This is a genomic window from Mycobacterium sp. 2YAF39, from assembly GCF_052114565.1.
Classification (GTDB): domain Bacteria; phylum Actinomycetota; class Actinomycetes; order Mycobacteriales; family Mycobacteriaceae; genus Mycobacterium.
In genome coordinates, this window is the sequence record NZ_JBFREZ010000009.1 from 56,211 (window position 1) to 169,006 (window position 112,796).

General features: G+C 65.7%; 115 protein-coding genes, 3 pseudogenes and 1 riboswitch (2 of these 119 cut by a window edge). Of the genes and pseudogenes, 65 read left to right on the forward strand and 53 right to left on the reverse strand.

The annotated features are described in order from the left end of the window. Positions 1–756, forward strand: the 3' portion of a protein-coding gene (locus tag AB4Z42_RS23250; RefSeq protein WP_442011592.1) for a cystathionine gamma-synthase. 399 nt of this gene lie to the left of the window's left edge; 756 of the gene's 1,155 nt are visible here — the last part of the coding sequence; its start codon lies off the left edge, out of view; it ends in the stop codon at positions 754–756. On the opposite strand, the gene AB4Z42_RS23255 is transcribed toward AB4Z42_RS23250, so the two are convergent. The 3 genes from AB4Z42_RS23255 to AB4Z42_RS23265 form a co-directional block, all read right to left on the reverse strand. After that, positions 748–1,410 carry a GOLPH3/VPS74 family protein gene (locus AB4Z42_RS23255; protein WP_442011593.1) on the reverse strand — a complete coding sequence of 221 codons (663 nt, stop codon included), beginning with the start codon at positions 1,408–1,410 and terminating at the stop codon, positions 748–750. The two genes, AB4Z42_RS23250 and AB4Z42_RS23255, sit on opposite strands and share 9 nt — an antisense overlap. Positions 1,411–1,447: 37 nt before the next feature. After that, the gene (gene greA / locus AB4Z42_RS23260) at positions 1,448–1,942 is read right to left on the reverse strand and encodes a transcription elongation factor GreA (protein ID WP_442011594.1); all 495 of its coding nucleotides are present in this window, start codon (positions 1,940–1,942) and stop codon (positions 1,448–1,450) included. Positions 1,943–2,177: 235 nt separating this feature from the next. Next, on the reverse strand, positions 2,178–2,597 hold the full coding sequence (locus tag AB4Z42_RS23265) for a DUF4307 domain-containing protein (RefSeq protein WP_442011595.1): 420 nt from the start codon (positions 2,595–2,597) through the stop codon (positions 2,178–2,180). 125 nt (positions 2,598–2,722) lie between these two features. On the opposite strand from AB4Z42_RS23265, the gene mca reads away from it, so the two are divergent. From mca to AB4Z42_RS23285, 4 genes are read left to right on the forward strand one after another with little or no spacing between them, the layout of a single operon-like run. Then, positions 2,723–3,595: a mycothiol conjugate amidase Mca gene (gene mca / locus AB4Z42_RS23270; protein ID WP_442011711.1), complete on the forward strand. Its 873-nt coding sequence runs from the start codon at positions 2,723–2,725 to the stop codon at positions 3,593–3,595. Next, positions 3,592–3,837, forward strand: coding sequence for a hypothetical protein (locus tag AB4Z42_RS23275; RefSeq protein WP_442011596.1), 246 nt, complete (start codon positions 3,592–3,594; stop codon positions 3,835–3,837). The genes mca and AB4Z42_RS23275 overlap by 4 nt, the downstream gene beginning before the upstream one ends. Further along, complete coding sequence (locus AB4Z42_RS23280) at positions 3,821–5,833, forward strand: thioredoxin domain-containing protein (RefSeq protein WP_442011597.1); 2,013 nt, start codon at positions 3,821–3,823, stop codon at positions 5,831–5,833. The genes AB4Z42_RS23275 and AB4Z42_RS23280 overlap by 17 nt, the downstream gene beginning before the upstream one ends. 10 nt (positions 5,834–5,843) lie before the next feature. Beyond that, the gene (locus AB4Z42_RS23285) at positions 5,844–6,215 is read left to right on the forward strand and encodes a nuclear transport factor 2 family protein (RefSeq protein ID WP_442011598.1); all 372 of its coding nucleotides are present in this window, start codon (positions 5,844–5,846) and stop codon (positions 6,213–6,215) included. A gap of 51 nt (positions 6,216–6,266) precedes the next feature. Here the strand turns inward: AB4Z42_RS23285 and trhA are convergent, their stop codons facing one another. Beyond that, complete coding sequence (trhA, locus tag AB4Z42_RS23290) at positions 6,267–7,001, reverse strand: PAQR family membrane homeostasis protein TrhA (RefSeq protein WP_442011712.1); 735 nt, start codon at positions 6,999–7,001, stop codon at positions 6,267–6,269. Positions 7,002–7,055: 54 nt separating this feature from the next. Between trhA and AB4Z42_RS23295 the strand changes: the two genes are divergently transcribed. From AB4Z42_RS23295 to AB4Z42_RS23310, 4 genes are all read left to right on the forward strand, one after another. Then, on the forward strand, positions 7,056–7,847 hold the full coding sequence (locus AB4Z42_RS23295; RefSeq protein ID WP_442011599.1) for a (2Z,6E)-farnesyl diphosphate synthase: 792 nt from the start codon (positions 7,056–7,058) through the stop codon (positions 7,845–7,847). 114 nt (positions 7,848–7,961) lie between these two features. Further along, positions 7,962–9,314 carry a hypothetical protein gene (locus AB4Z42_RS23300; protein ID WP_442011600.1) on the forward strand — a complete coding sequence of 451 codons (1,353 nt, stop codon included), beginning with the start codon at positions 7,962–7,964 and terminating at the stop codon, positions 9,312–9,314. A gap of 83 nt (positions 9,315–9,397) precedes the next feature. Next, a complete protein-coding gene (locus tag AB4Z42_RS23305) occupies positions 9,398–9,811 on the forward strand; it encodes a hypothetical protein (protein ID WP_442011601.1) in 414 nt (137 codons plus the stop codon). 91 nt (positions 9,812–9,902) lie between these two features. Further along, on the forward strand, positions 9,903–10,313 hold the full coding sequence (locus tag AB4Z42_RS23310; protein WP_442011602.1) for a hypothetical protein: 411 nt from the start codon (positions 9,903–9,905) through the stop codon (positions 10,311–10,313). Positions 10,314–10,334: 21 nt separating this feature from the next. Here AB4Z42_RS23310 and coaA read toward each other — a convergent pair whose 3' ends face one another. Beyond that, on the reverse strand, positions 10,335–11,273 hold the full coding sequence (gene coaA / locus AB4Z42_RS23315) for a type I pantothenate kinase (RefSeq protein ID WP_442011603.1): 939 nt from the start codon (positions 11,271–11,273) through the stop codon (positions 10,335–10,337). A gap of 30 nt (positions 11,274–11,303) precedes the next feature. On the opposite strand from coaA, the gene AB4Z42_RS23320 reads away from it, so the two are divergent. The 4 genes from AB4Z42_RS23320 (at position 11,304) to AB4Z42_RS23335 (ending at position 16,367) form a co-directional block, all read left to right on the forward strand. Beyond that, the gene (locus AB4Z42_RS23320; RefSeq protein ID WP_442011604.1) at positions 11,304–12,506 is read left to right on the forward strand and encodes a DUF885 domain-containing protein; all 1,203 of its coding nucleotides are present in this window, start codon (positions 11,304–11,306) and stop codon (positions 12,504–12,506) included. Between the two features lie 26 nt (positions 12,507–12,532). After that, positions 12,533–13,981: a glycine hydroxymethyltransferase gene (locus AB4Z42_RS23325; RefSeq protein ID WP_442011605.1), complete on the forward strand. Its 1,449-nt coding sequence runs from the start codon at positions 12,533–12,535 to the stop codon at positions 13,979–13,981. A gap of 54 nt (positions 13,982–14,035) precedes the next feature. Then, on the forward strand, positions 14,036–14,863 hold the full coding sequence (locus AB4Z42_RS23330; RefSeq protein WP_442011606.1) for an acyl-ACP desaturase: 828 nt from the start codon (positions 14,036–14,038) through the stop codon (positions 14,861–14,863). Between the two features lie 190 nt (positions 14,864–15,053). Beyond that, the gene (locus tag AB4Z42_RS23335) at positions 15,054–16,367 is read left to right on the forward strand and encodes a PhoH family protein (protein ID WP_442011607.1); all 1,314 of its coding nucleotides are present in this window, start codon (positions 15,054–15,056) and stop codon (positions 16,365–16,367) included. On the opposite strand, the gene AB4Z42_RS23340 is transcribed toward AB4Z42_RS23335, so the two are convergent. The 4 genes from AB4Z42_RS23340 to glpX all read right to left on the reverse strand — a co-directional run bounded on the left by AB4Z42_RS23340 (position 16,359) and on the right by glpX (position 22,047). Beyond that, positions 16,359–16,583, reverse strand: coding sequence for a hypothetical protein (locus tag AB4Z42_RS23340; RefSeq protein ID WP_442011608.1), 225 nt, complete (start codon positions 16,581–16,583; stop codon positions 16,359–16,361). The genes AB4Z42_RS23335 and AB4Z42_RS23340 overlap by 9 nt on opposite strands. Positions 16,584–16,683: 100 nt before the next feature. Next, on the reverse strand, positions 16,684–19,443 hold the full coding sequence (locus AB4Z42_RS23345; RefSeq protein ID WP_442011609.1) for a helix-turn-helix transcriptional regulator: 2,760 nt from the start codon (positions 19,441–19,443) through the stop codon (positions 16,684–16,686). A 137-nt stretch (positions 19,444–19,580) separates the two neighbouring features. Beyond that, complete coding sequence (locus tag AB4Z42_RS23350) at positions 19,581–20,990, reverse strand: class II fumarate hydratase (protein WP_442011610.1); 1,410 nt, start codon at positions 20,988–20,990, stop codon at positions 19,581–19,583. A gap of 28 nt (positions 20,991–21,018) precedes the next feature. Beyond that, complete coding sequence (gene glpX / locus AB4Z42_RS23355) at positions 21,019–22,047, reverse strand: class II fructose-bisphosphatase (protein WP_442011611.1); 1,029 nt, start codon at positions 22,045–22,047, stop codon at positions 21,019–21,021. A gap of 54 nt (positions 22,048–22,101) precedes the next feature. On the opposite strand from glpX, the gene AB4Z42_RS23360 reads away from it, so the two are divergent. Both AB4Z42_RS23360 and AB4Z42_RS23365 read left to right on the forward strand, forming a co-directional pair. Next, positions 22,102–22,749, forward strand: a complete 648-nt coding sequence (locus AB4Z42_RS23360) for a DUF4245 domain-containing protein (protein WP_442011612.1) — start codon at positions 22,102–22,104, stop codon at positions 22,747–22,749. 8 nt (positions 22,750–22,757) lie between these two features. Then, positions 22,758–23,585, forward strand: a complete 828-nt coding sequence (locus AB4Z42_RS23365; RefSeq protein WP_442011613.1) for a dienelactone hydrolase family protein — start codon at positions 22,758–22,760, stop codon at positions 23,583–23,585. Here AB4Z42_RS23365 and AB4Z42_RS23370 read toward each other — a convergent pair. The 3 genes from AB4Z42_RS23370 to AB4Z42_RS23380 are packed head-to-tail and all read right to left on the reverse strand — an operon-like array spanning position 23,566 to position 26,445. Then, on the reverse strand, positions 23,566–24,795 hold the full coding sequence (locus AB4Z42_RS23370; protein WP_442011614.1) for an AI-2E family transporter: 1,230 nt from the start codon (positions 24,793–24,795) through the stop codon (positions 23,566–23,568). The genes AB4Z42_RS23365 and AB4Z42_RS23370 overlap by 20 nt on opposite strands. An 11-nt stretch (positions 24,796–24,806) precedes the next feature. Beyond that, on the reverse strand, positions 24,807–25,634 hold the full coding sequence (locus AB4Z42_RS23375) for an SDR family oxidoreductase (RefSeq protein WP_442011615.1): 828 nt from the start codon (positions 25,632–25,634) through the stop codon (positions 24,807–24,809). Between the two features lie 28 nt (positions 25,635–25,662). Continuing rightward, on the reverse strand, positions 25,663–26,445 hold the full coding sequence (locus AB4Z42_RS23380) for an SDR family NAD(P)-dependent oxidoreductase (RefSeq protein WP_442011616.1): 783 nt from the start codon (positions 26,443–26,445) through the stop codon (positions 25,663–25,665). A gap of 79 nt (positions 26,446–26,524) precedes the next feature. Here AB4Z42_RS23380 and AB4Z42_RS23385 point away from each other — a divergent pair, with 79 nt between their 5' ends. Next, positions 26,525–26,974, forward strand: coding sequence for an SRPBCC family protein (locus AB4Z42_RS23385; protein WP_442011713.1), 450 nt, complete (start codon positions 26,525–26,527; stop codon positions 26,972–26,974). A gap of 11 nt (positions 26,975–26,985) precedes the next feature. Here the strand turns inward: AB4Z42_RS23385 and AB4Z42_RS23390 are convergent, their stop codons facing one another. From AB4Z42_RS23390 to AB4Z42_RS23425, 8 genes are all read right to left on the reverse strand, one after another. Further along, on the reverse strand, positions 26,986–27,864 hold the full coding sequence (locus AB4Z42_RS23390; protein ID WP_442011617.1) for a formylglycine-generating enzyme family protein: 879 nt from the start codon (positions 27,862–27,864) through the stop codon (positions 26,986–26,988). Continuing rightward, positions 27,857–28,783: an HAD family hydrolase gene (locus tag AB4Z42_RS23395; RefSeq protein WP_442011618.1), complete on the reverse strand. Its 927-nt coding sequence runs from the start codon at positions 28,781–28,783 to the stop codon at positions 27,857–27,859. The genes AB4Z42_RS23390 and AB4Z42_RS23395 overlap by 8 nt, the downstream gene beginning before the upstream one ends. A gap of 2 nt (positions 28,784–28,785) precedes the next feature. After that, on the reverse strand, positions 28,786–30,330 hold the full coding sequence (locus tag AB4Z42_RS23400; protein WP_442011619.1) for an arylsulfatase: 1,545 nt from the start codon (positions 30,328–30,330) through the stop codon (positions 28,786–28,788). After that, complete coding sequence (locus tag AB4Z42_RS23405) at positions 30,323–30,586, reverse strand: hypothetical protein (RefSeq protein ID WP_442011620.1); 264 nt, start codon at positions 30,584–30,586, stop codon at positions 30,323–30,325. The genes AB4Z42_RS23400 and AB4Z42_RS23405 overlap by 8 nt, the downstream gene beginning before the upstream one ends. 231 nt (positions 30,587–30,817) lie before the next feature. After that, entirely contained in the window at positions 30,818–31,927 is a 1,110-nt protein-coding gene (locus tag AB4Z42_RS23410; protein ID WP_442011621.1) for a 3-beta-hydroxysteroid dehydrogenase, read from the reverse strand. A gap of 63 nt (positions 31,928–31,990) precedes the next feature. Continuing rightward, positions 31,991–32,203, reverse strand: coding sequence for an exodeoxyribonuclease VII small subunit (locus AB4Z42_RS23415; RefSeq protein ID WP_442011622.1), 213 nt, complete (start codon positions 32,201–32,203; stop codon positions 31,991–31,993). Beyond that, positions 32,200–33,447: an exodeoxyribonuclease VII large subunit gene (xseA, locus tag AB4Z42_RS23420; protein ID WP_442011623.1), complete on the reverse strand. Its 1,248-nt coding sequence runs from the start codon at positions 33,445–33,447 to the stop codon at positions 32,200–32,202. Before xseA ends, AB4Z42_RS23415 begins: the two co-directional genes overlap by 4 nt. Next, positions 33,444–34,007, reverse strand: a complete 564-nt coding sequence (locus AB4Z42_RS23425; protein ID WP_442011624.1) for a lipid droplet-associated protein — start codon at positions 34,005–34,007, stop codon at positions 33,444–33,446. Before AB4Z42_RS23425 ends, xseA begins: the two co-directional genes overlap by 4 nt. Positions 34,008–34,061: 54 nt before the next feature. Here AB4Z42_RS23425 and AB4Z42_RS23430 point away from each other — a divergent pair, with 54 nt between their 5' ends. Next, entirely contained in the window at positions 34,062–35,063 is a 1,002-nt protein-coding gene (locus AB4Z42_RS23430; protein ID WP_442011625.1) for a 4-hydroxy-3-methylbut-2-enyl diphosphate reductase, read from the forward strand. 4 nt (positions 35,064–35,067) lie between these two features. Here AB4Z42_RS23430 and AB4Z42_RS23435 read toward each other — a convergent pair whose 3' ends face one another. After that, a complete protein-coding gene (locus AB4Z42_RS23435; RefSeq protein WP_442011626.1) occupies positions 35,068–36,078 on the reverse strand; it encodes a DUF6542 domain-containing protein in 1,011 nt (336 codons plus the stop codon). An 84-nt stretch (positions 36,079–36,162) separates the two neighbouring features. Here AB4Z42_RS23435 and ychF point away from each other — a divergent pair, with 84 nt between their 5' ends. Continuing rightward, positions 36,163–37,236 (forward strand): redox-regulated ATPase YchF, encoded by a 1,074-nt coding sequence (gene ychF / locus AB4Z42_RS23440; RefSeq protein ID WP_442011627.1) that lies wholly within the window; start codon positions 36,163–36,165, stop codon positions 37,234–37,236. 27 nt (positions 37,237–37,263) lie between these two features. Here the strand turns inward: ychF and AB4Z42_RS23445 are convergent, their stop codons facing one another. Continuing rightward, a complete protein-coding gene (locus AB4Z42_RS23445; protein ID WP_442011628.1) occupies positions 37,264–37,926 on the reverse strand; it encodes a class I SAM-dependent methyltransferase in 663 nt (220 codons plus the stop codon). 141 nt (positions 37,927–38,067) lie between these two features. On the opposite strand from AB4Z42_RS23445, the gene AB4Z42_RS23450 reads away from it, so the two are divergent. Next, positions 38,068–38,466 carry a VOC family protein gene (locus tag AB4Z42_RS23450; RefSeq protein WP_442011629.1) on the forward strand — a complete coding sequence of 133 codons (399 nt, stop codon included), beginning with the start codon at positions 38,068–38,070 and terminating at the stop codon, positions 38,464–38,466. Between the two features lie 64 nt (positions 38,467–38,530). Here AB4Z42_RS23450 and arr read toward each other — a convergent pair whose 3' ends face one another. Continuing rightward, complete coding sequence (gene arr, locus AB4Z42_RS23455; RefSeq protein ID WP_442011630.1) at positions 38,531–38,941, reverse strand: NAD(+)--rifampin ADP-ribosyltransferase; 411 nt, start codon at positions 38,939–38,941, stop codon at positions 38,531–38,533. A gap of 76 nt (positions 38,942–39,017) precedes the next feature. Between arr and AB4Z42_RS23460 the strand changes: the two genes are divergently transcribed. From AB4Z42_RS23460 to AB4Z42_RS23470, 3 genes are all read left to right on the forward strand, one after another. Then, entirely contained in the window at positions 39,018–39,413 is a 396-nt protein-coding gene (locus AB4Z42_RS23460; RefSeq protein ID WP_442011631.1) for an ester cyclase, read from the forward strand. A gap of 50 nt (positions 39,414–39,463) precedes the next feature. After that, the gene (locus AB4Z42_RS23465; RefSeq protein ID WP_442011632.1) at positions 39,464–39,817 is read left to right on the forward strand and encodes a VOC family protein; all 354 of its coding nucleotides are present in this window, start codon (positions 39,464–39,466) and stop codon (positions 39,815–39,817) included. Positions 39,818–39,885: 68 nt separating this feature from the next. Continuing rightward, positions 39,886–39,951, forward strand: a riboswitch (guanidine-III (ykkC-III) riboswitch). A 9-nt stretch (positions 39,952–39,960) separates the two neighbouring features. Continuing rightward, the gene (locus tag AB4Z42_RS23470; RefSeq protein ID WP_442011633.1) at positions 39,961–40,275 is read left to right on the forward strand and encodes a DMT family transporter; all 315 of its coding nucleotides are present in this window, start codon (positions 39,961–39,963) and stop codon (positions 40,273–40,275) included. A 34-nt stretch (positions 40,276–40,309) separates the two neighbouring features. Here AB4Z42_RS23470 and AB4Z42_RS23475 read toward each other — a convergent pair whose 3' ends face one another. Both AB4Z42_RS23475 and AB4Z42_RS23480 read right to left on the reverse strand, forming a co-directional pair. Further along, on the reverse strand, positions 40,310–40,597 hold the full coding sequence (locus tag AB4Z42_RS23475; RefSeq protein ID WP_442011634.1) for a hypothetical protein: 288 nt from the start codon (positions 40,595–40,597) through the stop codon (positions 40,310–40,312). 13 nt (positions 40,598–40,610) lie between these two features. After that, entirely contained in the window at positions 40,611–41,762 is a 1,152-nt protein-coding gene (locus AB4Z42_RS23480; protein ID WP_442011635.1) for an acyltransferase family protein, read from the reverse strand. 88 nt (positions 41,763–41,850) lie between these two features. Between AB4Z42_RS23480 and AB4Z42_RS23485 the strand changes: the two genes are divergently transcribed. Beyond that, complete coding sequence (locus AB4Z42_RS23485; RefSeq protein ID WP_442011636.1) at positions 41,851–43,170, forward strand: S1C family serine protease; 1,320 nt, start codon at positions 41,851–41,853, stop codon at positions 43,168–43,170. 322 nt (positions 43,171–43,492) lie between these two features. Continuing rightward, positions 43,493–44,479: an LmeA family phospholipid-binding protein gene (locus AB4Z42_RS23490; RefSeq protein ID WP_442011637.1), complete on the forward strand. Its 987-nt coding sequence runs from the start codon at positions 43,493–43,495 to the stop codon at positions 44,477–44,479. 4 nt (positions 44,480–44,483) lie between these two features. On the opposite strand, the gene AB4Z42_RS23495 is transcribed toward AB4Z42_RS23490, so the two are convergent. Both AB4Z42_RS23495 and AB4Z42_RS23500 read right to left on the reverse strand, forming a co-directional pair. Further along, positions 44,484–44,624, reverse strand: coding sequence for a hypothetical protein (locus AB4Z42_RS23495; RefSeq protein ID WP_442011638.1), 141 nt, complete (start codon positions 44,622–44,624; stop codon positions 44,484–44,486). Continuing rightward, complete coding sequence (locus AB4Z42_RS23500; RefSeq protein WP_442011639.1) at positions 44,621–45,325, reverse strand: guanylate cyclase; 705 nt, start codon at positions 45,323–45,325, stop codon at positions 44,621–44,623. The genes AB4Z42_RS23495 and AB4Z42_RS23500 overlap by 4 nt, the downstream gene beginning before the upstream one ends. 26 nt (positions 45,326–45,351) lie before the next feature. Between AB4Z42_RS23500 and AB4Z42_RS23505 the strand changes: the two genes are divergently transcribed. Next, positions 45,352–45,513 carry a hypothetical protein gene (locus AB4Z42_RS23505; protein WP_442011640.1) on the forward strand — a complete coding sequence of 54 codons (162 nt, stop codon included), beginning with the start codon at positions 45,352–45,354 and terminating at the stop codon, positions 45,511–45,513. Here the strand turns inward: AB4Z42_RS23505 and AB4Z42_RS23510 are convergent. Continuing rightward, positions 45,510–46,292 carry an adenylate/guanylate cyclase domain-containing protein gene (locus AB4Z42_RS23510; RefSeq protein ID WP_442011641.1) on the reverse strand — a complete coding sequence of 261 codons (783 nt, stop codon included), beginning with the start codon at positions 46,290–46,292 and terminating at the stop codon, positions 45,510–45,512. The genes AB4Z42_RS23505 and AB4Z42_RS23510 overlap by 4 nt on opposite strands. Before the next feature lie 31 nt (positions 46,293–46,323). Here AB4Z42_RS23510 and AB4Z42_RS23515 point away from each other — a divergent pair, with 31 nt between their 5' ends. Then, the gene (locus AB4Z42_RS23515) at positions 46,324–47,289 is read left to right on the forward strand and encodes a hypothetical protein (protein WP_442011642.1); all 966 of its coding nucleotides are present in this window, start codon (positions 46,324–46,326) and stop codon (positions 47,287–47,289) included. Here the strand turns inward: AB4Z42_RS23515 and AB4Z42_RS23520 are convergent. The 3 genes and pseudogenes from AB4Z42_RS23520 to AB4Z42_RS23530 all read right to left on the reverse strand — a co-directional run bounded on the left by AB4Z42_RS23520 (position 47,286) and on the right by AB4Z42_RS23530 (position 51,650). Then, positions 47,286–47,649, reverse strand: a pseudogene (locus AB4Z42_RS23520) (limonene-1,2-epoxide hydrolase family protein). The gene AB4Z42_RS23515 and the pseudogene AB4Z42_RS23520 sit on opposite strands and share 4 nt — an antisense overlap. A 219-nt stretch (positions 47,650–47,868) precedes the next feature. Then, a complete protein-coding gene (locus AB4Z42_RS23525) occupies positions 47,869–50,796 on the reverse strand; it encodes an aminotransferase (protein WP_442011643.1) in 2,928 nt (975 codons plus the stop codon). Next, positions 50,793–51,650 carry an alpha/beta fold hydrolase gene (locus AB4Z42_RS23530; RefSeq protein ID WP_442011644.1) on the reverse strand — a complete coding sequence of 286 codons (858 nt, stop codon included), beginning with the start codon at positions 51,648–51,650 and terminating at the stop codon, positions 50,793–50,795. The genes AB4Z42_RS23525 and AB4Z42_RS23530 overlap by 4 nt, the downstream gene beginning before the upstream one ends. A gap of 98 nt (positions 51,651–51,748) precedes the next feature. On the opposite strand from AB4Z42_RS23530, the gene AB4Z42_RS23535 reads away from it, so the two are divergent. The 13 genes from AB4Z42_RS23535 to AB4Z42_RS23595 all read left to right on the forward strand — a co-directional run bounded on the left by AB4Z42_RS23535 (position 51,749) and on the right by AB4Z42_RS23595 (position 64,919). Then, the gene (locus tag AB4Z42_RS23535; RefSeq protein ID WP_442011645.1) at positions 51,749–52,354 is read left to right on the forward strand and encodes a TetR/AcrR family transcriptional regulator; all 606 of its coding nucleotides are present in this window, start codon (positions 51,749–51,751) and stop codon (positions 52,352–52,354) included. Between the two features lie 30 nt (positions 52,355–52,384). After that, positions 52,385–52,852, forward strand: coding sequence for a VOC family protein (locus AB4Z42_RS23540; RefSeq protein WP_442011646.1), 468 nt, complete (start codon positions 52,385–52,387; stop codon positions 52,850–52,852). A 204-nt stretch (positions 52,853–53,056) separates the two neighbouring features. Beyond that, on the forward strand, positions 53,057–53,824 hold the full coding sequence (locus AB4Z42_RS23545) for an MlaE family ABC transporter permease (RefSeq protein ID WP_442011647.1): 768 nt from the start codon (positions 53,057–53,059) through the stop codon (positions 53,822–53,824). Between the two features lie 11 nt (positions 53,825–53,835). Then, entirely contained in the window at positions 53,836–54,696 is an 861-nt protein-coding gene (locus tag AB4Z42_RS23550) for an ABC transporter permease (protein ID WP_442011714.1), read from the forward strand. Positions 54,697–54,699: 3 nt separating this feature from the next. Continuing rightward, a complete protein-coding gene (locus AB4Z42_RS23555) occupies positions 54,700–56,157 on the forward strand; it encodes an MCE family protein (protein ID WP_442011648.1) in 1,458 nt (485 codons plus the stop codon). Between the two features lie 34 nt (positions 56,158–56,191). Further along, positions 56,192–57,223 carry a virulence factor Mce family protein gene (locus AB4Z42_RS23560; RefSeq protein WP_442011649.1) on the forward strand — a complete coding sequence of 344 codons (1,032 nt, stop codon included), beginning with the start codon at positions 56,192–56,194 and terminating at the stop codon, positions 57,221–57,223. Next, a complete protein-coding gene (locus AB4Z42_RS23565; RefSeq protein ID WP_442011650.1) occupies positions 57,220–58,575 on the forward strand; it encodes an MCE family protein in 1,356 nt (451 codons plus the stop codon). The genes AB4Z42_RS23560 and AB4Z42_RS23565 overlap by 4 nt, the downstream gene beginning before the upstream one ends. Continuing rightward, positions 58,572–59,894, forward strand: a complete 1,323-nt coding sequence (locus tag AB4Z42_RS23570) for a virulence factor Mce family protein (protein WP_442011651.1) — start codon at positions 58,572–58,574, stop codon at positions 59,892–59,894. The genes AB4Z42_RS23565 and AB4Z42_RS23570 overlap by 4 nt, the downstream gene beginning before the upstream one ends. After that, positions 59,891–61,045: a virulence factor Mce family protein gene (locus AB4Z42_RS23575; RefSeq protein ID WP_442011652.1), complete on the forward strand. Its 1,155-nt coding sequence runs from the start codon at positions 59,891–59,893 to the stop codon at positions 61,043–61,045. Before AB4Z42_RS23570 ends, AB4Z42_RS23575 begins: the two co-directional genes overlap by 4 nt. Before the next feature lies 1 nt (position 61,046). After that, a complete protein-coding gene (locus AB4Z42_RS23580) occupies positions 61,047–62,507 on the forward strand; it encodes an MCE family protein (protein ID WP_442011653.1) in 1,461 nt (486 codons plus the stop codon). Then, the gene (locus AB4Z42_RS23585; protein ID WP_442011654.1) at positions 62,471–63,202 is read left to right on the forward strand and encodes an Mce protein; all 732 of its coding nucleotides are present in this window, start codon (positions 62,471–62,473) and stop codon (positions 63,200–63,202) included. Before AB4Z42_RS23580 ends, AB4Z42_RS23585 begins: the two co-directional genes overlap by 37 nt. Positions 63,203–63,258: 56 nt before the next feature. Then, positions 63,259–64,011 carry a hypothetical protein gene (locus AB4Z42_RS23590; protein WP_442011715.1) on the forward strand — a complete coding sequence of 251 codons (753 nt, stop codon included), beginning with the start codon at positions 63,259–63,261 and terminating at the stop codon, positions 64,009–64,011. Continuing rightward, on the forward strand, positions 64,011–64,919 hold the full coding sequence (locus AB4Z42_RS23595) for an alpha/beta fold hydrolase (RefSeq protein WP_442011655.1): 909 nt from the start codon (positions 64,011–64,013) through the stop codon (positions 64,917–64,919). Before AB4Z42_RS23590 ends, AB4Z42_RS23595 begins: the two co-directional genes overlap by 1 nt. Here AB4Z42_RS23595 and AB4Z42_RS23600 read toward each other — a convergent pair. Continuing rightward, entirely contained in the window at positions 64,916–65,719 is an 804-nt protein-coding gene (locus AB4Z42_RS23600; RefSeq protein ID WP_442011656.1) for an SDR family NAD(P)-dependent oxidoreductase, read from the reverse strand. The genes AB4Z42_RS23595 and AB4Z42_RS23600 overlap by 4 nt on opposite strands. 23 nt (positions 65,720–65,742) lie before the next feature. On the opposite strand from AB4Z42_RS23600, the gene AB4Z42_RS23605 reads away from it, so the two are divergent. The 3 genes and pseudogenes from AB4Z42_RS23605 to AB4Z42_RS23615 form a co-directional block, all read left to right on the forward strand. Beyond that, on the forward strand, positions 65,743–67,026 hold the full coding sequence (locus AB4Z42_RS23605; protein ID WP_442011657.1) for a DUF1298 domain-containing protein: 1,284 nt from the start codon (positions 65,743–65,745) through the stop codon (positions 67,024–67,026). Positions 67,027–67,046: 20 nt separating this feature from the next. Then, positions 67,047–67,163: pseudogene (locus AB4Z42_RS23610) on the forward strand (DivIVA domain-containing protein); the annotation flags it as partial. A 27-nt stretch (positions 67,164–67,190) separates the two neighbouring features. Then, positions 67,191–67,316, forward strand: a pseudogene (locus AB4Z42_RS23615) (DivIVA domain-containing protein); the annotation flags it as partial. 16 nt (positions 67,317–67,332) lie between these two features. Here the strand turns inward: AB4Z42_RS23615 and AB4Z42_RS23620 are convergent. Together AB4Z42_RS23620 and AB4Z42_RS23625 are read right to left on the reverse strand one after the other, a co-directional pair. After that, positions 67,333–68,850, reverse strand: coding sequence for a DUF222 domain-containing protein (locus AB4Z42_RS23620; protein ID WP_442011658.1), 1,518 nt, complete (start codon positions 68,848–68,850; stop codon positions 67,333–67,335). A 93-nt stretch (positions 68,851–68,943) separates the two neighbouring features. Further along, on the reverse strand, positions 68,944–69,543 hold the full coding sequence (locus AB4Z42_RS23625; protein ID WP_442011659.1) for a TetR/AcrR family transcriptional regulator: 600 nt from the start codon (positions 69,541–69,543) through the stop codon (positions 68,944–68,946). Between the two features lie 25 nt (positions 69,544–69,568). Here AB4Z42_RS23625 and AB4Z42_RS23630 point away from each other — a divergent pair, with 25 nt between their 5' ends. Genes AB4Z42_RS23630 through AB4Z42_RS23640 form a run of 3 tightly spaced genes read left to right on the forward strand, consistent with a single transcriptional unit; the run spans position 69,569 to position 72,688 of the window. After that, complete coding sequence (locus tag AB4Z42_RS23630) at positions 69,569–70,324, forward strand: SDR family NAD(P)-dependent oxidoreductase (RefSeq protein WP_442011660.1); 756 nt, start codon at positions 69,569–69,571, stop codon at positions 70,322–70,324. Between the two features lie 22 nt (positions 70,325–70,346). Continuing rightward, a complete protein-coding gene (locus tag AB4Z42_RS23635) occupies positions 70,347–70,883 on the forward strand; it encodes a DoxX family protein (RefSeq protein WP_442011661.1) in 537 nt (178 codons plus the stop codon). Positions 70,884–70,942: 59 nt separating this feature from the next. Continuing rightward, positions 70,943–72,688, forward strand: coding sequence for a DUF3556 domain-containing protein (locus AB4Z42_RS23640; protein WP_442011662.1), 1,746 nt, complete (start codon positions 70,943–70,945; stop codon positions 72,686–72,688). On the opposite strand, the gene AB4Z42_RS23645 is transcribed toward AB4Z42_RS23640, so the two are convergent. After that, positions 72,678–73,469, reverse strand: coding sequence for a FadR/GntR family transcriptional regulator (locus tag AB4Z42_RS23645; RefSeq protein WP_442011663.1), 792 nt, complete (start codon positions 73,467–73,469; stop codon positions 72,678–72,680). The two genes, AB4Z42_RS23640 and AB4Z42_RS23645, sit on opposite strands and share 11 nt — an antisense overlap. A gap of 194 nt (positions 73,470–73,663) precedes the next feature. Here AB4Z42_RS23645 and AB4Z42_RS23650 point away from each other — a divergent pair, with 194 nt between their 5' ends. From AB4Z42_RS23650 to AB4Z42_RS23660, 3 genes are read left to right on the forward strand one after another with little or no spacing between them, the layout of a single operon-like run. Beyond that, a complete protein-coding gene (locus AB4Z42_RS23650; RefSeq protein ID WP_442011664.1) occupies positions 73,664–74,809 on the forward strand; it encodes a thiolase family protein in 1,146 nt (381 codons plus the stop codon). After that, positions 74,806–75,603, forward strand: coding sequence for a crotonase/enoyl-CoA hydratase family protein (locus AB4Z42_RS23655; protein WP_442011665.1), 798 nt, complete (start codon positions 74,806–74,808; stop codon positions 75,601–75,603). Before AB4Z42_RS23650 ends, AB4Z42_RS23655 begins: the two co-directional genes overlap by 4 nt. 35 nt (positions 75,604–75,638) lie before the next feature. After that, complete coding sequence (locus AB4Z42_RS23660) at positions 75,639–76,781, forward strand: acyl-CoA dehydrogenase family protein (RefSeq protein WP_442011666.1); 1,143 nt, start codon at positions 75,639–75,641, stop codon at positions 76,779–76,781. Between the two features lies 1 nt (position 76,782). Here AB4Z42_RS23660 and AB4Z42_RS23665 read toward each other — a convergent pair whose 3' ends face one another. Beyond that, complete coding sequence (locus tag AB4Z42_RS23665) at positions 76,783–77,958, reverse strand: acyl-CoA dehydrogenase family protein (protein WP_442011667.1); 1,176 nt, start codon at positions 77,956–77,958, stop codon at positions 76,783–76,785. Between the two features lie 40 nt (positions 77,959–77,998). Here AB4Z42_RS23665 and AB4Z42_RS23670 point away from each other — a divergent pair, with 40 nt between their 5' ends. Both AB4Z42_RS23670 and AB4Z42_RS23675 read left to right on the forward strand, forming a co-directional pair. Then, on the forward strand, positions 77,999–79,201 hold the full coding sequence (locus AB4Z42_RS23670; protein WP_442011668.1) for an NAD(P)/FAD-dependent oxidoreductase: 1,203 nt from the start codon (positions 77,999–78,001) through the stop codon (positions 79,199–79,201). After that, on the forward strand, positions 79,198–79,542 hold the full coding sequence (locus tag AB4Z42_RS23675) for a cupin domain-containing protein (RefSeq protein ID WP_442011669.1): 345 nt from the start codon (positions 79,198–79,200) through the stop codon (positions 79,540–79,542). The genes AB4Z42_RS23670 and AB4Z42_RS23675 overlap by 4 nt, the downstream gene beginning before the upstream one ends. 4 nt (positions 79,543–79,546) lie before the next feature. Here the strand turns inward: AB4Z42_RS23675 and AB4Z42_RS23680 are convergent, their stop codons facing one another. Together AB4Z42_RS23680 and AB4Z42_RS23685 are read right to left on the reverse strand one after the other, a co-directional pair. Then, entirely contained in the window at positions 79,547–81,559 is a 2,013-nt protein-coding gene (locus AB4Z42_RS23680; protein WP_442011670.1) for an acetate--CoA ligase family protein, read from the reverse strand. Next, complete coding sequence (locus AB4Z42_RS23685; RefSeq protein WP_442011671.1) at positions 81,556–83,184, reverse strand: phytoene desaturase family protein; 1,629 nt, start codon at positions 83,182–83,184, stop codon at positions 81,556–81,558. Before AB4Z42_RS23685 ends, AB4Z42_RS23680 begins: the two co-directional genes overlap by 4 nt. 113 nt (positions 83,185–83,297) lie before the next feature. On the opposite strand from AB4Z42_RS23685, the gene AB4Z42_RS23690 reads away from it, so the two are divergent. Continuing rightward, positions 83,298–83,957, forward strand: a complete 660-nt coding sequence (locus AB4Z42_RS23690) for a TetR/AcrR family transcriptional regulator (protein ID WP_442011672.1) — start codon at positions 83,298–83,300, stop codon at positions 83,955–83,957. Here AB4Z42_RS23690 and AB4Z42_RS23695 read toward each other — a convergent pair. Both AB4Z42_RS23695 and AB4Z42_RS23700 read right to left on the reverse strand, forming a co-directional pair. Further along, on the reverse strand, positions 83,944–85,092 hold the full coding sequence (locus AB4Z42_RS23695) for an ABC transporter ATP-binding protein (RefSeq protein ID WP_442011673.1): 1,149 nt from the start codon (positions 85,090–85,092) through the stop codon (positions 83,944–83,946). The two genes, AB4Z42_RS23690 and AB4Z42_RS23695, sit on opposite strands and share 14 nt — an antisense overlap. A gap of 13 nt (positions 85,093–85,105) precedes the next feature. After that, entirely contained in the window at positions 85,106–86,455 is a 1,350-nt protein-coding gene (locus tag AB4Z42_RS23700) for an aspartate aminotransferase family protein (RefSeq protein ID WP_442011674.1), read from the reverse strand. A gap of 118 nt (positions 86,456–86,573) precedes the next feature. On the opposite strand from AB4Z42_RS23700, the gene AB4Z42_RS23705 reads away from it, so the two are divergent. From AB4Z42_RS23705 to AB4Z42_RS23725, 5 genes are read left to right on the forward strand one after another with little or no spacing between them, the layout of a single operon-like run. Next, complete coding sequence (locus tag AB4Z42_RS23705; protein ID WP_442011675.1) at positions 86,574–87,803, forward strand: polyamine ABC transporter substrate-binding protein; 1,230 nt, start codon at positions 86,574–86,576, stop codon at positions 87,801–87,803. Positions 87,804–87,809: 6 nt separating this feature from the next. Beyond that, the gene (locus AB4Z42_RS23710) at positions 87,810–88,751 is read left to right on the forward strand and encodes an ABC transporter permease (RefSeq protein WP_442011676.1); all 942 of its coding nucleotides are present in this window, start codon (positions 87,810–87,812) and stop codon (positions 88,749–88,751) included. Beyond that, positions 88,748–89,629, forward strand: coding sequence for an ABC transporter permease (locus tag AB4Z42_RS23715; protein WP_442011677.1), 882 nt, complete (start codon positions 88,748–88,750; stop codon positions 89,627–89,629). The genes AB4Z42_RS23710 and AB4Z42_RS23715 overlap by 4 nt, the downstream gene beginning before the upstream one ends. A 7-nt stretch (positions 89,630–89,636) precedes the next feature. Further along, positions 89,637–91,019 (forward strand): aldehyde dehydrogenase family protein, encoded by a 1,383-nt coding sequence (locus tag AB4Z42_RS23720; protein ID WP_442011716.1) that lies wholly within the window; start codon positions 89,637–89,639, stop codon positions 91,017–91,019. A 32-nt stretch (positions 91,020–91,051) separates the two neighbouring features. Next, positions 91,052–92,200 (forward strand): aromatic ring-hydroxylating oxygenase subunit alpha, encoded by a 1,149-nt coding sequence (locus AB4Z42_RS23725; protein ID WP_442011678.1) that lies wholly within the window; start codon positions 91,052–91,054, stop codon positions 92,198–92,200. Here the strand turns inward: AB4Z42_RS23725 and AB4Z42_RS23730 are convergent. The 3 genes from AB4Z42_RS23730 to AB4Z42_RS23740 form a co-directional block, all read right to left on the reverse strand. Next, positions 92,197–92,955 carry a fasciclin domain-containing protein gene (locus AB4Z42_RS23730; RefSeq protein ID WP_442011679.1) on the reverse strand — a complete coding sequence of 253 codons (759 nt, stop codon included), beginning with the start codon at positions 92,953–92,955 and terminating at the stop codon, positions 92,197–92,199. The two genes, AB4Z42_RS23725 and AB4Z42_RS23730, sit on opposite strands and share 4 nt — an antisense overlap. Positions 92,956–93,129: 174 nt before the next feature. Next, positions 93,130–93,705: a TetR/AcrR family transcriptional regulator gene (locus AB4Z42_RS23735; RefSeq protein ID WP_442011680.1), complete on the reverse strand. Its 576-nt coding sequence runs from the start codon at positions 93,703–93,705 to the stop codon at positions 93,130–93,132. Positions 93,706–93,710: 5 nt separating this feature from the next. Then, complete coding sequence (locus AB4Z42_RS23740) at positions 93,711–94,658, reverse strand: SDR family NAD(P)-dependent oxidoreductase (RefSeq protein ID WP_442011681.1); 948 nt, start codon at positions 94,656–94,658, stop codon at positions 93,711–93,713. Positions 94,659–94,684: 26 nt separating this feature from the next. Between AB4Z42_RS23740 and AB4Z42_RS23745 the strand changes: the two genes are divergently transcribed. Genes AB4Z42_RS23745 through AB4Z42_RS23755 form a run of 3 tightly spaced genes read left to right on the forward strand, consistent with a single transcriptional unit; the run spans position 94,685 to position 97,126 of the window. After that, positions 94,685–95,221 (forward strand): gamma carbonic anhydrase family protein, encoded by a 537-nt coding sequence (locus AB4Z42_RS23745; protein WP_442011682.1) that lies wholly within the window; start codon positions 94,685–94,687, stop codon positions 95,219–95,221. A 40-nt stretch (positions 95,222–95,261) separates the two neighbouring features. Continuing rightward, complete coding sequence (locus AB4Z42_RS23750) at positions 95,262–96,407, forward strand: NAD(P)H-binding protein (RefSeq protein ID WP_442011683.1); 1,146 nt, start codon at positions 95,262–95,264, stop codon at positions 96,405–96,407. Further along, complete coding sequence (locus tag AB4Z42_RS23755; protein ID WP_442011684.1) at positions 96,404–97,126, forward strand: CPBP family intramembrane glutamic endopeptidase; 723 nt, start codon at positions 96,404–96,406, stop codon at positions 97,124–97,126. Before AB4Z42_RS23750 ends, AB4Z42_RS23755 begins: the two co-directional genes overlap by 4 nt. Here AB4Z42_RS23755 and tet(V) read toward each other — a convergent pair. The 6 genes from tet(V) to AB4Z42_RS23785 form a co-directional block, all read right to left on the reverse strand. After that, positions 97,123–98,379 (reverse strand): tetracycline efflux MFS transporter Tet(V), encoded by a 1,257-nt coding sequence (gene tet(V) / locus AB4Z42_RS23760; RefSeq protein WP_442011717.1) that lies wholly within the window; start codon positions 98,377–98,379, stop codon positions 97,123–97,125. The two genes, AB4Z42_RS23755 and tet(V), sit on opposite strands and share 4 nt — an antisense overlap. A 99-nt stretch (positions 98,380–98,478) precedes the next feature. Beyond that, a complete protein-coding gene (locus AB4Z42_RS23765; protein ID WP_442011685.1) occupies positions 98,479–99,969 on the reverse strand; it encodes a mannitol dehydrogenase family protein in 1,491 nt (496 codons plus the stop codon). 25 nt (positions 99,970–99,994) lie between these two features. Further along, complete coding sequence (locus AB4Z42_RS23770; RefSeq protein WP_442011686.1) at positions 99,995–100,312, reverse strand: putative quinol monooxygenase; 318 nt, start codon at positions 100,310–100,312, stop codon at positions 99,995–99,997. After that, the gene (locus tag AB4Z42_RS23775) at positions 100,299–101,567 is read right to left on the reverse strand and encodes an extracellular solute-binding protein (RefSeq protein WP_442011687.1); all 1,269 of its coding nucleotides are present in this window, start codon (positions 101,565–101,567) and stop codon (positions 100,299–100,301) included. Before AB4Z42_RS23775 ends, AB4Z42_RS23770 begins: the two co-directional genes overlap by 14 nt. Further along, positions 101,564–102,895, reverse strand: a complete 1,332-nt coding sequence (gene fucP / locus AB4Z42_RS23780; RefSeq protein WP_442011688.1) for an L-fucose:H+ symporter permease — start codon at positions 102,893–102,895, stop codon at positions 101,564–101,566. Before fucP ends, AB4Z42_RS23775 begins: the two co-directional genes overlap by 4 nt. A gap of 174 nt (positions 102,896–103,069) precedes the next feature. Then, the gene (locus AB4Z42_RS23785; protein ID WP_442011689.1) at positions 103,070–103,888 is read right to left on the reverse strand and encodes an enoyl-CoA hydratase; all 819 of its coding nucleotides are present in this window, start codon (positions 103,886–103,888) and stop codon (positions 103,070–103,072) included. Between the two features lie 88 nt (positions 103,889–103,976). On the opposite strand from AB4Z42_RS23785, the gene AB4Z42_RS23790 reads away from it, so the two are divergent. The 3 genes from AB4Z42_RS23790 to AB4Z42_RS23800 are packed head-to-tail and all read left to right on the forward strand — an operon-like array spanning position 103,977 to position 106,837. After that, positions 103,977–105,068, forward strand: a complete 1,092-nt coding sequence (locus AB4Z42_RS23790) for a CaiB/BaiF CoA transferase family protein (RefSeq protein ID WP_442011690.1) — start codon at positions 103,977–103,979, stop codon at positions 105,066–105,068. Between the two features lie 21 nt (positions 105,069–105,089). Beyond that, on the forward strand, positions 105,090–105,842 hold the full coding sequence (locus AB4Z42_RS23795) for a 3-hydroxyacyl-CoA dehydrogenase (protein WP_442011691.1): 753 nt from the start codon (positions 105,090–105,092) through the stop codon (positions 105,840–105,842). Then, on the forward strand, positions 105,839–106,837 hold the full coding sequence (locus tag AB4Z42_RS23800) for an NAD(P)H-dependent flavin oxidoreductase (RefSeq protein WP_442011692.1): 999 nt from the start codon (positions 105,839–105,841) through the stop codon (positions 106,835–106,837). The genes AB4Z42_RS23795 and AB4Z42_RS23800 overlap by 4 nt, the downstream gene beginning before the upstream one ends. Before the next feature lie 94 nt (positions 106,838–106,931). Here the strand turns inward: AB4Z42_RS23800 and AB4Z42_RS23805 are convergent, their stop codons facing one another. Continuing rightward, a complete protein-coding gene (locus AB4Z42_RS23805) occupies positions 106,932–107,063 on the reverse strand; it encodes a hypothetical protein (protein ID WP_099038094.1) in 132 nt (43 codons plus the stop codon). Between the two features lie 110 nt (positions 107,064–107,173). Next, positions 107,174–107,716 (reverse strand): DoxX family protein, encoded by a 543-nt coding sequence (locus tag AB4Z42_RS23810; RefSeq protein WP_442011693.1) that lies wholly within the window; start codon positions 107,714–107,716, stop codon positions 107,174–107,176. Between the two features lie 150 nt (positions 107,717–107,866). Between AB4Z42_RS23810 and AB4Z42_RS23815 the strand changes: the two genes are divergently transcribed. Genes AB4Z42_RS23815 through AB4Z42_RS23825 form a run of 3 tightly spaced genes read left to right on the forward strand, consistent with a single transcriptional unit; the run spans position 107,867 to position 111,439 of the window. Beyond that, positions 107,867–110,146, forward strand: coding sequence for an MMPL family transporter (locus tag AB4Z42_RS23815; RefSeq protein ID WP_442011694.1), 2,280 nt, complete (start codon positions 107,867–107,869; stop codon positions 110,144–110,146). Further along, positions 110,143–110,823, forward strand: a complete 681-nt coding sequence (locus AB4Z42_RS23820; RefSeq protein WP_442011695.1) for a TetR/AcrR family transcriptional regulator — start codon at positions 110,143–110,145, stop codon at positions 110,821–110,823. Before AB4Z42_RS23815 ends, AB4Z42_RS23820 begins: the two co-directional genes overlap by 4 nt. Then, the gene (locus AB4Z42_RS23825) at positions 110,804–111,439 is read left to right on the forward strand and encodes a class I SAM-dependent methyltransferase (RefSeq protein ID WP_442011696.1); all 636 of its coding nucleotides are present in this window, start codon (positions 110,804–110,806) and stop codon (positions 111,437–111,439) included. The genes AB4Z42_RS23820 and AB4Z42_RS23825 overlap by 20 nt, the downstream gene beginning before the upstream one ends. 57 nt (positions 111,440–111,496) lie before the next feature. On the opposite strand, the gene AB4Z42_RS23830 is transcribed toward AB4Z42_RS23825, so the two are convergent. Next, complete coding sequence (locus AB4Z42_RS23830) at positions 111,497–112,351, reverse strand: type IV toxin-antitoxin system AbiEi family antitoxin domain-containing protein (protein WP_442011697.1); 855 nt, start codon at positions 112,349–112,351, stop codon at positions 111,497–111,499. Between the two features lie 95 nt (positions 112,352–112,446). After that, positions 112,447–112,796, reverse strand: the final stretch of a protein-coding gene (locus tag AB4Z42_RS23835; protein WP_442011698.1) for an NAD-dependent deacylase. The gene runs 364 nt beyond the window's last position; 350 of the gene's 714 nt are visible here — the last part of the coding sequence; the start codon falls outside the window, past its right edge; it ends in the stop codon at positions 112,447–112,449.

Here is a 112,796-nt window from a genome sequence, read left to right on the forward strand (position 1 = left end):
GACGCGGTGCGCGCCGCGATCACGCCGCAGACCAAGTTGGTCTTGGTGGAGACGCCGACGAATCCGCTGCTGTCCATTGCGGATATCGCCGCTATCGCCGAGATCGCTTCGCCGTCGGGCACGAAAGTATTGGTGGACAATACGTTTGCCTCGCCCGCCTTGCAGCGGCCCCTGACGCTCGGCGCGGACATCGTCCTGCATTCGACCACCAAGTACATCGGTGGGCATTCGGACGTCGTCGGTGGTGCGCTGGTGACCAGCGATGAAGAACTCGACGCCGCGTTCGCCTTCCTGCAGAACGGAGCGGGCGCGGTCGCGGGTCCGTTCGACGCGTACCTGACCATGCGCGGCCTCAAGACGCTGGTGCTGCGCATGCGCCAGCACAGTGAGAATGCCACCTTGGTCGCCGAGTTCCTTGCGGAGCACCCGGCGATCTCGACCGTGCTGTATCCGGGACTGCCGAGTCACCCGGGTCATGACGTCGCCGCCAAGCAGATGGACGGATTCGGCGGCATGGTTTCGGTGCGGATGGCGGGCGGCGCGGACGCTGCCCGAAAGTTGTGCGCGAGCACCGAGGTCTTCATTCTCGCCGAGTCGCTCGGCGGGGTCGAGTCGCTGATCGAGCACCCCGGGGCGATGACGCATGCGTCGACCGCGGGTTCCCAGCTGGAGGTGCCCGACGATCTCGTGCGGCTGTCGGTCGGTATCGAGGACTCGGCGGACCTGCTCGCCGATCTGGAGCAGGCGCTAGGTTAACGTCGCCCGCACCACTGACGCGGTGACCGCGAGATTCATCTCCGGCAGCGCGGTCGGATACTCGTCAACCCAACTGCCGCTTGCGATTTCGCCGGCACGTGCGTGCACCCACCGCCATCCGCGATCGTTGAGGGACAGCAGGGCACCCAGTCCGTCGACGGCGTGCAGCAGCGTGACGATGGCCGCGGTGGACGGGTCCGGCGGCCGGCGGTCGAACAGGGCGGCCAGCAGCGCCGAACGGGCCTTCCCGACCCTGGCGCGGTTGGCCAGTGGCCAGGCATCGGCGTGGGCGAATCGATTGGACTGCAATCGAATACGCCGGATTTCACCAGTCTGCTCCAGATGGTGAAACAGGTCGCTTTCGGTGTGCCTGGACAGTTTCTTCACGGCCGTTGCCGGTCGCAGGGGCCGTCGCTGCAACAGCTGGAACGCCGGCTCGACAATCGGATCCATCATGCCGGGTGCCGAAAGCGCGATCAGCAGGCCGGGCTCGACCGCATCTTCGGACATGGCGGGCCGGATTCGGCATGCGTACGCGAGATCCAGCAGGACCGCGGCCGCCAACACACGTTCACGCCGGTGGCGTTCGAGTGCGGGTTGGGCAGACCCGTTGTCGAGCAGAAGCAGTAGCAGGTCCTCGGCGATCTGCGCCATAGTGCGGACTGTAGTGCGAACCCCCGGGGGTGCCGGCTCAGGAGTGATACGGCTCGGCGCTGATCAGTGTCACCTTGACGGTGTTGCCGTTGGGAATGGTATACGTCTTGACGTCGCCGACCTTCGCGTCGATCAGCGCTTCGCCCAGCGGCGACTTCGGTGAATACACCTCGAGCTTCCCGTCGCTGATGCCCTCCTGGCGGGTGGCGATCAGGAAGGTCTCGGTATCGCTCTTGTCGTCCCCGTACTGGACCTTGACGACGGAACCGGGCAGCGCCACACCGGACTGTTTGGGCGCCTCGCCGACCTTCGCGTTGTTCAGCAGCTCCTGGAGTTGGCGAATGCGGGCTTCTTCCTGGCCCTGCTGCTCGCGGGCGGCGTGGTAGCCGCCGTTCTCCCGGAGGTCGCCCTCTTCGCGGCGATCGTTGATCTCTGCGGCGATGATCGGCCGGTTGGAGATGAGCTGATCGAGCTCTGCCTTCAGCCGGTCGTGTGCTTCCTCCGTCAGCCACGTGACCTGCGTGTCGGTCATGATGTCGCGCTCCCGTCGTCGTTGCTCTCGCGCTCTATGGCGTAAGTAGTTTGTGTCGCGCCGCCGGGAGCCTTCGGTATGTATTGCCACATTTGCAGGCGCGCAATCGGCGCACTAAAAGCAGCAATACACGGTCCCAGCGGGAACCGTGTATCGATCCATGATAGCACCGCGGGGTCAGCGGATTTTCACGTATTCGCAGTTCGGCGTTTGTTGTGTTGCCCCGCGCGGCGGCCTACGGGGCCACGAGGTAGGACGGAACGTCGGTGCCACAGCCGTACACATCGCCGACGACCGGCGGCCTGTTGGACTTGACGGCGGCCGTCACCTGCACCGTTTTCTGGGTGGAAGGAGGTACCAGCACCTCGCGGCGGCCGGTTTCGCTGCCGTCAATGGAACGGGCCCGCACGATGCACACCACCGGCTGTGCGGGATTCTCCCGGGTGACGCTGATCGTGACGTCGACGGTCTGGTCGTCGACCAGGCGATAGCCGCTGAGCTCGCCCTCGGCCGGACTGCCGAACCGCCCCGAGGCGATGATCGCGAGCGTGACCCCGGCCACCAGGACAAGTGCGGTCAGTGATCCGGCGATCAGGCGACGCTGACGTCGGGTCAGCCGCTGCCGCCCGTAGCGCGCGGTGGGACGCTCGATCATCTGGTTTTCATGCCCGTCGGTCGGATGGATCTACAGAACTGGAACTATAGGGCTACTCGTAGTGGTTGAAACTTCTCGAGAATGTCGGCTCGCGACACATCGAGACCTAGATGAGGCAGAACAGGTTGAGCGAACTGCGCTTGATGGCGGTGCACGCCCACCCGGACGATGAGTCCAGTAAGGGTGCGGCGACCACGGCACGCTACGCGGACGAGGGCGCGCGCGTCATGGTCGTGACGCTCACCGGAGGTGAGCGCGGGGACATCCTCAACCCGGCCATGGACCTGCCCGACGTGCACGGCCGGATGACCGAGATTCGCCGCGACGAGATGGCCAAGGCCGCCGAAATCCTCGGCGTCGAACACCACTGGCTCGGCTACATCGACTCAGGACTGCCCGAAGGCGATCCGCCGCCGCCCCTGCCCGACGGCTGCTTCGCCGTAGTGCCCCTCGAGGAGCCCACCGAATCGCTGGTGCGCGTCATCCGCAAGTTCCGGCCTCACGTGTTGACCACCTACGACGAGAACGGCGGCTATCCGCATCCCGATCACATCCGGTGCCACGAGGTGTCGGTCGCCGCGTACGAGGCGGCGGGCGACTATCTGCGGTTCCCCGACGCGGGTGAGCCCTGGGACGTCCAGAAGCTGTACTACAACCACGGCTTCCTGCGGAAGCGCATGCAGTTGATACAGGACGAGTTCGCCAAGCACGGCGAGGTGGGCCCGTTCGAGAAGTGGCTCAAACACTGGGAAGCCCATGAGGACATCTTCGAGAAGCGCGTGACCACCCGCATCGAATGCTCGAAGTACTTCGCCCAGCGCGACGACGCGCTGCGCGCGCACGCGACCCAGATCGACCCCAACGGTGACTTCTTCCGGGCGCCAATCGAATGGCAGCAACGGCTCTGGCCGACAGAGGAATTCGAGTTGGCCCGCTCCCGCGTTCGGGTGTCACTGCCCGAGACCGATCTGTTCGCGGGGATCGAGGCCGACGAGTGAACGACGTCGCACTGGCCATCGTCGCACTGCTCGCGCAGGATTCACCACGCGATACGGGACCCGAATTCGGCAAGGCCAGCCCGTTCGGCCTTCTGGTCATCGTGCTGTTGCTGATCGGCACATTCCTGCTGGTGTGGTCGATGAACAGGCATCTGCGCAAGCTGCCGAAGTCCTTCGACGAACCCGATCAAACCGACGAGCAGGCCGACGACGGCGAGAGCAAGCGTGAGCCAGGGGTCTAACACCCTGTCGCGGGCCACCAGCCCCTACCTGCGTCAGCACGCCGACAACCCGGTGCACTGGCTGCAGTGGTCGCCGGAGGCGCTGGCCGAGGCGGCGTCGCGGGATGTGCCGATCCTGCTGTCCATCGGCTACGCGGCGTGCCACTGGTGTCACGTGATGGCGCACGAGTCCTTCGAGGACGAGGCGGTCGCCGCGGTGATGAACAGCGGCTTCGTGAACATCAAGGTCGATCGCGAGGAACGGCCCGACATCGACGCGGTCTACATGAACGCCACCGTCGCGCTGACGGGTCAGGGCGGCTGGCCCATGACGTGCTTCCTCACCCCGGACGGCCGACCGTTCTTCTGCGGCACGTATTACCCCAAGGCCAACTTCCTGCAGTTACTTACCGCCGTCACGGAAACGTGGCGCACGCGCCGCCGCGAGGTCGAGGAGACCTCCGACCACATCAGTGGCGAGCTGCGATCGATGGCGCCGGGGTTGCCGGAGGGTGGGCCGCCGATCACGCCCGCACTGTGCGACCACGCCGTCGCGGCGGTGCTCCAGAACGAGGACCCCGTCAACGGCGGGTTCGTCACCAATCAGTCTGGGGCGCCCAAGTTCCCGCCGTCAGCGATCTTGGAGGCGCTGCTGCGCAACCACGAACGCACCGGTGACGTCATGCCGCTGGAGGCGGTCGAGCGGACCTGCTCGGCGATGGCGCGAGGCGGCATCTACGACCAGCTGGCCGGCGGGTTCGCGCGCTACAGCGTCGACGCGTCGTGGGTGGTGCCGCACTTCGAGAAGATGCTTTATGACAACGCCCTGCTCCTGCGGGCGTACGCGCACTGGGCGCGCCGGACGTCAAACCCGTTGGCACGCAGGATAGCCGGCGAAACAGCACGATTCCTGATCGACGATCTGGGCGCGGACGGCATGTTCACCTCGTCGCTGGACGCCGACTCCGACGGTCACGAGGGTCTGACCTACGTGTGGACGCCCGCCGAGTTGCGTCAGGTACTCGGCGAAGACGACGGACGTTGGGCCGCACAGCTTTTCCGCGTCACTGACGGCGGAACCTTCGAGCACGGCAGTTCGGTGCTGCAGCTGCCAAACGACCCCGACGATCCGGATCGCTTCGAGCGGTCACGTACTGCGCTGTTGGCCGCGCGATCGACGCGCCCGCAGCCGGGCCGCGACGACAAGGTCGTCACCGCGTGGAACGGGCTGGCGATCACCGCGCTCGCCGAGGCCGCCGCGGTACTCGATGCGCCCGAATTCCTCGACGCCGCATCGCAATGCGCGCGCAAGATCGTCGATCTGCACATTGTCGACGGTCGGCTGCGCCGGGCCGGACTCGGCGGCCGCGTCGGCGAAAGCGCGGCCATTCTGGAAGACCACGCCGCACTGGCCACCGGGCTGCTGACGCTGTATCAACTGACGGGCGACGCGTCCTGGCTGAGTTCGGCCATGTCGCTGCTTGAGATCGCGCTGGAGCATTTTGCCGACACCGAGAGCGCCGGCCGCTGGTTCGACACGGCCGACGACGCCGAGGTGTTGATGGTTCGGCCGGCCGACCCGCTCGACGGTGCGACGCCGTCGGGCGCGTCGTTGATCGCGGAGGCGCTACTGCTGGCCGCGCACCTGGCTCCGGCCGAGCGTGCCGACACCTACGCGTCGGCGGCAGAAGCGACGCTGGCGGGCGCTGCCAACATCCTCGCGCGCGCCGCGCGTTCGGGCGGGCACTGGCTGGCCGTCGCCGAAGCCGCTGTGCGCGGGCCGATTCAGATCGCGGTGGCCTGCGACCCCGTCGCCTCGGAGCTGCTGACCGCCGCACGCCGCCTCGCCCCGGGCGGCGCGATCGTCGTCGGCGGGCCGGTGAACTCCTCGGAGCTGCTGGCGGATCGCGATCGGATAGCGGGGGCCGACGCCGCGTACGTGTGTCGCGGCCGGACGTGTGACCTGCCCGTGACGACCGCCGGGGAACTCGCGGCCGCCCTCGGCGCGCCGGTGTAGCCTACGGCGCATGTCCACGCCCGAAGACAACGCCAAGACCGTCCATCGCTACCTGGAGCTGGCCGCGCAGGGCCGGGCCGACGACGTCGCCGAGCTGTACGCCACCGACGGCACCGTCGAGGATCCCGTCGGCGGCGAAGTGCATATCGGGCGTCAGGCCGTGCGCGGCTTCTACGACGCTCTTCCGACCACCGGTGCCGAGGCCGACCTCGTCACGCTTCGCGCCCTCGGCAACGAGGTGGCGTTCTTCTGGGCGCTGATCATCAATCTCGGCGAGAACAAGATGCGCATCGAGATCATCAGCGTCATGACGTTCAACGACGAGGGCAAGATCGCGTCGATGAAGGCCTACTGGGGACCCGAGAACGTCACCCAGGTCTAGCGAATTCGGCGTGGCTGGTCACGCTCAGCGTGACTCAGCACGCCGAAATCACTAAAAGACGGCGAACCACATCGCGACGTAGTGACAGATCGCGGCGACGGCCGTGCACGCATGGAAGAACTCGTGATGGCCGAAGGTGTTCGGCCACGGGTTCGGCCACTTGAGGCCGTAGAGCACGCCACCGATGCTGTAGAGCGCACCGCCGACGATCAACAGCACCAGCGCGGCGATACCCGCGCCCTGCATGATCGGCCCGACGAACCACGCGGCCACCCAGCCCAACAACAGATACAGCGGCACCCCGACCCAGCGCGGCGCCGACGGCCAGAACATCTTGAGCAGCACCCCGGCGATCGCGCCCGACCAGACGATCACCAGCAGGACAAGGCCGTCCGACTCGGGCAGCGCCAGCACGGCGAAGGGCGTGTAGCTGCCTGCGATGAAGATGAAGATCATCGAGTGATCGAGTCGCTTCATCCACTTGCGGGCGGTCACTGACTTCCACTCGACCCGGTGATACGCGCCGCTCACCGCGAACATCGCGACAATCGTCAGCGTGTAGACGAAGGTTGCGAGCCCGGCACGGGTCGACACGACCGACCACGACACCGACACCAGCGCCGCCCCTGCGATGAAGGCGACGACCGCCGAATAGACATGTATCCAGCCGCGCAATCGCGGCTTGTGGAAAAAGTTGGCGACGCCGTCTACTACCGCTTCGGGGAAATCCTCTGCGTAGACACGCGCCGGTTGCTGCTGAGCCTCGTCGGCATCGACCTGAACCACGCTCACCTCCGCTAATGCTGTGGGGGTTTTTCAACGCCACAGTAGTCTGATTCGGTGGCCATCATTCCTTCGCGACTCAAGGAACCGATGTACCGCCTCTATGAGATGCGGTTGCGCCAGGGCCTGGCCACCTCGAAGTCCGAGCTACCCCGCCACATTGCGGTGCTTTGCGACGGAAACCGCCGCTGGGCGCGTGATGCTGGTCACCAAGATGTCAGCTACGGGTACCGGATGGGCGCGCGCAAGATCGCCGAGATGCTGCGCTGGTGCCAGGAGGCCGGCGTCGAAATGGCCACCGTGTACCTGCTTTCCACCGAGAACCTGCATCGCGACCCCGCCGAGCTGGCGACCCTGATCGGCATCATCACCGACGTCGTCGAGGAGATCTGCGCCCCCGAAAACCGGTGGAGCGTGCGCACGGTCGGCGACCTCGAACTGATCGGCGAGGAGCAGGCCCGGCGGTTGCGCGACGCCGTCGAGTCGACGTGCGGCAACGGCGGCGGATTTCATGTGAACGTCGCCGTCGGCTACGGCGGCCGCCAGGAAATCGTCGACGCCGTGCGCCAACTTCTCGGCAAGGAGCTCGCCGACGGCAAGACCGGCGAGCAGCTGATCGAGGCCGTCAGCGAGGAAGGCATCTCGGAGAACCTCTACACCTCCGGGCAACCCGACCCCGACCTCGTCATCCGCACGTCGGGGGAGCAGCGGCTTTCAGGTTTCCTGCTCTGGCAGAGCGCCTACTCGGAGATGTGGTTCACGGAGGCGTACTGGCCGGAGTTCCGGCGCATCGACTTCTTGCGGGCGCTGCGCGATTACACCGCGCGTCACCGTCGCTACGGCATGTAGTGCCATCTGGTCTTCGCGCAAGCGCTCATCTACGGCCATCCGGTCTTCGCGCAAGCGCTCATCTACGGCCATCCGGTCTTCGCGCAAGCGCTCATCCCTGCGACACTGGGTCCTATGGCTGCGCTGTCAGCGCTCGTCTTCTCACTCAGCTGGTGGCTGGGTCTGTATCTGCTGGCGCGTGATCCGCGCAAACCCGTCCTGGTGCTCGCCGCGGTCGGACTGACGAGCTTTGCGACGGTGGTGGCGCTGGACGCCGTTCGCACCCAGACCGGCTCAGTGGTGCTGAGCAACATCGAGGTCTATCTCGTCACGGTGCCGGGCATCGCGTGGTTCGCGGTGCTTCTCGAACTGTCCCGCCCACGCGACAGCTGGCGAAGCAGGGCGAGCGAGTTGGTTGCCGTGGCCGCGGTCGCGGTGGGTGCGTTCATCGGCGCGGCGATGGCGGGCGATGTCGACGGCCCGATACGCATGGGCCATTGGGTGATGTTCGCGGTCATCTCGCTGTCGTCGCTCGGCGCGATGCTTCGGGCGGTCTTGGGGCCGTGGCAACCGAGGCCGGTCGTGGGCTACATCGTTGTCGCGACGCTGTTCTTCGCGCTCGGCAACGCGATTATCGTCATCCCGCTCGGGCTGGTCCCGAGCTGGCTGGCGTTGGCGTCCACGGGATTCGACGTCGTACTGCTCGGCGTCGCCGTCGCGATGTGGGACGCGTTCGATGAGGGTCAGGCGTTGCGCGCCGACATGCTGCGCTCCTTCGTCGCCACAGGTGTCGTGGTGGTGCTGTTCGGCGGGCAGGCGCTGATCGGCCTCGCTGTCACGGGCCCGCAGACGGCGCTGACGGTGCTGCTGTTCACCAGCCTTGCCATCGCGATCTCGATCAACGTGCTGGCCGACCCGCTGGCCGGCGTGCTGGACCGGCTGGCGTTCTCCCGCTCACCCGGGCTGCGTGCCGACCGGGCCGCGCTGCGAAGCACCGGTGCCGCGCTGCCCCTGCGATCGGCCAACCCGCTCGACGGCGTCGACGAGGACACCTTCGTCCGGCTCACCCGCCGTGCCCTCGGCCATTACGGCGATCTGTCCAAGCTCGTCGCCAGTCCGCTGACCGCCCTACCCGCCATCGATGAGCGACTGACCGCGCGCGGTGCTCCCGACCGTCCGCTGGAGCGTGCCAACGAACTCAAGGCCCTGCTCGCCGATCGCATCGCCCGGCTCAAACCGCGTGACGGCGGCGAGTTCGGCACGACCGAACAGTGGCGCCACTACAACTCGCTGTACTTCCCCTACGTCGTCGGTGTGCGCGCCTACGCCCAGAACGCCACCGCCGCAGGCCTCGACCCGGTGGCGCGACAGGCCTGGCAGTGGCTTGTCACCGAGGTGCCGCAACGGTCGTTGCACAACTGGCAGAACGCGGCGGCCCGGCTCATCGCCGCCGATCTGCGCGGAAACCTGGTGACCGCGCAAGACTAGGTTCACGTCGCTGACCTGCGGTTGGCAGTAGCTGGCAGCGTCTGGTGTCGATCTGGCAGTGGTCTCTGCGCAGCATCGATGCCATGACCGCCATCGCCGCCCGGCCCGTCCGGGAAAGCCGTTCCGATGCCTCACTGCTGCGGTTCGCCCTCCGCGCCGACGCCACCCTGTGCGCCGGTCTCGGTCTGCTGATCGCCATGGCCGCCGACCCGTTGTCGCGGCTGTCGGGCCTGTCACCGACCTCCGAGTGGATCTCGGGCGCGGTGCTGGTCGCCTACGGAGCGACGCTGTACACGCTCGCCGGCCTGGCCGATGTCCGCCGCGTCGGCGCCGTCGTGCTGGCCGGAAACATCGCCTTCGCGATTCTCGTGACCGTCGTGCTCGTTGCGGGCTGGCTGCCGCTGACCGAACTCGGCGTCGTCGCGACGATCGCATTCACCGTCCTCACGTTGGCCTTCGCCTACGCCCAGTACCTCGGGGTGCGCCGCCTGGCGTGACCTCCACATGACTGGTCCGGAGCCGCCGTCGTAAGAGGTTGCGCCGTCGGCTCCGGAACGGTTCGCCCACCCACCGAGAAAAGGAAAGTTCATGACCGCAGTAAGCACTCCCAAATTGCGCAACTCCACCGACTCGTTCCTGCGCTTCGCGCTTCGCACCGACGCGACGTGCAGCGCACTGATGGGCATTGCAGGTATCCCGCTGGCCGGTTGGCTGGCCAAGTCGTCGGGCACCTCGATCGTGTTCGAATACGCGATGAGCGCGTTCTTCATCGTGTTCGCCGTCGGTGTCTTCGTCATTGCCGCAAGGCCTTCGGTGAGACAGGCAGGCATCGTGATCGCCGCGGGCAACGCGTTCTACACCGTCGCGAGTGTGGTGTTCGTGCTCGCCGGGGTGTTCCCGCTGACCACCTTCGGTGTGGTGGCGACGCTGGCCGCCGGCGTCTACACCCTGGTCATGGCCGAACTGCAGTACCAGGGCTGGCGCCGCATCAAGCGTTAACCCGTTGGTGCGCAGGAAGCTTCAGAGCTTGCGCAGACGCAGCCGGTTGATCGCGTGGTCCGCGTCCTTGCGCAACACCAGCGTGGCCCGCGGCCGGGTCGGCAGGATGTTCTCGATCAGGTTGGGCCGGTTGATCGAATGCCAGATGTCGCGGGCGGCGAAGACGGCCTGATCGTCGGTCAGGGTCGAGTAGTGGTGAAAGTGTGAGGCTGGATCGGCGAACGCGCCTTCGCGCATCGACAGGAACCGGGAGATGTACCACTGCTCGATGTCCTCGATGCGGGCGTCGACGTACACCGAGAAGTCGAAAAGGTCCGAAACCATAAGGGCCGGACCGGTTTGCAGCACGTTGAGGCCCTCGAGGATCAGGATGTCCGGATGCCGGATCATCTGCTTCTCGTCGGGGACGATGTCGTAGAGCAGGTGCGAGTAGACCGGTGCGCACGTCGCGTCGGAGCCGGACTTCACCGTCGTGACGAATCGCATCAATGCCCTGCGGTCGTAGCTCTCCGGAAAACCCTTGCGATGCATCAGATTTCGCCGGGACAACTCGGCGTTGGGGTACAGGAAGCCGTCGGTGGTGACCAGGTCGACGCGGGGATGATGTTCCCAGCGCGCCAACAATGCCTGCAGCACACGCGCGGTTGTCGACTTACCGACGGCGACGCTGCCCGCGACACCGATGATGAACGGCACCGGCCGGTCCGGATTCTGCGTCGGCTCGCCCAGGAACTGTGCGGTCGTGGCGAACAACGCCTGCCGCGCGGCGACCTGTAGATGGATCAGCCGGGCCAGCGGCAGGTAGACCTCTTCGACCTCGAGAAGGTCGAGCTTCTCACCGAGGCCTCGCAGTCGTTGCAGCTCGTCCTCGCTCAACTTCAGCGGGGTCGACATACGCAACGCACGCCACTCGGTCCGGTCGAACTCCACGTAGGGGCTCGGCTCGCTCAGCCGCGGCATACGCCCAGTCTTGCAGTTAGCGTTGAACGCATGAACGCCACCACCTTGATCCGTGAATATCTGTTGCTCGGGTTGCGCTTCGACCGGGTCGAGGAAGGCTACGTCGACTCCTTCACCGGGGACCCCGAACTGCGGCGCATCGTCGCCGCAGAGCCGTCCCCGCAGGCCGCCGACCTCGCCCGCCAGGCCGAGAAGCTGCTGGACGAGCTGAACGCGGGCAGTGATCTGGAACAGGGGCGTGCAGAGTTCATCGGCGCTCACCTGCGTGCACTGGCCTGCGCCGGCCGCAAGTTCGCGGGCGAAGACGTCGGTTTCGTCGATGAGGTCGAGGCGTACTTCGACGTGCGCATCGGCAAGGGTGACCCCGACCAGTACCGGCAGGCACACGCCAAGCTCGACGACGCCCTCGGTGGCGCGGGGCCGCTCGCCGAGCGGATGGCCGACTATCGCGCGGGCGAAGAGGTGCCGCCCGACCGCCTCGAGGAGTGCATCCACGCTTTCTCCAGCGCCCTTCGCGACCGGGTGCGCGCCGAGTATCCGCTGTCGGACGCCGAAACCATCACCTACGAGGTCGTTACCGACAAACCGTGGTCGGGGTTCAACTACTACCTGGGCAACTACACCTCGACGGTGGCCGTCAACGCCGACCTCAAGCAGCAGATGGCCAACCTGCCGCGACTGGTGGCCCACGAGTCGTACCCGGGCCACCACACCGAGCACTGCCGGAAGGAAGCCGGCCTGGTGGCGGGCAAGGGGCAGGCCGAGCAGACGATCTTCCTGGTCAACACCCCGCAATGCCTGATGGCCGAGGGTCTGGCCGACCTGGCGCTCTACGCGGCGATCGGCCCGAGTTGGGGTGACTGGGCCGGTGAGATCTACGCCGACCTGGGCCTGAGTTTCGACGGCGACCGTGCGCAGGCCGTGTCCGAAGCGGCGGCCGCACTTGCCGATGTGCGCCAGGACGCCGCACTGATGCTGCACGACGAGCACCGCGACGTCGACGATGTCGTCGAGTTCCTCAAACGCTGGTTGCTGGTCGACGACGAGCGGGCCCGGCAGATGCTGCGCTTTCTGTCGTCGCCGCTGTGGCGGGCCTACACCAGCACATACATCGAGGGTTACCGGCTGCTGCGGGGCTGGCTGGAGGCCCGCCCGGATGACGTGTCCCTGGCGCAGCGGTTCGGCAGGCTGCTCGACGAGCCGCTGATCCCGTCGACGCTGGGGGCGGCCTGAGATTTCGGCCTACTAGGCTGAACTGCATGACTGCTGAGTCCACCGGTCTGGGCGCCGAGTACGCCGACACCGCCAGCGAGGCCTACCGTGCCGCGCTGCGGGTGATCGAGTCCGTAGAGCCGCGCATCGCCGATGCCACCCGCAAAGAGCTTGCCGATCAACGGGATTCGCTCAAGTTGATCGCCAGCGAGAACTACGCGTCGCCTGCGGTGCTGCTCACCATGGGCACCTGGTTCTCCGACAAGTATGCCGAGGGCACCATCGGGCACCGGTTCTACGCCGCCTGCCAGAACGTCGACACCGTCGAGGCGCTGGCCGCCGAGCACGCGCGCGAACTGTTCGGTGCGCCCTACGCCTACGCCCAACCGCACTCCGGCATCGACGCCAACCTGGTGGCCTACTGGGCCATCCTGGCCACCCGCGTCGAAGCTCCCGGCCTGGCCGAACTCGGCGCCAAGCACGTCAACGACCTCTCCGAGGCCGACTGGGAGACGCTGCGGAACAGGCTCGGGAACCAGCGTCTGCTGGGCATGTCGCTGGACACCGGCGGCCACCTGACCCACGGCTTCCGGCCCAACATCTCCGGCAAGATGTTCCACCAGCGCCAGTACGGCACCAACCCCGAAACGGGTTTCATCGACTACGACGCCGTCGCCGCGCTCGCCCGAGAGTTCAAACCGCTGGTGCTCGTCGCCGGCTATTCGGCCTATCCGCGCCGGGTCAATTTCGCCAAGATGCGCGAGATCGCCGACGAGGTCGGCGCCACGCTGATGGTCGATATGGCGCACTTCGCGGGCCTGGTCGCGGGCAAGGTGTTCACCGGCGACGAGGACCCGGTGCCGCACGCCCACATCACCACGACGACGACGCACAAGTCGCTGCGCGGACCGCGCGGCGGGCTGATCCTGGCCACCGAGGAGTACGCGCCCGCGGTCGACAAGGGTTGTCCAATGGTGCTCGGCGGTCCGCTGAGCCATGTGATGGCCGCCAAGGCCGTGGCGCTCGCCGAGGCCCGTCAACCGTCGTTCCAGGCGTACGCGCAATCCATCGCCGACAACGCGCAGGCGCTGGCCGACGGGTTCACCAAGCGCGATGCGGGCCTGGTCACCGGCGGCACAGACAACCACCTCGTGCTGCTCGACGTGACGTCGTTCGGGCTGACCGGACGGCAGGCGGAGTCGGCGTTGCTGGACTCCGGGATCGTGACCAACCGCAACGCGATTCCGGCCGATCCGAACGGCGCCTGGTACACCAGCGGCATCCGGTTGGGCAGCCCGGCGTTGACCACCCGCGGATTCGGCGCCGATGACTTCGACCGGGTGGCCGAGCTGGTGGTCGAGGTCCTGTCCAACACCCAACCCGAGGGCACCTCGAAGGCCAAGTACAAGCTGGCCGACGGCACCGCCGATCGCGTGCACGCCGCCGCCGCGGAACTGCTCGCGGCCAACCCGCTGTACCCGGGCCTCACGTTGTAGACACGCTGCCGCACGATTTTCTAGAACGTGTGAATTCGGGTTACAGTTACTTTTATGGGACAGAAACCTGTAGCTAATGCGCTGATCCTCGAGCTGGAGCCGGTCGTGCAGCAGGAGCTTCGTCGTCACCTCGACAGCGAAGACCTCTGGTACGCCCATGACTACGTCCCGTTCGAGCAGGGTGAGAACTTCGCGTTTCTCGGTGGACACGACTGGGACCCGTCTGACGTCACGCTGCCGAAGACCGTCACCGATGCCCTGGAGATCCTGCTGATCACCAAGGACAACCTCGCGGGTTACCACCGCGAGTTCGTCTTCAGCTTCATCCTCGAGGAGAAGTTCGGACGCTGGATCGGACGCTGGACCGCCGAGGAGCACCTGCACGCGATCGCGTTGCGCAACTATCTGGTCGTCACCCGCGAGATCGACCCGGCGGCCAACGAGGACGTGCGCGTCGAGCATGTGATGAAGGGCTACCGCGCCGACACCTACAGCCAGGTCGAGCGGCTGGTGTTCATGGCGTTCTTCGAGCGCGCGCACGCCGTGTTCTGCCGCAACCTCGAAGCGCAGATCACCGAGCCCGTGCTCAAGGGACTCGTCGGGCGTATCGCCAAGGACGAGGAGCGCCACGAGGAGTTCTTCGCCAACCTCATCACGCACCTGTTGTCGAGCAACCGCGACGAGACGATCACCGCGATCGCGCGCCGGGCAGCCGAACTCGGCGTCGTCGGCGGCGACATCGACGCCTACGCCGACAAGGTCGCGCACATGGCGCAAGCCGGCATCTTCGGACCCGAGCAGCTGCGTGCGGTCATCTCCGACCGCATCGCCGCGTGGGGTCTTTCCGATGAGCCCGAGCTCACGCAGTTCACTCAGCGCTAACAGTTAGGCACGGCGCGCCTGCGCGGCGCATATGCCGCCGCGGGAGTAGCGTCATTTCCGATGGCTAGCGACATGCTCTGCTGTCCGGGCGGTACCGATCGTTTCGATCACGAGAGGACCGGCCCCGGTCCCAGTACCGCAGTGTCCGCCGAAAGTTCGTGTGGGGCCGCGCGAACTCGAGGAGCGCTACGTGACTGATTCGCCCTTGCGGACCTATGTGCTCGACACCTCCGTGCTGCTGTCCGATCCGTGGGCCTGTACCCGGTTCGCAGAGCACGAAGTCGTGGTACCGCTGGTGGTCATCAGCGAACTGGAAGCCAAGCGACATCATCATGAGCTTGGCTGGTTCGCTCGGCAGGCACTGCGGATGTTCGACGATCTCCGCCTCGAATACGGACGGCTCGATCAGCCGATTCCTGTTGGGACACAAGGCGGTACGTTGCATGTCGAGTTGAACCACAGCGATCCCTCGGTGCTGCCCGCGGGATTCCGGACCGACAGCAATGATGCGCGCATCCTGACAGTCGCGGCCAACCTCTCCGCGGAGGGCAAGCTGGTCACGTTGGTCAGCAAGGACATCCCGCTGCGCGTGAAGGCGGGCGCGGTCGGCTTGACCGCCGATGAGTATCACGCCCAGGACGTCGTCACGTCCGGCTGGACGGGCATGGACGAGGTCGAGGTCTCGGCGGAGGAGATCGACTCGCTGTTCGCCGAGGGTGAGATCGACCTCGAGTCCGCTCGTGATCTCCCGTGCCACACCGGAATACGGCTGTTGGGCGGGAGCTCGCATGCACTCGGCCGAGTGAACGCGGAGAAGAAGGTGCAGCTGGTCCGCGGCGACCGCGAGGTCTTCGGCCTGCGCGGCCGGTCCGCCGAACAGCGCGTCGCGCTCGACCTGTTGCTCGACGAATCCGTCGGCATCGTCTCGCTCGGTGGCAAGGCGGGCACCGGCAAGTCCGCGCTGGCGCTGTGCGCCGGCCTGGAGGCGGTGCTCGAACGCCGCACCCAACGAAAGGTCGTGGTGTTCCGGCCGCTGTACGCGGTCGGCGGTCAGGAGCTCGGCTACCTGCCGGGCAGCGAGAGCGAGAAGATGGGCCCCTGGGCGCAGGCGGTCTTCGACACCCTCGAGGGGCTGGCCAGCCCCGCGGTGCTCGAGGAGGTGCTGTCGCGCGGCATGCTCGAAGTGCTACCGCTGACGCACATTCGCGGTCGCTCGCTGCACGATTCGTTCGTCATCGTCGACGAGGCACAGTCGTTGGAACGCAACGTGCTGCTGACCGTGTTGTCGCGGCTGGGTGCGGGCTCGCGGGTGGTGCTCACGCACGACGTCGCCCAGCGGGACAACCTGCGGGTGGGTCGTCACGACGGTGTGGCCGCTGTCATCGAGAAGCTCAAGGGACACCCGTTGTTCGCCCACATCACCCTGCTGCGCAGCGAGCGTTCTCCGATCGCCGCGCTGGTCACCGAGATGCTCGAGGAGTTCAGCCCCGGCGCCCTACCCTGAGCGCTTACCCCGGACCAGGAACCACCCTGCGGCCGCCGCACCACTCAACGCCAGGACTCGGTCCGCCCGATCGGCTCTGGGCAGGTCGATCAGCGACACCAAGCCCAGTACCGCGAACCCCGTGCGCAGTGCGGGTTGGCTGGTCGCGGTAGTGACCAGAGCAGCGCCCTGGGAGACGGCTGGCAGTGAGGTCGAGGGAGCCTGGACAACGTGCACCTATCCTCCTGGAGAAAAGCCTTGTTCGGTTCCGGCGTTTAGACGCTAAGCCGTAGAACTGCGGTGGGGAATAGGGTGTTTCCCTATAGTTCGGGACACGCTAGGTGCGGCCGATGTGGCGGCCCAGCTCAGCGCGCGACTTGATGCCGAGCTTGCGGTAGATCCTGGCGAGGTTGGCCTCGACGGTCTTTGGGCTGATGAACAACGCATTGGCGACGTCGCGGTTCTTCATGCCCGACGCGGCGAGCTCGGCGACCCGCTGTTCAGACGGTGTCAGCTGGCCGGAGCTGTGCGCGCCGACGTTCGCGCGCGCCAGTTCGGCCCGGGCCCGGCCGGCCCAGAGCGGGATGTTGTGCCGCTCGAAGACGTCGAGCGCAGCGGCCAGATTGGCCGACGCCGAGTCCTTCTTGCGCAGCCGGCGCTCGAGCTGGCCCAGCAGCAGAAGTGTCCTCGCGCGGTCGAACGGCATCGGCACCCGGTCGTGTTCGGCCGCCGCGCGCTGTGCCGCGGCATGGGCGCCCTCGAGGTCGCCCTGCGCCGCCAGCAGCATGCTCCGGCAGCGCCCGCCGACCGCGAGCATCCAAGCCCGGTCGAATGTGCGGCCATTGTGTTCGAGCGCGTCGACCAGGGGCGTGGCCTCCGCGAACCTGCCCAGCTGCACGAGGGCTTCGACGGTATCGGGCAGGAACATCGCGCCGGGAAGCTCGGTCGGCGTCGACTCGGGATCGAAGGCCGCCAGCATCGGCGAAACCGCGGCGACGGCGTCCGCATAGTTGCCCAGCGACACCTCGAGGAACGCAAGGGCGGCCAGCAGCCGCTCTCCGAGCCGGAAAGTACCTGTCTGCCCGACGATTTCGAGTGCCTCGGCGATCATCCGCCGCGCTTCGGCCTCCTGCCCGGCGAACACGGCCAGCGGTGCGCGCATGCTGTGCGCCAGGAACAGCGGGGTGCTGCCTGTGAGCTGACGTGCACGTTCGGCGGCATCTTCGGCGACCAGGTTAGCGTTGACGAAGTCGCCCGCCCACATCGAGCTCATCACGACGTGCTGGGCGATCAAGACGTATTCGCCCTCTTCACCCTTCTCCATGCAGCGCAGCCGGATCGCCTCGAGGGCATGTCGTGCCGTGTCCAGATCGCCGGTCCATTCCATCAGCAAGGCGTGCTGCATGGCGGGCCGGAAAACCAGCGGTGTGAAGCTCTGCTGGTCCGCGAACTCGAGTGCGCGCGCCAGACTCTCGTCGTCCAGACCTTCGCCGGCCATGAAGCCCAACATGACTCGCATGCCCAGTGCCAGGCTGAGTAGGGGCGGCTGGCCGAGTCGCTCGGCATCGTCGACCGCCTGCTGCGCGGTGTCCCTGCCGTCGGCCACTCGGTTGCCGTGCATGAGCGAATGCGCCAGCGTGATCAGGATCTGCACCCGCAGCGGGCTGTCCGCGTCCGCATCATCGAGCGCCTGCTGCAGCACGCTGGTGGCCTCGAGGAAACCTTCGGTGTAGAGACACACTACGGCCATGCGGCACAACGCTTCTGCGCGCAGATCTCCCGCGGGCAACCGGTCGACCGTCTCTTGCAGCACCACCGCCGCGCGCTCGTGGTCGCCGGCGTCGAAGTGGTGCAGCGCCGAGCGAAGCCGACGTTCGGGCGCGTCGCCCCCCAGGCCGATGGCCAGGTCCATCAACTCGGCGGCCGCGGCGGGGGCGCCCCGCTCACGTGCCGACTCTGCGGCCTTGTCGAGCGCGCGCAACGTCACGTCATCACCACTCGTCGCTGCCAGCGCAAGGTGGCGGGCCCGCAGCTCGGGTTCGTCGACGATCTCGGCGAGCCGGCGATGCATCGCGCGGCGCCGTGCGGGCGCGGCTTCGGTGTAGACGCCCCTGGTCAGCAGGGGGTGCGCGAAGTGGATCCGGTTGCCGTCGATCGCGATAATGCCTTTGCTCTCAGCGATTTCGAGCAGATGGATCAACTGATCATCGCCGCTGATGGTTGCCATCGACACGAGCTCCACCGTCGGCGTCGCCATGCACGACGCCGCCAGCAGCGCTTCGTGGACGTCGGGATCGAGACCGCCGAGCCGGCTCCGGACCACATCGCTCAGCGTGCGGGGCAGCGATGCCACCGTCGTCCGGTGGGACTGGTCATCCAGTGCCCTGGCCAATTCGATTGCGTAGAAGGGGTTTCCGCCCGAGACATCGTAGATGCGCCCCATCGCGGGCCGTGAGAAGGAACGGTGCAAACGCGACGAGACCGCGGCGTGCAGCTCGTGAATGCTCAAGGGATTCAGGCGAATACGATTGACGGCTTCCGGTCTCGGCAACTGCAGCCACGCTGCGCCCGCGCCTTCGTAAATCTCGGTGCGCACACACCCGAGCACTCCAACCGGTCCGGTGAGCCGTCGTGCGGCGAACGCGAGCACGTGAACACTGGACGGATCGAGCCACTGCAGATCGTCGATGGCCAACAACACCGGGCCGGATTCGGCGAGTCTCTCTATCACCGCAAGGAATGCGGCCGCGACGGCCCGCTGGTCGGTCACGTCGCCGGTGTTCGCACGCAGCAGCACTTGGTCGACGGCGAGTAGTTGCGGGGCGGGCAGGTCGGCCCACGTGCCCGAGTCGACGTCGTCGAGCATGTCTGCCAGGGCCGTATGCGCCAGAACGGATTCGGCGGCCGCGGCACGGGTGGAGAGGACGCGAAAGCCGCGGGCCGTCGCCTGTTCGACGGCTGCCAGCCACAAGGTCGTCTTACCGATTCCCGGCTCACCTTCGATGAGCAGAGCCGAAGGTCCAACGGCAATCGACGTCAAAAACGACTCGACTGCACGACCTTCAATCGGGCGGCTATCTAAGCCAGCCACCGGCATCCCCAGTTCCCGGTCACGTAGACAGAATTTCAGCTGAACCCCTGCATCGCTGGGCTCTTGGCCGAATCGACCAAGGCCACAGCGACGACCTCTGCCCTATACCCAGTGGGCGGTGGTTCTACGCGTCGTGCGAACGGTTACCGGTCGGTGTCCTTGACCTTCGCCATCGCCAGCACATCGAGGCGCTTGTCGAGTTCCTCGATCGAGAGCTTGTCGCCGATCAGACCCCGGTCGATCACGGTCTGGCGGATGGTCTTCTTCTCCTTGAGCGCCTGCTTGGCGACGGCGGCGGCTTCCTCATAGCCGATCGCGGAGTTCAGCGGGGTCACGATCGACGGCGACGACTCGGCCAGCTCGCGCAGGCGGTCTTCATGGGCGACGAGGCCGTCGATGCAGCGCTGCGCGAACAGCTTGGACGAGTTGGTCAGGATCTTGAACGACTCGAGCAGGTTGCGGGCCATCATCGGGATGTACACGTTGAGCTCGAAGGCGCCGTTGCCGCCACCCCAAGCGATCGCCGCGTCGTTCCCGATCACCTGGGCGGCGACCTGCGTAACCGCCTCCGGGATCACCGGATTGACCTTGCCGGGCATGATCGAGCTGCCCGGCTGCAGGTCGGGCAGCTGGATCTCGCCGAGGCCGGTCAGAGGACCCGAGCCCATCCACCGGATGTCATTGGCGATCTTGGTCAGTGATACCGCGATGGTGCGCAGCGCACCGGACGCCTCGACCAGACCGTCGCGGGCGGCCTGCGCTTCGAAATGGTTTGTGCAGACCCGCAATTCGGCCAACCCGGTCAGCTCGGTCAGCACGGCGACCACCCGCTCGTCGAAATCGTCGGGCGCATTCAGGCCGGTGCCCACTGCGGTTCCGCCGATGGCCAGCTCGCCCAGCCGCGGCAGCGTGGCTTTCACCCGCTCGATGGATGCCTCGATCTGGCGGGCATAGCCGCTGAACTCCTGGCCCAGGGTCACCGGGACGGCGTCCATCAGGTGGGTGCGGCCGGACTTCACGACGGTCCGCCACTGGTGGGCCTTGGAGTCGAGCGACTCGTGCAGCACCTCGAGCGCCGGAATCAGGTGGCGCACTGCGGCTTCGGTGGCCGCGATGTGCGTGGCGGTGGGGAAGGTGTCGTTGGACGACTGTGACATGTTCACGTCGTCGTTGGGATGCACCTTCACGCCGTTGCGCTCGGCTATCCCCGCTATCACCTCGTTGGTGTTCATGTTCGAGCTCGTGCCCGAACCGGTTTGGAACACGTCGATCGGGAACTGGTCGTCGTGCCGACCGTCGGCGATCTCACCGGCGGCGGCGATGATGGCGTCGGCCTTCTCGGGCGCGAGTAACCCCAGATCCTTGTTCACCTGTGCGCAGGCAGCTTTCAGCAGGCCAAGCGCCCGGATCTGGGTGCGCTCAAGGCCCCGGCCGGAGATCGGGAAGTTCTCCACCGCGCGCTGGGTCTGCGCGCGCCAGAGCGCGTCGATCGGCACCCGAACCTCGCCCATGGTGTCGTGCTCGATGCGGTAGTCGACAGCGTCGTCGGACATGTGCTCCCTGTTCGTTTGGTATCGGTGATTACGGCAGCGGGTAGACCGCGTTGCTGTCGCCAATGAAGTCGATGGCGGAGTATTCGTTGAGCTTCGAGAGCCGGTGGTACGCCTCGATCATCCGCACAGTGCCGGACTTGCTGCGCATGACGATCGACTGGGTGGTGCAGCCGCCGCCGGAGTAGCGCACACCCTGCAGCAGGTCTCCGTCGGTCACGCCGGTGGCGCAGAAGAACACGTTCTCGCCGGACACCAGGTCCTCGGTCTCGAGCACCCGGTCGACATCGTGGCCCGCGTCGACAGCCTTCTGACGTTCCTTCTCGTCCGTGGGCGCGAGCTGGGCGTGGATCGCGCCGCCCATGCAGCGGATGGCGGCGGCCGTGATGATGCCCTCGGGGGTGCCACCGATACCCGCCAGCATGTCGGTGCCGGAGTTGGGGCGACATGCCGAGATCGCGCCGGCGACGTCGCCGTCGGAGATCAGGCGGATCCTGGCGCCGGCTTCCCGCACATCGGCGATGAGTCGTTCGTGGCGCGGGCGGTCCAGGATGCACACGGTCACATCCCGCACAGACAGCCCCTTGACCTTGGCGACCGCGCGGACGTTGTCGCCGATCGGGGCCGTGATGTCGATGGCGTTCACGGCGTCGGGGCCGACGGCGATCTTGTTCATGTAGAAGACGGCCGACGGATCGAACATCGCACCGCGTTCGGCGACCGCGAGCACCGAGATCGCGTTCGGCATGCCCTTGCTCATCAGGGTGGTGCCGTCGACCGGGTCGACGGCGAAGTCGCACTCGGGGCCGTCGCCGTTGCCGACCTCTTCGCCGTTGTAGAGCATCGGCGCGTTGTCCTTCTCGCCCTCGCCGATCACGACCACACCGCGCATGGAGACGGTGTTGACCAGCTCGCGCATCGCGTCGACGGCCGCTCCGTCGCCGCCCTCTTTGTCACCGCGACCCACCCAGCGTCCTGCCGCCATCGCGCCGGCTTCGGTCACTCTCACGAGCTCAAGGGCGAGGTTGCGGTCGGGTGCTTCACCGCGCACGGGAGTCATGGGCCGATTGTCCCATTAGCCGCCTCGCGTTTGGGACCTGGGATACTGGCGACCATGACCACCCAGCCGCAGCCGGCTCCCAAGCCAGCTAAGTCGCGGCTGCTTCAGGACGGCCGGGACATGTTCTGGTCGATGGGACCGTTGGTGCTGGCCTGCGTGGTGCTGGCCGGAGTGCTCGGCATGTGCTCGTTTCAGGCAGGTGGCCCCGCCGAGGGGCCGGTGCCCACCTACGACGCACCCGCCGCACTGCAGGCCGACGCCAACGCCCTCAAAATTCCGGTCCGGATGCCTCAGCTACCCGACGGATGGCAGCCGAACTCCGGCAGCAGAAACGGCATCGACGGCGGCCGCACCGACCCGGCGACGCAGGACAGCGTCCGCGCAGTGAGTTCGACCGTCGGATATCTGGCGCCAAGCGGTGGGTACCTGAGCCTGACGCAGAGCAACGCCGACGAGGACAAGCTCGTCGGCTCCATCGAAGCCGACATGTATCCGACCGGAGCCGAGGATGTCGATGGCGTCACCTGGGTGGTGTACAGCGGCGGAGACCGGGACGGGCGCTCAGGTGAACCCCTGTGGACCACTCGGCTCAACGGTCCGACGGGTCCCGCGCAGATTGCGATAACCGGGGCAGGAACGACTGATGAGTTCCGTACGCTGGCTGCGGCGACGCAGAACGCCTCGCCACTGCCTGCCAAGTAGGAGACGCGATGACAGCTCCGGACCCGAATGTCGCCGGCCAGGCGGCTCCCGAAGCCGACCTGACCGGTTGGACGTCCGCGCCCTTCTCCGGTGCGGGTTTCACCTACGAGGTGTACCGCAAGGGTGAGGGTCCCGGTGTGGTGCTGATCCCCGAGATGCCCGGCATTCATCCTGGCGTCCTTGGGCTCGGTAATCATCTCGTGGACAACGGCTTTACGGTGGCGATTCCGTCGCTGTACGGCACACCCGGCGCACCGGCAGTCAGGCCGGGAATGGTGCCTGTCATGCTGCGCGGTTGCGTGGCAAAGGAATTCGCGGCTTTCGCGACGAATGCAGACCGCCCGGTGGGCCATTTCCTGCGTGCCCTGGCCCGCGACCTCAACGAGAAGACTCCCGGCAAGGGTGTCGGCGTGATCGGTGAGTGCTGGAGCGGTGGCTTTGCATTGGCGGCCGCGGTGGACGACAGCGTGTTGGCTCCGGTGCTGAGCCAACCGTCGTTACCGATAGGACTGACGGCCAAGCAGCGACGCGATCCCGGCGTGTCCGAGGCCGAGCTGAAGATCGTCGAACGACGCGCCGCCGAGGAAGGTCTGTGCGCGATGGGCCTGCGGTTCAGCGAAGATCCGCTATCGCCGGGCGCCCGCTTCAAGACCCTGAAACAGCGCCTTGGCGACGCCTTCGAGGTCATCGAGATCGACTCGAAGAAGGGGAACGAGCACGGCTTCGGCAAGTCTGCTCACTCCGTGCTGACCCTGGAGGTCCGCGAGGTCGACGGGCATCCGGCCTACGAGGCGCGCAAGCGTGTCGTGGAGTTCCTCACTCAGCGCCTGACGTAGCCGCCGGCTTCGCCTCGTCCTTCTCGGAGTCTGGGTCCTTTTCGGACTCTTCGGCCTCTTCCTCGTCGCGCTTCTGCTTGACGCGGCGGCCCAACCGCCAGATCGGGTTACGCCGCTTGGGTTTTGCGTCTTTGTCGTCGGGCTGGTCCATCGGCACACCTTTGTACACGGCCAGATACACGCTGATCGTGGTGACGATGATGATCATCAGGACCGGGCCGATCACGATGCCCCAGGCGCCGAACATGGCGAGACCCGCGAACACCGCGAGCAGCATCAGCGCAGAATCCAGTCGCGCCGCGCGCGGAACCAGGATCGGCCGCAGGAAGTTGTCGATGTTCGTCACGACGATGAGGTGGAAGAGGATGACGAACACGCCGCCGAATACGTTGCCGAACAGAATCATTCCGACGCCGAACGGAATCGTGATGATGCCGCTGCCGAGCGGGATCACCGACAGCGCGGAGAGCAACACCGCGAACAGGAAGAAGCCCTGGTGGAATCCGGCGATGTAGATCGACGCGGCGCCTGCGACGCCCTGGCAGACGGCGATGACGAACTGTCCCATGACGGTGCCTTTGACCATCGCGCCCATCTTGGATAGGTAGAGATCGGTGATCTCCTCGCCGAGCGGGTTGAGCCGCCGGATGAGCAGCAGCACCTTGTCACGGTTGGTCAACAGTGACAGGAATACGTACAGGAACAGAATGCTCGCCGTGATCGCGCCGAACGCGCCGCCCGCCGCACCCTGCAGAATGCCGAGCAGCCATTTCCCGACTTCCTGCGCGACCGTCGTCATCGAATTCTGAAGTGACTCCGGGGTGATTGTGTAGTCGACGAAGGGCAAGCGGTGTAACAGTTCGTTGGTCAACTCCAGCGATCGATCGCCCAGCGCCGACAGATCGGTCCGCTGCACCCAGACGGCGACTTTTTCGACCATGGCGGTGATCTGGACGACCGCGAGGAACACGAACAGGCTCAGCGGCACGATCACCGCGGCGAATGCGGCCAGCAGTGTCAGGGTCGCCGACATTCCGGCGCCGAGCCGTTTGTTGAGTCGCGTGTAGAGCGGCTGGAACAGGTAGGCCGCCACCGCGGCGACGACGATGAGGATGAAGTATCCACGCAGGAAGTACGCGCCGAAGAGAATCGCGATGACCGTCGCGATGCCAAGCGCACGCTTCTGTGTCAGCGTGAATTCGGTGTTCATTGCCGCTATTTCTAACGGACTTCCGCGCGGGCCTCGACCTGTTTGGCGCGTTGACCCTGGATGAATCGCATCGACATGCGGTTCATCAATGTCGGCGCCAGCCGCGCGAAGAGCCATTGAGCATGGGCGATCCGTGGCTTCACGAGTATCGCCTTGTTCTTCTGCACTGCCTGTAGCACGTCGCGCGCGAGCTGGTCGGCGTCGTAGGGCTTGCCGCCCTGGGTTTGCAGAAAGTAATCGCGTCCCACGAATCCGCCGATGGCGCCCTTGTCGAGGATCGGTGTCTCCACCGCGGCAGGACATACGACGAGCACGCCGACGCCCCGCGGGACGGCCTCCGATCGCAGCGCCATCGACAGTCCGACGACGGCGTGTTTGGTCGCGACGTAACTGGTGATCTGGCCGGCGGCGGCAAGGCCCGCCATCGACGCGGTGTTGACGATGTGACCGTGGCCTTGACGCAGCATCAACGGATAGGCCGCCGCGACGCCGTGCACGACGCCGCGAAGATTGACGTCGATGATCGTGTTCCACTGGTCCAGCGTCAGCAGTTCCGTGTCGCCGCCCCAACAGATTCCCGCGTTGTTGAACATCAGATCGAGCCGGCCGGCACGGTCGACGACCTCGTCGACCGCGGCCTGTACGGCCGAGGCGTCGGTGACGTCGAGTTGTGCGGCGCGTGCTCTGTCACCAAGCGGTGCGGCGGTCCGCTCGGCGGCGACACCGTCGATGTCGGTGCAGACGACGCGCGCGCCTGCGGCGACCAGCGCCCGGCACAGCGCGGCGCCGATACCCGATCCGGCGCCGGTGACGATAGCCTGCTTTCCATTGAAACTCATATCCGTATGTTCTTCGCGCGAGCGCTCATCACTGCGCCTCCGCCAGTTTCATCACGTGCCCGAGAACGTCCGGATACTTGTTCAGGTGTGCGCCGCCGTTGAGGTCGAGCACCTCACCGGTGAGCCATGAGGACTTCGGGGAGCAGAGGAACACCACCGCGTCGGCGATCTCCTCCGGTGTGCCCGCGCGTCCGATGGCGGTGTTGTCGACGTAGTCCTCGACGAGGCCGGGCACGAGCGACGACCCCGCGGTCAGCGGTGTGTCGACGAAGCCGGGCGCGACGGCGTTGACCCGGATGCCACGCGGTCCCCACTCCATGGCCGCGACCTGGGTCAGCATCGACAGTCCGGCTTTGGCCGAACAGTAGGCGCTCATCCCGATGGCCGGCTGCCGTCCGTTCAGGGAGCTGATCGAGACCAGGGACCCGCCCTCGCGCAGCTTCTGCCCCGCGTACTTGGCGACGATGAACGAGCCGTTCAGGCACACGTCGACGACTCCGCGAAACTCGTCGACGGACAGATCGGTGATCAGGCCGAGGCTGCCGAAGCCCGCGCAGTTCACCACGACGTCGAGCGGACCGGTCTCGGTGAAGAGGCGCTCCACCGACGCCTCGTCGGTGACGTTGACCTGTGCGGCGGTGTGAGGTGCGCCCAGTTCGGCGGCACGCTCGGTGGCGCCGTCCGCATTGAGGTCGGCGATCGTCACCTGGCAGCCGTCGGCGGCCAATGCATTGGCGCTCGCCCAGCCGATCCCGGACGCCCCGCCGATCACGACCGCTTTTCGTGCCCCCCGCTCGCTACCGTTGCTCATCCAGTTGCCCTTTCGACGGCGGAGTGGAACGCGTTCTAACCTAGCGCTTTGGCACACTCAGATCGTGACCGATTTAAAGATGTCTGAGTCGATACACGTGTCGGTGAGTCCGGACGAGCTGTATGCGCTGGTGTCCGACGTGACCAGGACGGGGGAGTGGAGTCCCGTCTGCAAAGCGTGCTGGTGGGATGACGGAGCGGGGCCGCAGGTCGGCGCCTGGTTCACCGGCCGCAACGAGGTCCCCGAGCGCACGTGGGAGACCCGCAGCCAGGTCGTCGCCGCCGATCCCGGCAGGGAGTTCGCGTGGGAGGTCAACGAGGGCTGGGTGCACTGGGGCTACACCCTCGAGCCTGAGGGCGACGGAACCCGACTGACCGAGCATTGGGAATTCCTTCCCAAAGGCATCGCCGGCTTTCACGAGCGGTGGGGCGAGAACGCAGAGGCCCACATCGAGCACCGTCGGGTGATGGCGCAGAGCGGCATACCCGCCACGCTCGCCGCGATCAAGAAGGCCGCCGAAAGCGGCTGAGAGGTCGGTGCTCAGCGCTTGACGCAGCGGAAGCCGACGTGGCTCATGCCGGTGTCGACCGGTTGCGGCCGCCGGGCGGCGGGTCGATACCGCAGGCAGTAGACGTCGGCGCACAAAAACGATCCGCCCTTGACGACCTTGCGAGGCACCTGGAACTGGGGCTGCCGCGGGTCGTAACTGTCCGAGGCGCAACAGGGTTGATCGTCGCGAGTCTCGCCGTACCAGTCGGTGGTCCACTCCCACACGTTGCCGGCCATATCGAACAGTCCGTAGCCGTTGGCCGGGTAGCTGCCGACAGGGGCGGTGCGCCCGTAACCCTTGTCCGGCCGCCACGGGAAGTCGCCGTGCCAGTAGTTGGCCATCCGCTCACCAGGTTGTTCCGGTTCATTGCCCCAGGTGTATTCCGCTTGGTCCAAACCGCCGCGGGCGGCGGTCTCCCATTCGGCCTCGGTCGGCAGGGACATACCGGCCCACGCCGCATAGGCTTCGGCGTCCTCGTACGCAACGTGCACGACGGGGTGATCGGCGCGCTTCTCGATCGACGACAGCGGACCGACGGGATGGCGCCACGACGCTCCCGGGGTCCATGTCCACCACTGATTGAGATGCCGAAGGTCCACCGGCCCGGGCGTGCGGGTGAACACCATCGACCCCGGCTGCAGATTCTCCGCCGGCGCATCCGGGTAGTCGGCGGCGTTCACGGGTCGCTCGGCGACGGTGAGATAGCCAGTGGCGTCGACGAATTCGGCGAACTGCGTGTTGGTGACCGCCCTGGCCATCATCGAGAACCCGTCGACATCGACGGGGCGGGCAGGCCCCTCCTCCGGATAGTGGCGATCGGATCCCAGTAGCGCGGTCTGCGGCGGGATCGCGACGAGGTCGTCAATCACCGAAGACTGTCGTCCAGTCGTTCTTGATACTCACCACGGTCCAGCCATATGTCGCGGCATGCTCAAGCGCCCGTTCGGCTCCTGCGGTGTAGTCGAATTCGCGTTCGGCGTCGTCGTGCAACACCAGCAGTCGCAGGGCCGCCGCCCCTGGCCTCCCGGAGTACTGCAACATCTCGTCGTCCCCGTTGGAGTTGCCCGCCGACAGAATCGGGCGCCTGCCGATGCGGCTCCAAACCCGTACCGGCTTCTCCGGGCCATCGTCGAAAATATCGAGCGCCGGCTGGATCAGCAGATCGCCGTGCCCCTCGGCCCCTTCGAACTTCAGGCCCTGCGCGCTGCCGACGACGCGCTCCGGCGGAATACCGTAGATCGCCCCGGTGATCGGCCGCATGAAATCGCGGCCACCGCCGGAGACGATGTAGCAGGTGAAGCCGTTGTCCTCGAGGTACCGCAACAACTCCACCATCGGCGTGTAGATGCACTCCTGGTAGGGCCGGTTCAGCGTCGGGTGCTTCGCATCGGCGAAGAAGGCGGCGACCCGCGCGGCATGGTCCTCGACGTTCATGGTCTCGTGCAGGGACATAACCGCCCCCGCAAGCACTTTCAGGTCAGTGTGATCGCCCTGGTAGTGCTTGGTGATCGCACCACCGAACCACTGCAGGTCACCCGTGGTGGCCGCCTTGTACGGCTGCTGGGCGGCCAGCGACCTCTCGGATTCCGCTCTCTCGGCGAGCCTGCGAATGATGAAGTCGAGCTGGATGTACATCGGCTTCTCGCACCACAGGGTGCCGTCGTTGTCGAAAACGGCGACGCGTTCTTCGGGCGCAACGAAGTCCGGGCCGTCGGAGGTGACCCGCCCCACGAAGTCGACGATCGCTGATTTCGTGGGTCCGTCAGTCCAGGAGTTGAGCTCTGCCAAGTTCAGCCGCCCCGCGTGGATAGGAATTTATTGAGTTCGTCGACAGCGTGGTTGATCGTGAACGTTGCCGGTTCCTGGCGCGGCGGGAATTCCTTGAACGTCTCAAGGAACTGCGTCGCGATCGCCGAGCCGTACAGCACGAGGTAAATGCGGTCGATCACCCAGTCCCAATACGTGTTCGAGGTGATGTCGGCGCGCTCGAACGGATCGGTGCGCAGATTGAACAGCTTCGGCGCGCGCAGCGGGGTGAACGGTTCGAACCAGATCTGAAGCGTGCCTTGGCAGCGCTGCTCCTGGAACACGACCTTCCAGTTCTCGGCGCGGATGCCCAGCACGTCGCAGTCATCGGAGAAGTAGATCATTCCTCGGCGAGGACTCTTCTCTACCTCACCTGTCAGGTATGGCAGCAGGTTGTAGCCATCGATGTGGACCTTGTACGTCATATCCCCGGCGGTGTGCCCAGCCTTGAGCTTGTCGACGATATCCGGTTCCCCGGCTGCGGCCAGGAAAGTTGGCAGCCAATCATGGTGCTGGACAATCTCATTGGAGACACTGCGCGGCTTGATTTTGCCGGTCCAGCGGATCATCTCCGGGATCCGGAACGCACCTTCCCAGTTGGTGGCCTTCTCGCTGCGGAACGGCGTGGTAGCTCCGTCAGGCCAGCTGTTGGCGTGCGGGCCGTTGTCGGTCGAGTAGATGACGATCGTGTCCTCGGCGATCCCCAATTCGTCGACCAGGTCGAGCAGTGTGCCGACATTACGGTCGTGGTCGATCATCGTGTCGTGGTATGGCGACTGCCAGCGTCCGGACTGGCCCAGGCTCTCCGGCTTGGTGTGAGTACGGAAATGCATATGGGTCATGTTCATCCACACAAAGAACGGCGTGTCCGCCTCGTGCTGGCGTTTGATGAAATCGACGCATGCGCCGGTTGTCTCGTCGTCGATGGTCTCCATCCGCTTCTTGGTCAGCGGTCCGGTGTCCTCGATGCGCTGCTTGCCCACGGGACCGTACCGATCGTCGACCTCGCCGCTGTCCTCGTCGGTGGCCCAGGAGTGAATGACACCGCGCGGCAGCAGTTGGGCGCGCAGTATCGGCGCCTCCTCGGCGGTGGGGTAGTCCGGATTCTCGGGTTCTTCCTCTGCGTTGAGGTGGTATAGGTTGCCGAAGAATTCGTCGAAACCGTGCGCCGTGGGCAGGAACTTGTTCAGATCACCCAGGTGGTTCTTGCCGAACTGTCCCGTTGCGTAGCCGAGAGGCTTGAGCAGCTCGGCGATCGTCGGGTCGTCTTTCTGCAATCCGATGTCCATGCCCGGCATACCGACCTTGCTCATGCCGGTGCGGTACACGCTTTGCCCTGTGATGAACGATGATCGTCCGGCGGTACAGCTCTGCTCACCGTAGGAATCGGTGAAAAGCATTCCCTCGTCGGCGATCCGGTCGATGTTGGGAGTGAAGTACCCCATCATTCCCCGGCTGTAGCAGCTCAGGTTCGAGATCCCGATGTCGTCACCCCAGATGACGAGAATGTTCGGTTTTGAATTAGGCATGCGCAATCCCCTTCTTGAATTGTCGTGGCGGTATGTGGCTGTGGCACTTCAGTCGGACGGCAGGAACTCCTCGAGCTTCTCGACGATCTGGTCGACGCTGAAGCTCCCGGCGGGTGCCGTGGCCTTTCAGATACTGCATCAGGTTGAACCCGTCGATATAGACCTTGGATTCGACGTCACCGATCTTGTGAACCTTGTCGGTGAAGCGCATGCCCTCGCCCCAGGTCACCAGGGTGTCCGGTTGCGGATCAGGCATGGGTGCTCCTTCCACCAGGTCGTCGAGACGAACGCTATGCCGTGTCAAGGCAAGTCGTGATGGAAAGCGAAGCTTCTCAGCAGATACTTACGCCTGCGAGAGCTTCGGGCGCCTCGTCCGGTCGATACCGCATGAGCATGTGCGCCGGCGAGCCAGACCACGTCACCGGCGCTCGATGACCGTGCGTGCCGACCGCTGTCATCAAATAATGACGTGCTGGGCGAAGGGGGTCTAACCCTCTAGCGGCGCGGCCGCGACGCTGACGGCCGGACCCTTACCCTCGTCCTTCATCCTGTGGAACAGGTCGACGTAATACGGCAGGCACTCGTCCATCGCCTGCTCGGTGGTGAACAGCGGCTGGTATCCGAGGTCGCGCTTGGCCTTGGCGATGGAGAAGTAGTTGTCGAGATACAGCCGTTCCACCCCGAGGGGTTCGATCATCGGCTTGGGTATCCCGAACTTGAAGTGGAACCACTGCCACACCAGCATCGCGAACAACACCAGCCGTCCGGGCACGCGGATCTTCGGATAGCGCTGACCGCACGCCTCCACCACGGGTCGGGAGAACTCGAACATGTTGATCGGGTCGCCGTCGTTGATGAAGTACGCCTGGCCGGGTGCGCTTCCGCCGGGCACCAGATGCTGGGCGGCGAGGATGAAGCCGTGAATCAGGTTGTGTACGTAAGAGTTGTCGAGCTTGACATTCTTTCCGCCGACCAGCACTTTGACGTGGCCCGCGAGCACGCTCTCGAACACCTTGCGGAACATGGTCTGGTCGCCGCGGCCCCATATGCCGCTTGGCCGGATCGAGCAGGTGAGCAGACCGTCGACGCCGTTCTGCGACAGCACGAACTTCTCCGCGACAACCTTCGTCTCGGTGTAGAGGTCGTTGAATCGCTCGGTGTAGGGCAGAGTTTCGTCGCCGCCGGAGATTTTCTTGCCTCCCATGACGACGCTGTTGGAGGCGGTGTAGACGAATCGCTTGACCCCGGCCGCCTGCGCGGCACGCACGAGATTCTCGGTGCCGGTGACGTTCACCGAGAAGCTGCGCCGCCGGTATTCCTCGGTGACCGATGCGCCGCCCATCAAATCGATGATCGCGGCGGTGTGGAACACGGTGTCGACGCCGGCCACGGCCGCAGCCACGGTCTCGAGATCGCAGATGTCGCCCTCGAGCACCTCGAGCCGCGGATGTGCGGGCAGCGGCGACGGGGCACGGTCGAATGAGCGGACCTCGTGTCCGCGGTCGAGCAGTTCAGTCACCAGGTTGGCGCCGACGAATCCGGAACCACCAGTGACGAGTACGCGGCCGATGTCGGTGGTCAACGTTGAATCACCCATGCCCGGAAGCGTAACTGAAACGTGTTACAGTTTCGACCCCCAAAGTGGGTAGTCGTTCCGGTTTCAACTTTCTTCCGGCTCTTTGGCGGCCAATGCGTCCTCCACTCGCTTGCGGGCCCCGGCCAAGTGCTCCTCGCAGCGTTTGGCCAGCTCCTCGCCCCTTTCCCAGAGCTTCAGGGACGCATCCAGATCCAGCCCGCCCTGCTCCAGCTGCTGCACGACAGCGGTGAGCTCGTCGCGGGCTTCTTCGTATCCCAGCTCACTAATGGGCTTCATTTAGCTGTCCCTTCTGGACCGTCGCTGGCCGCCGTGACCGCGCCGTCGGCCACCCGGACTCGCAACCGGGTGCCCTTGGGGGCGTCGGCGGTGGTGCGCAGTACCGCAGCGTCGGGCAGGGTCTGCACGACCGCATAGCCGCGGGCCAGCGTGGCCGCCGGTCCAAGTGTGGCCAGGCGGGCCGACAGATGCCCGATCCGGTCGGCTTCGGCGGACACCAAGCGGGTGATGTCGCGTCGGGCCGCGGTCCGGGCACGGTGCACTTCGTCGGAGCGAGCGGTGAGTGCGGCCAGCGGCGCGGCGAGCACCGGCCGATTGCGCAGCTGGTCCAGGTGATGCTGTTCGCGGTGCACCCAGTTGCGGAGTGCGCGGCCTGCGCGCCGGCACAGATCCTGGACGAGTGCCTGCTCGGCGGCGGCATCGGGGACGATGCGTTTGGCGGCGTCGGTGGGTGTGGCCGCGCGCACGTCGGCGACCAGATCGCACATCGGGTTGTCGGGTTCGTGACCGATGGCGCTCACCACCGGTGTTGTGCACCTTACGATCTCCCGGCACAGCGTCTCGTCGTAAAACGGTAGAAGCGCGTCGATGTCACCGCCACCGCGGGCGATCACGATCACGTCCACGTCGGGATCGGCGTCGAGCTCGCGGAGCGCATCGACGACCTGGGCGACGGTGTTGGGCCCCTGTACCGCAGTATTGCGGATCGCGAATCGCACTGCGGGCCAACGGCTCTGCGCCACCGAAACCACATCGCGCTCAGCCGCCGAGGCCCGCCCGGTGATGAGTCCGACGGTGTTCGGCAGGAAAGGCAGTGGCCGTTTGAGGCGCGGATCGAACAGCCCCTCGGCCTCGAGCAGCTTGCGGAGGCGTTCGATGCGCTCCAGCAGCTCGCCGAGGCCGACCGCGCGAATCTCGTTGACCCGCAACGAGACAGTGCCTCGAGCGGTGTGGAACGCCAGCTTGCCCTGCATGATGACCTGTACGCCCTCGGTCAATTTCACCGGTGCGTTCTCGACGAGGTCACGCGGGCAGACCACCGACAACGACATGTCGGCGGCCGGATCGCGAAGCATGATGAACGCGACCGTGGGGCGCAGGTTCAGCTGGGCGATCTGGCCTTCCACCCACACCGTGCCGAGCTTGTCGATGTACTTGGCGACGCGGGTGGAGACGGCGCGCACCGGCCAGGGGTTGTCGGGGGACTTTCCCGGCTCGGCGTCACTCATCGCCGGGGAGGTCACTTCGCGGTCGCGCGGGTGATCCTGTTGGACAGCAGCGTCTGGAAGGGTGCGCGGGACTTGGTGGCGTCCTCGTATGCCAGCAGCATCTCGAGGTCCGCGACCCGCAACGACGTCAGGCGGGCGCGCAGCTGCGCCAGGGTGAGCGACTCGTAGTCGAGCTCCTCGACGATCTCGGGTGCGCTCGCCGACGCCGACCGTGCCGCCGGCGCGGGCTCCGCGGTCCTGTCGCCCTCGGGTTCGCCGCCGGTGAAGAGCGCGAAACGACCCTCGGTCAGGCGCTCGCCGTCCACCGCCGGCGTCGTGGGTGCGTCACCCAGGTCCTCGTCGAAGGTCGCCCACTCGGGCTGCTCGTCTTTCGGCGGGAAGATCGATTCGAGAGCTTCGTCACCCTTGATGACCAGGTCGGCAACATCCTGCTGCATCTTCATCACGAGGTGGGCGATCTGACTCGCCACAGTCATCGGGTACGTGAGGATCGTCTGCGGAAACTTGCGGGTTTCCTCGAGGGCGGTCACAGCCGCGCCTACCAGCAGTCGGACCCCATATGGTGCGGTTGCCATGGCCCCTAGCCTACGGTTGGCCTCTTGAGCCCGCGTGTCAGTACCCTTGGAAGCATGCCGCCGACGATCAACATGGGGATTCCGGGCGCTTCGAGCTCGGTCACCAGTGGTGTCGCGGGCAAGCGGGTGCTGCTGGCCGAGCCGCGCGGATACTGCGCGGGCGTCGACCGCGCCGTGGAGACCGTGGAGCGAGCACTCGAGAAGCACGGCGCACCGGTGTACGTGCGACACGAGATCGTGCACAACGTGCACGTCGTGGAGACGTTGGCCAAGGCGGGCGCGATCTTCGTCGAGGAGACCGACCAGGTGCCGGAGGGCTCCATCGTCGTGTTCTCCGCGCATGGCGTCGCTCCGACCGTGCACGTCGAGGCCGCCCAGCGCAATCTCCGGACCATCGACGCCACGTGCCCGCTGGTCACCAAGGTGCACAACGAGGCCAAGCGCTTCGCGCGTGACGACTACGACATCCTGCTCGTCGGCCATACCGGCCACGAGGAGGTCGTCGGCACCGCCGGCGAGGCGCCCGACCATGTCCAGGTCGTGGACAACCCCGACGCCGTCGACAAGGTCACGGTGCGCGACCCCAACAAGGTCATCTGGTTGTCCCAGACCACGCTCAGCGTCGACGAGACCATGGAGACCGTGCGCCGGCTGCGCGAGAAGTTCCCGACGCTGCAGGATCCGCCGAGCGACGACATCTGCTACGCCACCCAGAACCGTCAGGTCGCGGTCAAGGCCATGGCGCCGGAGTGCGAGCTGGTGATCGTCGTCGGGTCGAAGAACTCATCGAACTCCGTGCGGTTGGTGGAGGTCGCGCTGAACGCGGGCTCCGATGCCGCACATCTGGTCGACTACGCCGAGGACATCGACCCCGCCTGGCTCGCCGGAGTCACAAACGTCGGGGTCACCTCCGGCGCATCAGTGCCCGAACTGCTCGTGCGCGGAGTCCTCGAGCGGCTCGCAGAGTACGGCTACGAGACGGTGCAGCCGGTCACGACGGCCAACGAGACGCTGGTCTTCGCCCTGCCAAGAGAGATCCGGCCGGCCCGCACCTAGCGCGTCAGATGTCGTATTCCCAGCTTTCGATCGCCCGGTCGCGCGGGGTCCGTCGCGGTGCGCGATCGTCGCCCTCTTCGCCATCCCGGTAGCGCACCCGCGAAACCGGGTGGTGTGTGCCATTGCCATTGCTGCCGTGCGACAGCGGCGGCTGGTCGTCGTCGAAGCGGCGCCGACGCTCGGGCCGCTCGTATCCGGCGCGGCGTTCGGGGGGCGGCATCGCCCTGCGCTGGCCCGATCCGGAGCGCGGCTTGCGGCGCGGTTCGTCGGGCGGCTCGGCCTGCCTGCTGGGGCGTGGCCGACGTGGCCGCTCGCGCACGGGTTCGATGAGTTCGGTGTCAGGGGGACGGGCGTGCCGTGACCGCGACGGGGTGGAGCGGCTCCTGGGCTTGCCGCTGCGGCTCGCCGAACGGCTGGGCCGCGCGGCGGCGCTGCGCCGGCGTGGCGGCTCGTCGAGTGCATCGTCTTCGTCGCCCGCACCGCGGCCCGCCAGCAGCGCGGAGACCTTGGACATCAGCCCCGCGGCCAGTCCGCCGCCACTCGGCTCGTCCTTGGCCGTCGCGTCGGGCGTGCCTCGGCGCGACGACATGCCCAGGTACCACCGGGCCATCCCGATGAGCAGCACGATCGCGGAGGTGAAGAACATCAGCGGGAAGCGTTCGATCAGCGGGTAGCCGCAATTGATCAGTGTGTCTTTGAAATTCGTGGCCTGGCTGTCGGTGAACACGAAGTACGCCATCGGAACGGCGCCGAACAGCAGCAGCGGCGGTTGGATGACGGCGGTGAAGACCCCGGCCTGACGGACCGCCAGCACGGCCAGGATGCAGCCGACCACATAGGTGCCGGCAAACACTCCGGTGAGCTCTTTGGCACCGGAACCGGCGTCGTAGGCGAATCCGATCGCCATCAGAGTTGCCGCGATGAGCACAGCGCCCCACCAGGGAACGCCTGGGATATTTGGGAGCGCGGAGCGATGGTCGGCTGTGACCGCCGACCTGGCGCGCTGTGGTGACACACGTAGACCGTACCGGCTATTGCTTAGTGTGGCTGTCAGCTCGCTGCTGGCGTGGCCGCCGAAGTCTCCTAGACTGTCGACCCTGTGAGCCTGAACCTCGGAATCGTCGGACTGCCCAACGTCGGTAAGTCGACGCTCTTCAATGCGTTGACGCGGAACGACGTGCTGGCGGCGAACTACCCGTTCGCGACGATCGAGCCGAACGAGGGGGTCGTCCCCCTGCCCGATCCGCGACTGGTCGAACTCGCGAAGATGTTTGACTCGGAAAAGATCGTCCATGCGCCGGTCACGTTTGTCGACATCGCCGGAATTGTCAAAGGCGCATCCGAGGGCGCGGGTCTTGGAAACAAGTTCCTGGCCAACATCCGCGAGAGCGATGCGATCTGCCAAGTGGTGCGGGTGTTCACCGACGACGACGTGGCACACGTCGACGGCCGCATCGACCCGAAGTCGGATATCGAGGTGATCGAGACGGAGCTGATTCTCGCCGACATGCAGACGCTGGAGCGCGCGGTGCCACGCCTGGAGAAAGAGGCGCGCACTCACAAGGACCGCCGCCCGGCGTACGAGGCGGCGCTCGCGGCGCAGGAGACGCTCGACAGCGGCACGACGTTGTTCGCAGCGGGTGCCGATGTCTCGGCGTTGCGGGAACTGAATCTTCTGACGACCAAACCGTTTCTCTACGTGTTCAACGCCGATGAAGGTGTGCTCACCGACGAGGCTCGGGTCACGGCGTTACGGGACATGGTCGCGCCCGCGGACGCGGTGTTCCTCGACGCCAAGATCGAGGCGGAGCTTCAGGAGCTCGACGACGAGTCGGCGGCCGAACTACTGGAATCGATCGGCCAGACCGAGCGGGGCCTGGATGCGTTGGCACGGGCGGGTTTTCACACGCTGCGCCTGCAGACGTATCTGACGGCGGGGCCGAAAGAATCGCGCGCGTGGACGATTCATCAGGGCGACACCGCGCCGAAAGCTGCAGGGGTCATTCACACCGACTTCGAGAAGGGCTTCATCAAGGCCGAGGTCGTCTCGTACGACGACCTGATCGAGGCCGGCTCCATGGCCGCCGCGAAGGCCGCGGGCAAGGTCCGGATGGAGGGTAAGGACTACGTGATGGCCGACGGCGATGTGGTCGAATTCCGCTTCAACGTCTAGGCACGTCCTGCACACGCTGGCGACGTTTCACGCGACGGAGTTGGCTATCAGCAGATGCGGCGCCTTGACGTCGTCAGTGATCTGACGGTGTTCGACGGTGAGACCGGTGCTGCGTAACACCTCGATCACGTCCGGGACCGGACGGAGGTGAAAGCCGTGTCCCGTGAACGGCAGTTTTGCCATCACATCGGGGTCGGCGAGCCCGATGACGAGTCGGCCCCGGCTGTTTATCACCCTGGCAAGCTCACTGAACGCTCTGTCGAGCTCCGCCACGAAGTAAATGGTGTTGACGGTGATGACGCCGCCCAATTCCCCATCGGCAAAGGGCAGTTCCGTCATGGACGCAGAATGCAACGACAGCCGCCCCGTCGCGATGTCTCGGCGGTATCGCCCCGCGGCCTGACTGAGCATCGTCTCCGACACCTCGACACCGTGAACGCGGCCCGCCGGACCGACGCTGTCAAGCAAGAATTTCAGCCCCACTGCGCCACCGAATCCGACATCGGCCACCGCCGATGCCTCATTGGGTCGCAGCGCCCGCGCGGCGGCGCTCACGAAACGCCGGTTGCCCCGATTGAGCGCCGCACCAACCAGCCGCCCGCGCAGACCATTCGGATGACCGAGCTGCTTGGCAACACCCGCCATGACGGCGTCCCGGACCCCCATTCGGCGACCGTAGAACACGGACACTGATGCGGCACGGAATACGTTGAAGTGACAGGATTCTTCCAGGAATCTTCGCGGGGCGGACTTGTCGGGGTCCGTCGCTAACGTGGAGCGTCAAGTCCATGGTCCGGGCTGTCCGGCGAACACCCTGAGGAGCACGTCCCGATGAAATTCGTCTCAACCCGCATCATCACTGCCGACGTGAAACAGCTCGTCATGTTCTATGAGATGGTCACCGGTGCAACCGCCAACTGGGCTAACGAACTCTTCGCGGAGATTCCGACCGCTGTTGGCACGCTGGCCATCGGCAGCGACAAAACCGTCCCGCTGTTCGGGGATGGATCTGCTGAGCCAGCGGCAAACCGGACTGCGATCATCGAATTCATCGTCGATGATGCGGACGCCGAGTGGGAGCGACTTCGCGAACACGTCTCCGAAGTGGTCACCGAGCCGACAACGATGCCGTGGGGAAACCGCGCATTGTTGTTCCGGGATCCCGATGGGAACCTGGTCAACTTGTTCACTCCCGTCACGGAGGAAGCTCGGGCCAAATTCGGAGTTTGATCGTCGGTACGGGCTGTGCGGTGGCGCGGCCGAGTTTCCTTTCAACGTCTGGCGAGAAGACGCGCTAGTTGATGATTTCGGCGCTGCCATCCCGGAGGCCCGCGGCCAGTCGGTCTCGCCACATCTGGAGAGCTTCGGGTGTCAGTCGCGTCCAGTCGGTTACTTCGCCAACGACTCGGAGTGGTTCCCTGCTGCGATAGGAGCGGGTCGGATTGCCCGGGAACTTTTTGTCGGTCACGTTGGGATCGTTCTCGAACTCCCCGGTCGGTTCGACGACGTACACCCGCGGGACTCCGTCGCCGGCGGCGAGTTCCGCGGCGAGGCCCGCGCCGTCTCGCAACGCGGTGAAGTAGATGTGATTCATCACGATTTCTGCCCGGTAGTTGGAACGGAATCCGGCGGTGAAATGATCTCCAGGCCGCAATTCGGCTTTTGTGCCGTGATAGAAGGGCCCCTCGTCCAACGTCCCGTTCATTGCCAAGAGGTTATCAATCCCGGACTATCGTGACGTTGACCCACTAGCGCGAAGAAGCGATGGAATCGGAAGACCGATGAACGGCGATCTGATCGCGATCTATCGCGACTACTTGGCCTGCTTGAACGACCGACGCTGGAGCGACCTCGGGCGATTCGTGGCCGACGACGTCGTTCACAACGGACGCCGACTGGGTCTTGGCGGCTATCGAGCGATGCTGGAGTCTGACACCCACGCCGCGCCGGACCTCCAGTTCATCCCGGAGATCCTTGTCGCCGACGATCACGTCGTGTCTTGCAGACTGTTCTTTCGATGCTCGCCACTGCACACGTTCCTGGGTTTCGAGCCGCCGCTCGGGCAAGTGTCGTTTCCGGAGCACGTCTTCTACAGGTTCGACGATCGACAGATCGTCGAAGTCTGGTCGGTGATCGACAGGGAAACCATTCGCGAGCAGATATCCAAGACTCAGTAGCGCGGTGAAGCTGCCGGTGCCACTGTAACTTTGGCACTGAGGAGGGCGGTATGCGTGTCACGCGAATAACGGCGAACCTTCCCGTCGCAGACATTGAGGCGGCCAAGGATTTCTATGCCGGCTATCTGGGCCTGACCGACGAAGAGTTCAACTTGGGATGGGTGGCGCGTTTCACCTCACCCAGCACCGGCGCGAATGTGCAACTGGTGACCGGCGACGCAACCGCGGCCGAGGACTCGGTGATCTCCGTGCACGCCGACGACGTCGACGCCGCGTACGAGGAGGCGCGTACGCGGGGGTATGAGATCGTGCACCCGCTCACCGACGAGCCGTGGGGCGTACGCCGCTTCTTCGTCAGGGCACCCGACGGCAGCGTCGTCAACGTGGTGCAGCACCGTCACTGATTCACCCGAGGCGCGTGTGGTGACCGAGTTGACATTGCCACCCTTGCGCGGTTGTGACACCTTCGATAGCAGAGCCTCCAAGAAGGCTTCCGGACGATGGGTGCTGTACCCGGTGCGCGACAAGACGGCCCAGGAGAAACGTCATGTCGTGGGTAAGTCTCGTCGTATCCGGTGTCCTGGAGGCGGTCTGGGCAACAGCGCTCGGCAAGTCCGAAGGATTCAGCAAGCTGGCGCCGAGCGTGGTGTTCCTGGTCGCAATCGTCGCCAGCATGGCGGGCCTGGCCTATGCGATGCGGGACCTGCCGATCGGAACCGCATACGCAGTATGGGTGGGAATCGGTGCAGTTCTCACTGTGGGCTACGCGATGGCCGCCGGGCAGGAGCCGGCGTCATTGCTCAAGGCCGTGTTCCTGGTGATGATCATCGGTGGCGTTGTCGGGCTCAAGCTCGCCCACTGAGAACTGTTCGACCGGTCGTGCGCGCGGCCGATCTCTAGCCCTGCTCGATGAAGGAAATCACGAAGATCATGGCGAGCAGTCCGAAAATGGCGAGCGCGGACAGAAGGTCGCCCCATTGGAACGGGTAGAGCTCACCGTCGATCGACAGCACCAGCACCGTCTCGATCACGCCGAACAATATGAAGAACCCGCCGAAGACGGTACGGGACACCTTGCGATGCAACGCCGTACGTCGCATCTCGATCAAAACGGTCAACAGCAGCAATGGCAGGATCTGCGCCAACGCCGAAGCCGTCGGGCCGTCCATCACCACGATCGTCACGTGTCTGCTCCGCTCATCGCATCGGGACGCTATCAGGCGTCGGTGCCGTCAGCGGGGACCTCGACGGCGCCGTCATCCGATGCAGCAGCCATGCCGGCGGCACCGTCATCACCAGCGTGACCACGAACACTATTGACCACGAACCTGTGAAAACCGGCCACCGCAACACCGACGTCATCACGATCTCCATTGCGATCACGTGAAGCAGGAAGATCTCGTAGGAAATCTCTCCGAGCCAGACGACGGGAGCCGAGCTCAGCAATCGTTCGAATCCGTTCGGTCCGCTCAGCACCAACGGGGCGACGACCGCGCAGGCGATGGTGGCGTAGAGCGCGACCTTGACGAGGATCTGCCACAGCGCCACATCACCGTAAGGAACGTCCCCGGCGATCGACGTGGACACGATCAGATAACTGACCACCGTGAGCGGCCCTGCGATCAGCAGCGTCACGCGCGCTCCGACGGCCTGCAACACCGCCAGGACCATTCCGCCGACGAAGTAGAGCAGGTGGGCGGGCAGCCACATGCCGGCCGAGCTCGGTAACCAATCGGTGGCGGATTGCAGCCACAACCACAGGGGAGTGATCGCGGCAAGGCAGCACAGCCCCACCAGCAGCAGCCTCGGCCTCCAAATACCCTTGCAGAGCCCCGTCAACAGAAGAACGGCCATCAACGGCAATGCCATGTAGAAGGCGAATTCGACTGCCAGGCTCCAGGTTTGGGTCAGGCCCTGGTGCATCACGAAGAAATAAACCGGCTCGTAGATCTGCGTAAGGGTGAGGTGGTGCAGCAGACCTGTCCAGGTGTGCCCTGGATTGGGTCCGGCGTCACGGAACTGGTACAACGCGTATGCGATCAGGACGACGACGAGGTAGGCAGGCGCAATACGCCGTATGCGACGAATTGCATAGCGGCTCAACGACGGTAGCGATGTTCCGGACGCTGCTGCCCGTAACCATGGCCGAAACAGCAGGAATCCCGACAGGACGAAGAAGATCGGAACGCCGATCTCCAAGCGGGCGAAGAGCGCCCCGCTGTATCCATTCGTGAGCTGCCCGGTGCCATACGCCGCGTGAGTCCCGATGATCAGCAGCGCCGCCATCGCCCGCAGACCGGTGAGCGAAGCGGCTCGATCCGCGGGTATGAAAAGTCGCTGACTCTCCATAGGTTTCTCTCAGTTCACTCTCAGATGGTCAAGGCAAGCTGGGCTAATCATTTGTGAAATTTGAAGATTCAGGAGCGAACAAGACGTCATGACCAACACCGCCCCGCGTGCCCCGCGGCATCCTCACCGTCCGCCCTTCGCGGATCACGTTACGGGACAAGCACACCCGACTGACGTCAGCCCAATGTATCGCTCACCCTACGACTGGCGCTACCGGGGACCAGCGGTTGTGGCACCACCCTATGGCCCGTATCACACTGCGCATGAGGAAGTTACGGGCCCGATCCCGGTGCAGAAGCCGAAGCGGTCGCGTAACCGAATCGTGATGATCGGCGGAGCCCTCGCCGTCGCCGTGGTGAGCGGAGGGGTCGGAGCGGCCGCGGTCGCGACGCAATCGGACCCTGCGCCCGTCGCGCAGACCGCCGTCGCCAACGTGCCATCTGCCAGGCCCGCGGCGAATGTGCCCGCCGGGTCGGTGGAAGAAGTTGCCGCCAAGGTGATGCCCAGTGTGGTCAAGCTTCAGATCGACATGGGCAATCAGAGTGGGGAGGGTTCGGGCATCGTCCTCACCTCGGACGGCCTGATCCTGACCAACAATCACGTCGTCGCCGAGGCCGCCGGCCAACCGGGCCGTGGGAGCCGCGACGTTCGAGCCACCGTGTCCTTCTCCGACGGACAGACCGTTCCGTTCGAAGTCGTCGGAACCGATCCGACGGGCGATATCGCTGTCGTTCGCGCCCAAGGTGTTTCGGGCCTGACGCCGATCGCCATCGGATCGTCGGCCGACGTGAAGGTGGGCCAGGACGTCGTCGCCATCGGCTCACCGCTGGGCCTTCAGGGAACCGTGACAACGGGAATCGTCAGCGCACTGGACCGTCCCGTGTCCGCAGGAGATGGTTCCGGCGACGCGACATCGGTGATCGACGCCATCCAAACCGACGCGGCGATCAACCCGGGCAACTCCGGCGGCGCCCTGGTGAACATGAACGGGGAGCTGATTGGCGTGAACTCCGCGATCGCGACCCTCGGTGGCGGCCAAGAGGGTTCCGGGCCGCCGAACGGCTCGATCGGTCTCGGCTTTGCGATCCCGTCTGATCAGGCCAAGCGCATCGCCGACGAGTTGATATCGAACGGCACAGCCACCCACGGCTCGCTGGGGGTGCAACTGAGCAACGACCCCACCGCCGGTGGCGCGACGATCGCCAAGGTGGCTCAGGGAGGCCCAGCCGCCGCGGCCGGGCTACCCAGCGGCGCGGTGGTGACCAAGGTCGACGACCGTGTGATCGACGGCCCGGAGGCGCTGGTCGCGGCGGTCCGTTCGAAGGCGCCCGGTGACACCGTGACGCTCACCTACGTCGACGGGTCCGGCGCGGCTGAGACCACCCAGGTCACCCTCGGAGAGGCCTAGCCTTCATCGGGAGATGGCGCGGGTGCCGAAAATGCCTACTCCCCGCCAGGTTTGGTCGTGCTATCGCGGCGCCGCGGGTCTTCACGCACAGCCGGTCATACTTGGCGGGAACGCTGCCGCGTCGTTGACCGACTATGACTCCGGGTAGTCGTGTTCGGCGACCGCGATGGACGCGAAATATGCCACGGCGAGCGCCATGGCGGTGCCGAGTAACCAGTGCGATGGACGCTTGATGAACATGCGCATCAGACTGTGACGTGGCCCTTGGAGCATTCTTGGAAGCGTTACCTCCGGCGGCAACGAGATAGGGCACAATTCGCACGTGACCCCGCCGCAGCGCCCCGGTCAACCCGACTGGCGTGGCCGGGCCAGGCCACCGGCGCCGGAACCGGAGACCCAGCGGCTGCCGTCGGCCGGACGTCAGGAGCCGCCTACCGACCAGCTTCCCTCCGCGCGTCGATCCCCGCTGACCCGGCCGATCAGGAGAATCCGGCGGGCACCGTCACCGGCGGATGCCAGGCCGACGCAGGTGATCCCGCCGATAAAGGCGCCACCGCCACCGTCGTTCGGCGACACCTCGCGAACCGCGCGCCGCGGCAGTCGTCAGTCGATCATCCTGATCTTCGTCATCGTGCTCGCGCTGTTGGCAGGCGGGCTGGCGGCCGCGGAGCTCTACGCACGGCACCGCGCCGACACGATCCTGGTGGAGGTCGCCGAATGCGTCGTCGAGGACGGCGCCACCGTCTCGTTCGGTGTGAATCCGCCCTTCCTGTGGCAGTACATCACCGGCGACTACACCAATATCTCGGTCGCCACCGACGGAAAGAGGGTGCAGAGCGCCAACGGTATGACGGCCGAGGTCACCCTCGCGGATGTGCGGTTGAACGATTCCGGAGATTCCAAGGGCACCATCGGCTCGCTCAACGCGACGTTGAGCTGGAAGTCCGCCGGAATCAAGGACACCGTCGCCGAAAACCTGCCCGGCGTCGGCAATCTCGTCACCGGAGTGCGCACCGACCCCGCTGCGGGCACCGTGATTCTGGAGGCCGGCGACAACAACGTCACCGCCAAGCCCGTCGTCACCGACGGTGATCTGAATCTGCAGGTTCTCGAGGTCACCGGCCCGCTGCCGAAGGACGCGGTGCAGTCAGCGCTGGACGGGCTGACCAAGAAGCTGAACGACAACTATCCGCTCGGAATCCACGCCGACAGCGTCGACGTGACCGACACCGGCGTCGTCGGAAAGTTCTCCAGCCACAACGCCTCGATCCCGAGCGGGAACACGAACGCCTGCTTCGAGCGCCTGTAGCCGCTCAAACGCCCGGCTTGTCCCGACCGTCGGGGTCGTAGTACTCGCTGGTGTCAGTGCCCGGCGGCGGCTCTGCCATCCGATACAGCTGCGCCCTGGCGGATACGCCCACCGTCACCAGGAAAGCGAGGAGATCGCGACTCACGCCCTGGAGTCCGGGACTGTGACGGCGATTTCATCGCCCAGCTTGTATGCGGGCGCAAGCGGCAGTTCGTCTCCGCTCCAGAACACGCCAGGGTCGAACCAGTTGTAGTGCTTCTCCGTCGAGAGCAATCCCATCTCCTCGTAGGTGATGGCGACGGTTTCGGCGCAGTAGGCGGTCTCCAGGCCGACCTGGAGTTTCGCCTTTTTCCTTCGCTGGGTCGCCTCACTGACCTTGCTGTGCACGAACGGAATTCCCCGCGTGAAGTCCGCTGCGCTCAACCGGCCGCGAAACCACCGGCCGGTCAGCCGGGCGGTGCTCGGAAATGGTGTGCCGTCCATGCGGGCGACCACCTTGAGGGCGCGGTCCTCCTGCTCGCGGCTGGCGTACGGCGTCAGCTCGCGGAACCAGCAGCGCTGGTGATAGTTGTGCACCCATCGCTCCACGACCTGGCGTGCGTCGTTGAGCTGCACTCCGCGGTGATTGCCTCCTGTCCACATGTCAGTCAGCTTGTCGCCCAGTTCGGCATGCCAGATCAGTGGCGGCAGATCCTCGATCGCGATCGTCATCCCGACATGATTGACCGGGCTGTTGCTCATCGTCTGAATCGCGCGATCGGGCCCTGAACTGCCTCGGAACAGCCAGAGGTCGCCGGTGCGGGTCTCCTCGAGGGCCTTCGCAAGCGATACCGTGCTTGGATCCACCCCCGAAGCTTAGGCAGACTCTTGGTATGCGTGGCATCTGGAAGTGGATCGGACTGGCCGGGGCCGCCGGTGTGGTGGCGAGTGGAGCATTGGTCGCGCGCGACCAACGTCGCCGCAATGCGTACACACCCGAGGACATCCGCTCGCGGTTGCACAAGCGGGTGACCGACGCCGACTCCACCGACTAGGCCGCGACGGCGTAGAGCCGGTGCGTGCCGCTGAATCCCTTCAGATCGGCGTCGCGGCCGTCGTCGAACTCGAAGCCGTCGAGGTCGGTGAGCGCGTCGCGCACCACTTCGCTGACCAGTACCTCACCGCCGTCGGCTTCACTTGCCACGCGTGCGGCCATCGCGACGTTGCGACCGAACAGGTCGTCGCCGCGTCGCACCGACTTACCCACGTGGATTCCGATGCGCACCCGAATGCCGTTGGGCTCCCTGCGAAGTGAGCGCTGGATGTCGAGGCTGCACAGCACCGCCTCGTCGGGCTGGGCGAAGGCGACCATGAAACCGTCGCCCTGGCTTTTCACGACGTGACCCGAGTGCTTCGTCACGTGGCGGCGCACCATCTTGTCGTGTTTGCCGATCAGCCTGACCCACGCTCGATCGCCGATGCGTTCGTTGAGCGCCGTCGACTCCTCGATGTCGGAGAACAGGATCGCGACCCGGCCACTGGGCGCCAGCCGGGCCAGGTCCGGACGTTCGACTTCGGCCCAGTCCGCGAGGTCTTCGATCGAGGACCGAACGGCGGCTCCGAATCCGTCCTTGCGCATGATGTTGGCCGTCTGCCACACCGTCTTGACGGCCTCGCGGCCGCCGGAGAGCAGCATGTTTCTGGTGTCGACGCGGCTTCGCAGTTGTTCGAGTTCCCCGCGTTCGCGGTTGCGCTGCACGACGAGCACGATCAGTGCGACCGCCTCCGCCACCGCGACCGCACCGAGCACGTAAGCCGCGATCTGTGCACCCATCACCGCTCAAGTATTGGATGCTGAGGCCGTGATGTCACCGATGTCAGGGATGTCGGCCCCGTACTACGAGAGTCGCTACATCCGGGCCAACCATCCCGAACGGCCGCAAGCGCTGTGGCTGCGCGAGACCCTGCTGCTGCCGACGGCAGGCCAGGCCGTCGCGGACGTCTGGGTGATGGTGTTCGACCCCGACGGATCGGGAAATCGTGCGCTGAAGGAGCCCTACCCCATCGAAGCGGCCGCTTACGACTACGACGAATGGACCGCGCGCATCGGCGCCGCCACCATCGACGACCGGTTGGCGCAGGGCGTCGTCACCGGGGGTAGCCGTTCGGCGCGCTGGGATCTGCGGATCACTCCGGGGGCAGCGGAGCCGGTCAAACTCCTCACCGAACGTGCCTATAAAGCGCGGATCCCGACGGCCAAGACGACGGTGCGGCATCCGCTCGCGGAGTTCAACGGCGCACTCGAACTCGACGACGAGCGTGTCGTCGTGGACGGTTGGACCGGCAGTGTCAACCACAACTGGGGAACCAGACACACGCCTGCCTATGCGTTCGGGCAGGTGTGCGGGTTCGACGACGCGCCGGACACCACGTTGGAGATCGTGACGGCGCGGGCTGCGATCGGCCGGATGCTGACCCCCGCGGCCACGCTGTTCGTATTCCGGCACGAAGGTGAGGAATTCGCGGTGCGGTCGATCCTGCACAGCCTGCAGACCCACGCCCGCTACGAGCCGTTCTCGTGGTCTTTCGGCGGCCGGATCGGGGATCACATGATCGAGGGGGAGATCACCGCGGAACCCGCCGACGTCATCGGGCTGACGTACACCGATACCGACGGCGGACAGAAGTACTGCTACAACTCGGCCATTGCGACGTGCCGGATTCAGGTTGCGGGAAAAGCGTTTTCGCGTGCGGAACTCGTCGCCTCCCGGCGCGCGATGTTCGAGATCCTCACCGACACCCGACAGGACTCGGTACCGCTGCTGGCCTAGCCGAACGCCTTCGTCACGGTCGCCATGTCGAAGTAGTCGGACCATTTCGCGATCTTGCCGTCGACGACCTCGAACACCCCCATCACCGGAAGCGCGATATCGCCGCCGTCCTTGCGGCGCATCACGTCGGTGCGTTCGTTCATCACGATGTTTCCATCGCTGACCTGGCGGTGCACCTGGAAGTCGATCCCTTCGAAGGCGGCGGTGAATCCTGCGATGAACTCGGCTATCGCCTCGGGGCCTTGTACGGGATCCATCGGAACGTTGTGGTAGACGCCGTCTTCGGTGAAGTAGCCGGCTAGTTCGGCGGCGTCCGGAGACGCCCACTTCTTGCACGAGAGCGTCGGGGGTTTGCGTCATACCTTGTAGTAACCCACCCACACAACGGAAATCAAGCCCGCCAGCGACGTCCGTCGCGAAAGACAGGGCGGTGAACGCGCCGAACAGGTAGCTCATCAGTCCGGGTGTGCCGGGACCGGCGTAATCGCTGGCGACGACGGCATAGCCTTCGTTCAGCTAGTGCGGAAAGTATTCGACGGTGCCGTGCGCCGCAACAACTCCGTGACGAAAGTCAACCAGCTACCAGCCTTCGGTCAGCACCCGGTCCAGCGTGTCGACGTAGAAGTCGGCGCCCTCGACGTCGATGCACAACGGCGGCTTGGTCTTCAGGATGTTGAGATGATCACCCGTCGGCTGGATGATCACGCCCAATTCGAGCATGCGGTCGCAGATAGCGGCGGTCTCCTCGGTGGCGGGCTCGAGAGTCTCTGCATCGCGGACCATCTCGACGCCGAGGTACAGCCCGATACCGTGCACCGTGCCGATGATCGGATGTCGTTGCTGCAGCGCCTGCAGTCCCGACTTGAGGTGTGCGCCGACGACGGAGGCGTTCTGCTGCAACGCCTCGTCGTGCAGTACATCGAGGACCGTGATGCCGATCGCACACGACAGCGGGCTGCCGCCGGTCGACGAGAAGAAGTAGCCCTGCGACGAGAACCTGTCGGCGAGCTCGCGGCTGGTGATCACCGCACCGAGCGGATAGCCGTTGCCCGTCGACTTGGCGATCGACACGACGTCGGGAACGGCGTCCTGCTGCTGGAAGCCCCAGAACCATTGGCCGAGACGGCCATAGCCGACCTGGACCTCATCGGAGATGGCCAGGCCGCCGGCCGCACGTACGGCCGTATAGACCCGCTGCAGATAGCCGTCGGGCAACGCCATGCCCCCAGCATTGCCGTATACGCTTTCACAGATGAAGGCGGCGGGCGCTCGGCCGTCGGCGATCAATTCCTCGATCTGCCGCACCGCGTCATCGGCGTAACGTGCGGCATCGGCACCTCGGTACTTGCCGCGGAAGCTATTGGGCGATTCCACGGTGTGCACCCAATCAGGCCGCGTAGCAAGCGCATTGGGGTTGTCGGCGACCGACGTCGACACCGCATCGGTTCCGTACGTCCACCCGTGATAGGCCTCTCTAACCGCGACGACGTCGCGCCGTCCGGTCGCCGCTGTCGCCAGCCTGATCGCCAGATCGCTTGCCTCCGAACCCGAGTTCACCAGGAAAACGGTGTCCAGCGGTTCGGGCAGGGTGGCCGCCAGCCGCTCGCTGAACTCCACCACCGCCTCGTAGTTGAACCGCGAATTCGTGTTGAGCTTCCGCAGTTGACGGGCCGCGGTGTCCGCGACTCGCGGATGGGCATGTCCGAGCACGGTCACGTTGTTGACCATGTCGAGGTAGCACCGCCCTCGGGTCGACAGCAGGTAGTTACGCCACCCGCGTTCGATCTGCGGCGGCACGCGATAGTAGTGCTCCTGCACCTGCGCGAAACGCGCGTCGCGGCGCGACAACAGGTCCGACGAAGTCCGCACCTCCGTGGCGCCCAACCCGAGTAGCGGTCGCGGATCCCGTGTCAGCGCAAGCCAACCCGGCGCCATCTCCGCTGTCGTGAAGAACGGCGGCATGGCCACGCCGACGGGCCGCACCCCCAGCTGCACCCATTGTCCGGCGGGTGCCCGAGCGAGCATCTCACCGGCGCGCAGGCTGCCCGACGCCGGCGCCAGCACACCTGACAGCGTCACTTCGTAGCCGCCGCCGCGAAAAGACACGGAGTCGGTGGAGGCGTCCACCACCTCACCGTCCCACGGTGCCAGCAGGTGGGTCTCCATCGCCGGCCACACGGAGATGCCGGTCGGGACGACGGCGGGGCTGTCATGGCTCAACTTCGGTGCCCCGTTCAGCCGTGGCTGAGCGTACACGGTGACCACCAAGTTGGCGCCGTCTCGGACGGACGCACGGGCCTGCTGGTCCTCGACATCCGTTGTGAGCCAGCGCCCGTCGTCGTACACATCCGACGTGGTGGACAGGTCCAGCGTCACCACTGAAGTGGCCGCGCCGACGAGCGGGGTCGTCACCTCGACCGCCTCAGAAGCTGTGGCCAGCCCGAGGTCGCCCTTGATGACTTCCGTCATGACATCCATCGGGACCGACGTGGCCTGCTCGAGCATGCGCCCTTCGCCGTCGGACTGTTCGGTGATGTAGTCGTTGTCGGGGTCGAGGGCGGCCTGCTGTGCTCCGCTGACGATCAGCACCGCGGTCCGCAATACCAATAGCGGCCACAGCGCTTCCGCCTCCGCGACCGAAAGTGAGCGAATAGCGTTGAACGCCCGGATCACCGGCAGCACCGAGGTCGGGTCGCTGCCCACATGCCCCAGTACGCACGACGCCGTGATCGCCAGCTCGGCTACCGCCCAGCTGTCGGTCAGATCTCCGAAGTCGATGACGCCGTCGGCGTGGGCGCCGCCACGGTCCCGCGTCACCACCACGTTCGCATCGGTGAGATCGAGATGCACCGCCTGCCTCGGCAGATCGTCGGCCAGTCGTTCAATGCGGGACCACGCCTCGCGCGCCGCCGTCTCGACCACGTTCCGCTGCGCCGCATCGGAGACATGTGAAATCAGTTCGGCGACAACGTCGGCGCCGTAGCGCAGATCCCACTGCAGGATTCGATCAAGTCCCGGATGAGCGAAGTCGGCCAGCGCGCGGCTCACCCGGCCCGCCACCTCGCCCAGGTCGGCCACCACAGTGGGGGACAGGTAGCCCGCGTCCACCAGCGTCCCGCCCGGTAGATAGCGCAGCAGCCGGACGTACGCCGTTCCGTCCAACAAATCCGTTATGATCGTGCACTTCTCACCGGCGATGTTCGTGAGGGGGACGGCGACCCGCAGCTCGGGTTCGGCTGCGGCTATCAGCTCGGCCGCCAGGTCCTGGGCTTGCAGCTCAGTCTCGTTGAACGCCGGATTCGCGATCTTCAGCACGCCGGCGATAACCCCATCGTCTGAGATCACCGCGAAATTCCGATCCTGCTGACTGCCAAGCGATTTGGCGCGGGCGCTCAGACCGTAGTGCTTTAGCAGGATCTGCTCGGCCTGCTCCTCACTGACCTGCGGTGCCGGCAACTCGGGCTCGGCGAGGAAATTGAAGCCGACAGTGCGGCGATTGACGCTCACTTGCAGACGAACTGCACCACGACTTCGGAGAACGCGTCGTTGTCGTCCCCGGCGGCCGTGTGTCCGGCTTCGGAGAGTTCAACGAACTCGGCGCGGGGCACCTTCTCGAGAAAGTCCTTGACGCCTTCGGCGCTGACCACGTCGGAAAGCTTCCCGCGGATGAGCAGAATCGGGATCGTCGACTCGACCACAGCGCGCTCGAGTTTCTCCACCCGGACGAACGGGTCGTCCATCGGTGCGGTCAGGAACGCCGGATCCCAGTGCCAGTACCACCGTCCGTCCCGTAACCGCAGATTCTTCTTCAACCCCTCGGGGCTGCGTGGTTTCTTCCGATACGGCAGATATGCGGCCACCGCGTCGGCCGCCTCGTCGAGCGATTCGAAACCCTCGATACCGCTCGACATGAAATCGCGGATGCGGGCGCTTCCATCCTTCTCGTAACGCGGCACCACGTCGACGAGCACAAGTTTTGTCACGTTCTGCGGCCCGGCGGCGTCCGCCACCAGCATCCCGGTCATTCCGCCCATGCTGGCGCCGATCAGCGCGACCGGACGCCCGATCTGCTCGATGACCGCAAGCGTGTCGGCGCACAACGCGTCGACCGAGTAGTTCGCGTCCGGTGCCCTGTCGCTGTCGCCATGCCCGCGACTGTCCAGCGCGACCACGTGCAGCCCCTGATCGGCCAGTATCTGGCCGGTGTTCTTCCACGAGAATCGGTTCTGACCGCCGCCGTGCAGAAGCAATACCGTCGGTCCATCTTCGGCCACGCCGCGGTTCCATTCGTCGGCGACGAGGGTGAGGTCCTCGCTACCGCGGAACTTCACGGTTTGCGGTTCGCTGTGCGTCGTACTCACGGCATCCTCCAGGCTGGCCCCGGAGCCTCACGTTACCGACGGAGGAATTGCGTCGATCTTCGGCCCGTGGACTTCGCTCCTTCCATACACTTTGGTACGTGCAGCCCGAGACCGCGGTCGACAGCGCCGATCGTGATTGCATCATCGAGGCCGCCTACAGGTGTCTGTCGGAGCCGCACAGCGGTCCGATTCCCGTTGCCGCGATCCTGCAGCGCGCCCGGGTGTCGACGCGGGCGTTCTACCGCCACTTCGAATCCAAGGACGAACTGTTCCTGGCGATGCTGCGTGAGGAGACCGACGCGTTGGCCGCGCGTCTGGACCGCATCTGCGCCGAGGTACCGGGTGGCCCGGTCGATCAGCTCAAGGCCTGGATCTCCGGCATGTTCGGATTGATTTACGACGACCGGACCCGAATGCATTTCACGGTGATCGATTCGGACGAGGTGCGCGCCGCCAAGGGATACCGGGAGACGCGCGAGAAAGCCCACGCCGATCGCGAGCGCTCGCTGGTCGGGATCCTGCGCCGCGGCCGCGAGGACGGCACATTTCCACTGGCCGATCCCGAAGAAGATGCGATCGCGATCAGTGCGCTGATCAGCAGAATGCTGCTCTCCCAGCACTACCAGGACGGAGACGGTGTGCAGCGGGCGCAGAACCGTGTCCTGGACTTCGCGCTGCGAGCCCTGGGCGCGACCCCGCGATGAGTTTCGCTGGCGACGCCGGTCAGTTCTGACATGCCAACGATCACGCCAAGCCTGTGGTTCGACCACAACCTCGAAGAAGCCGCAGCGTTCTACACCGCGATTTTTCCGAACTCCTCCATCGAGCGCATTCACCGCTTCACCGAGGCGGGGCCGGGCACGCCCGGTGACGTCGCATGGGGCACGTTCGTGCTGGACGGACAGCGGTTCATCGGCATCAACGGCGGTCCGCAGTTCCCGTTCTCCGAGGCGGTGTCGTTCGAGATCCGGTGCAAGGACCAGGCCGAGGTCGACTACTACTGGGAGCGGCTGGTCGAAGGGGGCGAGGAGTCGCAGTGCGGCTGGCTCAAGGACCGGTTCGGCCTGAGCTGGCAGATCGCACCCGACCGGCTCTACCAGCTGCTCGAGGATCCGGCCCGCGCCGTCGCGGCGACCAGGGCCATGCACACCATGCGCAAGATCGTCATCGCGGAACTGGAGGACGCCGTCAGGGTGAAGTGATCTCCCATTTGACGGTTACTGCATCTAAATACGATCCCGGAAGTAGCCTTTCGTATGGCTTACCGGGGGAAACAGCGCCTCAGCGACGGACCTGTTGCCGCCCCTGACATTCGTGGTGTTACGGTCACCCGCGTCCCTGTGCCGTGCCAGGATTCACAGCACTTACGTAGGCACCGGATCTGTTTCGGCGGAAGGAAGTAGCCAGTGGTCGCTTCCGGCATCATTACCAAACCGGTTCGCGCGGTCGGCGGTTTCTACGGGATGGCGCTCGACACGTTCGTCGCGATCTTCAGGCCGCCCTTCGCGTGGCGCGAGTTCATCACCCAGGCGTGGTTCGTCGCGCGGGTGTCGATCGTGCCGACATTGATGTTGACGATCCCCTACACGGTGCTGCTGACGTTCACCTTCAACATCCTGCTCAGGGAGTTCGGTGCCGCCGACTTCTCCGGCACGGGCGCCGCGCTCGGCACGGTGCGGCAGATCGGGCCGATCGTGACGGTGCTGGTGGTCGCCGGTGCAGGCGCCACCGCCATGTGCGCCGACCTCGGCGCCCGGACCATTCGTGACGAACTCGACGCGCTGCGCGTGATGGGCGTCGATCCGATCCAGGCGCTCGTGGTCCCCCGCGTGCTGGCCGCGACCTTGGTGTCGCTGGCGCTGTCCGCGACGGTGATCCTCGTCGGACTCGCCGGTGCGTACGTCTTCTGCGTCTACATCCAGCACGTGTCACCGGGTGCGTTCGCGGCCGGATTGACCCTGATCATCGGTGCGCTTGACGTCACGATCGCGTTGGTCAAGGCGGCGCTGTTCGGGCTCTCAGCCGGTCTGATCGCCTGCTACAAGGGCATTTCCGTCGGCGGCGGCCCCGCAGGCGTGGGCAACGCGGTCAACGAGACAGTGGTCTTCACCTTCATGGCACTGTTCGCGATCAACGTCGTCGCGACGGCGGTTGCGGTGCAGGTGACGACGTGAGCAGCCCACCGATGGAGAGGAGCCGTCGGCCGATCGACCGGCGGTTCCCGCGCTTGGCGCGGCGGCTCGACGGCTGGGTCGGCGCCTGGAATCACGTCGGCCTGCAGACGAAGTTCTACGGCAAGACGCTGCGCAGCATCGGCTACATGTTCACCCACTACCGGATCGAACTGCTGCGGATCATCGCGCAGATGGGTCTGGGTACCGGCGCCCTGGTGGTGATCGGCGGAACCGTCGCGATCGTCGGGTTCCTGACCGTGACCACCGGCGCGCTCGTGGCGGTGCAGGGCTATACCGACTTCTCCGAAATCGGTGTCGAAGCGTTGACCGGATTCGCGTCCGCCTTCTTCAATGTCCGCCTGATCGCGCCGGCGACCACTGCCATCGCGTTGGCGGCCACCATCGGTGCCGGCGCAACGGCACAGCTCGGCGCCATGCGGATCAGCGAGGAAATCGACGCCCTCGAGGTGATGGGCATCCGCAGCGTCGCCTACCTTGCTTCGACCCGGGTGATCGCCGGCCTCGTCGTGGTGATCCCGCTGTACTGCGTCGGCGTGCTGGCGTCGTTCTGGGCCGCACGATTCGGCACCACCGTTATCTACGGTCAGTCGACGGGCGTTTACGACCACTACTTCAGGACGTTCCTGAATCCCACCGATTTGGTCTGGTCGTTCGTGCAGAGCATCGCGATGGCGGTGGCCATCATGCTGATACACACCTATTACGGCTTCTCGGCCAGCGGTGGCCCCGCGGGAGTGGGAGAGGCTGTCGGCCGTGCGGTGCGAACCTCGCTGATCGTCGCGGCGTTCGTGGTCATGATGATCTCGCTCGCCGTGTACGGGCAATCCGGCAACTTCAATCTGGCTGGATGACGCATGGCTGACGTGAGAGACGACGAGGGTCTGCATCCCGGCTGGTGGACGCTGATCTTGTTGCTGCTCATCATCACCGCGATCTGGCTGACGTACGCGTTGTTCACGGGCTCACTGAAGAAGTTCGTACCTGTCACACTGACGTCCGACCGGTCCGGCCTGGTGATGGAGAGCGACGCCAAGGTCAAGCTGCGTGGTGTGCAGGTCGGTCGGGTCGCCGCGATCCAAGGCGGCACCGAGCCGGTGAAACTTCAGCTCGAGATCTACCCGGATCAGATCGAGCACATCCCGGCTAATGTCGAGGCGCAGATCCGCGCCACGACCGTGTTCGGCGCGAAGTTCGTCGACCTCGTGTACCCGAAGGATCCCAGCCCGCAACGCCTTCGGGCCGGCCAGGTCCTGGTCTCGCGCAACGTCAGCGTCGAGGTCAACACGGTGTTCGAGAACGTCGTCGGCGTGCTCGACCAGATCGACCCGGCCAGGCTCAACAGCGTGCTGTCGGCGCTGGCCGAGGGCGTCCGCGGCAAGGGCGACCGCATCGGCCAAGCGACCACCGACGCCAACCAGGTTCTGCTGGCGCTCAACCCGCGCAGCGAGACCGTGCGCGCCGACTGGCAGGCGCTCAAGGCGTTCAGCGACACGTATAGCGTTGCGGCACAAGATATTCTCACGACACTGAACGCCGCCAGCACGACCAGCGTGACGATCACCAGCCACGCGGATGCTCTGGATGCGTTGCTGCTCGGCACAATCGGGCTCTCCAACAGCGGCATCAGTCTGCTCGCACCCAGTCAGGCCAATCTGATCAAGGCCATCAACGTGCTCGAGCCGACGACCAACCTGCTGTACAAATACAACCCCGAATACACCTGCCTGCTGCTGGGCGCCAAGCACCTGCTCGACCACGGCGGGTACGAGGCACCGGGTGGCAACGGGCGATCGATCATCCTCGACGCCGGCCTTGCCCTCGGCGACGACCCGTACAGCTACCCGCGGCACCTGCCCATCATCGGCGCCAAGGGCGGTCCCGGCGGCAAGCCGGGGTGCGGGTCGCTGCCCGACGTCAAGGAGAACTGGCCGGTCCGCCAGCTCGTCACGAACACCGGGTTCGGAACCGGTGTGGACTGGCGCCCGAACCCGGGCATAGGTTTCCCCGGCTACGTCAACTATCTGCCGACCACCCGCGCAGTGCCCGAGCCGCCGAGTATCCGAAACACGTTCGGCGGGCCCGCGATCGGACCCGTCCCGTATCCGGGTGCCCCGGCGTACGGTGCACCGTTGTACGCCCCGGACGGAACCCCGTTGTGGCCGGGACTGCCGCCCGCGCCGCCACCGGGAGCGCCGAGGGACCCGGGTGCCACACCGGGCTCGGAGCCGTTCGTCGTACAAGCGCCCGCGCGACAACAACCGACGCCGCTGCCGCCGGTTCCGCTCCCCCACTTCGCCGCGCCAGGACCGTGACCATCCACCCGCCGACCGAGAAAGGAACGCCGCTATGACCGCCAGCTGGAAACGCGCAGCCGTGCGTCTCGGCGTCTTCCTGGCGGTATGTCTGCTCGGTGTCTTCGCGTTGTACGCGGTGTTCGGCCAACTGCGCTTCGGCGAGAAGGCCAACACCTATAAGGCCGAGTTCGTCAACGTGACGGGGCTGGAGACCGGTGACTTCGTCCGCATCGCGGGCGTGGAGGTCGGCCAGGTCGAGAAGATCTCCATCCAGCCGAACACCACCGCGCTCGTCGAGTTCACCGCCAACGATTCGGTCGTGCTCACCGACGGCAATCGGGCGGTGATCCGCTACGACGATCTGATCGGCGGGCGCTACCTCTCGTTGGTGGAGGGCGCCGGTGGTACCACGAAAGTCAAACCGGGGGAGACGATTCCGGTGGCCCGCACGTCGCCCGCGCTGGATCTCGACGCCCTCATCGGTGGTTTCCGGCCGCTGTTCTCGGCACTGGACCCCGACCAGGTGAATGCGTTGTCCGGGCAGTTGATTCAGGCCTTCGAGGGGCAGGGTGCGACCATCGGCTCGTTTCTGACGCAGACCGCCGCCCTGACGAACACACTCGCCGACCGGGATCAGTTGATCGGCGAGGTCATCGTCAACCTCAACGCCGTCCTCGGGTCGCTCGGTGGTCAGAGTGAGCAGTTCTCGAAGGCGGTCGACTCGCTCTCCCAACTGGTCGAGGGTCTGTCGGCGCGCAGGACCGACATCGCCAACGGGCTCGCCTATACGAACGCCGCCGCGGGCAGCGTCGCCGACCTGCTCGCCCAGGCACGTCCACCGTTCGCGAAGACCATCCACGAGACGGACCGGGTGGCGGGCATCGTGGTGGCCGACCACGACTACTTCGACAACCTGATCAACACGCTTCCGGATGCCTATCAGGCGCTGAGCCGACAGGGCATCTACGGCGACTTCTTCTCCTTCTATCTCTGCGACATCATCCTCAAACTCAATGGCAAGGGTGGTCAGCCGGTGTACGTGAAGGTCGCCGGCCAGCCGACGGGGAGGTGCGCTCCGCGATGAGGCCGTTCTCCGAACGCAATCCGTTCGTCCTGGGCGCCATCGGCCTGGGCCTCACCGCTGCGATTGTTCTGGTCGCCCTGGAGTACGACAAGATTCCGTTCATCAACCAGACCAAGGAGTACTCGGCGTACTTCGCCGAAGCTGGCGGTCTGACAACCGGTGCAGGCGTGCAGGTTTCGGGCTTCCGGGTCGGCGAAGTCCAGTCGATCGAACTCGACGGGCCGCAGGTGTTGATCAAGTTCACCGTCGACGACGACATCGCGCTCGGGGACCGCACCGAGGCGGCGATCAAGACCAAGGGCCTGCTGGGCGCGAAGATCCTCGAGGTCATGTCGAGGGGCGACGGCCGGCAGGACGGCACGATTCCGCGTGACCGCACGACGTCGCCGTACCAGTTGCCGGACGCTCTCGGCGAACTCGCGACGACGATCAGCGGGCTGGACACCACCCAGCTTTCCGATTCGTTGCGCGTCGTGGCGGATACGTTCTCCGAGACCCCACCCGAGCTACGGGTCGCGGTCGAGGGCGTCGCGCGATTCTCCGAGACCCTCAACGAACGTGACGCGGAACTACGGGAACTGCTCACCAACGCGAACAAGTCGACGGCGGTGCTGGCCGAGCGCAGCGATCAAATCGTCGGTCTTGTCCACAACACCAACGCGCTGCTGGCCGAGTTGCAAAGCCAGAGCGCCGCAATCGACCAGATCGCGGGCAGCATCTCGGCGCTGAGTCAACAGCTGCAGGGCTTCATCGCCGAGAACCGCGACACGATGAAGCCGGCGATCGACAAGCTCAACGGTGTGCTGACGGTCCTCGACAACCGCAAGGAACGGCTCCAGAAGGGGTTGAAACTGCTGACCTCCTATGCGATGTCGCTGGGGGAGTCGGTGTCATCGGGGCCGTTCTTCAAGAACTACATCGCCAACCTGCTGCCGGGTCAGTTCCTGCAGCCGTTCATCGATGTCGCCTTCTCCGACCTCGGCCTTGATCCCAACGTGCTGTTGCCTTCCGAACGCACCGATCCGCAGGTCGGCACGCCGGGTGTGCCCGCGATGCCGGTGCCGTATCCGCGCACCGGCCAGGGCGGCGATCCGAATCTTCAGCTGCCCGACGCCATTACGGGCAAACCCGGCGAACAGGGGTGCGGTCCGCCTGGCCTGCCGCTACCCGGTCCCACCGGCTGCTACCCGTATCGCGCGCCGCTTCCCGCACCACCGCCGGGTGGGCCACCGCCCGGACCGCCCGCAGAGGCGCCGCCAGGCCTCGGGTCGATTCCCGTCCCGACGCCGAGCCCCGTGATGGTGCCCGCGCCCGGTGAGGCGCCGCCCGTATCCGGGGAGGCAGGACGATGAACCGCATTCGCAAGAGCTGGATCGCCGCCGCTCTCGTCGTGCTGCTGGTGGCAGGCGTGGTCGTGCTGCTGCGGACCAGCGACACCATCAACCGCACCAATGTCGTTGCGTACTTCGAGAACAGCAACGGCATCTACGTGGGTGACGACGTTCGGATTCTCGGTGTGAACGTCGGACGGATCGACAAGATCGAGCCGCAGCCCGATCGGGTCAAGATCTCGTTCTGGTACGACGACAAGTACAAGGTGCCCGCGGAGGCGAACGCCGCGATCCTCTCGCCGACGCTGGTGACGTCCCGGGCTCTCCAGCTGACGCCGGTGTACACCAGCGGTCCGACGATGCGCGACGACGCGGTGATCCCGCGCGACCGCACCGTGGTTCCGGTCGAATGGGACACCCTGCGTTCGCAGCTCGAGAAGATCGCCAAGGAGTTGCAGCCGACCGAGCCCGGAGGAGTGAGTCCTCTCGGATCGGTCATCAACACCGCCGCGGACAACCTGCGCGGCCAGGGTGCGAACATCCGCGACACCGTCATCAAGCTGTCGCAGGCGTTTTCGGCTCTCGGCGACAAGAGCACCGACATCTTCTCGACCATCAAGAACTTGTCGATCCTGGTATCGGCGCTCCAGGACAGCACGACCCTGATGCGTCAGCTCAACCAGAACCTGGCGTCGGTGACAGGTCTGCTGGCCGACGATCCCAACGAGGTTGCCGACGCTGTGCGGGACCTCAACGCAGTGGTCGGTGACGTACAGACCTTCGTGGCGGACAACCGCGAATCGCTGGGAACCACATCGGACAAGCTGGCGGGGGTGACGCAGGCGCTTAACGACAGTCTCGATGACGTCAAACAGTTCCTTCACGTGGCGCCCAACACATTCCAGAACTACGTCAACGTCTATCAGCCTGCGCAGGGCGGGGCCAGCGCCATCCTGGCGGTCAACAACTTCGCCAATCCGATCAGCTTCCTGTGCGGTGCGGTGCAGGCGGCATCACGGCTGAACGCCGAGCAGTCGGCGAAGTTGTGTGTGCAGTACCTGGCGCCGATCATCAAGAACCGCCAGTACAACTTCCCACCGATCGGTCAGAACCTCTTCATCGGCGCCCAAGCGCGGCCGAACGAGATCACCTACAGCGAGGAGTGGATGCGGCCCAATTACATTCCGCCGCAGCCGCCCGTCGCGCCCCCGCCCACAGCGCCTGATGGTGCAGCGCCCCCACCGCCGCCCAGACCACCGCTGCCGGCCGAGGCCGTGGTGGCGACGAATCCCGCCGACGGCCTGCCGGGTCTGATGGTGCCGCACGGGATGGGATCATGATGGGCGGGCAGCGAATTCGGCTCGGCGCGGCACTGCTGGCGCTCAGCGTCGTGCTGTCCGGGTGCGGTGATTGGCAGGGGCTGAACTCGGTTCCGTTGCCGGGCGTCGAGGGCCGCGGTCCCGGTGCATACACCATTCAGGCGCAGATGCCCGACGTCGACAACATCGAACCGAATTCCCGGGTTCGCGTTGCCGATGTCACGGTCGGCAACGTGACCAAGATCGAGCGGCAGGGGTGGAACGCCCTTGTCACCATGGAGCTCAACGAGAATGTCCAGCTTCCCGCCAACGCGACCGCCAAGCTCGGCCAGACCAGCCTGCTGGGATCCCTGCACATCGAACTCGCGCCCCCGACCGACGAACCGCCGCAGGGCAAGCTGCACGAAGGCTCGCTGATCCCGCTGAAGTCGGCGAGCAAGTACCCGAGCACCGAGCAGACGCTGGCCGCCGTGGCGCTTCTGCTCAACGGTGGTGGGATCGGCCATGTTCAGGACATCACCGAGGCGTTCAGCACCGCGTGGACCGGCCGCGAAGCCGACCTGCGCAGCCTGATCGAGCAGCTCGACGTGTTCATCGGCTACGTGAACGACCAGAAGGGCGACATCATCGCGGCCAACGAGAGCCTCAATGATCTCGTCAGCCAGGTCGCCGAGCAGAAACCGGTGGTGGACAAGGCGTTACGCACAATCCCCGACGCCCTCGAAGTGCTCAAGGATCAGCGGGACAATCTGGCCGATGCGCTGGTCCAACTGGGCAGGTTCAGTGCGCTTGCCGCCGATTCCGTCGACCAGACCAAGGAAGCCCTCGTTCAGGAGCTCAAAGACCTCGGCCCGACGCTCGAACAGCTGGCCAACGCAGGCCCCGCGCTCACCAGGGCGCTGAGCTTCCTACCGACGTTCCCCTTCCCGAAGGAGACGCTGACGAACTGGATTCGGGGTGACTACGCGAACCTTTCGTTGATCGTCGACCTGACGTTGAGCCGCATCGACCAAGGGTTCTTCACTGGAACACGGTTCGAATGCAACCTGACGTGGATGGAGTTGTTCTGGGGCCGGACCATCGGCCAGATGCCCAGCCCGTGCAACCAGAACGTCCCGCCACCCGGCGGCAACCCGTTGCTCGAGGCCTATCGCTTTGATCAGGGGCCGTGACATGCGACTGACTCGACAAATCGTCATCCAGCTGCTGGTCTTTTCCATCTTGGCCGTGGTCGCGCTGGGCATCATGGTCATCTCGTACATGCGCCTGCCCGCGCTCATGGGCATCGGTGAGTATCGCGTCACTCTGGAGATGCCGGAGGCCGGAGGCCTCTACGCGCGGGGAAATGTCACGTACCGGGGAACTCAGGTCGGCATCGTCAAGAGTGTCGACATCACCGACACCGGTGTCGCAGCACATCTTTCGCTCGATTCCGATGTCCCCATCCCCGCCGATCTCCGGGCCGAGGTGCACAGCCAGTCCGCGGTCGGTGAGTTGTATGTGCAGCTGATCCCGCTCAGCGGCGAGGGGCCGAAGCTGAAAGACGGCGACGTCATCCCGCAGGACCGCGCGAGGGTGCCCATCGACGTGAACACGGTCCTCGATGCGACCAACCGTGGTCTGGCCGCGATCCCGCGGGACAACCTCAGAACGGCAGTGGACGAGGCGTACACGGCGGTCGGTGGACTCGGGCCCGAGTTGTCGCGGCTGGTCGACGGCGGGACGAACCTGGCCATCGACGCGCGTGCGAATCTCGACCCGCTGACGACCTTGATCGATCAGTCGAAGCCGATCCTCGATTCCCAGACCGACAGTGGCGGCGCGATCGAGGCGTGGGCGTCGAACCTTGCGTCGATCACCGACCAACTGCAGTCGCAGGACGCAGCGGTGGCCGGCGTGCTGGAGAAGGGGCCGGGCGCGGCGGACGAGGTGCGGTCGCTGTTCGATCGGTTGCAGCCCACTCTGCCGATCGTGTTGGCGAACCTCGCCAACATCGGCGAGGTCGCCGTCACCTACCAGCCGAGTCTCGAGCAGCTGTTGGTGTTGTTCCCCCAAGGCACCGCGACGACTCAGGCGATCGGCGTCGCCAAGGCCAACACCAAACAGGACTACATGGGCGACTACCTGACGCTGAACCTCAACCTGAATCTGCCGCCGCCGTGCACGACCGGATTCCTCCCGACTCAGCAGCAGCGGGTGCCCGCGCTGGTGGACTATCCGGACCGGCCGGCAGGCGACGTGTACTGCCGCATCCCGCAGGATGCGCCGTTCAACGTCCGCGGCGCCCGCAACTTGCCATGTGTGACGGTCCCGGGCAAACGCGCCCCGACGGTCAAGATGTGTGAAAGCGGCGAGAACTACGTCCCGCTCAACGACGGCTACAACTGGAAGGGCGACCCCAACGCCACCCTTTCCGGGCAGCCGATTCCGCAGCTGCCACCTGGCACACCACCTGCACAAGTAGCTCCTCCGCAGGGTCCGGCGCCGCCGCCGATAGCGGCCGCCGAATATGATCCGGCGACTGGCACGTACGTTGGACCGGACGGACGTGTGTACACACAGTCCAACCTGGCCCGAAGCGCCGCAGAGGAGCAAACATGGCAGACGATGCTGCTGCCCCCGACGGGGAACTGACCGAAAGTTCGGCGGTGGAGGAGAAGTCCGACGTCGCCGAGCCCGATTCCGGAGCAGCCGAAGAGACTGTCAAGAAGGACGACGTGGCAGCAGCCGACGTCAAAGCGGACGACAAGACCGACGCGAACGACACAGAAGATACGGCCGCCGACGCCGAAGACGCGGACGACTCCGACGACGTCGACGAGGCCGCAGCCCCGCCGAAGCAGCGGATGTCGCACGTTCGGCTGGCCCTGATCGCCGGGCTGGTGCTGGTGCTGGCTCTTGGCGGGCTCACCGGCTGGCTGGGTTACAACGCCTACAACGCCTATCAGGCCAAGAAGGAACGCGAGCTGTTCCTCCAGGTCGGCAGGCAGGGCGCGCTCAACCTCACGACGATCGACTGGGAGCACGCCGAGGCAGACGTGCAGCGCGTGCTCGACTCGGCGACCGGAACCTTCTACGACGACTTCCAGAACCGCGCGGCGCCGTTCGTCGAGGTCGTGAAACAGGCGCAGTCGAAGTCAGTCGGCACCATCTCCGAGGCCGGGCTGGAGTCGGCATCCAGTGACGAGGCACAGGTCCTCGTCGCCGTCGCCGTCAACACCTCGAATGCCGGCGCACCCCAGCAGGAGCCACGAGCCTGGCGGATGCGGCTGACGGTGACCAAGGTTGGCGACGACGCCAAAGTGTCGAACGTGGAGTTCGTGCCGTGAGCAGTAGACACCGGATGCCCGCTGGCGGGCCCAAGAACGAGAAGGAAGCCACCGAGATGGCCGACGCCAAGACCGAGGATTCGGCGGAGGCCACCCCGGAGTCTGCGGAGGTCACGACCGAGGCGACTGAAGCGCCCGACACAGCGGCCACCGACACAGCAGCCGAAGACACATCGACCGCCGAAGATACAGCGGCCACCGACACAGCCGCCGCCGACACAGAAGACGCCGACGCTGCGGAAACCATCGAGGAGTCAACGGATTCCACCGAGGCATCGGACGGCGCCAAGCGGAAAATTCAATGGTCGCGGGTTTTCGCCTACGGCGTGCTACCGGCGCTTGCGCTCTTGCTCGCCCTTGGAGCGGGGTTCTCCCGGTGGGAGTACATCTCGAGCGACAACGGCGTATTGCCGCCTGCCGCCTCTGAGCAAAACCCCTCTCCGGCAGTCGAATCGATGAACGCGGCCAAGGACAGCACCATCAAGATGTTGTCGTACAAGCCGGACACCGTCGATCAGCAACTCAACGCTGCCCGCGATCTGCTGACCGGTGAATTCCGCGATTCGTACACGTCGCTGATCAACGATGTGGTGATTCCAGGCGCCCAGCAAAAGCAGATTTCCGCTGTCGCGTCCGTCCCGGCCGTCGCATCGGTATCGGCCGATACGAGGCACGCGGTGGTGTTGGTCTTCGTCAACCAAACGGTGCTCGTCGGCCAGGATCCTCCGTCCGACACCGCATCCAGCGTTCGCGTGACGTTGGAGAAGGTCGATGACCGCTGGCTGATATCGGAGTTCGAACCCGTCTGATGCTCGAACCCGAGACCATCGACGTCGCAACGCCTGCGGTACAGCTACGCGTCCTGTCGTGGGGACCGGAGGACGCGCCGATCGCGTTGTGCCTGCACGGTTTTCCTGACACCGCCCACGGGTGGCGCAAGGTGGCACCGCTGCTGGTCGACGCCGGCTGGCGTGTGGTTGCGCCGTTCATGCGAGGGTATGCGCCGTCGTCACTGCCGAAAGACGGCAGCTACCACATCGGGGCGCTGATGGATGATGCGCTGCGGATACTCGACGCGACAGGTGCGACGGGGCGCGACATCATCATCGGTCACGACTGGGGTGCCATCGCGGGTGCGGGACTGGCGGCGATGCCCGACAGCCCGTTCAAGAAGGCGGTGATCATGTCTGTCCCGCCGAGCGCGTCGTTCCGGCCGCCAGGGGGCCGGGTGGTCGACGTGGGACGCCTCGTCGCGACATTGCCCGCGCAGCTTCGGCGGAGTTGGTACATCCTCTATTTCCAGTTGCCTTGGCTGCCGGAACGTTCCACTGAATGGATCGTTCCGCGGCTGTGGCATAAATGGTCGCCGGGATACCGGGCCGACGAGGACGTGCGCTATGTCAAGGCGGCCATCGGCGCACCGGACCGGTGGCGCGGCGCGCTGGGTTACTACCGCACAGTCGTGCGTAACACCAAAGTGCCGGAGCAGTACGCAGAGCTCCATGAGCACTGGCTCGCTGCGCCGCGGATCCCGACGTTGTATCTACACGGCCGCGATGATGGTTGTGCCACAGCCGATTACGCGAACTGGGTCGAGAAGGTGTTACCGGCCGGCAGTGAGATCGGCATCGTCGAAGATGCCGGGCATTTCCTTCAGCTCGACCAGCCCGAGGTCGTCGGCCGCCAGATCGCCGACTTCATCGGGCCGGTGCGCTAGGCCCGCTTCATACCAGGGTGATTGCGGGCGACCATCGGCAACAACAGTCGCCGCGGTAGGTGCTGGTTGACGACCGCCGCCACGCGATTGGGTGCGCCGGGAACGATCACACGCTTGCCGGAGGCCAGCCCGTCGATGCCCGCTTTGGCCACTGTGTCGGCCTCCTCCCACAGGAACTTCGGCAACGACTTCTCGGCCTCTTCGTCAGGGATGCCCATGCCTTCACCGAAGCCCGTGCGTACCGGTCCGGGGCACAGCGTCGCCGCCGATACGCCCGTCCCGCGAAGCTCCTGGTGCAAGGCGTCGGTATAGGAGAGGACGAACGCCTTCGCCGCACCGTACGTCGCCTGGCCGGGCACCGGGCCGAATGCGCCGACGGATGCGACGTTGAGCACTGCGCCGCGGCCCCGGTCGACCATGTCGGGGACGAACCGGCTGCACAGGTCGACCACGGCGCTGACGTCGACCTCGATCAATCGGAGTTCGGCTTCGGGGTCGGATGCGGCGACCGGTCCGAGGTTGGACATCCCGGCGTTGTTGACCAGGATGTCCGCGACGAGGCCAAGCGCGGCGATCTGGTCGGGCAGGCTGGCTCGCTCGGCGGGCGCCGACAAGTCCACCGGCAGCACGTGTGTCTCGCCGCCCAGTGATTCCGCGATGGCGCGCAACCGGTCGGCGCGGCGTGCGATCAACACCAATTGGTAACCGCGGCAGGCAAATTCGCGTGCGAACTCCTCGCCGATCCCAGACGAAGCACCGGTGATGACTGCAGCGCAGCCCTGACGTGGAGGCGGAAGCATGCGCGAGAGCCTAGCCTGGATGCATGGCTGTCCGCCGGACCCGCCCCGGCGGCGACATTGAGCACCGATTGACTGCGGTGGATGCGCAGACGTACTGGATGTCGGCGAAGATCCCCAACGACACCGTCCTGCTGTACGGCTTCGGCGGCGTGACTGCCGATCCGGAAGCGGCCATCGAGGAGATCGCCGAGCGGGCCCGCGACTGTCCCGATCTGACGGTGCGCATCGAGGACGGCGGACGCCTGACGTACCCCGCTTGGGTGCATCGCGACGTCGAGCGCTCGCAGTTCGTGCTGCACGGCGGCGGCACGTTCCAGGGGTGCCTGGACCGGGTCGGCGAGGTCACCGCTGATCGCCTGGACCCGCGGGTGGCTGCGTGGCGGCTGCACGTCTTCACCGACGTCGAGGGCGTGCCCGGAGCGACGGGACCGGGGGCGGTGGCGGTGCTTCAGATCTCGCATGCGCTTGGTGGTGGCGGGCGAACGTCGGCACCGGCCGCGATCATGTTCGGCCGACGTGACGGTGTCGTGCCAGGAATCGATGACCCCCGCACAGGGCCTATCCGTATGCCGATCTTGGGATTTCTTGCTGCCCGTGCGCATCGTCGGATGGTCGAAGACACCGATGCGGGGAGGGTTCCGCCGCCGGCCGATCTGCGCCCGGCGCTACGAACCAATGCGCGGCCGGCGGGACCGCGACACATACGGACTGTGGTTGGGCGGCGGTCGGACCTGACTGGTCCCACTGTGACGGTCTCAGCGCTTTCGGCGGTATCCGTCGCGCTCGGTGAACATCTGCGGGGTCTCGGTGAGGACCCGTCGCAGTTGGGCGCCGAGGTGCCGATGGCGAAGCCACCGCCACGCTTGTCTTACAACCACTTCGGAAACGTTGGTGTCGGCCTGTACCCGGAGCTCGACGAGCCTGAGCGCGGCGTTCGGATCGCCGCCGACCTCGACGCCCGACGCCGCCGAGCGGCGCACGCTGGGGTGCGTGCCGCGGACTTGGCATTCGCGGCGACACCTGCGCCGCTATTGCGTTGGGGTATGGACCGATTCGATCCCGATGTCCGGGTGACGCAGGTGACCGGAAACACCGTCGTGTCCAGCGTGAACTTCGGCGCTGCGGACTTCACCTTCGGAGGTGCACCGGTGACAGTGGCGACGGCAGTCGCCGGGCTGTCGCCGATGATGGGTCTGACGCACGTGGTCGGCGGGGTCGGTGACATCATCGCGATCGGCGTTCACGCAGCCGAGTCCGCAGTCGGCGATATGGATTCTTACGTCGAACGATTGGCCGCGGCGCTCTGACGTTGTGGGACCATCGCCTCATGGAGCAGGGCGATCGCCTCACCGCGGAGCAGGTTCATAACGTGGCTTTCTCCAAGCCGCCCCTCTTCAAGCGTGGCTACAGCGAGGACGAAGTTGACGCATTCCTCGACAGCGTTGAGACCACTCTGCGAGATCCCACCGCAATCGGCGCACTCACTCCGCTGGATCTTCACAGTGTCGCGTTCTCGAGACCGCCGATCGGAAAGCGGGGTTACAACGAGGACGAGGTTGATGCGTTCGTCGAACTCGTCAGAATCGAACTGTCCCGACGCTGACTGCCCGCCCTCAGAAGGGTGGTGGTCTGTTGCGTTCGGCGACGTGGTCGTCGTTGAGGCGGCGTTGTTGTTCGAGGTATTCGCGCCGCGACTGTGCGCGGGTCTGCGTGCGGCGCGGCATCAGCAGGCCGCGGTTCGATTGAGCGGCAGCCCCATTGGCCGGTACACAGACGGGTGCGGTGGGCCGGCACAGCGACGGGAACTGTATTCGGCTGCCGGGGTGGGTGGTGTAGCGCTGACCGCGTGGTGAGCGCCAGTGGACGGTGCCGTCTGGGAGCTGTTCATCGCGCCAGCCCCAGAATGTCTTGAGCAAGTGGTGTTTTCGGCATAGACATTTGAGATTGGATGCCTGCGTCGGGCCGGCGGGGTAGGCGATGGTGTGGTCGATGTCGCAGCGGTCGGCGGGTTGATCGCAGCCCGGGAACCGACACGTCATATCGCGGCACCGCACGAACCACGCCAACACCGCCGACGGGATGTAGCGCCGCTCCGGCGCGGCGCCACCGGGATGGACGATCGGCACGATCTTTGCGGTGCCCGCGATCTTGGCGGCCAGCAGCGGGGCGGGCAGCATCCCGCCACCCAGCAGCGCCGCGGGTGCGGTGGCCGCCGGTCCCTGTGGTGGCGGCGTGGTGAGGGCTTCGCGGATCGTCATGGTGCGCAACTGTTCGGCAGTGGGCCCGGGTTCTGCTCGTCCGTCGAGCTGGGCGGGGGTGTCGTCGGACAGCGACTCTTCGTCGACCACGACGTGGATCACCACCGTGCTGGGCTGCACGCCGGCGGCTGCGCACTGCGGGTCATCGCATAAGCAGGTGAGTCGGTCGCCGCCGTGGGCCAACACACCCAACGCGTCGGCGCGGCGTTGTTCGTGGGTGCGCGGATCACCCTCGCAGAGGACGCCGGCCATGGCGTCGAGGCGTTGGTCGAGGGCCTCGGCGTCGGTGGCCAACACCTGCCCGGTGATGTCGGCGCTGCCCGACCCGTCGTCGGGGGTGTGGATATCGACATGGCGTCCACGGGAACGGTCTTCGGTGCGCCGCACCGCGGCGGGGTCGTAGCGGTCGACCCAGTAGTCGATGGCCTGCTCTGTCTTGGCTACCGACAGCGAGCCCCACCCGGTGAGGTGGGCGGCGATCTCGGTGTCCACCTTGGCCACAGCATCGCGATCGTGGATGAGCCGGGTGCGTGCGGACACCGCGGACACCAGCCGGTAGTTGATGGCGCCGGCGGCGAATACCTCGGCCACTCGCGGCAGGCGGTGCCGCAGGTCGTCGGCGACGACCAGTTGGTGGGCGGCCACCCCCAGCGACACGTTCTGCGCGGCGGCGATCGATGCGGCGACGGCGTCCCAGTTGTCCAGGCACCACTGGTGGCGTTCGGTAGACCCGTCCGCGGCGAGCATCCGTTCGAGTTCATCGGCCATCGCCGCCAGCCGCCGCGCGCAGGCCGCGTTCTCCACCCGCGCCCACGCCCCCACCGCGCTAGGGCCGCGGCTACCGGTGGCTGCTTCAACCAATGAATCGAACATACATTCGACACTAGCCGTGAAGCCGACACGAACAAGCAGGTCAAACCCAGGCTGTGGATAAATCAGCAATTGGGGATAACCATTCCTCCGACGTCACGCGCGCAGAGAACCGATCCCGATATCGAGCGCGGCCTCGAGGTAACTGAGGTCTCCGGTGGCCAGCATGATGCCGACGCCGCCCTGAATCCCGGCGAGCAGAGCGGCGGCGACTCGCTCCGCGTCGAGTCCATCCGACACTTTGTGGTCGGACTGCATATGCCGCACTCCCGCGGCGATCTCGTCGTGCCACTGCCGCATCAGGGCCGACGTGACTGCCTGGGCCCCGGGCGTCGCGCGGCCGATCTCTGACATCAACACCGACAGCGGGCAGTTCTGGCCTTGCCGCCGGTACCGGTTAACCACAGCGTCGCGCCATCGTTGCCAAGCCGCCCACGAAGTCAACTCCCCGAGATAGGGCTGCTGGTCGTCGAGGACCTGTTGCGCTTCGTGGGTGGCGACAGCCAGGAGCAACTGCTCCTTGCCATCCGGGAAGTAGTGGAAGAGTTGGCTTTTCGACGTCTCCGTCCGCGCCATGATGTCGTCGAGAGTTGCCACCGCGACGCCTTGTTCACGAATCTCGGCGGCGGCGCCATCGATGATCCGCTGGCGAGTCGCACGGCCCTTTGCCGTCAATTTCTGGACTTGCGAGTCCATTTTGATAAGCGAACCATGTGGACTCATGAGTGCAAACAGTACGCGGCTTGCGGGTCGCACAGCATTGGTCACCGGCTCCACCGGCGGTCTCGGCGTCGCTATCGCCGAAGCCCTCGCCGACGAAGGAGCGTTCGTTGTCGTCAGCGGCCGCGACAAGCAACGCGGTGATGCCGTCGTCGCCAACATCGGAAGCAGAACCGCCTTCGTGCCCGCCGACCTCGGTTCCGGCGAAGAGGGCGTGAAGGATCTGGCCGCGAGGGCCACGGCGGCGGCGGGCGGCCAACTCGACATCCTGGTCAACAACGCCGCCGTCCTCCAGATGCCGAAGCCCACCGCAGAAATCGACGAAACCGAGCTCCAATATGCATTCGCCGTGAACGTGTTCGCGCCGTTCCTGTTGACCGGGCTGATCGCACCCGCCATGGCCGAGCGTGGGCACGGCGCCGTTGTCAACGTCGGATCAAACACGGGACTGCGCGGCAGCGCCGGATCGGCCGTCTACTCGGGCAACAAGGCAGTCCTTCACTCGTTCACCAAGTCCTGGGCCGACGAATACGGCCCGTCCGGTGTCCGCGTCAACGCCGTCGCGCCCGGGCCCATCGCCACCGAGCGTGCCGCGGAGTTCGCCGAACACGTCGGGCCGATGCTGGCGCGCATTCCGTCACGACGGATGAGCACGCCTGCAGAGGTCGCCGCCGCAGTCACCTTCCTGGCCAGTGACGACGCCGCGAACATCCACGGGGCGATCCTCAGCATCGACGGGGGCTGGGCAGCGACTTAACACATGGCCTAGATTTTGTTGCATGACTGCATACGACTCCGCTGCTGACATCGGCCTACTGATCCTGCGAGTCGTGCTCGGTCTCACGATGGCCGCGCATGGCTACAACAAGTTCTTCGGCAAGGGCGGACTGAAGGGGACGGCCGGCTGGTTCGACAGCATGGGCATGAAACCAGGCATGTTCCACGCCCGAATCGCCGCGACCACCGAGATGTCCGCAGGCATCGGCCTGGCCGTCGGCCTGCTCACCCCGATCCCCGCCGCAGGCTTCGTGGCGCTGATGTTGGTGGCCGCGTGGACCGTGCACCGGCCCAACGGCTTCTTCATCGTCAAGGAGGGCTGGGAGTACAACCTGATACTCGCCGCCTCGGCCGTGGGGCTCGCGACGACCGGGGCGGGGCAGTACAGCCTCGACTACCTGTTGTTCCGCACTTCGGCCCTGTACGACTACCTGCACGGCTGGTGGGGCCTGGTCATCTCGCTCGGCCTCGGTCTCGCAGGTGGCATCGGCCAGCTGGCCATTTTCTACCGGCCCCCGGCCAAGGCCGACGCCGCCTAGCTTCTGCAAGTCCGGCGAACTGATTCCGCAGACCTAGAACACGTTCTAGTCTTTGCGCCATGGGATTTCTCAAGCCCGACATGCCTGTCGTCGACTTCGCCGAGTGGAGCAAGGGTTCACGCTCCGAGAAGATTCAGCCGATGGCCCGGCACTGGGCCGAGGTGGGCTTCGGCACGCCCGTCGTGATGCACCTGTTCTACGTCGTGAAGATCCTGCTCTACATCCTCGGCGGCTGGCTCTTCGCGCTGGCGACCAAGGGCGTGGACGGGTTCGCAGGAGTCGCTGACTGGTGGACGGAACCGATCGTGTTCCAGAAGGTCGTCCTCTACACGATGCTGTTCGAGGTCATCGGCCTCGGCTGCGGCTTCGGACCGCTGAACAACCGGTTCTTCCCACCGCTGGGATCGATCCTGTACTGGTTGCGGCCCAACACCATTCGGCTGCCCCCGTGGCCCGATCGGATACCGCTGACCAAGGGTGACGCCCGCGGCCCGGTCGACGTCGTCTTGTATGCCGCCTTGCTGGTGGTTCTCGTGGTCGCGCTGTTCTCAAACGGCACCGGCCCGGTTCCCTCGCTCGGCACCACCATTGGCGTACTACCGATGTGGCAGATCTGGACCATTCTCGGTCTGCTGGCCGTCGCCGGTCTGCGCGACAAGGTGATCTTCCTGGCCGCCCGTGGCGAGGTGTACGCCTCCTTCACGGTGGCGTTCCTGTTCGTGGGATACGGGGTCGACATGATCATCGCCGCCAAGCTGGTGTGCGTCGCCATCTGGATGGGCGCTGCGACGTCAAAACTCAACAAGCACTTCCCATTCGTGATCTCGACGATGATGTCGAACAATCCGCTGATCCGGACGAAGTGGCTGAAGCGACGGTTCTTCGAGAAGTTCCCGGACGATCTGCGTCCCGGCCCGGTATCGCGATTCATCGCGCATTTCAGCACCGCGATCGAGATGCTCGTTCCGTTGGCGTTGCTCTTCTCCCACGGAGGCTGGACCACATACATTGCCGCGTTCGTCATGCTGTGCTTCCACTTCGGTATCCTGTCGGCGATCCCGATGGGGGTGCCGCTGGAGTGGAACGTCTTCATGATGTTCTGCGTCATAACGCTTTTCGTGGGTCACGCCGAAGTCGGTCTCTCCGATATGACCACACCGCTTCCCATCGTCCTCTTTGCCCTCCTGGCCACCATCGTGGTGCTCGGAAACCTGTTCCCGCGCAAGATCTCGTTCCTTCCCGGCATGCGGTACTACGCAGGCAACTGGGACACCACGTGGTGGTGCATCAAGCCGTCGGCCAACGAGAAGATCGAGCAGGGACTCGTCGCCATCGCCAGCATGCCGGCCTCTCAACTCGAGAAGGTCTACGGCAGTCCGGAACAGGCGATGATCTATCTCTACAAGGGATATGCGTTCCGCGGCTTCAACTCTCACGGCAAGGCACTACTGACCCTCGTGCACAACGCCTTGGCCGGTCGCAACGAGGACGAGTACGTCATCACCGAGGGCGAGCGACTCTGCAGCACGGCCGTCGGCTGGAATTTCGGCGACGGCCACATGCACAACGAGCAGCTGATCGAAGCGATGCAGAAGCGGTGCCACTTCGAACCCGGTGAGGTGCGCGTCATCATCCTCGACGCGCAACCGTTCCACCGGCAGCGCCAGGAGTACCGCTTGGTCGACGCCGCGACGGGGGAGTTCGAGCGTGGCTACGTGAACGTCTCTGACATGGTGACGGGCCAGCCGTGGAGCGACGACATCCCGGTGCACGTGACGTGGTCGGCGACGACGACTAGCCCATGACGTCGCGGACCTTGACGTCCTCGAGCCCCTCCAACATGAGGTTGCGCGCAACGTCGAGGTGCTTGCGCCAATGAGCTTCGGCAGCGGCGCCGTCACCCGAGCGCAGCAGCTGCATCAGCCGCCGGTACGAGCGCATGAGCTTGTCGTAGTCCGCCTTGGACACCGGGCGGCCTTCCTTGAACACGAAAGCGGTGTGCCGCACGGTGATTTCGTGCAGCATGCCCGCGATCATGGCAAGCGTTGCATTGCCCGACAATTCGACGAGGCGGCGGTGAAATGTGCCTGTCGTCTCGGCAAGCCTGTCGGACTGCCAACTGGCGGGGATGTCTTCGGCAAGCATCCGGTCGAGTTCGTCGAACGCTTCGGCCGTGCCGGACTCGGCGAGCAGGCGCGCCGCAACGGGTTCGAGTCCCGACCGTGCCACCATCGCGTCGGCGATGGTGGCGCCCGAAAGCTCCAACAGCAGGCCGGCTGGACGCGCCACGATCTCGGGGCCGGGCACTCGGACGCGGGCACCGGTGCGGGAGCCGCGCCGGACCTCCACGAGGCGTTCGGACTCCAGCACCCGGACGGCCTCGCGCAGCGTCGGCCTGCTGACGCCGAAGTGGGTCATCAGCTCTGCTTCGTTGGGGAGGAAGTCGCCATCCTTGAGCTGGCCGTCGACCACCATGCGCCGCAACGTGCCGGCAACGAGTTCGGCGGTTTTCGGCGACCGGACCGCCGTACCGCCACCGACGCCGTCCGGCCCGATCATCGGCGCCAACGGTGTACTTCGAGCCACTCCACACTCCCAGGACAGATGCGGCTGGCCGTATAAACCAGCTATGCAACTCAGTAAACCATGTGGAAGAACTAGTGGGTGGGCAGCGACGTGCCCGACCCTGCCTACCAACCAGTAGGTTGACCTAGTAAACTTTGTTCTCTACGTTCGGGGTTACTCTTCGGGACTGACACGACTTTCAAAGGAGATAGGTCATGGCTGAAGCCGTCATCGTCGAGGCTGTCCGGTCACCGGTCGGCAAGCGCAACGGTGGATTGTCGGGTGTTCACGCAGGCGAGTTGTCGGCTCAGGTGCTCAGCGGACTGGCCGAGCGCTCGGGCATCGACCCGGGCATTGTCGACGACGTCATCTGGGGTTGCGTCATGCAGGCCGGCGAACAGGCGCTCGATATCGCGCGTACCGCTGTGCTGGCCGCGGGCTGGCCCGAGACGGTGCCGGGCGTGACCGTCGACCGGCAGTGCGGTTCGAGCCAGCAGTCCATTCACTTCGCCGCTGCGGGAGTCGTCGCGGGACACTACGACGTCGTCGTCGCCGGCGGTGTCGAGTCGATGTCGCGCACACCGATGGGCGCCTCCCTGGCCAATGGCGGCCACCCTTACCCGGAGGCCTTCCGCAACCGCTACAAGCAGACCCCGAACCAGGGCATCGGCGCCGAGATGATCGCCGAGCAGTGGGGTTTCGACCGCACGGCCGTTGATCAGTACTCGCTGGACTCTCACGAAAAGGCCGCGGCCGCACAGGATGCGGGTGCCTTCGACGACCAGATCGTCGGTATCAAGGATCAGGACGGCAATGCCGTGCTCAAGGACGAGGGCATCCGACGCGGCACCACCATCGAGAAGATGGCGGGCCTGAAGCCGGCGTTCAAAGAGGACGGCGTGATCCACGCGGGTAACTCCAGCCAGATCTCCGATGGATCGGCCGCCATCCTGTTCATGTCCGCCGAGAAGGCGAAGTCGTTGGGGCTCAAGCCGCTTGCCAAGGTGCACACCGCCACGCTGGCGGGTTCTGACCCGGTGATCATGCTGACCGCGCCGATTCCCGCGACGCAGAAGGCGCTGAAGAGGTCGGGCCTGCGTCTCGAGGACATCGGCGTGTTCGAGGTCAACGAGGCGTTCGCCCCTGTGCCGCTGGCGTGGCTCAAGGACATCGGCGCCGACGAGAAGAAGCTCAACCCGAACGGCGGTGCCATCGCACTCGGCCACCCGCTCGGCGGCTCCGGCGCCCGCATCATGACCACGATGCTCTATCACATGCGGGACAAGGGAATTCAGTACGGTCTGCAGACCATGTGTGAGGGTGGCGGCCAGGCCAACGCCACCATCATCGAGCTGCTGTGACCGCTGACGTGACCGCCCCGGCCGCTCTCACCGAGCGGCGGGGCAACGTCCTCGTCATCACGCTCAACCGGCCGGAGGCACGCAACGCCGTCAACAGCGCGGTGAGTGTCGCGGTCGGCGATGCACTGCAGGCCGCGCAGGACGATCCCGACGTGCGTGCCGTCGTCATCACCGGAGCGGGTGAATCCTTCTGCGCCGGGGCAGATCTGAAGGCGATCTCGCGCCGCGAGAACCTGTTTCACCCCGACCACGGGGAATGGGGTTTCGCGGGGTACGTACACCACTACATCGACAAGCCGACGATCGCCGCCGTCAACGGCACCGCGCTCGGCGGCGGAACCGAGCTCGCACTCGCCAGTGATCTGGTGGTCGCAGAGGAGCGCGCGAAGTTCGGATTGCCCGAAGTCAAGCGAGGATTGATCGCCGCCGCGGGCGGGGTGTTCCGCATCGTCGACCACCTGCCGCGCAAGGTCGCGATGGAACTGCTCGTCACGGGTGAACCGATGAGCTCGGCAGATGCGCACAGGTGGGGCCTCATCAACCAGGTCGTGCCCGACGGCACCGCGGTCGATGCGGCGCTCGCGCTCGCCGAACGGATCACCTGCAATGCGCCCCTTGCGGTATGGGCGAGCAAGAGAGTCGCCATGGGCGTCGACGACGGCGTGATCGTCGGCGACGAGGCCGGCTGGAACAGGACGATGCGCGAGATCGGCACATTGATCCGTTCCGAGGATGCCAAGGAAGGACCACTGGCCTTCGCGGAGAAGCGCCAGCCGGTCTGGAAAGCCAAGTAAGCCAAGTAAGCCAGTAACCGAAGTAGGAGAAACCAGTGAAGCGCACGATTTACGACGCCGAGCACGAGGCGTTCCGCGACACCGTCCGCGGTTACATCGAAAGTGAACTCGTTCCCAATACCGAGAAGTGGGAGGCCGACCGCATCGTCGACCGGTCGGCATATGTGGCCGCGGGCAAGCACGGACTCATCGGGTTCAACATGCCCGAGGAGTTCGGTGGCGGCGGCACCGACGACTTCAGGTTCAACGCGATCATCGACGAGGAGATCGCCAAGGCGGGCGTTCCGGCGCCCGCGCTGAGCCTGCACAACGACGTCGTCGGCCCGTACTTCAAGGACCTGACCAACGACGAGCAGAAGAAGCGCTGGCTACCCGGCATCACGAGCGGCGAGACCATCATCGCCGTCGCGATGACCGAACCCGGCGCGGGCAGCGACCTGGCGGGCATCCGCACCTCGGCGGTGCGCGACGGCGACGACTGGATCGTCAACGGCAGCAAGACCTTCATCTCGTCGGGCATCAACTGCGACCTTGTCGTGGTGGTCTGCCGCACCGATCCGGAGGCCGGACACAAGGGCTTCACGCTCCTGGTCGTCGAGCGCGACATGGAGGGCTTCACCCGCGGCCGCAAGCTGGACAAGATGGGCCTGCACGCCCAGGACACCTCCGAGTTGCACTTCGAGAACGTCCGCGTGCCCAACGCCAACCTGCTCGGCAAGGAGGGGCGCGGCTTCTACCACCTGATGACCAACCTGCCGTCGGAGCGGCTCTCGATCGCGATCACCGCGATCGCCGGTGCGCGCGAAACCTGGCGTCAGACACTGCAGTACGCCAAGGACCGCAAGGCCTTCGGCCAGCCGATCGGCAGCTTCCAGCACAACCGGTTCCTGCTCGCCGAGATGGACACCGAGCTGGAGGTCACCGAGACCTACATCGACCGGTGCCTGCAGGGTGTCGTCGACGGTGAGCTGTCCGCGGTCGAGGCGGCGAAGGCGAAGTGGTGGGCGACCGAGACCGCCAAGAAGATCGTCGACCAGTGCGTGCAGCTGCACGGCGGCTACGGCTACATGCTGGAGTACCGCGTGGCGCGCGACTACGTCGACGGTCGCATCCAGACGATCTTCGGTGGCACCACCGAGATCATGAAGGAGATCATCGGCCGCGATTTGGGGCTCTAGCTCAGGCTGGTTCGAGCAGCGCGGCGGGACCGCGGGTCATCAGCTGACGGCCCACGATGATCCGCTGGATCTCGCTTGCGCCCTCCCAGATCCGTTCCACGCGAAGCTCGCGGAACATCCGCTCGGCGACGTTCTCGCGCATGTAGCCACGGCCACCGAAGATCTGCACGGCGCGGTCGGCGACCCGTCCCGCCATCTCGGAGCAGTACACCTTCGCCATCGAGGCCTGTCCGTGCAGGGTCTTTCGGTCGTGTCCGGCGTCGATGCCTCGGGCCACCTCGTACAGCATGGCTCTGGCCGCGAACAGTTCGGTCGCGTTGTCGGCGAGCATGCCTGCCACCAACTGGTGCTCGCCGAGCGCCTTGCCGTCCACCATGCGTGTCTGCGCGAACGCCGTCGTCTCGTCGACGAGGCGCGAGGCCGCACCGACGCAACGCGCGGCCACCATCATCCGCTCGAACCGGAACCAGTCCTGGGTGAACGTCATCGGACCGCCCTCGGTTCCGACCAGGTTCGCCAAGGGAACTCGGACGTCGTTGAACGCCACGATCGGATGCTCGTCGGCGATGTGATGCGAATAGTGGGGTGTGCGAACCACTTCCACGCCCGGCCACGGCAGGTCGACCACCAGCAGCACGTGGTCGCCCTCCGGTAGGACGGCTTCGACGAACACGTAATCGGCGAGATTGAACGAGGTCACGTGCCACTTGACGCCGTTGACGACATACTCGTCGCCATCACGGTGGGCAGTCGACACCAGTGCCGACACGTCGGAGCCTGCGAACTCCTCGGTGATCGCGTAGGCCTCGTGTTTCTCCCCGCGCACCGACGGGAGCAACCAGCGTTCCCGTTGGTAGTCGGTGGCCACGTCCACCCACCACTGCGGTGGGGTGGCCATCACCCAGGCGAGTCCGTTGGTCACCCGGCCGCACTGTTCCTGCACCAGCACCTGCTGCAGGGCGGTATAGCCGGGGCCACCGACTGATGCCGGCATGTTGGTCGCGTACAGACCCAATTCGATTGCACGCGCATGATGCTCGGCCGTGATCTCCTTCGGCAGCAGCCCGCCGGCCAGCTCGGCGTCCACCTCGTGAGGCATCAGCGTCTCGACGAAGGCTCGCGCGGTGTCGCGAATGCGCAGATCCTGTTCGGTCAGGCCGTACATCCTTACCTCCACCTATTGACTGAGCGTTCAGTCTATGCCAGCGTTCCGTACTATGACCAGCTCCCGCAGCACCGACGTCGTGGTGGTGGGCGGTGGAACGGTCGGCGCCTGGACGGCCGTGCTGCTCGCCGAGAGCGGCGTACGAAATGTCGTCCTGCTCGAAGCCCGAACGCTGGGTGACGGCGCAAGCAGCCGCGCCGCAGGGATGGTCCGCGCTCAGGGCGGCACCGAAGCGGCGATCCAGCTCGGCATACGCACTCAGGAGTTCTACGCCGCCAGCGGTGACCGGTTCCCGCTCGACTGCGGCTTCGTCGCCCAGGGGTATCTGATGCCGTGCTTCTCGCAAGCTGAAGTGGAGCAGGCGCATCAGCGGATCGCGCTGCAGCGTTCGCTTGGGCTCGACGTGGAGTGGTGGTCGTCCGACGACATCGATGCCCGCAACACCGGCCTGGCGCCGGGGACGACGCTCGGTGCGTCGTATGCACCCGGAGACGGATACATCGATGCGCCACGCAACGTGCTGGCGTACACCGCCGCGCTCACAGCGTGCGGCGTCGATGTGCGCGAACATTGCGCATTCACCGGGCTTCGCACATCGGGCGGCCGCGTGGTGGGTGTCGACACCTCCGACGGCCCGATCGACACCGAACGCGTCGTGCTGACCGGCGGCCCGAAACTCGGCAAGGTCGGAGAGACCGCCGGAGGACGGATACCTGCGGGCGGTGCGCGACATCAGGTCGTCGTCACCGCGCCCGTCACAGCGTTCGACGTGCACGACGTCCCTATGGTGTTCGACCTCCCGTCCGGAATCTATTGGCGTCCAGGCGAAGCCGGCGGCTTGCTATGGGGCATGAGCAACCCCGACGAGGCGCCGGGTGTCGCCGCGGACTTCGACGAGACCTACTATCGGAAGGCCCGGGACCGCATCGAGGAAGTGCTGCCCGGCGTCAAAGGCCTCGGCCTGCGGCGCATGTGGGCGGCGACCATCGACTACACACCGGACCATCTGCCCATCCTCGGACCGCTGCTGACCGACGACGGCCCTGTCGAGGGAACGGTGGTCGCCAGCCCTGCCGGGCACGGGATGATGTGGGGCCCGGCTGTCGCGCAGGTGGCCGCCGACCTGACCACGACCGGCGAATGCCGATGGCTCGACCTCACCGACCTCGGGCTTGACCGCTTCGACGCCGACGGTAACAGTCGCGTTGCCCCAGAACCGATCTCACTACCCTTCCCGGAGAAAGCGACACTGTGAACACTATCGACACCGCACTACTCACCAAGGCCGCCGACGCGGAACTCGAGGACTGGGGCCCGCTTGCCGAAGCGACAGGTGATCCGATGGCCACGCACGGTCTCGAGATGTGGGTGGACGATGACAAGTCCGCAGGCATCTGGCAGTGCACGCCGGGACCGTCCTACTGGGTTCAGGAGGAGAACGAGGTCATCTACGTCCTGTCCGGCCGGATGACTGTCACACCCGACGGTGGCGAACCCGCCGAGATCAAGGCGGGCGACATCGCGGTGTTCCCGACCGGCTGGAAGGGCACTTGGGATTTGCACGAGACGGTACGGAAGGTCTATTCGATCTTCTGATTCGTCACGGCGGCCGGGGGATCATCACGGCGTCCACCGCGATCACTCCGCGCGGTGTCGCGATGACGGGGTTCGCCTCCACCGCATCGAACTCGTCGCCGCGATCCACAGCCAGCTCCGAAACGCGGACGATGACCTCCGCCAGCGCGTCGATGTCCACCGCGGGCGCGCCGCGCCAACCGGCGAGTAGTGGCGCCACCCGCAGACTGTCGAGCATCCGCAGTGCCAAGGGCCGCGACAGCGGCGGGCATGCCACCACACGATCTTCCATCAACTCGACGAGCGTGCCGCCTGCGGCGACCACCACCAGCGGACCGAACGCGTCGTCTCGCACGAACCCCACCGAGATCTCCACACCGCCCTCGACCATCGTCTCGACGGTCACCGCAGGTCCCAGACGCTGTGCCATGGCTCCGTAGGCCGCCGTCAACGCCGCGTCGTCGGCGACGCCCAGGACGACGCCGCCGGCCTCGGTCTTATGCAGCACACCAACGGTTTTGAGCGCCACCGGATAGCCGAGGTCATCCGCTGCCGCCAACACCTGGTCGAGCGAATCCGCCGACCGCGTTTCCACCACCGGGATCCCGTAAGCGGCGAGCACCTCGGACGCCGAGGCGCCCGCGCTGATGTCGCGGCGACGACCGGGACTCGGTACCTCCTCGACGGGAAGTGGCCAGCGCGCGAGATGACCGAGCGCGGCCAGTCCACTACGCGCGGATTCGAGCACGGGAATCCCATTGTCGCGCAGCCGTTGCGCCGTTGGCCGATCGATCGCCGAAGACACGGACGCAACGACCGCGATCGGCGCCTCGGTCTCGGCCGCAACATCCAGCACCGCGTCGGCATAGGCGGTGTCGTCGTCGAATTCGGTGACGAGATCGACCGCAAGGGCGGTGACGCCGACGCCGGGGTCGTCGACCATCGCACGCAGACAGCTGCCGAACAGGGTGCGGGTCTCGGCACCCGTGCCCCACACGTCCAGTGGGTTGGTGGCGGCCAGGCCCTCGTCGAGCAGCGCACCGATCGCGGCGAGCGTGTCGTTGGCCAGGTCGGCGAACTCGACGCCAAGGTCATGAGCGAGGTCGGCGACCAGCGCGCGTTCGGCGCCGGAATCGTGCACGGTCGCGATGCCGCCGCCGCTGGATTGCCTTGTCGCCGAAAACAATTCCAGCGTATCGGCGAACTCGGCGAGGTCGCTGACGTGAATAGCGCCGGTGGCCGCGCAGAACGCGTCCCATGCCGCGCGATCACCTGCGAGCGCACCCGAGTGTGCCGCCACCATCGCCTTACCCCGAGGTGATCCACCCACGGTCAGGATCACCGCCGGCACGCCCTGGCCCGCCGCTCGCAGCAGCGCATTTCGCAGCCTCGGCACGTCGCGCGGTGTCTCCATGAGCAGCGCGATGATGCGGGTATCGGGATCATCGAGCGCGTACTCGACATAGTCTGCGGCGTTGGTCACCAGTTCCTGGCCGGAGGACACCGCAAGACGGAAACCGAACCCGCGCCTCGCGCGCAGCAGCGTCGAGAACGCCGACCCGGAATGCGTGATGAAGCTGATTCCGCCGGACGGCAACGGATCCGGCTCCAGGTAGCCCAAGGCTCGCACACCGTGCGCGTTGTCGATGAAGCCCATGCATCCGGCGCCGCACACGGCCATGCCTGCACTTGTGGCAATCGCGGTGACCTTGTCGCGCAATCCGTGCGCGGAGCCGAACAGCACCGCCCCTCTCACACCGATCGCCGCAGCGGACTCCAGCTGCTCGAGCATGGCCGCGTCGGGCACCCCGAGCAGCACCAGGTCGACGTCGTCATCGAGATCGGTCAGCGACGGCGCGCAGAGCGCATCTCCGATCCGGTTGTAGCGGGGATTGACCAGATGCACACGCGCCGAACCGCGCTGGGCCTCCACCACCATCCTCGAGCCGAAGCTGCCGGGTCGGGGGCTGGCACCGACGACGGCCATCGATCGGGCGCCGAGCATGGCGGCGACGGCCGTGCGCCGCGCTTCGCTCATGCCCCCTTGCGCCCGAAGCGCCGCTTCTTGTCCGCGATAGCTGCCCGTGAGGCCTGCCATCCGGGGATTCCGCAGACGCCGCCGCCGGCGTGGGTGCCCGAGCTGCCGTTGTACAGCCCCGCGATCGGCGTGCGGTAGTCGGCGTATCCAGGTGCAGGCCGCATGTGGAACAACTGCTCCAGCGACAGTTCACCGTGGAAGATGTTGCCGCCGATCAGGCCGTACTCCTGCTCCATCTCGTACGGGCCGACGACGTCGCGGTGCGTGATCGACGCCTTGAAGCCCGGTGCCACCTGGTCGTAGGTATCGATCACGCGGTCGGCGTAGGCGTCGAGCTCCTCGGTGTGCGGCGCATTCGCCCACTCGGCGGGCACCCACTGGGTGAACAGCGACATGATGTGGGTGCCATCGGGATTCAGCGTTTTGTCCAAGGTGGTCGGGATGACGCCGTCGCTGAACGGCAGCACCGCGGGCTCGCCGACGCGCGCGTCCTGGAACGCGGTTTCCAGGTACTCGATGGTCGGCGCCATCTCGATCGACCCGGTGAGATGTTCGGCGATCCCCGAACTCGGATTCGCCGTGAAGCTCGGCAGCTCCGCCAGCGCGACGTTGATCTTCACCACGCCGCTGCGGGTCTTGAAGCGTTCGATGTCGCTGACGAAGTCGTCGGGCAGTTCGGACGGCGAAAGGTGTTCGAGGAAGGCGATCTTCGGATGCAGCGTGGTGATGACAAGCGGTGCGGTGATCTCTTCACCGTTCGCCAGAACCACACCCCGCACCTGGCCGCCGCGGGTCAACACGCGGGAAACCTTCGCCTTGGTGCGGATCTCGGCGCCGAAACTCTTCGCGGATCGCGCGATGGCCTCCGACACCCCGCCCATACCACCCTCTGGGTAGCCCCAGCTGCCGAGCTGGCCGTCGCCGACGTCACCGATCGAGTGGTGCGCCATGACGTAGGCGGTTCCCGGCTCACACGGCCCTGCCCAGGTCCCGATGATGCCGTTGACCGCCATCAGACCTTTGACTTGCGGTGATTCAAACCAGTCGTCGAGGAGGTCGGCGATGCTCATGGTCAGCAGTCGGGTGATGTCCGCGGTGAGGCGGGGCGTGATCTTCTTGCGCAACGGCCAGGCCAGCTTGGCGAGGTCGAGCAGATCTGACGGTCGCTTGGAGCCGACATTGGGCGGCACCTGCGTCAGCAGCGGTCCCATCACCTCGGCGATGCCGCCGATCCAGTCGTAGTACTCGGGCAGCGCGTCCGCGTCCTTCTTGGAGAACTTGGACAGCTGCTCGTGGGTGCGCTTGGGGTCGTCCTCGTAGATGATCAGCGAGCCGCCCTCGGGAAAGGCCTGGTAGGACGGGCCCATCGGATGCACCTTGTAGCCGTGCCGCTCGAGTTCCAGCTCACGGACGATGGTCGGCGGCATCAGGCTCATCACATACGACAGCCGGGTGACCCGCAGGTGCGGGGCGTCGTCCCACGGCGCCTCCGTGGTGGCCGCTCCACCTAGTGACCCGCGGCCTTCGAGAACCAGGGTCCTGGCTCCGGAACGGGCGAGGTAGGCCGCAGACACCAGCCCGTTGTGCCCGCCACCGATGACGATTGCGTCGTAACCGTTCGACATGGACGTCTCACTTTCGTCGGCGCCGCGTGCGTCCTGACTGACTGTTCAATCTAACCAAGTGTTAGGCTGTAGACAAGAGCAACGATGCACTTCGGAGGGGAGCCGACACGACCATGGCCGAGCCCGCACCCGCGACTGAACAGAACGAGGCGCGACGGATCGAGATGCTTCGCGCTGCAGCGGAGCTGATTTGCGAACGGGGATTCGGCGACACCCGCATCGCCGATGTCGCCAAGCGCGCCGGCGTGAGTTCCGCGCTCGTCATCTACTACTTCGGGACGCGGGACCGCCTCCTGGTCGACGCACTGCGCTACTCGGAAGAGTCCTTCTATTCGGCGGCCGAGGAGATGCTCGGCGAGGTCTCCGAGCTGCGCGAGCGGCTCTCGCTGCTGATCGGATGGACGTGCGTGCGCGAGGGTAACGAAGAGATACCCGGGGCGTGGGGACTGTGGTTCGACCTCTGGGCTCAGGCCTTCCGGCACGACGAAATCAAGTCCGACCGTGCAGAACTCGACGCCAGATGGCGGGAGATGATCGTCGACGCGATCAAGTCGGCGGACGAATCGGAGTTCGACCCGAAGGTCAACGCCCGCATGTTCGCGCTGGAATTCGCGGCGCTCCTCGACGGCCTGTCGATCCAGGTTGCGCTCGACGACCCCGAGGTCGACTCGGATCTGGCGTACGACATCGCCATGCGATTCGCCGAGCGTGAACTCAACCTCGCTCCGGCGAAGAAGCGGCTCAACGGCAGGGCAAAAGTCAAGAAGGGGTGAGCGCGGCGGGCTCATCGGCGACGGGGTCTGCGACCAGCTTGGCCTGACTGCGGTGCAGCACCCGGACTGCATCGTGCGCGCAGACGCAGTTGACCTTGGCGCCCGGCTCATGCGTCACCGATGCCGGGCCCGCGTGGTTGGGCACCTCGACGATGAGCGCCGCAGGTGCTCCGACGTCGACGTGTACCTGCGTGCAGCTGCCGAGGTAGACCACCTCCGACACCACTCCGCCGATCACGTTGCGGCCCTGACTGATCGGTTCATCGGGGGAGTGCAGGCTGATCCGCTCGGGCCTGATGACGATCGCCGCCGCGCCCAGGTCGGCGGAGTCGCCGACGGCGGCCCCGAGGCGGGTGTCCAGCGACTCGCATACCGCCGAAGCGCCACTCGCCTCGAGGAGGACGGCGTCGAAGATGTTGGCCGCACCCAGGAATCCCGCGACGAACGTCGTGGCGGGCGCGGAGTAGATCTCCTGCGGCGGGCCCACCTGTTCGACGCGGCCCTCGGCCAGCACGGCGATCTGGTCGCTCATCGTCAGCGCTTCTTCTTGGTCATGAGTCACATAGACGAAGGTGATGCCGATCTCGCGTTGCACTGCGCGAAGTTCCAATTGCAGCTGCTTGCGCAGCTTTGCGTCCAGCGCGCCGAGGGGCTCGTCAAGCAGCAGCACACGCGGGCGCAACACCAGCGCGCGTGCCAGCGCGACCCGCTGCTGCTGGCCGCCGGACAGCTGGGCCGGACGCCGTTTGGCGAAGTCGCTCATCCGAACCAGCTCCAGTGCCTCACCGACGCGGCGCTTGGCCTCCTCGCGCGATGACTTCTGGTACCGCAACCCGAACGCGACGTTGTCCCAGACCGTCATGAACGGGAACAACGCATAGGTCTGGAAGACGGTGTTGACCGGTCGGCGGTGCGGCGGATCCCCCGCCACATCGCGGCCGTCGAGCTCGATCCGCCCGGAGTCGGGTTTCTCGAAGCCCGCGATCATGCGCAGTGTCGTGGTCTTACCGCAACCGGATGCGCCAAGCAGCGAATAGAACTGGCCGGCGGGAATATTCAGGTCGATCCCCATGACGGCAGGTACGCCGTCGAACGATTTGACCAACTCGTGCAGCTGGATCGCCCCGCCGGTCACCGGGCGTGACCCCTCAGCGCACGACGGCGTCGGCGAACCGCGTGAAGTTCGCGGCGAATCGGTCGACATCGTCGCGCTGGTGCTGAACTGACAACAGCCATTGCTCCACCTTCCCCCATGGCGGGAGAAACACACCGCCATTGTGCTGCATCAGCCAGTGCAGATGGCCGAGTCTGGCGTCGATCTGCAGGAAGTCGCGAAACTCGCGCACAGGCTCCCGGCGGAAGGTGACGCAGCCCTTGGCGCCTGCGGTGACGACATGCCACTCGACGCCGTGCCGGGCGATCACTGATTCCAGGGAGCCGGACAGCCGGGCCGCGAGCGCGTCGAGGTGCGCGTAGGACTCGGGGGTCAGCACGTCGGTGAGCGTCGCGCGGGTGGCAGCCATCGCCAACGGGTTCCCGTTGAACGTGCCGACCTGTTCGTAGCGGCCGTCGGCAATGGCCGACATCACCTCGCGGGTGCCGCCGATCGCCGCGACCGCGATGCCGCCACCCAAAGCCTTGGCCAGGCAAACCATGTCGGGCACCACGCCGCTGCGCGCGGTGACGCCTCCCGGTCCGGTGGTGAAGCCCGTCTTCACCTCATCGAAGATCAGGAACGCACCCTCGGCATGCAACAGATCGCGGATCGCGGCGAGGTAGCCGGCGTCGGGCGGGATGATGCCTGCGTTCATCATCACCGGCTCGAGGATCATCGCCGCCACATGCCCGCGGTGCTCGGCCAGTGCGCGCGCCACCGCTTCGGCGTCGTTGAACGGCACCACGATCACGAGATCGCGGATCGCCGCGGGGATACCGGAGTTGCCGGGCACCCCGGTCGGATGGTCACGCGGGCCGACCTCGCCGGCCTCGGGAAGCACCGATACCTGCACCGAATCGTGGTGGCCGTGATAGCAGCCCTCCACCTTGATGATCAGATCCCGGCCGGTCAGCGCGCGCGCCAGATGCACCGCGTCCATCGTCGCCTCGGTGCCGGAGTTGGCGAACCGCCACAGCGGCAGATCGAACCGGCGGGCCAATTCGCCCGCGATCCAGATGGCGTCCTCGGTCGGCTGGGCGAAATGCGTGCCGCGCCTGACGCGGTCACTCACAGCGGCCACGATTGCCGGATGGGCATGTCCGGCAATGGAAGCGCCATACCCGCCATGCATGTCGACGTACTCGTTGCCGTCGACGTCGTACACTTTCGGCCCCTTGCCGTGGCTCATCCACACGGCCTGCGGTTCGGCGATCTGCCAGTTCGATGTCGCCCCGCCGGCAAGGTGTTCTTGTGCGTGCGCGATGAGTTCCGTGCTGCGGGGCTGACGGCGCAGAAAGGTCTTCACCTCGTCCGATATCAGCTGGTCTACGGTGTCTGCCACCTCGGGCTCCACCACCGACGAAGACACGGTGAACCTCCACTCCACTACGGTTGACTGAGCATTCAGTCTATGCGAGAGTCCTACCAGCAACAAGACGCGAAATCAACGGGAGGTCCCCATGCCAACACCTCCGAACCGCCGACAGTTTCTTGCGCGCGCAGCGATTCTCGCGGCCGCAGCGCCCACCCTTCCCGCGTTCCTTGCGGCGTGCTCGAAGCCGGGATCGTCGTCGGGAGGGCCGAGTCTGACGCTCGCGGCGCCGGACAATCCGGTGAAATGGCCGATTCCCGATGACAACAAGCCGATCGCCGACAATCTCGCGCCGGAGAAGGGCGCGACACTCAAGATCTACAACTACGCGGACTACCTCAGCCCGCAGGCCATGAAGGCCTTCGAGGACAAGTACGGCATCAAAATCGAGGTATCGACCTTCAACGACGGTGACGAGGCGATCACCAAGCTACGCAGTGGCGTGGACTTCGACATCTACAACGCCAACTACACGGAGATCAGCCGCCTGGTCAACGGCGGGCTGCTGCGCCCGCTGAACCACACCTACATTCCCAACATCAAGAACGTGTGGCCCAGCTTCACCAACCCCTGGTACGACCAGGGCTGGCAGTACAGCGTGCCGTACACCATCTACACCACCGGAATCGGTTGGCGGAACGACCAGGTGCCCGCCGATATCGGTGCATTGAAGAACCCGTACGAGTCGTTGTGGGATCCGCAGTACAAGGGCAAGACCGCGGTTCTCGATGACTTCCACACGGCGATGGCCATGGTTCTGCTGAAGCAAGGCATCACGGACGTCAACACCTCGTCGGCAGCCGATCTGAAGATGGTCGGTGAGCAACTGCAGGCGCTGGTGAAGGCCACCTCGCCGAAAGTCACCATCACGATGTACAACGACCTGCCCGCCGGACAGATGGGTCTCGCGCAGATGTGGTCTGGTGACATCATCAACGCGCAGTCCTACCTACCCGAAGGTACCGGGCCGGAAATCCTTCGCTACTGGTTCCCTTCCGACGGTAAGGGACTCGTCGACAACGACATGCTCGTGACGCTCAAGGGCGGCAAGAACCCGGTCCTGGCCCACCTGTTCATCAATCACATGCTCGACGCCGACGTGGCCAAGGAGAACTTCTCCGCGATCGGTTATCAGCCGCCGCAGAACAGCATCACCCCGGATTCGCTTGTCCAAGAACAGTTCATCCCCGAGAACCTGCGCTCGGCGATCGTGAAACCGGAGTATTTCGACACCGGCTACCGGTTACTGGAGCTCGACGCGGCCAACGAGACCGCATGGCGCAACGTGTGGCAGGCCTTCCAGGCCGGCGGGTCGTAAGCACCGGTGGCGGTCCCGGTCGTCACCGCGCCATCGCGGCAGGCTCCGCCGGCCCGCGAGCGCCGCAATCGGCTGTGGGCCGTGCTGGCCGCGCCCGGAATCGTCTGGCTCTTCGCGTTTTTCCTCTTCCCGCTCTATGTGGTGCTGTGCATCGTCTTCGGTCAGGTCGACCCGCTGTTCCGCACGCCCATCCCGGTGTGGAACCCATTGCAGTGGGATCCCACTCAGTTCAACTATGTACTGACCCACATCGTCGGCGAGAACGGTGTCTACGGTCCGGCCATCGCACGCACGTTCATCTACGTGTTGGTGGCGAGCGCGCTCTGCCTCCTCATCGCCTTCCCGGTGTCGTACTACGTGGCCCGGCTCGCCGGAAAGCGTAAGGGGCTGTTGCTCGCACTGTTGATAGCGCCGTTCTGGATCAGCTACATGATGCGGATGTTCGCGTGGGTGAACCTGCTGCAGGACGACGGCCTGTTCAACAAGGTGCTCAGTCTCGGGGGCTTGTTCACCCCAGACGTCAAATGGTTGACCGGCCAACCCGTCGTGGTGATCCTCGGGCTGGTCTACGGCTATGTCCCGTACATGATCCTGCCTCTGTACGCGGGGCTCGACCGACTCTCGCAGCCGATGCTCGAGGCGTCGCGTGACCTTGGCGCCGACCGCTTTTCGTCGTTCTGGCGTGTGACACTGCCGTTGTGCCGGCCGACGATCGTGGCGGCACTTCTGCTGACCTGCCTGCCGATGCTCGGCGACTACTTCACCAACGACATGTTGTCCGCGTCGCCGAAGACCACCATGGTCGGCAACCTGATCAACGACGGAGTGCAGGCACCCGGGCAGACCGGTCAGGCAGGCGCGTTCGTCATGCTGGTGTTTCTCATCGCGCTGTTGCCGATGCTCTACTACCTCCGTTCGGTGACACGCGGTAGCGAGGTGTCGACATGAGAGGACCCGTCGCGTGGTGGAACAACCCATGGCGGCCACCACGTTTCCTGATCGCGATCACCATCGGCTACCTGCTGTGGTCGCTGCTGCCGGTCATCATCGCGGTGGTCTACTCGTTCAACGCCGGCCGATCACGAACAACCTGGCAGGGCTTCTCGACCCGCTGGTACTGGGGTGACCAGACGCTTTCGGTGTGGCACAACGACGCACTGCACACCGCGCTGCTGCAGACCCTGAAGCTGGGCGTGATCGCCACGCTGATCACGGTCCCACTGGGGACGCTGTTCGCGATCGGCATCGACCGGTGGCGCGGCAGGCTTCCCAACGGGGCGAACTTCCTGATGCTGCTGTCGTTCGTACTGCCGGAGGTGCTGCTCGCCGTCGCCCTGCTGTTCGTGATCACCGCGGTGGCGGTGCCGGTCAACCTCGGCACCACCGCACAGGTCATCGGCCTTGTCACCTTCCAGGTTTCCTACCCCGCGGTGCTGGTGCGGGCACGACTGGCGACCATCGGGCCCCAATACGAAGAGGCTGCAATGGATCTCGGCGCGTCCCCGATCGGGGCGCTGCGCCGGATCATCATGCCGATGCTGATGCCCGCGATCTTCGCGAGCACTGTGCTGGTCTTCGCCGACGTCATCGACGACTTCGTGCTGGTGCGCTATCTGTCCGGAGACGCCGCCACCGAGCCGGTGTCGGTGAAGATCTACAACACCGCCCGTGCCGCGCCGACGCCCGCGCTCAACGCATTGGCGACACTGCTCCTGCTCGCGGCGCTGACCGCCGTCACTGTGGGATTTCTGGTCTATCGGTACCTGACCCGATCGGACACCACCACGACCGACCGCGGTATCGGAGCATTCGCGGGAGAGGCGTAATGACGTGATTCTCAATGTGATCGACGGCCGTTCGGTACCCGCCGCCGGAGGCGCTCAACGTGAGCTCGTCGACCCGGCATCCGGGGAGGTGCACGGGTCCGCCACCGAATCCGCGAGCGGCGACGTCGATATGGCGGTCGCCGCCGCTCGCAGTGCGTTCGACCAGTGGCGGCGCACCACACCCGCTGCGAGATCGGCGCTGCTGCATGCCGCGGCCGACGTCCTCGATGCGCACGCCGACGAGCTGGCCGATCTGGAGGTGGCCGACACCGGTAAGCCACGCGATGCCACACGGGACGAGGAGATCCCGGCGAGTATCGACGTCGTCCGCTACTACGCGGGTGCGTGCCGTACACCGGAAGGCCGCAGCACCGGCGAGTACATCGAGGGCATCACGTCCGGAATCCGGCGCGAACCCATCGGCGTGTGCGGGCAGATCACGCCGTGGAACTACCCGTTCATGATGGCGGCCTGGAAATGGGCGCCCGCGGTGGCGGCGGGGAACGCCGTCGTACTGAAACCGTCTGAGCTGACGCCGTCTTCGACGTCGCGGATGGCCGAACTGCTCTCGGACGTGCTGCCTGCCGGTGTGCTCAACGTCGTCTGCGGCGGCGCCGACGTCGGTGCGGCGATTGCCGCGCATCCCCACGTCGCGATGGTGGCGGTGACAGGGTCACCGCGAACGGGGCGGGCGGTGGCGCGGGCCGCCGCCGACAGGTTCGCCCGTGTGCACCTCGAACTCGGCGGCAACGCCCCGGTACTGATCTTCGACGACGCCGACCTCGAGGCCACCATCGAGCAGGTCGCCTTCGGCGCGTTCTACAACGCCGGGCAGGACTGCACCGCGGCGAGCCGGGTGATCGTGCACGAAGCCGTCTACGACGACGTGGTGGCGCGGTTGGCCGAGTCGGCCCGCACCACCACGATCGGCCCGTTGATCTCGGCCGAACACCGTGAACGGGTGCTGGCGATGGTGGCGGGCACGCCTGCGCACGCCAAGCTCGTCGCCGGTGGCGCGGTGCCCGATCGGGCGGGATTCTTCCTGGAGCCGACGGTGGTTGCCGGCCTGCGGCAGGACGACGACCTCGTGCAGTCGGAGATCTTCGGCCCGGTGATCACCGTGCAGTCGTTCGGTGATGACAGCGAGGCGTTGGCGTTGGCCAACGGCGTCGAGCAAGGACTCACCGCAAGTGTGTGGACGCGTTCACATTCGCGCGCAATGCGATTCCTCCGCGACCTCGATTTCGGCGCGGTGTCCGTGAACGTCCACGCACCGATGGGTTCCGAACTGCCGCACGGGGGTTTCGGGTCGTCGGGCTACGGCAAGGACCTGGGCCTGTACGGGCTTGAGGACTACACCCGTATCAAGCACGTTGCGCACGCCCTGTAGACCACCGCCGTCTCGCGAAGTAGGCTGACTGTATGTTCAAACAGCAGGGTGCAGCTCCCGTCCCTGCCGACGCGCTGGCCGCCGCGCTGGCGCCGTTCGGACAGTCGCGGATGCTGCCTCGCGAGGCCTATGTCGAACCCGACGTGTTCGCGTGGGAACAGCTCAACATCTTCGCCGGATGGTCCTGTGTCGGGCACGCCTCCGATCTGGCCGGAATCGGTGCGCAGAAAGCGGTGGGCACCGGACCCAACGCGATGCTGTTGGTGCGCGCCGAAGATGACGTCGTCCGCGCTTTCGCCAACACGTGCAGACACCGCGGACACGAGCTGCTGGCGTGCAACACGGTCACCAAGGGGCGCGGCATCGTGTGCCCGTACCACTCATGGTCGTATCGCCTCGACGGCCGATTGCGGAACGCGCCGGGATTCGGCGATGTGGACGGATTCGACCCCGGTGAGTTCGGGCTCGCCGAGATGCGATTGGTGGTCTGGCACGGCTGGCTGTTCGTCGACCCCAGTGGTCAGGACGCCGAATTCGCTGACCACGTCGCCGGTTTGGACGAGGTCGTCGGCCCGTACCACCCCGAGGATCTGACCATCGTCGCGCGGCACTCCTACGAGCTGGCCACCAACTGGAAGGTCATCGCCGAGAACTATCAGGAGTGCTACCACTGCTCGACCATCCATCCGGAGCTGTCCCGGATCAGCCCGCCGACCAGTGGGGAGAACCTCGATCTGAAGGGCTCGTGGATGGGCGGCTGGATGTCGATCATCGAAGGGGCGGAGACGATGTCGCTGACGGGGAAGAGCGGCGGTGTCGCGATCGCCGGCCTCTCCGAGCGAGAGCTGCACAGTGTCATGTACCTCGTCGGGTACCCGAACCTGCTCGTCAGCCTGCACCCCGACTACGTCATGACGCACCTGATGACGCCGCTGGCGGCGGACCGCACGCACGTCGAATGCGCATGGGCGTTTCCGAAAGACGTTGCCGCCACGCCTGGTTTCGACCCGTCGTATGCGGTCGACTTCTGGGACCTCACGAACCGTCAGGACTGGGGCGCCTGCGAGTCGGTACAGCGGGGACTGACGTCGCCGCATGCACGACCGGGACCACTGGCGCCCGACGAGGACGGCGTCTACCAGTTCGTGACGCGGGTGGCGAAGGCGTACTCCGGCGGTTAGCCGATCGGTGCGTCGGCGGCAGGCATCGGCTCAGGCGACGGAGCCTCCGCGGCGGGAGTCGGCGGAGTCGGCGGTGCCGTCGTCGTCGCACTCGTCGTCGTGGTGGTGGTCGTGCTCGACGTCGACGACGGCGTGATCGCGTTCGGCGGCGTCTTGGGATCGAGCACCGTGTCGATCAGATAGATCCGCGCGTTCTTGGCGAAGATCGCACCACAGACGAGCTTGGCGGTGTCGTTGACCTTGATGTCGCCGCCCTCGCCTTCGACCTTGATCTCGGCGCCCTGCTGGGTCGGCCGCTGGCCCTTGACGTCGCCGTTGCCGAGCAGGCCGAGGAAGTCGTGGTAGTAGACCAGGTCGCTCAGCGCGGCCGGATCGGCCTTGAGCGCATCGAGCTGCGCGGGGGGCAGCTTGGCGAACGCCTCGTTGGTCGGCGCGAAGACCACGTACGGGCCGTTCTCCAGGACCGGGACGATGTTCACCGCGGGGTTGAAGCCACCCGAGATAGCCGAGTAGAAGGTGCTGGCATCGGGAATGGTCTGCAGCGCGGCTCCCACCGGGGAGTCGACCAGCGTCTTGTAGCTCGGCACCGCGGTCTTGAATGCGTCGCAGCCGGGGCCCTGGGGGTCGGGAATCTCGACCTCCGGTGCGGGCTCGGTGGTCGGTTCGGCATATGCGGTCACGGCCAGCGGAACCGACAGCGCGATTGCGGCGATTCCGACGGCGGCTCCGATGGCCTTGCTGGTGCGGGTCTTCACGTAGTGCTCCTCAGGTCTTCTAGTCGCAAGGCATGGTAAGGCCCGTAGCGCGCCATCGCCAAAGTGAAGACCCTGGAAAACTCCCGGTGCAGGTGCTCTGACCTGCGCTTTGCGGATCTTGCCACACAACGCCGACGCGATGAGGCAAAGGCCCCCCGGCGAGGTCCCGGGCATCTAGCCGCTGTCGGGCAATACCGTGGCCACCATGCGGGCGAGATCGTCGGCAGTCTGCTGGAAGTTCGCGACGCCGCAGCTCGCATTCACCAACGCCCCGACGAGACCGAACTCGAGTGTCTCCGTCACCTCGGGCCACGCACCCGAACGCAGCATGGTGCACACCCGCCGGTGATACTCCGCGTGGATCCGCTGCCGGACTGACCGCACGGACGGGTCACTGCCGACCAGCGCGCTCGAGCACGCTGCGGCCAGACCGGGCTCATCGGCCAACAACATCACCAGATGTGAGAACTGGGTGACGATCCGCTCCTGTGCACCCAACTCGACGTCGACGTCCAGCGGCGCGGCCCGCAGCCGGTCGAGATATATCTCGGCGACGATCGCATCCTTCGACCAGAAGTGGTCGCGGAGCGAGCGAACCGATACGCCGGCGCGCTTGCTGATCGCCCGCATCGTGACTTCGGCGAACGGCACTTCGCGCAACAGCTCAACCGTCGCCAGGAGCACTTTGCGGGTCTGCTCGTCGTCGCGGCCGCGGTCGTCGTAAGACCGCAGATGCACGACGTCAGCCATGAGGCTCAGTGTCCTGCACTGGCAACGGCGCAGAGACGTTCTGAGGCATCCCACAGCTGCCGTGCGTGCGCCGCATCGGTGGCATACGGAGCAGGGCCTTCCTGGTCATCCTGAACCCGGCAGTCCGCGAGGTACGCCGACCCGACGTCCGCGAGATCGTCGCTGACCGCGGCCCACACCTGCGTGGCCGCCCCGTGTTCGGGCATCGTGAAGTCCCGGCGGACGTCGACCTTCTTCTGGTCAGGATCGCTCGGCGAGAACTGCGTCAATGCAGTGAAGTCGTCGCGGGACATATGCCGCGCAAGCGATGTCGCCACGATGCCCGGGTGCACGGCGTAGGCCCTGACGTGGTGGTCGCGCAACCGCCGGTCCAGCTCGACCATGTGAAGAATGTTGGCCGTCTTCGATGCGCCGTAAGCGGCGAACTTGTCGTAGTCGCGATGCTGCCAATTCGGGTCGTCGAGGTCGACATCGCTGAGCCGGTGCCCGTCGGATGACAGGTTCACGATGCGCGCACCCCCGGCGGCGACGAGCTGTGGCACCAACAGCCGGGTGAGTTCGAAGTGTCCGAGATGGTTGGTGCCGAATTGCATTTCGAAACCGTCGGCCGTCCGGCCGAACGGTGTGAACATCACCCCCGCGTTGTTCATCAGCACGTGGATGGCAGAAGCGTCGGCACCTATGGCCCGCGCTGCGGACCGGACGGAGGCCAGCGAGGTGAGGTCCAGCTCAACCGTCGAGACGTGCGCGTCCGGAGCGTCGGCGCGAATCCACGCCTCGGTGTCGGCGAGCGCTTGGCGGTTGCGTGCCGCGAGGATGACGTGCGCGCCGGCCGTGGCGAGCGCGCGCGCCGATTCCCTGCCCAACCCCGCCGAGGCCCCCGTGATGACGCAGACCTTGCCGGTCAGGTCGACGCCGTCGACGACCTCGAGCGCAGTCGGCGGCGATGTCACCACGACAGGATGTCACGCTGAATACGATGACGCGCATGCCTGAGCCGCTGCTGTTGACCATCCGTGGCCGTGCGCCCTCGCTGCACGAAGAGAGCTGGGCGGCGCCCAATGCAGCGCTGATCGGTCAGGTGACCCTCGCCGCGAGAGCCAGCGTCTGGTACGGCGCCACGCTGCGGGCCGAGGCCGAGCCCATCGACATCGGTGCGGGCACGAACATCCAGGACGGCGCCACCATTCACGTCGACCCCGGATTCCCCGTGAGCATCGGTGCCAACGTCAGCGTCGGCCACAACGCCGTGCTGCACGGGTGTGAGGTCGAGGACGGCTGTCTCATCGGCATGGGGGCCGTGATCCTCAACGGCGCCAAGATCGGGGCGGGTTCGTTGATCGCCGCCAGCGCGTTGGTGCCGCAGGGCGTCGTCGTGCCGCCGCGGTCACTGGTGGCCGGCGTGCCCGGCAAGACGCGGCGCGATCTCAGCGACGCCGAAGTGGCGCACAACCGACACAACGCACAGGTGTACCAGGCGCTGATCGAGCTGCACCGTGACGCAAACCGCTCCTGATCGAGGTTCCGATTGTTCCGGAGCGGGGTACAGCCGTGTGGTGAGTAACTTGCGAATCCTGGTCACCGGCGCCACCGGCTATGTCGGATCGCGGCTCGTCACGACCCTGCTGGACGCAGGTCACGACGTCGTCGCCGCTACTCGAAACCCTGCCCGGCTCGCCGAGTTCGGCTGGCACGACCGGGTCACCGGGGTGGCGCTGGACGCGCACAACCAGGAGTCGGTACGGCACGCGTTCGCCGCCTCCGGGCCGGTGGACATCGTGTACTACCTCGTGCACGGGATCGGGCAGCCGGGCTTTCGTGAAATGGACAACAGCGCGGCGGCCACCGTGGCCAGCGAGGCCAAGGATGCCGGCGTGCGCCGGATCGTGTACCTGGGCGGGTTCGTTCCCGACGACGACAATCTCTCCGAGCATCTGAGCAGCCGCGCCGAGGTCGCAGAAGCGCTGAGCGTTGACGGCGGTCCAGACGTGGTCTGGCTGGGTGCGGCGATGATCATCGGATCGGGTTCGACGTCGTTCGAAATGATGCGGTACGTCGCCGACCGGTTCTTGCTGATGCCGATGCCCGGGTGGTCGGTCAATCCGATCGACCCGATCTCGATACAGGATGTCCTCTACTACTTGGTCGCCGCCGCCGACGAGAAGGTACCCGCGGGTGCGTATGACATCGCCGGTCCCGAAACGTCGTCCTACGCCGACCTACTGCGGGCGTATGCGCGCATCTCAGGAAGGTGGCGCGCCGAGCTGCCCGTCAACGGTGTGGACACCGGGCTGGTGTCGCTGGTGACCTCTGCGGTGCTGCCGGTGCCCGGCGGGCTGGCGTCCGATCTCGTGGAATCGCTCGACCATCCAATGATGGCTTCCGGCAACGGTCTTCGCGATTTGGTGCCTGATCCGCCCGACGGCCTCGTCTGGATCGACGAGGCGATCACGCGGGCGCTCGAGAGCCGTAAACCGCGACCCGTCGATGCGCTCGTCGATCCACACCACCTGGCCGACACCGATCCGACGTGGGCGGGCGGCGACACGTTCCGGATCCGGCAATTGGCCAACCACATCACCCCGTCGTTCGCGCGACCGGCGTTGGGTCTGCTAGGTGCCGTGCCGGGGCCCGTCGCCGCGGCGGTGCGCACCGGACTCGACACGGCCATCGGCCTGGTTCCGAGGAAGAAGTCGGCGTGACACAGCCCGCCGCGACTCGGCCCCGATGGCTGGCCGAGGCCAGAGACATCGTCGGCACGTGCCCGGTTCCGCACCACGAGCCACCCGCTCTGATCCGACGCAGGCGAATTGTCGTCGCGATCGTCTTGGTCATCGGCGCTGTGCTGCTTGGCTATTCGCTGGCCCTTCCGCCGGGAGACGCCTCGTTCTACTGGCTTACGCTGGCACTGGCCGCGGTGTGGGCCGTCGGTTCGTTGTTGTCCGGTCCCTTGCACCTGGGCTGCATTCGGCTCCGTGGCCGCAACCAGCGCCCGTGGATCACCGGAACTGTCGTGGGCCTGTTATTGGGGGCGGTCTTCATCGTCGGCGGGTTGATCGCCCGTGAGATTCCGCCGGTGCGCGAATACATCACCCGCGTACTGGAATTCGCCGACTATGGGCCGCTGCTGCTGGTCACGTTCATCACCGTCGTCAACGGCGTCGCCGAGGAGATGTTCTTCCGTGGTGCCCTCTACACCGCCCTAGGGCGCTTTCGTCCGGCGCTGGTATCGACCGTGCTGTACGTGATCGCGACCGGCGTCGCGACCGGCAACCCGATGCTGGGCTTCGCCGCGATCGTGCTCGGCACGGTGTGCGCGATCGAGCGTCGCGTCACCGGGGGAGTGCTCGCACCGATGCTGACCCACTTCTTCTGGGGTCTGGTCATGGTGCTCGCACTGCCCCCGATGTTCGGCGTCTAACGCAACGGATGCGCCAGCTCGTCCTGCCGCATCTTCGCCGCGTACATCGCGACCGCCGCCAAAGCCACCGGAGCGATGCCGGCCACCAGGAAGATCGTCTCCATGGAAACGACTTTCGACAGCGGGCCGACGATTGCGAACGACACCGGCATGAACGCCAGCGAGACGAAGAAGTCCAGGCTCGACACCCGGCCCAGCATCTCGGTGGGGACTCGCCGCTGCAGCAGCGTGCCCCAAATGACCATGCCCGCACCGTCGGTGACCCCGACGACGAACGTCGCCAGCGCCATCAAAGGGAACGACGACGTGAAGCCGATGATCACCAGCGGGACGGACCCGACACCCCACATCGCCATCATCACCGTCAGGTAGCGGCGGGGCAGCCGTCCCGATGAGACCGTAAGCGCGCCAAGGGCGCTGCCCATCCCGAAGAACGCCAGGATGAATCCGTACATCCGAGCGCCGTCGTCGAACCGGTCGTCGGCGATGAACGGCAGCAGCACCTCGATGGGACCGAGCACCACGAGCACGAACAGGCTCGCGAACAACAGGGTCCACAGCAGCCACGGCGTACCCAGCATGAACTTGAAGCCGTCCCGCAGGTCGCGCAACACGTGCGTGCGTTCGACTTCGGTGTCGTGGTCCGGCGCTTTCGCCGCTGGCCTCGTCGCGATCAGCAGTATGAGGCCGACCGCGAACAACACCGCCACCACAACCGAACCCACAGCCGGGAACGTCGCACCCACCAGCATGCCCGCGACGGCAGGTCCGACCGCGCGCTGAAACACCGGGCGCACCACACCTTCTACGCCATTGGCGGCCAACAGCTGCTCGGCGGGCAGAATCCTCGGCAGGATGGCGCTGTAGGCCGGGAAGAAGAACGCCGCGGCAGTTCCCATTGCGGTCGCGCCCAGCGCGAGGTGCCAGATCTGCAGGGCCCCAATCATTCCGAGCACCGCGAGCGCCGACGCGGCGATCACGTTGACGGTCTCGACGCCGATGATGATCGATCGCTGGTTGAGGCGATCCGCGGCGATCCCGCCGACCAGAACGAACGCGACAAACGCCGCGCCGAAGCAGGTCATCACGATCGACAACGACACCGGGTTGTTGTCCAGCTCGATCACCTGAAGCGCAAGCACGACCGCGAACATGCCGTCCGCGAATATGGAAAGCGATACGGCCGTGATCAGGAGGCGGTATTCGCGAATCCGGAACGGTGCGAGAACGCGCCAACCGCCGGCGTCGCGCACCGGCTGTTGAATCTCGAATTGCGTACTCACCAATAGATGGTCGCCGATGAGTTGCGGACGAGTCCAACGATTTTCTCCACCGCGGCCCTAGCGGACGCGTCACCCTGCTGTGGTGCTCAGCACAGATTTCAGCACCGACTCGGCACCGTGTTCGGCAAGGGCATTGCGGTAGCGCTCGAAGGTGGCAACGAATTCATCATTCTCGGCGGCACCTGTCGCCCGCAGCGGCTCGACCCTCAGCGCCTCGCGTGGATCACCCGATATCAGCAGCCGACGGGCAGTTGCGCACAAGTGCGGCTCGGCCACTTCAACGGTCTTGCCATCGTCGTCGTGGCCCTGCAGCACGCGGCTCCAGGCAGCGAGTATGAATGCCGGGATCTGGTGGTCTGCTCCGCGCGCCAGCACCTGCACAATGGTGTTGGTCAAGAACACCATCACCTTGGATGCGCTATCGGAGGCGATACGGGTCAATTGATCGTGCATGGCTTCGTTGGAGAAGCGTTCGAGCACGGTGTTCTTGTAGTTCACCAGGTTCACAGCGACTGGCGCCTCGAGCAACGGCAGAACGGTCTCTGTCAGAAAGCGGTCCAGCAGCACAGGTACCTGCGGGTCACGCATGGCCTCGGCCACCTCGCGGTAGCCGAGCAGCAGGGCGGGATAGGTCAGCGTGAGGTGTCCTGCATTGAGTACTCGTACCTTCACCTGCTCCCACAGCTTGACTTCGTCACTGAACTGAACACCGACTTCTTGGAGTGCCGGGCGGCCGTCGGTGAAGCGGTCCTCGATGACCCACTGGCTGAAATCCTCGGCAACGAGGGGGATCTGGTCGGCCAGGCCGCTCGCCGCGTTGAGACGCGCTGCGTCATCCGCCGTTACCGACGGCGTGATGCGGTCAACGAGCGAGTTCGGAAACGTCACGTTGGAGTCAACCCATGCACCGAGTTCTTGGTCCTGCGCGCTCGCGAAGCCGACGAAGGCGGCACGCGCCACCTCGCCGTTGTGACGCAGGTTGTCACACGACACCACGGTGAACGGCTTGGTCCCCTCGGACCGCCGCCGTGCCAGCGCCTCGGTGACGAAGCCGAACACCGTGCGCGGTGGGCCTTCTCCGGCCAGGTCGTGCTCGACGTCGGGGTGGTCCGTAGCGAAGACGCCCGAGGCGGGATCGACGTGATAACCGCCCTCGGTAATCGTCAACGTCACGATGCGCAGGGCTGGGTCGGTCAGCAACTCCAACACCTCGGCCGGCTGTTCGGGTGCGAGCAGATAGTCGAGTTGGGCGCCGATGACGCGCACACTCGTGTCGCCCTTGGCCGGCGCAACAGTGAGCGAATAAAGACAATTCTGGGATCGAAACTGGTCCGCCTTCGTCCGGCCTCGCTCACCGCCGGACAAGCCGATGCCCACAATGCCCCAACCCTGTTGTCCGGGCAGGGCGAGACAGCGGTCGATATAGAAGGCCTGATGTGCGCGGTGGAAGTTACCCACGCCGAAATGGGCAATGCCGCGCTTGAGACGGGTTCGGTCATAGGCAGGCGTCGCGATGCTCGATGGCAGTGTCTCGAGCGTTGACTCGTTGAGCTCGGTCATGGTTGACCCTCCAAACAGAAAGTGCCTACTTCTCGCGGAGCAGCCGAAGTTCGGAAGGTTCGCGCAAGAGGTCTTCGAGAAGCCTGTTGCCTTCGGTGTTGTACGGCTGACGCATGTGCTCTTCCCACGCAGCGTACGAACGGAACATCTCGAGCATCATCCAGGTGTCTGAATCATCTTGAGGCTGCAGGAAATGCATGAACACGCAGCCCGGCTCGGTCAACGTGCTCTCGCGCATCGACTGAAGTCGAGCCTCGGCCTCGGCGAGGCGGTCGAGTCGTGGCTTGATGGTGACGACCAGAAACAGCGGTCCGTCATGCTCGTCGCGGTCATCGTCCGGCAACTGGCACCTCGATCGAGGCCTGCAGCGTGTCGATGAACCCGTCCGCGTTCTTGCTGCTCGCGTAGGATGCCACCGCGTCGTAGAGCGCCTGCTGGAAGTCCGTCGCCATCAGCTCGCCGTGAGTCATCGACAGCAGAATCTTGTCCTTCCACAGCGACTGCGAGGCCTGTCGCTGATAGGCGGGCAAGGATGCCACGTCGACGTCGTCGCGGATCGGCACCGAACCCTTGAGCTTGTTGAACTCCAGCGACACCTTGGGATCGGCGATCGTCTCCAAGAATTTCATGGCGTTCACCCCGTCCTCGGCGTCGGCCGATACGACGAACGTGTCCACGATCGCGAGGTAGGCACCCGAGGTCCCCGGATACGGCACATAGCCAAAGTCCTTGCCCTCCACGGCCTTGTTCGCGACGAGCTCGCCGTATACGGAGTCGTTCATCGACAGGTAGGCGCACTGGCCGGTGGCCAACTTCTTCGCGGCCTGGTCCCACGTCAGCCCGGGCGCATCCGGATCAGCTTTGGCGACGATGTCGCCGAACTGGGTGAGTGCACGGCGCAGTTGGGCTCCGCGCCAGTCGAACGAGTCATCTCCGATCCGCGACCAGCCGTCGGTGCCGACCACACTCAGCAGAGTGTTCTCGAACAGCTCGGTCGAGGTGAACCGGTCCTTCCCACCAAGGCACAACGCTGTCTTTCCGCTCGCCGCCACCTTGTCGAGATCGGCTTCGAAGTCCTGCATTGTGTAGTCGGGACCCGGCGGCGTCACGCCGGCCTCCTTCAGCACTCGCGGGCTGAACCACAGCACGTTCCCGCGGTGGGACCCCGTCGGCACCCCCCACGCCTTGACTCGGTAGGTCGCCGCGTCGAGCAAAGGCTGCGGCATAGTGTGATCCAACCCCGAGCTCTCAAAGACGCTGGACACGTTGGCGATCCGGTCGGCGTTGACCCAGGCGCGCAGCGAGCTTCCAAGGAATGTCTGCCATACGTCGGGCGGATCGCCGGCCTGCAGGCGGGCCGCGAGCGCGACCTGGACGTTGCTTCCGCCGCCGCCGGCAATGGTGCCGTCGACCGTCTCCACGTCGGGATTTGCCGCCTTGAAGGCGTCGAGCAGCACCTCGAAGGCCGGGTGTTCGGAGGGTGACACCCACCACGACATGACTTCAAGATGGTCGGTCGGGTCGGAGAAGTTGCCCTTCTGCCCGCCGCCGCATGCGGCCAGCACGACCGCCAGGAGGATGATCCAGTAGCGCCTCATGCTGCTTGCTCCTTGACCGCGTTGGGCGCCGCTCTCAGGTCGAAGACGGCAAAACTGGCGACGACGGCGAAGCAGGCAGCGGGGACGATGAAGGAGATCGCCGGGCTCGTCGCGTCGAGCAGGAAGCCCTGGACCAGAGGCATGATCGCCCCGCCGACTATCGCCATCACGAGGCCGGCGGCACCGAACTTCGTTGCCGGACCGAGTCCTTGGAGAGCAACGCCGTAGATCGTCGGGAACATCAGGGACAGACAGAAGGACAGCGCGACGACGGCAGCCACCCCGGCCACATTCGGCGAGAACATCGCGAACACGCAGAGCACGACAGCCAGCAGGGCGAGGACCGTCAGTACCTTCGTCGCGCGGATCTTCCCGATGAGCCACGTCATGAAGAACCGCGAGATGAGGAACACGATCAGGCTGACTTGCAGGAGATAGCCGCCCAGTTCAAGCGATCCGTTCAGTGCCTGCTGCGAATACTGGATCAGGAACGTCCATGTACATACCTGCGCCGCGACGTTGAAGAACTGCGCGACGACCCCGTATACGTAGCGCTTGTTCGACATCAGGATCTTCAGCGGTGACTGGCCCTCCATGTCAGCGTCGGGGAACTCCTCCACGATGGGCGGGGACCTCTTGATCGCGATCACCAGCCCGATCGCGATGAGGACGAAGCCTAGGCCGAGATAAGGACCCATCACCGCACCCAGCTGACCGGCGCGCACGGCCGTCTCCTGGGCCGGCGTCACGTTGGCCATGTTCACCGGCTCGTCCAATTTCGGCAGGATGAGGGTGGCAGCCAAGAGCACACCGATGTTCGTACCGACAGGGTTGAACGCTTGCGCGAAGTTGAGTCGGCGGGTCGCGGTTTCTTCCGGGCCGAGCGAAAGAACGTAGGGATTTGCGGACGTCTCGAGAATCGAGCACCCGGCGGCGATCGCGAACAAGGCGACCAGGAACGCCTCGTAGGTCATGATCTTGCTCGCCGGATAGAACGCGATCGCGCCGGCCGCCGCGAGAAGCACACCCGATAGAAGCCCGGCCTTATAGCCGAAACGCTGATTGATGAGCGCCGCGGGTATCGCCAGGAGGAAGTACGCGCCGAAGTACGCCAGCTGCACCAGCGAGGCCTGGAAGGTGTTCATCTCGAAGATGCGCTTGAAGCCCGCGACCATCGGCGTGGTGAGGTCGGCGGCGACGCCCCACGCGGTGAAGCAACTGATGAGGACTACGAACAGCAGCCCCATTCCTGGGTAGACCAACCCCCCTTTCGCCGTGGAGGCGGCCGGTGCGTCGGCCGGCTGATCGGCATGCTCGGTCGTCGTCATGGTCAATACCTCTGTCCGCCGTGAGGATTCAGCCTCGATCAGACTGTGATCTGGATCACGCTACTCAGATGCCGTTGCCGACGGAACAGATTCTGCATGTGGGTTGACATGGGTATTCGTCCGTTTTGACCCGTTTGTCGGTCCTTTCCGAGGACAGGGTTGCAACGGGTGACGCTAGGAGTCGGTGAAGTTCGCCTGCCTGCGCTGCTGGAACGCTCGGGCACCCTCGCGGAAGTCATGTGAGACGAGCAGCTCCAGCTGTCCTTCGGTCTCCCGACCGACCGCCGGCTCGAACTCGGTCAGCGTCGCGGCGTTGATGGCGTGTTTGGTCTTGCGCAGCGACACGGCGGGACCCGACATCAGGGTGGCGATCACCTTGGCCACCTCCGCGTCGAATTCGTCGGCCGGGTACACCGCCGTCACGAGACCCCAGTCGTACGCCGACGAGGCGGGAATCCGCTCGGCCATCAGTGCCATCCGCATGGCGCGAATGCGACCCACCGCGGCGGCGATCAGCGCCGACGCCCCACCGTCGGGCATCAACCCGATCTTGGTGAACGCCAGCATGAAAAACGCCTTCTCCGAAGCCAATACGACGTCGGACGCCAACGCCAGCGACGCACCGACGCCTGCACATGGCCCGTGCACGACGGCGACCACCGGCTGAGGCAGGTTCACGATCGAGCGCACGGCGTCGTTGGCCGCGTCCAGGACCGATGCGGGCCCATCGACCGATTTCTTCGACTGATCCTCATCGCTGATGCCCGCTCCCGACGAGAAGCCGCGACCCGCGCCGCCCAGTCGCACGACCTTGACCCGCGGATCGGTGGCGGCCTGCTCCAGGCTCGAGGTGATGGTCCTGAACATCGCGGCAGTCAACGAGTTCAGGCTCTCGGGCCGGTTCATCGTCACCGACAGCACACCGTCTGCCAGTTCGACGGTGAGATCGTCGATACCGGTGTAGGTGTGCTCGCCCGAGTCGAGGGTTGTCATGGTTTGACCCTAGGGCGGACCCACTTGGTTATACAAGTAAGCTATGTCGGCGTCGACAGCGTTCGTCGGGCGAAGGGCGGTTATCAGCATGGCGGGACCACTTCACGGATTGCGCGTCATCGAACTGGCGAGCATCGGCCCCGGCCCGCACGCCGCGATGATCCTCGGCGACCTCGGCGCTGACGTCGTGCGCGTCGACCGGCCCGGCAAGCTCGGCGGCATCCCGTCCGCGAACCGCGAAACCGCGTTGCGCAACCGCCGGTCGGTGACCGCAGACCTCAAGTCCGATGAGGGTCGCGACCTCGTCCTGAAGCTGATCGCCAACGCCGACGTCCTCATCGAGGGACTGCGCCCCGGGGTGACCGAACGACTCGGCCTCGGGCCCGAGGACTGCGCGAAGGTCAACGAGAGGCTGGTCTACGCGCGGATGACCGGCTGGGGCCAGACGGGCCCGCGACGTCTTCAGGCCGGCCACGACATCAACTACATCTCGCTCAACGGGGTGCTGCACTCGATCGGGCGCGCGGGCGAGCGTCCTGTGCCGCCGCTCAACCTGACCGGCGACTTCGGCGGTGGGTCGATGTTCCTGCTCGTCGGGATCCTGTCCGCGCTGTGGGAGCGGCAGACCTCCGGCAAGGGCCAGGTCGTCGACGCCGCGATGATCGACGGATCCAGCGTGCTGGCGCAGATGATCTGGGGCTTCCGTGAGGACGGCATGTGGTCCGACGAGCGCGGGGTGAACATGCTCGACGGCGGCGCCCCGTACTACGACACCTACACCTGCAGCGACGGCCGCCACATCGCGATCGGCGCGATCGAACCGCAGTTCTACGCGGAGATGCTCAAGGGCCTTGGCCTGGAGGACGCCGACCTGCCGAACCAGAACGACATCAGCCGCTGGCCCGAGCTGCGCGCCCGGCTCACCGAGGTCATCGCGTCCAAGGACCGCGACCACTGGGCGAAGGTCTTCGCGGACACCGATGCCTGCGTGACGCCTGTGCTGGCGTTCGGCGAGGTCGAAAGCGAGCCGCATGTCGCCGAGCGCGACACCTTCTACCGCAGCGGCGATTTCCTGCAGCCGATGCCCGCGCCGCGGTTCTCCCGCAGCGTGCCGCCGACACCGACACCACCGGGTGCGGCCGGGGCGGACACCGAGGCAGTACTTCGAGACTGGACCTGAGGACAGAAAGGAACACTTTTCGTGGAGATCAAAGACTCCGTAGCCGTGGTCACCGGAGGTGCCTCCGGGCTCGGACTGGCGACCACCAAGCGGCTGCTCGACAGGGGCGCATCCGTCGTGGTGATCGACCTGCGGGGCGAAGAGGCTGTCGCCGAGCTCGGTGACCGGGCCAAGTTCGTCGAGACCAACGTCACCGACGAGGCCGCGGTCGGCAAGGCGCTCGACGTCGCCGAGTCGATGGGCCCGCTGCGCATCAACGTCAACTGCGCCGGCATCGGAAATGCCGCCAAGACGCTGAGCAAGGACGGCCCCTTCCCGCTGGATGCGTTCAAGAAGGTCATCGAGGTCAACCTGATCGGCACGTTCAACGTGTTGCGGCTGTCGGCGGAGCGCATCGCGCGCAACGAGCCGATCGGTGAGGAGCGGGGCGTCATCATCAACACCGCCTCGGTCGCGGCGTTCGAGGGTCAGGTCGGCCAGGCCGCGTACTCGGCATCCAAGGGCGGGGTCGTCGGGATGACGGTGCCGATCGCCCGCGACCTGTCGCGCGAGTTCATCCGCGTCGTCACCATCGCGCCCGGGCTGTTCAAGACCCCGCTGCTTGGCTCGCTTCCCGAGGAGGCGCAGAAGTCTTTGGGTAAGCAGGTGCCGCACCCGGCCCGTCTCGGAGATCCCGACGAGTACGGCGCGCTGGCCGTGCACATCATCGAGAACCCGATGCTCAATGGCGAAGTGATCCGCCTCGACGGTGCGATAAGGATGGCTCCCCGATGAGTATTATGACCAAGTTCACCGAGACCTTCGGGGTCGAGCACCCTGTCGTTCAGGGCGGTATGCAGTGGGTGGGCCGCGCCGAACTCGTCGCGGCGGTCGCGAATGCCGGCGGATTGGGGTTCATCACCGCGTTGACGCAGCCGACTCCGGCGGACCTGGCCAACGAGATCGCCAAGTGCCGAGATCTGACCGACAAGCCGTTCGGGGTGAACCTGACGATCCTGCCGACCATCAACCCGCCGCCGTATGACGAGTACCGGCAGGTGATGGTCGATGCGGGCATCAAGATCGTGGAGACCGCCGGCTCCAATCCCGCCCCGCACCTGCCCATGTTCCACGACAACGGGATCAAGGTGCTGCACAAGTGCACCTCGGTGCGGCATGCGGTCAAGGCGGAGAGCCTCGGCGTCGACGGCATCAGCATCGACGGTTTCGAATGCGCAGGCCACCCCGGCGAGGACGACATTCCCGGTCTGGTGTTGATTCCAGCGGCGGCCGCGAAGATCGAGATCCCGATGATCGCGTCGGGTGGCTTCGCCGACGGCCGTGGTCTGGTGGCCGCGTTGGCGTTGGGCGCCGACGGCATCAACATGGGCTCGCGGTTCATGTGCACCGTCGAGTCGGCGATCCATCAGAACGTGAAGGAGGCGATCGTCGCGGGCAGCGAGCTGGACACCGAGATGATTTTCCGGCCGCTGCGCAACACCGCCCGCGTCGCCAGTAATGCGGTGTCGCGCGAGGTGGTGGAGATTCTCAACCGCGGCGGTCAGTTCGAGGATGTCAAGGATCTGGTCGCCGGATCGCGTGGTGTGAAGGTCTACGAGGTCGGCGATGTGGATGCGGGCATCTGGTCGGTTGGCACCGCGATGGGGCTCATCAACGACATCCCGACGTGCGAGGAGCTGGTCTCGCGGATCGTCGCGGACGCCGAGGACATCATCAACGGCAGGCTTGCGGGCATGGTCGAGGCCGACCAGGAAGAGAACGTCGCTTAAGACGGGTTTCTGAGAGAAGCAAGAATCAACGAAGGGGCGCCCGTACGGGCAAACCGGTCAGAGCAAAACGCCCGCCGGGTGGGCGGGCGTTTGGTCAGACAGCGGTGGGCAGCGTGTGCTCGTCGTCGAGCTGCTCCGAGGTGTCGCCCTCTACCAGGAAATCGCCGTGGTAGAGCGCCTCGAAGTCAACCTTGATGACATCTGCACTGGTGTCGTCGATCCACATGTACTGAAGAGTAACCATCACCATTAAGAGTTCTTTGAGTCACGTTTCGGAAAATGGTGGCAATTCTTACCGCCGGGTAGGGTCGCGCCATAACAGCTGGTGAGCGTGTTTCAGCTGGTCGGCGTGCTGAAGTGGATGGGATTCGTCCCTTCGAGCGACATCCACGTCAGAATTGCGGCGGCGAATGCCAGGATCAGCAGCCCGAGCGCGGCCCTGGCCGGCCATGCCGTGCGGCCCAGTACTTTCGCATCCACGGAGTAGGCGCCGGCACCGGCGAACAGCAGGGCCGCGGCGCCGATCCCGATCAGAAACGGCACGTTGAAGGGCTCGGACCAGAACGCGGCGACCGATACGTTGACCGCCCACGCATCGATCATCGCGGCGAGGACGGCGCACGCGGCCAGCGGCGTCAGGGCGCCGACCAGCAGTCCGATCCCGCCGAGCGTTTCAGCGGCCGTCACCATGAAGGCCGCGAACTGGGGCAGCCGCCAGCCGCTCGACTCCATGAACCCCACGGTTGCGCTGAAGTCGAAGGCCTTGATCAAACCTGCCTGCAGGATCGCCGCGCCGACCCCGACGCGCAGGATCAACAAGCCGATATCGGCCAGGGCGGGGGTCTTCGAGGTGGTCACTTCGGCGGTCGAGGTTGTCATGCATCGGTAGACCCGCCACGTCCGCGGAACTCATCGCGATACCGAATGAACGAGAGATCGGTTCGCACCGTACATAGGGAAGGAACGTGTTGCCGCGCTAAGTTACCGGTGATAAGTTATCGACGATATCCATAATGGGGAGGACGTCACGTGCTTCAACGGATCGCAATGCTGGCGATTTCCGCGCCAAAGCGGATCGTGGCTGTCGCGGCGCTCGTGATGGTGGCCTGCGGGGTCTTCGGCATCCCCGTCGCCAAGAGCCTGTCCGCCGGCGGCTTCCAGGACCCCACGTCGGAGTCGGCGCAGGCGAAACAGCTGCTGATCGACAAGTTCGGCCAGGGGGACATGGCGCTGGTGATCAGCGTGACCGACGAGACGGCGGCCGACGGCGCGCAGAGTCCCGCGGCCCGCGCGGCCGGCACGGACATCGCCCGACAGCTGCAGGAATCGCCGAATATCGTGCAGGTGACCTCGGCATGGACGGCGCCGCCGGCGGCCGTGCCCGCGTTGTTGAGCAAGGACGGCAGGACCGGTCTCGTCGTCGCCGGGATCACCGGTGGTGAGAGCGATGCCCAGAAACACGCCAAGGAGCTCACCGAAAGGCTCGTGCACGATCGCGACGGCGTGATCGTGCGCGCGGGTGGTGAGGCGATGATCTATGTGCAGATCAACGGTCAGAGCGAAAAAGATCTGCTGATGATGGAAGCTATCGCGATTCCGCTGAGCTTCGTCGTGTTGGTCTGGGTATTCGGTGGCCTTCTTGCGGCGGGACTGCCCCTGGCCGTCGGCGGCTTTGCGATCCTTGGATCGATGGCGGTGCTGCGCGCGGTCACATATGTCACCGACGTCTCGATCTTCGCGATGAACCTCACCGTCGCAATGGGTTTGGCGCTCGCGATCGACTACACGCTGCTCATCATCAGCAGATTCCGCGACGAGCTCGCCGAGGGCGCCGATCGGGAGCGGGCACTGATCCGCACGATGACGACCGCCGGTCGGACCGTGCTGTTCTCCGCACTGACGGTCGCACTGTCGATGGTGGCGATGGTGCTGTTCCCGATGTACTTCCTCAAGTCGTTCGCATACGCGGGGATCGCCGTCGTGACGTTCGCGGCCGTGGCCGCGATCGTGGTGGCGCCGGCGGCTATCGTGCTGCTCGGCGAGCACCTCGACGCGCTGGACACCCGGCGGCTGTTCCGTTCCCTGCTCAGCCGACCCGAACCCGCGCGCAAACCCGTCGAGCAGATGTTCTGGTACCGGAGCACGAAATTCGTTATGCGCCGGTCGATTCCGATCGGACTGGTGATCGTCGCGCTGCTGCTGGCACTCGGGGTGCCTTTCCTCGGCGCCAAGTGGGGCTTCCCCGACGATCGGGTGCTGCCCCAAACGGCGTCAGCGCGCCAGGTCGGCGACGAGATGCGAAACGACTTCACCGTCGACGCCGCCAGGAACGTCACTGTCGTCATCCCGAACGTCGACGGTGTCACGCCAGGTGACCTCGACCGATACGCTGCGGCGCTGTCGCAGGTGGCCGACGTGACGTCGGTTTCCGCGCCCGGCGGCACCTTCGTGGACGGCAGGCCCGCCGGTCCACCCTCGGCGGCGACCGACTTCAAGGACGGCAGCGCTTTCCTGACAGTCGCGAGCAGCGCACCCCTGTTCTCCGACGCGTCCGAGGCACAGTTGGACGGCTTGCGCGCAGTGAGCGCCCCGGCCGGGAAGCCTGTTCAGCTGGCGGGTGTTCCGCAGCAGAACCGGGACAGTGCCGATGCCATCACCTCGCGGTTGCCGCTCGTCCTCGGGGTGATCGCCATGATCACCTTCGTCCTGCTGTTCCTGCTGACCGGTAGCGTGGTTCTCCCGCTGAAGGCGTTGATACTGAACGTGATATCGCTGACCGCTGCGTTCGGCGCGCTGGTGTGGATCTTTCAGGACGGCCACCTCGGTGCGCTGGGCACGACCCCGACCGGGACGCTGGTAGCCAACCTGCCCGTCCTGTTGTTCTGCATCGCGTTCGGATTGTCGATGGACTACGAGGTATTCCTGGTGTCCAGAATCCGCGAGTTCTGGCTGAGGTCGAAAAAGACGCGTGCGGACAACGACGAAAGCGTCGCACTCGGCTTGGCCAAGACGGGCCGTGTCGTGACCGCGGCCGCGCTGCTGATGTCGATCTCGTTCGCCGCGTTGATCGCCGCGCAGGTGGCTTTCATGAAGATGTTCGGACTCGGACTGACGCTCGCGATTCTCGTCGATGCCACACTGGTTCGTATGGCGTTGGTGCCGGCATTCATGCACTTGCTCGGACAGTGGAACTGGTGGGCGCCCAAACCCCTTGCCAAGCTGCACGAAAAGATCGGTATCAGCGAGTCCGGCGACGACGTACCCACCGTCGAAGCCACACCGACGGCCGAGCCCGCGACAGCTCGATGAAACGCCGCCGCGCGCCCCGCGGGTCGGGTGAGCAGCTGCGTGACGAGATCCTCGATGCGACCACCGATCTGCTGCTGGAGACCGGTCACGCCAAAGACGTGTCCATCCGGTCGGTGGCGCAGCGGGTCGGCGTGACCCCACCCTCGATCTACCTGCATTTCACCGACAAGGACGCCCTGCTGGACGCGGTGTGCGCACGCTACTTCGAGAAGCTCGACGAGGAGATGCAGGCGGCCGCCGCGGGACATCCGGCGCCCATCGACGCGATGCGTGCGCAAGGACTTGCCTATGTCCGGTTCGCGGTGAAAACCCCTGAGCTGTACCGGATCGCCACGATGGGAGAGGGCCGGCCTGGCAGCGATGTGGACATGATGCTGAACAACTCGGCATTCCTTCACATACGCAACACGGTCGAGTCGTTGATCTCCGAAGGTGTACTGCCGGAAAATGATTCGACCACCATGGCGCTGGAACTGTGGACTGCCGCGCACGGTGTCGCGGCGATGCTGATTTCACGGCCGTATCTGCCGTGGGGAGACGTGGAGGAGTTCGCCGACCGCGTGCTTCGAGGCGTCGTCGTCGGACAGATCGTGAGTGAAGCGATCGGATCCTCGACCGATCCGCAGGACGTCGTGACCCAGTTGAAGGGATTGCTGAATGCCCAACACAGTCGATAACCCGTTCTTCGCCCGGTTGTGGACGGTGATGTCCGCGCACGAGACCGACGCCATCCGGGCGCTGCGCCGGGAGAACCTCGCCGGACTGACCGGACGCGTGTTGGAGGTGGGTGCGGGCACGGGAACGAACTTCGAGTTCTACCCCGACACCGTGACCGAGGTGGTCGCCGTCGAGCCCGAGCGCCGGCTAGCCCTGGTGGCGCAGCAGGCGGCAGTCGCGGCGCCGGTGCCCGTATCTGTGCGCACCGACACGGTGGAGCAGTACCTGGCGACCGGCGGTGAGCCCTTCGACGCGGTGGTGTGTTCGCTCGTGCTGTGCTCAGTCGACGAGCCCGAAAGCGTTCTACGAGAGCTGTATTCGTTGCTGCGGACCGGAGGTGAACTTCGCTATCTCGAGCACATCGCCAGCAGCGGAGCGCGCGAACGCCTGCAGAAGATCGCCGATGCCACGTTCTGGCCGCGGGTGCTCGGCAACTGCCACACACATCGTGACACCGAACAGAGCATCGTCGATGCCGGGTTCTCGGTGTCGGGCGCGCGCCACGAATGGACGATGCCGACGTGGGTGCCGCTGCCGGTGGCGGAGTTCGCGATCGGCCGCGCGGTTCGTCAGTGATTTGTGTGCAGCAAGGAGCGGTGGGCGCTCCGAATCGCACACAAACCGCGGGTTTGCCTAGCCGATCGCGTGCTTGATCTCGGCGACGACCCGGTGTGGATATTGAGTGAGGTCAATCCACGTGAAGCGCAGTACTTTCCACCCATGCAAGGTGATGATGTTCTGTCGTTGACGGTCGGCGACGAACGCGTCGGCGTCGCTATGAAACGCCAAGCCGTCGACTTCGATGGCCACTCTCACATTGGGAAACCCGACGTCGACCTGGTAGCCGCTGACCGGGTAGTTCGCGCGCCATCCTTCAATGCCCGCTTGCCGAAGAAGTTTCACAAGTAGTCGTTCGGCCTCGGATCGCGCGCCGCCCGATGCTGCTTGTAACAGCCTCCTCGCGGCTGGAGATCCGTGTCGGCCCGTGTTGCGGAGGTGTGCGCGCCAAAGGTCACGCAGGTCAACATGACGCTGTAGTGCCGAGTCCATCAATACTGCGCCGCCGCGAGTTCGGACTGCGGCCTCGACGACCGTCAGGCCTAATTCGGTGACTCTCATGCCGTTTCGCTCGACGACATCGCTTCGCGCCAAGTCACGTCGTCGTGTGCGGACGCCATCCCGGTGCGGGTGGTGGCTCGTTCTTGGCACAGTGACTTCCACGATTTCGGGTGGGAATTTGGTGAGGCTGTGCCACCACGCTGCCGCCAACCCGCTGGCGGACGCTTCGGGTCCATAGCCCCAGACAGCAGCCCTCACCCGTGCAGCATCGGTGAACGGGCGGTCGTCTGCGAAGTACACGCCACGGGAGCATCGCCGCCAATGTCCGTTGCGGACACGCCGATCGACCGCGTGCCTGCTCAGGCCGGCTTGCCGCGCCTGCTCAAGCGTGATTACCCCGTCGTGCTGGCGTAGATAATCGTCGACCACGCCAAGGGTGGACGCAGTAGCCCGTTACTCGGTTCCATCTCCGGCGATTTGTGTGCAACAAGGAGCGCTCACTGCTCCAAAACGCACACAAATCACTAGCCGAGCAGCGCGGGCAACCGCTGCAGAAGGCCCGGCAACGCACCTGCGGCGGTCTCCCGCAGCGACACCGTGGCCGTCGCGGACAGCGGCGTCGGTTCGGGGTTGACCTCGATGACGACGGTGCCGCTGGCCACCGCCATCTCGGGCAGGCCCGCGGCGGGATAGACGATCGACGACGTGCCCACCACGATCACCAGGTCGGCCGCCGTGACGGCTTCGACCGAGCGCTGCCAGGCGTCGTCGGGCAGCGACTCCCCGAACCACACCACGTTGGGCCGGATCATGCCGCCGCACACGCACCGCGGCGGGTCGACCGTGTCCACCGGCTCGGGCATCGCAGGCAACT

Coding starts and splice junctions, on each gene's coding strand:
- AB4Z42_RS23255 (WP_442011593.1), bottom strand. CDS start 1,410: ATGGCGCAGATCGCCGAGGACCTGCTACTGCTTCTGCTCGACAACGGG.
- greA (WP_442011594.1), bottom strand. CDS start 1,942: ATGACCGACACGCAGGTCACGTGGCTGACGGAGGAAGCACACGACCGG.
- AB4Z42_RS23265 (WP_442011595.1), bottom strand. CDS start 2,597: ATGATCGAGCGTCCCACCGCGCGCTACGGGCGGCAGCGGCTGACCCGA.
- AB4Z42_RS23285 (WP_442011598.1), top strand. CDS start 5,844: ATGTCCACGCCCGAAGACAACGCCAAGACCGTCCATCGCTACCTGGAG.
- AB4Z42_RS23300 (WP_442011600.1), top strand. CDS start 7,962: ATGGCTGCGCTGTCAGCGCTCGTCTTCTCACTCAGCTGGTGGCTGGGT.
- AB4Z42_RS23305 (WP_442011601.1), top strand. CDS start 9,398: ATGACCGCCATCGCCGCCCGGCCCGTCCGGGAAAGCCGTTCCGATGCC.
- AB4Z42_RS23310 (WP_442011602.1), top strand. CDS start 9,903: ATGACCGCAGTAAGCACTCCCAAATTGCGCAACTCCACCGACTCGTTC.
- coaA (WP_442011603.1), bottom strand. CDS start 11,273: ATGCCGCGGCTGAGCGAGCCGAGCCCCTACGTGGAGTTCGACCGGACC.
- AB4Z42_RS23320 (WP_442011604.1), top strand. CDS start 11,304: ATGAACGCCACCACCTTGATCCGTGAATATCTGTTGCTCGGGTTGCGC.
- AB4Z42_RS23325 (WP_442011605.1), top strand. CDS start 12,533: ATGACTGCTGAGTCCACCGGTCTGGGCGCCGAGTACGCCGACACCGCC.
- AB4Z42_RS23330 (WP_442011606.1), top strand. CDS start 14,036: ATGGGACAGAAACCTGTAGCTAATGCGCTGATCCTCGAGCTGGAGCCG.
- AB4Z42_RS23345 (WP_442011609.1), bottom strand. CDS start 19,443: ATGCCGGTGGCTGGCTTAGATAGCCGCCCGATTGAAGGTCGTGCAGTC.
- AB4Z42_RS23350 (WP_442011610.1), bottom strand. CDS start 20,990: ATGTCCGACGACGCTGTCGACTACCGCATCGAGCACGACACCATGGGC.
- glpX (WP_442011611.1), bottom strand. CDS start 22,047: ATGACTCCCGTGCGCGGTGAAGCACCCGACCGCAACCTCGCCCTTGAG.
- AB4Z42_RS23360 (WP_442011612.1), top strand. CDS start 22,102: ATGACCACCCAGCCGCAGCCGGCTCCCAAGCCAGCTAAGTCGCGGCTG.
- AB4Z42_RS23365 (WP_442011613.1), top strand. CDS start 22,758: ATGACAGCTCCGGACCCGAATGTCGCCGGCCAGGCGGCTCCCGAAGCC.
- AB4Z42_RS23370 (WP_442011614.1), bottom strand. CDS start 24,795: ATGAACACCGAATTCACGCTGACACAGAAGCGTGCGCTTGGCATCGCG.
- AB4Z42_RS23375 (WP_442011615.1), bottom strand. CDS start 25,634: ATGAGTTTCAATGGAAAGCAGGCTATCGTCACCGGCGCCGGATCGGGT.
- AB4Z42_RS23380 (WP_442011616.1), bottom strand. CDS start 26,445: ATGAGCAACGGTAGCGAGCGGGGGGCACGAAAAGCGGTCGTGATCGGC.
- AB4Z42_RS23385 (WP_442011713.1), top strand. CDS start 26,525: ATGTCTGAGTCGATACACGTGTCGGTGAGTCCGGACGAGCTGTATGCG.
- AB4Z42_RS23400 (WP_442011619.1), bottom strand. CDS start 30,330: ATGCCTAATTCAAAACCGAACATTCTCGTCATCTGGGGTGACGACATC.
- AB4Z42_RS23405 (WP_442011620.1), bottom strand. CDS start 30,586: ATGCCTGATCCGCAACCGGACACCCTGGTGACCTGGGGCGAGGGCATG.
- AB4Z42_RS23410 (WP_442011621.1), bottom strand. CDS start 31,927: ATGGGTGATTCAACGTTGACCACCGACATCGGCCGCGTACTCGTCACT.
- AB4Z42_RS23415 (WP_442011622.1), bottom strand. CDS start 32,203: ATGAAGCCCATTAGTGAGCTGGGATACGAAGAAGCCCGCGACGAGCTC.
- AB4Z42_RS23425 (WP_442011624.1), bottom strand. CDS start 34,007: ATGGCAACCGCACCATATGGGGTCCGACTGCTGGTAGGCGCGGCTGTG.
- AB4Z42_RS23430 (WP_442011625.1), top strand. CDS start 34,062: ATGCCGCCGACGATCAACATGGGGATTCCGGGCGCTTCGAGCTCGGTC.
- AB4Z42_RS23450 (WP_442011629.1), top strand. CDS start 38,068: ATGAAATTCGTCTCAACCCGCATCATCACTGCCGACGTGAAACAGCTC.
- arr (WP_442011630.1), bottom strand. CDS start 38,941: ATGAACGGGACGTTGGACGAGGGGCCCTTCTATCACGGCACAAAAGCC.
- AB4Z42_RS23460 (WP_442011631.1), top strand. CDS start 39,018: ATGAACGGCGATCTGATCGCGATCTATCGCGACTACTTGGCCTGCTTG.
- AB4Z42_RS23465 (WP_442011632.1), top strand. CDS start 39,464: ATGCGTGTCACGCGAATAACGGCGAACCTTCCCGTCGCAGACATTGAG.
- AB4Z42_RS23470 (WP_442011633.1), top strand. CDS start 39,961: ATGTCGTGGGTAAGTCTCGTCGTATCCGGTGTCCTGGAGGCGGTCTGG.
- AB4Z42_RS23480 (WP_442011635.1), bottom strand. CDS start 41,762: ATGGAGAGTCAGCGACTTTTCATACCCGCGGATCGAGCCGCTTCGCTC.
- AB4Z42_RS23485 (WP_442011636.1), top strand. CDS start 41,851: ATGACCAACACCGCCCCGCGTGCCCCGCGGCATCCTCACCGTCCGCCC.
- AB4Z42_RS23505 (WP_442011640.1), top strand. CDS start 45,352: ATGCGTGGCATCTGGAAGTGGATCGGACTGGCCGGGGCCGCCGGTGTG.
- AB4Z42_RS23510 (WP_442011641.1), bottom strand. CDS start 46,292: ATGGGTGCACAGATCGCGGCTTACGTGCTCGGTGCGGTCGCGGTGGCG.
- AB4Z42_RS23515 (WP_442011642.1), top strand. CDS start 46,324: ATGTCACCGATGTCAGGGATGTCGGCCCCGTACTACGAGAGTCGCTAC.
- AB4Z42_RS23540 (WP_442011646.1), top strand. CDS start 52,385: ATGCCAACGATCACGCCAAGCCTGTGGTTCGACCACAACCTCGAAGAA.
- AB4Z42_RS23550 (WP_442011714.1), top strand. CDS start 53,836: ATGGAGAGGAGCCGTCGGCCGATCGACCGGCGGTTCCCGCGCTTGGCG.
- AB4Z42_RS23555 (WP_442011648.1), top strand. CDS start 54,700: ATGGCTGACGTGAGAGACGACGAGGGTCTGCATCCCGGCTGGTGGACG.
- AB4Z42_RS23560 (WP_442011649.1), top strand. CDS start 56,192: ATGACCGCCAGCTGGAAACGCGCAGCCGTGCGTCTCGGCGTCTTCCTG.
- AB4Z42_RS23565 (WP_442011650.1), top strand. CDS start 57,220: ATGAGGCCGTTCTCCGAACGCAATCCGTTCGTCCTGGGCGCCATCGGC.
- AB4Z42_RS23570 (WP_442011651.1), top strand. CDS start 58,572: ATGAACCGCATTCGCAAGAGCTGGATCGCCGCCGCTCTCGTCGTGCTG.
- AB4Z42_RS23575 (WP_442011652.1), top strand. CDS start 59,891: ATGATGGGCGGGCAGCGAATTCGGCTCGGCGCGGCACTGCTGGCGCTC.
- AB4Z42_RS23580 (WP_442011653.1), top strand. CDS start 61,047: ATGCGACTGACTCGACAAATCGTCATCCAGCTGCTGGTCTTTTCCATC.
- AB4Z42_RS23585 (WP_442011654.1), top strand. CDS start 62,471: ATGGCAGACGATGCTGCTGCCCCCGACGGGGAACTGACCGAAAGTTCG.
- AB4Z42_RS23590 (WP_442011715.1), top strand. CDS start 63,259: ATGGCCGACGCCAAGACCGAGGATTCGGCGGAGGCCACCCCGGAGTCT.
- AB4Z42_RS23595 (WP_442011655.1), top strand. CDS start 64,011: ATGCTCGAACCCGAGACCATCGACGTCGCAACGCCTGCGGTACAGCTA.
- AB4Z42_RS23600 (WP_442011656.1), bottom strand. CDS start 65,719: ATGCTTCCGCCTCCACGTCAGGGCTGCGCTGCAGTCATCACCGGTGCT.
- AB4Z42_RS23605 (WP_442011657.1), top strand. CDS start 65,743: ATGGCTGTCCGCCGGACCCGCCCCGGCGGCGACATTGAGCACCGATTG.
- AB4Z42_RS23620 (WP_442011658.1), bottom strand. CDS start 68,850: ATGTTCGATTCATTGGTTGAAGCAGCCACCGGTAGCCGCGGCCCTAGC.
- AB4Z42_RS23625 (WP_442011659.1), bottom strand. CDS start 69,543: ATGGACTCGCAAGTCCAGAAATTGACGGCAAAGGGCCGTGCGACTCGC.
- AB4Z42_RS23630 (WP_442011660.1), top strand. CDS start 69,569: ATGAGTGCAAACAGTACGCGGCTTGCGGGTCGCACAGCATTGGTCACC.
- AB4Z42_RS23635 (WP_442011661.1), top strand. CDS start 70,347: ATGACTGCATACGACTCCGCTGCTGACATCGGCCTACTGATCCTGCGA.
- AB4Z42_RS23640 (WP_442011662.1), top strand. CDS start 70,943: ATGGGATTTCTCAAGCCCGACATGCCTGTCGTCGACTTCGCCGAGTGG.
- AB4Z42_RS23650 (WP_442011664.1), top strand. CDS start 73,664: ATGGCTGAAGCCGTCATCGTCGAGGCTGTCCGGTCACCGGTCGGCAAG.
- AB4Z42_RS23670 (WP_442011668.1), top strand. CDS start 77,999: ATGACCAGCTCCCGCAGCACCGACGTCGTGGTGGTGGGCGGTGGAACG.
- AB4Z42_RS23680 (WP_442011670.1), bottom strand. CDS start 81,559: ATGAGCGAAGCGCGGCGCACGGCCGTCGCCGCCATGCTCGGCGCCCGA.
- AB4Z42_RS23685 (WP_442011671.1), bottom strand. CDS start 83,184: ATGTCGAACGGTTACGACGCAATCGTCATCGGTGGCGGGCACAACGGG.
- AB4Z42_RS23690 (WP_442011672.1), top strand. CDS start 83,298: ATGGCCGAGCCCGCACCCGCGACTGAACAGAACGAGGCGCGACGGATC.
- AB4Z42_RS23705 (WP_442011675.1), top strand. CDS start 86,574: ATGCCAACACCTCCGAACCGCCGACAGTTTCTTGCGCGCGCAGCGATT.
- AB4Z42_RS23715 (WP_442011677.1), top strand. CDS start 88,748: ATGAGAGGACCCGTCGCGTGGTGGAACAACCCATGGCGGCCACCACGT.
- AB4Z42_RS23725 (WP_442011678.1), top strand. CDS start 91,052: ATGTTCAAACAGCAGGGTGCAGCTCCCGTCCCTGCCGACGCGCTGGCC.
- AB4Z42_RS23735 (WP_442011680.1), bottom strand. CDS start 93,705: ATGGCTGACGTCGTGCATCTGCGGTCTTACGACGACCGCGGCCGCGAC.
- AB4Z42_RS23745 (WP_442011682.1), top strand. CDS start 94,685: ATGACGCGCATGCCTGAGCCGCTGCTGTTGACCATCCGTGGCCGTGCG.
- AB4Z42_RS23765 (WP_442011685.1), bottom strand. CDS start 99,969: ATGACCGAGCTCAACGAGTCAACGCTCGAGACACTGCCATCGAGCATC.
- AB4Z42_RS23775 (WP_442011687.1), bottom strand. CDS start 101,567: ATGAGGCGCTACTGGATCATCCTCCTGGCGGTCGTGCTGGCCGCATGC.
- fucP (WP_442011688.1), bottom strand. CDS start 102,895: ATGACGACGACCGAGCATGCCGATCAGCCGGCCGACGCACCGGCCGCC.
- AB4Z42_RS23785 (WP_442011689.1), bottom strand. CDS start 103,888: ATGACAACCCTCGACTCGGGCGAGCACACCTACACCGGTATCGACGAT.
- AB4Z42_RS23790 (WP_442011690.1), top strand. CDS start 103,977: ATGGCGGGACCACTTCACGGATTGCGCGTCATCGAACTGGCGAGCATC.
- AB4Z42_RS23800 (WP_442011692.1), top strand. CDS start 105,839: ATGAGTATTATGACCAAGTTCACCGAGACCTTCGGGGTCGAGCACCCT.
- AB4Z42_RS23805 (WP_099038094.1), bottom strand. CDS start 107,063: ATGTGGATCGACGACACCAGTGCAGATGTCATCAAGGTTGACTTCGAG.
- AB4Z42_RS23810 (WP_442011693.1), bottom strand. CDS start 107,716: ATGACAACCTCGACCGCCGAAGTGACCACCTCGAAGACCCCCGCCCTG.
- AB4Z42_RS23820 (WP_442011695.1), top strand. CDS start 110,143: ATGAAACGCCGCCGCGCGCCCCGCGGGTCGGGTGAGCAGCTGCGTGAC.
- AB4Z42_RS23825 (WP_442011696.1), top strand. CDS start 110,804: ATGCCCAACACAGTCGATAACCCGTTCTTCGCCCGGTTGTGGACGGTG.